Genomic DNA, 115,343 nt, shown 5'->3' on the forward strand with positions numbered 1-115,343 from the left:
GCTACGCCAAGCTGCAGCTGTCGGAGTTCATGCACGAGATCGCGCGCAACGTCGCCCCCCGGATGATCCGGGCCAACGTGGTGCACCCGACCAACTGCAACACGAACATGCTGAACAGCGCCCCGATGTACCGGGCGTTCCGGCCGGACCTGGAGAACCCGACCCGCGAGGACGCGCTGCTGGCCTTCCCGGCCCAGCAGCTCCTCCCGATCCCCTACGTCGAGCCGATCGACATCAGCAACGCGGTGCTCTTCCTCGCCTCGGACGAGTCCCGCTACGTGACCGGTCTCCAGCTCCGCGTGGACGCCGGGTCCTACCTGAAGTTCCACGACTTCCACGTCTGACCCGACGCGTCCGGCCGTGGTCACCCGACGGCCGCGACCGGACGACCGACCCCTCGGAGCACGCACCTCATGACCAGTGACGCGACACAGACCGCACGCCCCGGAGAGAGCGACGGCCCCGCCGACGAGCATCGTCGGATCGTCCTCGACCGGCACGGCCCCGAGTACCGGACCGAGTTCGTCGACTGGGCGCAGCGACTGCACGCCGGGCCGCGCATCGCGTGGAACGACACCCACGGCGGCTACTGGTTCGTCAACGGCAACCAGGAGCTGTTCGACGTCGCGCGCCGGTCCGACGTCCTGTCCAACGACGACGACCCCTTCGACGAGCGCGGCGGATACGTCGGCATCCAGATCCCCCCGCCGCCCCTGGAGTACCGGCGGATGGCCCGGGGGGAGCGCGGGCGTGTCGGCGGCGGCTTCCTGTCGATGGACCCGCCGGTCCAGCGGTACTACCGCAACGCCCTGAACCCCTACCTGTCCCCGGCGGCGGTGGCGCGCTGGCAGCCGGTGATCGAGGAACTCACGCGGGCCTCGCTGGACGAGGTGATCGAGAGCGGCCGCATCGACGTCGTCGACGACCTGGCGAACATCGTGCCGGCCGTCCTGACCATGGCGATGCTCGGGTTCCCGATGTCGGACTGGGAGACCTACTGCGAGCCCATCCACGCGCAGGTCTACACGCTGCCGGGGACCCCGGAGATGGACCGCGTCCTGCAGCAGCTGCGGGAGATGTCGGTGCGGTCGATGCAGTACATCGCGGAGATCCGGGCGACTCCGCGCCCCGGTCTGGTCGACGCGCTGATCCGGGCCGACCTCGGGGGCCCGGTGCCCAGCGACGTGGACGTGCTCGATGCCGTCGGGCTCCTGCTCGGCGGTGGCTTCGACACGACGACGGCCCTGACCGCGCACGCCCTGGAGTGGCTCTCGGAGCACCCGCCACAGCGAGCTCGGCTGATCGCCGAGTGGGACACGCTCCGGGACAGCGCGACGGAGGAGTTCCTGCGCTACTACACGCCTGCTCCCGGTGACGGCCGGACGGTCTCGGCGGACGTCGAGATCGGCGGCGTGCAGTTCCGGGAGGGCGACCGGCTGTGGCTCTCGTGGGCCATGGCGAACCGGGACGCGACGGTGTTCGAGGACCCGCACGAGATCCGGCTGGACCGGAAGGGCAACCGGCACGCCAGTTTCGGACTCGGCATCCACCGGTGCATCGGGTCCAACGTCGCGCGGGCGGTCTTCAAGACGATGCTCAGCGCGGTCCTCGAGCGGATGCCCGACTTCGTCTGCGACCCCGGCGGAGCCGTGCACTACGACACGGTCGGTGTCATCAACGGCATGAAGCACCTCCCCGCCTCGTTCACGCCGGGCAAGCGCCTCGGCCCGGGCCTCCGGGAGACCATCGAGCAGATGCAGCGGGTCGTCGACGAGCAGGAGCTCGCCGCTCCGGTCACCGCCCGCAGGGACGCGGCCCGGCTCGGCTGACGACGACGGCGCCGCGACCAGCGGTGTCCGCCCTCGGTGAACGCCGGAAGGGGGTGGCGGGGGCAGACGTTGCCAGCACAGCCGGGAAACACCGCCGGCCTGTGTGGAGGAACAAGCCATGAGCAGTACCGAACGTCTGCCACTGCTGCCGCTGGACGAGACCGTCGTCCTGCCCGGCATGGCAGTTCCCGTGGAACTCACCGACGCCGAGGCGCGGGTCGCGGTCGACGCCGCCACCGCCGAGCCCGGCCCGACCCGTGTCCTCCTCGCCCCCCGCCTCGACGGCCGCTACGCCGGCATCGGCACCGTCGCCGTCCTCGAGCAGGTCGGCCGCCTCCCCGGCGGCCAGCCGGGCGCCCTGGTGCGCGGCCTGACCCGCGCCCGCATCGGCGCCGGCACCACCGGCCCGGGCGGGGCGCTGTGGGTGGAGGTCACCCCCCTTCCCGACGAGAACTCCGGCGCGCGCGCCCAGGAGCTCGCCCGCGACTACAAGGGCCTGGTCGTCTCGCTGCTCCAGCAGCGCGGCGCCTGGCAGCTGATCGACGGCGTGCAGCGGCTGACCGACCCCTCCGCGGTCGCCGACACCGCCGGGTACGCCGCCTACCTCGACGCCGGCCAGAAGCTGACGCTGCTGGAGACCGCCGACGTCGTCCTCCGGCTGGAGCTGGCCGTCCGGTGGGCGCGCGAGCACCTCGAGGAGCTCGACGTCGCCGAGTCCATCCGCAAGGACGTGCAGGAGGGGATGGACCGCCAGCAGCGGGAGTTCCTGCTCCGCCAGCAGCTGGCCGCCGTCCGCAAGGAGCTCCGCGAGCTGCAGGGCGGGTCCGGGGAGGGCGGCGAGGAGCCGGCCGACCCGCGCGCCCGCGTGGACGCCGCCGACCTGCCCGAGCACGTCCGCGCGGCCGCGCTGCGCGAGGTCGACAAGCTCGAGCGGACCTCCGACCAGTCCCCGGAGGCCGGCTGGATCCAGACCTGGCTGGACACGGTGCTGGAGCTGCCGTGGACCGTCCGCACCGAGGACGTCTACGAGGTCCCCGCCGCGCGGGCGGTGCTGGACGCCGACCACGCCGGCCTGGACGAGGTGAAGGAGCGGATCACCGAGTACCTGGCGGTGCGCAAGCGCCGCGAGGAGCGCGGCCTGGGCGTCGTCGGCGGACGGCGCAGCGGTGCCGTGCTCGCCCTGGTCGGACCGCCCGGGGTGGGCAAGACGTCGCTCGGCGAGTCGGTGGCCCGCGCCATGGGCCGGAACTTCGTCCGCGTGGCACTCGGCGGCGTCCGCGACGAGGCGGAGATCCGCGGGCACCGGCGCACGTACGTCGGCGCGCTCCCCGGCCGCATCGTCCGGGCGATCCGGGAGGCCGGGTCGATGAACCCGGTGGTGCTCCTGGACGAGGTCGACAAGCTCGGCAGCGACTACCGCGGCGACCCCACGGCCGCGCTGCTGGAGGTCCTCGACCCGGCGCAGAACCACACCTTCCGCGATCACTACCTCGAGGTCGACCTGGACCTGTCCGACGTCGTCTTCCTCGCCACGGCGAACGTGCTGGAGGCCATCCCGGCGCCGGTCCTGGACCGCATGGAGGTCGTGCGGCTGGACGGCTACACCGAGGACGAGAAGGTCCTCATCGCCCGTGACCACCTGCTGCCCCGGCAGCTGGAGCGCGCCGGGCTGACTTCGGCCGAGGTCACGGTCGACGACGAGGTGCTGCGGACGCTCGCCGCCGATTTCACCCGCGAGGCCGGCGTCCGTGAGCTGGAGCGCCAGCTCGCCCGCCTGCTGCGCAAGGTGACCGCACGGCTGGCGGTCGCCGACGGCGGCCCGGTGCACGTGACGACGGGCTCGCTGCGGGACCTGATCGGCCGGCCGCGGTTCACCCCCGAGTCGGCCGAACGGACCGCGCTGCCCGGCGTCGCGACCGGACTGGCCGTGACCGGCGCCGGCGGCGACGTGCTGTTCGTCGAGGCGTCGCTGGCCGACCCCGAGACCGGTGGCACCGGACTGCGGCTCACCGGCCAGCTGGGCGAGGTCATGAAGGAGTCGGCGCAGATCGCGCTGTCCTTCCTGCGCTCGCACGGCGCCGAGCTGGAGCTGCCGGTGTCCGACCTGCGCGAGCGGGAGGTGCACGTGCACGTGCCCGCGGGCGCCGTCCCCAAGGACGGGCCGAGCGCCGGCGTCACGATGGTGACCGCGCTGGCGTCGGTGCTGTCCGGGCGGCCGGTGCGCAGCGACGTCGCCATGACCGGGGAGGTGTCCCTGACCGGGCGGGTGCTGCCGATCGGCGGCGTCAAGCAGAAGCTGCTCGCCGCCTCCCGGGCGGGGATCAGCGACGTCCTGCTGCCGGCCCGCAACGAGCCGGACCTGGACGACGTCCCCGCGGCGGTCCGCGACCTGCTGACCGTGCACCTGGTCAGCGACGTCCGGGAGGTCCTGGCGCTGGCCCTGGAGCCGGCGACGGCGATGACGCTGGCCGCCTGACCGGGCTCCGCACAGGACGGGCGGCCGCGCCCCGGGGGAACCCGGGCGCGGCCGCTCCCGTCATCCCGGCGTCCCTCCGGTCGGGGACGGCGCGTAGCCGCGGCGCGGCACGGCTCAGTGGCAGCGGCCGGGGGTCGGCGGGACGTCGAGGGCGGGGTTGCGGTCGAAGAAGCCCACCGGCCGGAGCCGGAAGGAGGCGACGTCCACGGGCATCACGGGCCAGTCCTCGGGCCGGGTGATGTGGTGGATGCCGAAGACGTGCCAGAGCACGATGTCGGTGTCGGCGATCGACCGGTCGGCCTTCGTCCAGCGGGGGAGGCCCTCGTCGGTGCGGCTCTGGTTGCAGAACTCGCCGGCCGGCCAGCGCTCGTCCTCGTCGAACGCGGTCACCCACAGCGCGTGGTCGATGACCTGCGCCCGCTGCCGGAACGAGGCAGCAGGGTCGGCGATGACGGGGAAGGCCGAGGGCGCCACCAGCTCGTAGCCGGGCGCCGTTCCCAGCCGGTTGCGGCGTCCGCGGTTGACGACCTTCCAGCTGCGCTGGGTCGACCAGTCCGGATCCTGCCGCGCCTCGGACTCCCGTTCCAGCACGCGGCTGCGCTGCACCAGGGCCAGGCCGTGCGGGTTGTCCGGGCTGACCGGCACCGCCTGGCTCTCCGAGACGACCACGCTGTTGTCCCGCCCGTCGACCTCCATGTCCAGCCGCGCGACGACGAAGTGCTGGTGGAACGGGGCGTAGGTTCGCTCGTCGACGACCGTGCCGTACGGCGGCGGGGCGTCGTCGAACGTGCTGGTCACCATGATCCCGGTGGCGCGGACCTCGCACTCGATGGTGCCGTCCTGGTAGAAGCGCCAGTAGGTCAGGTACTCGTAGTTGGCCACGGTGGCGTGGAAGGACACGACCATGCGCCGCGACCGGCGCACCTCCGCGCCGCCCGCTGCGTCGACGTGCTTCCACAGCACGCCGTCGTCCTCCTCGTGCAGGCAGATGGCGTTCCTGATCGTGTACGGCTCGCCGCGGCTGTCGTGCAGGACGGCGTCGACGTAGGTGATCTCCCCGAGGCAGTCGCAGCCGAGCTCCAGCGACGTCGTCATGAAGCCCAGACCCCACTCGCCGATGTCGAAGGCGGTCCGGCGGTAGTGGTCCGGGCTGGGGTCGCGGTAGGGGACGACCATCTCGGCGAACGACATCCGGTGGGCGACCGGACGGACCCGGCGTCCCCCGGGCCCGGCGTCGGTGTAGCCGACCCGGTGCAGGACGAGGCCCTCGCGGTGGTTGAAGCCCAGCCGCATCGTCCAGTTCTGCCAGCGCAGCTCGTTGCCGTCGAGCGTGAAGGACACGCCCTCGGGCTGGGTGATCTCCAGCGCCCGGATGTCGGTGCGCAGGCTGAGCCCGGGCACCAGCGCGGGCACGTACTCGCCCGAGACGGCGGCCTGCACCGGCGCAGGGGTGTCCTCGACGGCGAGCAGCTCCATCGTGTTGAGGTCGACGACGAAGTGCAGGCCCATCACGGGATGGGCGTACGGGTTGCCCCCGGGCACCGAGCGGCGCCACACGTCGGTCCAGCCGACGCGTCGCTCCTGCAGCCCGTCGGGGATCAGCGAGTCCCCGTAGGCCCAGGTGTCGATGAGCACGAGGTCGAGGTCGGTGATGTCCCGCCGCGCGAGCGCCGACACCACGTCGGGGTGCCGGATGAGCACCTCGTGCGCCTCGCGCCACTCGTCGAGGGTCATGTTCGCCTGCCGGCCGGGTACCGCTTCCCACGACAGGACGGCGTCCTCGGTCAGGGAGACGAGGGCCTTGTAGGGCGTCCCCTCGTCGCGGCTCCAGCAGGTCACCCGCGCCTCGCGGCGGATCGGGTCACCGGCGCGGAAGGCGCGGACGACGTCCTTGGCCGGCTCGCGCAGCTCGATGGAGGCGAAGCGCCACCGCTCGTCCACCCCGCGCTCACGCCGGAGCAGTGCGGCCGCGGCCCGGAACTCCTCGGCGGTCAGGGGGTCCAGCGGGTGCGCGGTCACGGGGACTCCTCCGGGTGGCGGTTGCCGGCGGGCTTCGCGAGTCGAGGTCCGGCCGCACGTGCTCCACCCGGGTGTAGTCCTCGAACCAGTGCATCACCAGGGGGCCGCGTCGGCGTCGGTGGGAACGGCGTGCACGGTCGCCCGTGACGGCTCACGCACCTCGTGCATCCGGAGGAGCGTCAGGGAGGCGAGGAGGACGCAGCTCGCTGTCAGGAGGAAGACCAGGGCGAAGGGTCCCTCGGTCGTCGCGTCGCCGGCGAGGGCGGTGAACAACCCGACGCCGATCACGCCACCGACCTGGAAGCCGGTCTGCTGCAGCGAGGTCGCCAGGCCGACGTCCCGCTCGTCGACGGCCGCGCCCTGCGCGGCGAGCAGGCCGGTGTTCAGCTGCCCGAAGGCGAGGCCGCTGAACGGGAGCATCACCGCGATGAGGACGACGGAGACGGTCAGCGCGCCCACGGCCATGGTCGCGAGGACGAGGGTCAGCACGGTGATGGCGCCCAGGATCATCCGGCGCAGCCCGAAGCGGCTGCTCGCGCGGTGGGCCGTGAAGGACCCCAGCGCGCTGCACGCCGCGCGCGGGACGCTGAGCAGGGAGGTCGCGGCGGCGGTCAGGCCGAGGACGCTCTGCATGAACAGTGGCGTGATGACGAAGTTGCCCATGTAGCCGGCGCCGAGCAGCAGGCTGCCCCCGGCGATCACGCGGACGTTGTGCGACGACAGCACGCGCACCGGCAGGAGCGGTGCGGCGGCCCGCCGCTCCGCGACGACGAGGGCCCAGGTGGCGAAGGGGACGATCGCCAGGCAGGCGATGGGCACGGGCGACCAGCCCCAGACCGCCAGCCGGTTGACGCCGAAGGTGAGGGCGAACGTCGCGACGGCCAGCAGGGCCGCGCCCGGCACGTCGAGGACGGCGCGCTTCCGGTCCGGAGGGTCGGCCGGGAGCACGGACAGCGCGAAGACGAGCGCGGCGAGGCACAGCCCGGCCTGGGCGTAGAAGATGACCCGCCAGCCGACCAGGTCGATCAGCGGCCCGCCGACGACCACGCCCACGACCGTCGCGGTCGAGGCGGTGGCGCCGACCCAGGAGGTCCCGCGCACCCGGTCGCCGGGCGGGAGGACGCGGAAGAGTAGGGCGATGGCCGCCGGGAACGTGGCCGCGGCTCCGACCTGGGTGATCGTGCGGGTGGCGATCAGGACGGGCGCACTCCAGGCCAGGGCGCTGCCCATCGCGAACACGAGGGCGACCGCGATACCGGTGACGTAGAGGCGTCGGTGGCCGAACAGGTCGCCCAGCCGGCCGAGGAGCGGCGTCGTGACCGCGGCCGCGAGCAGGGGCGCCGTCGTCACCCAGACGACGGTCGAGGGCAGGGAGTGCAGGTCCTCGGCGATCGGCTGCACCGCGATCGTGAGGATCGTCGCCGGGAACGTCGTCGTGAATAGGCCGATCAACAACGCGGCCGTGACCAGGCCAGTACGCCTGCGGACGTCGCCGGGCGCGGCGTCCGTCATGAGGGCTCCTCGCGTGGCGTGACGTCGGTGCGGCGTCGAGACCGGCCGATCATCGCAGCGCAGGCGGACTGCCGTATCCGAACCTCGGTGCCCCATATCGGAGGCGGCGCCGACGACGTCGCTCGCACGACCTCGACAGCCGCTCGATTGCCCTCGACCAGAGCGCGGACGGTCCACCGAGAGCGTCCAGATGTCGGATGGTCGGCTGGAGTTCCGCGCCCATCGGGGGCTCCGCTGCCAGATCGGCCGGTCAGGCCGGCCGCACCTCGACGACGGTGCGGCCGGCCTGGCCGGTCAGTCGACCGGCTCGCCGCAGATGGGCGAGGCCTCCTCCACGGGTACGAAGGCCCCGTTCTCGACCTTGACGTAGAAGAGGCAGAGCTCGTCGTAGTCAGTGGTCGTCTGCGGCACCGGGCCGGGATACAGGCCCTCGGCATCCCAGTCGTCGTCCTGCTGCAGCGTGGAGATGAGGCTGTCCGGCGAGGCGTCGCAGCCGTTCTCCTCCAGCCCGTGCAGGAAGAGGTCGGTCGTCACCCACGCCGTGGTCAGGGCGTAGCCGGGGATCCCGCCGTCGACGCCCGCGTACTCCTGCATCGCCGAGGCGAACCTCGTGGTGGCCTCGGACTCCAGTTCCACGGGGGCCACCGACAGCTGGAACGAGACGCCCTCGGCGCTGGCCGCCGACGGCGAGGTCAGGAGATCGCTGCTGTACCCCGTCGGGAGCACGGCGGTGTCGAGGTCGTAGCCGGCCTCGCGCAGCCCGTCGAGGATGGCGAAGGCCGTACTGGGGAGCATCGCCGTCTGGATGGAATCCGCCCCGGAGTCGATGATCTGCAGGACGATCGATCCGACGTCGGTACTGCCGATGGGCACGCTGTCGTTGACGTACACACGCTCGAGACCGGCGGCCTCGGCCGACTCCACCAGGGTCTCGATCGCCTGCTGAGCGCTGGGAACGGCGTAGGCGACGCCGGCGATCTTCGTCGCTCCCTGGAGGGCGAAGTACTCGCCGGCCGTCGTGAAGGCGGCCTCGTAGTCGGGCAGCCTGCTCGACAGGAACATGTTGTCGTCGGTGTTCGACCACTCCGTCGCGCCGTCGAAGCCGGCGCCGAAGACCGGGATGTCGCTGCCCTGGGTGGTCAGGAAGGGGGCGGCCCCGAAGAACGTGGAGCTCACCTCCAGCACGGCGTCCACCTCTTCCTGCTGCACCAGGCGTTGCGCGCCGCTCAGCGCCCCTTGCGGGCTGGAGGTGTCGTCCGCCGTGACGACCTCGAAGTCGAACTCGTCGGCGCACTCGCCCCCCTCGGCCTCGTACGCCTGGAGTCGAGCGTTGACGCCGTCCGCGGTGACCGCGTACTCGCTGCTCGCCGGGCCGCTGGTGCTGGTCAGCAGGCCGAGCCTCAGCGTGCTGCTCGCCCCGCCCGCACCGGCGTCGTCGCCTCCGCCGCCGCCGGCCTCGTCGTCGGATCCACAAGCCGACGCCACCAACGCCAACGCGAAGACGGCGCTCAGTGCTACCCCGTTGCTGCGTCCCATCCCTTGCTCCCACCTCAGCGCATCAGTATGAAGATAGCTAACTTAGCCTGAGGGGTTTGCCGCACTGCGCCGGTGGTCACCAGGGATCTCGCCATGACCGCCGGCGACGACCGCGCGCCCAGCGCCGGACGACGGTCCTGCGGCCGGCTCGTGCCGCCCGCCCCGCCGCCGAGCCCGGCGGACATCGTGAGGGAAGCGATACGCCCGGTCAGGCGTCTTCGCCGGCCGGCTTCTTCGCGCGGCTCGGCTGGACCCGCATCGGCTCTCCCGGCATCGCTTGTGGTGCTGTCACGATCCGTCCACGGCACCTGCCCAGCCGTTCCGCCAGGGGCGGATCACGCCTGCACCTCACCGAGTGGTGCCTGCGCCCGAGGGGAGCAGGTGCGCCTACGGAGGTTCCGTCGTCTCGGCCGCCGTGGCCGGCGTCCTACTGGCGCCCGGCGCCGTATCGGCGGGTCCGGGGGCACCGCGGGTGTCTGAACAAGCGATGTCGGCCTTGTTCGCGGGACGTGGATGCGGGCCGAGCTGGAGCTGTCAGCTCGACTGACGCCATGTCCGGCCGTCCCGGGCGATCAGCGCCTCAGCCTCGGGTGGGCCCCACGTTGCTGCCTGGTACAGCGGGATGGGGCGGGAATCGGCGGCCCAGTACTGCATGACCGGGTCGACGATGCGCCAGGACCGGCCCACCTCGTCGGCGCGGATGAAGAGGGTGGGGTCGCCGATCAGCGCATCCAGGATGACCCGCTCGTAGGCGTCGGGAGACTCCTCCTCGAAGCTCTGGTAGGAGAAGTCCATGGAGGCCTTCTGGACGCGGAAGGCGTGGCCGGGCACCTTCGCGCCGAAGCGCAGGCTCAGGCCCTCGTCGGGTTGCACCCGCACGATCAGTGCGTCCGGCTCGAGGTTCTCGGACGTGCCCGGGAACAGGGGCAGCTGCGGGGGACGGCGGAACTCCATCGCGACCTCGGTGACCCGCGTGGGCAGCCGCTTACCGGTGCGGACGTAGATGGGTACGCCGGTCCAGCGCCAGTTCTGGACCTCCAGTCGCATCGCCACGAAGGTCTCGGTCGCGCTCAACGGGTCGACGCCGGGCTCTTCCCGGTAGCCGGGCATGAGGTCCGTGCGGGTGCCGCCACGGGTGTACTGCCCGCGCACCGCGTTCGCCGCGATCTCCGCCTCGTCCTCCAAGGGGCGGATCGCGCGCAGCAGCTTCACCTTCTCGTCGCGGATCCCCTCCGCGTGGAAGGAGGTGGGGGGCTCCATGAGGAACAGCGACAGGACCTGCAGCACGTGGTTCTGGACGATGTCGCGCATCGCGCCGGTGGTCTCGTAGAAGCCGCCACGGTCACCGACGCCCAGCGTCTCGGCCACCGTGACCTGGACGTTGTCGACCCAGGTCCGGTTCCAGATGGGCTCGAAGATCGAGTTCGCGAACCGCAGTGCCAGCAGGTTCTGCACCGTCTCCTTGGCGAGATAGTGGTCGATGCGGAAGATCTGCTCCTCGGTGAACGCCGTGGTGAGGTCCGCGTACAGGTCCCTGGCGCTGGGCTCGTCCCAGCCGAACGGCTTCTCGATCACCGCGCGGACGAAGCTGTCGCCGTCCGGAACTGACAGCCCCGCCTTGCCCAGGTTCACCGCGATCGGCCCGAACAGGCGCGGAGGCGTGGAGAAGTAGTAGACCCGGTTGCCGGCGCAGCCGTGCCGGGCGTCGCACTCGGCCATCACCTCGGCCAGCCGCCGATAGGTGGCGGGGTCGTCGTAGCCGCCGTGCACGTAGCGCGCGGTCGCGGTGAGCGTGGTCCACCGGGGATCGTCCTCGGCCGACACACTGCGCCGACAGAGGTCTCCGAACTCGTCGTCGGTCATGGGGGTCCGGGCGACACCGATCAAGGTCACCTCGGAGGGGAGCGCCCCGTAGCCGGCGAGCCGCGCGAGTGCCGGCAGGAGCTTCCGCGCCGTGAGGTCGCCCGAGGCGCCGAAGATCACGAGCACGCACGGCGGAGAACGACGGTCCACATCCGCGGTCATGGTGTCGGAGCATGCCGCATCAGGCACCTCGGCGAGGGCGACGGCTCGTCGACTGGTTGGCGGGCGAACCAGCGCTGTGCGCCCGACCTCCACAGCGAGATTCAGTCGTCTTCCCCGGCCGGCTTCTTCGCGCGGCTGGGCTGGACCCGCATCGGCTCGCCCGGCATCTTCGGGTAGTCCGGGGGATAGGGGAGGTCGCCCAGCCCGGCGTCGACCGCCTGCCGGTCGGCGAGCTCCAGCAGCCCCTCGATGCCGAACGCGTGGTCGGCCAGGCCGGCGTGCTTGTCACCGACCGCGGCGAACCGCTCCGGCATGGTCAGCACGGTGAAGTCGTGCGGGTGCACGTCGGGCAGCTCGTCCCAGTCCAGCGGCGCCGACACCGGGGCGTGCGACTTGGCCCGGATGGAGTACGCCGAGGCGATCGTGCGGTCCCGGGCCATCTGGTTGTAGTCGATGAAGATCTTCTCGCCGCGCTCCTCCTTCCACCACGACATGGTCACGCGGTCGGGGAGGCGGCGCTCCAGCTCCCGGCCGAAGGCGATGACCGCCCGGCGGACGTCGGTGAAGGTCCACCGCGGCTGGATCGGCACGTAGATGTGCACCCCGCGGCCGCCCGAGGTCTTCGGCCAGCCCTGCATGCCGAACTCGGCGAGCAGTTCGCGCACGTGCGGGGCGACCCACACCGCGTCGGAGAAGTCGGTGCCCGGCTGCGGGTCCAGGTCGATGCGGATCTGGTTGGGCGACTCGACGTCGTCCTTGCCCACCGGCCAGGGGTGGAACGTCAGCGTGCCGAGGTTGGCGCACCAGGCGACCACGGCGACGGAGTCGGGCGCGATCTCGTCCGCCGTCCGCCCGCTGGGGAAGGTGATGTGCGCCGTCTGCACCCAGTCGGGGGCGTTCTTGGGCACCCGCTTCTGGTAGAACGCGTCGCCGGTGTTGTCCATCCGGGTCGACAGCCGCGCCCCCTCGAACACCCCGCCGGGCCACCGCTCCAGCGTCGTCGGCCGGTCCCGCAGCGCGAACAGGATGCCCTCGCCGACGGCGACGAAGTAGTTCACGACGTCGATCTTGCGGATGCCCAGCTCGCCGAAGTACGGCTTCTCCGGACTGGAGACCCGCACCTCGTGACCGTCCACCTGGAGGACGACGGCGTCCTTGCTCGCGGCCATCCACGCCCTTCCGTCGAGGTCAGCGCCCCGGCGTCAGGCCGGGCACACCAGCCCATCCTGCGGGACGACGAGGTCGATCAGGTACTGGTTGACGGCCGCTGTCACACAATCGGTCCTCGGGTAGGACGTGTGGCCCTGCCCCTGCCAGGTGACCAGGACGCCGCCGGTGAGGTCCTCGGCCATGTCGACGGCACCCGGCAGCGGGGTCACCGGGTCCCCGGCGTTGCCGACGACGACGATGGGCGCGCTGCCCTCGGCGTCCCGCTCCGGCAGCGGGGTGCGCGGGGCGTCCCACGCGGTGCAGGTGTAGAGCGAGGCCGCGGAGCCCGCGCCGAACAGGGGGTACTGGAACCCCCACTGCTGGGCCAGCGGCAGCACCTCGTCGGCGGAGAGGCCCTCGTCCTCGGGGGTGTCGGCGCAGTTGATCGCCAGGTTGGCGTCCAGCAGGTTGGTGTACGTGCCGTCGTCCAGCCGCTGCGAGTAGCTGTCGGCGAGGGAGAAGATGCCGGCGGCGTCGCCGTCGCGCGCGGCCCGCAGGGCCTGGGAGAGCTGCGGCCAGGAGGCCGGGTCGTACATCGCCGACAGGACGCCGGTCATGACCACGCCCGGCGTCGCCTGACGGGTCTCGCCGGCCTTGCTGCTGGCGATCGGGGTCTGGGCCGCCTGGTCGAGCAGCTCGTAGACGAACTGCCGGGGGTTGTCGCCGATCGGGCATCCGGAGATCAGGCTCGTGCAGTTGGCCGCGAAGGCGTCGAAGCCGGCCTCCAGACCGGCCGCGCTCGCCTCGGCGTCGGCCTGCGCGTCCTTGTCCGGGTCGACGGCGCCGTCCAGCACGAAGGCGCGCACCTTCTCGGGGAAGAGCTCCGCGTAGGTGGAGCCGAGCGTGGTGCCGTAGGAGTAGCCGAGGTAGGTCAGCTGCTCGTCGCCGAGCGCGGCCCGCAGCCGGTCCATGTCGCGCGCGGTGTCGACGGTGTTGAAGGTCCCCAGCGCCTCGCCGTACTCCTCGCCGCACGCGTCGGCGGTCTCGTCGGTGAGGGCCAGCACCGCGTCGACCTGCTCCGGGGTCACCGGTCGCGGCTCGGCGGCGGTCTGCTGGTCCTTGAGGGTGGCGGGGATGCAGTCGACCGGCGTCGTGAGGTTCACCCCGCGGGGGTCGAAGCCGACGATGTCGAACCGGCGCAGCACGTCCTCGGGCAGGGTCTGGGCCAGGTCGATCGCGGAGTAGGCACCGGACGCGCCCGGTCCGCCGGGGTTGATGACGAGCGAGCCGATCCGGTCCGTCTGGCCGGGGAAGCGGGCGCGCACGACGAACATCGGCAGCGTCTCGCTGTCGGCCTCCTCGTAGCTGATCGGCACGTCGAGGTAGCCGCACTCGAAGCTCAGCGACCGGGGGTTGCCGACGCCGAGCTCGAGGATGTCGTCGGTGCAGTCCTGCAGCTCGACCGGGTCGACGTCCTCGGCAGCCGTCGTCGGGGCCGCCGACGACGCAGCGGTCGAGTCGGGTTCGTCGGAGTCGCCGGAGGTACACCCACCGAGGAGCAGGAGCAGGCCGGACGCGGCGGCCAGCAGACCGCGGGAGGCACGCATGATCGTCCACAGTAGGAGCGCTTCCTGGCAGCCGCAGCGCGCCCCCGGGCTCAGTCGACGGTGACGTCGGTGAACGGCAGCAGGTGCTCGACCCGCGGGAAGACGACGAACAGCAGCAGCACGCTGACCGCCAGGACGAGCAGCAGAGCGAGGAACGCCTTGCTGCCGGTGCCTCCGGGCAGGCGTCGCCAAATCCACGAGTACACGCCGTCTACCTCAGCCTTCCTGCAGTGCGGGCGGGCCGTCGGGGGCGTCGGCCCGCATGATCGGGCCCCCCTCGAGGACGGCGTGGACGATCATCCGCTGCCGGGCGGAGTACTTCGGGTGACACGTCGTCAACGTCAGGTAGGCACCGCTCGGCGGGACGTCCGGCGCGGCCAGCGGGGTGGGGGAGATCACCGAGGTGTCGGTGGGCGGCACGATCTGCTGGCCGGGGATCGGGCCGGTGGCGAAGTCGCCCGTGGCCGGGTCGCCCAGGACGCGGTAGACGTACCAGGCGTCGGAGGTCTCCACGATGATCGGGTCGCCCGGGCGCAGCTCGCCCAGGTCGAGGAACGGCGACCCCCGGCCGACGCGGTGACCGGCCACGGCGAAGTTGCCCTGCTCGCCGGGGAGCGCGGTCCCGACGTAGTGGCCGGGGCCCTGCGCGAGCTCCTCCTGGTCGGTGCCCTCGACGATCGCGCGGCGCCAGTCGGCGCCGAGCCCGGGGATGTGCAGGAACGCGAACGGCTCACCGACCTCCGGCGTGATCGGCGCCGGGGTGGGGCCCGAGGCGGCTCCCGCCCACTCGTCGTCCAGCTGGTCGCTGAGCTCGTCCTGCGCCTGCCCGGCCAGGATGTCGGTGACGTACAGCTCGTAGACGACGAACAGCAGCATCACGAAGCCGGCGGTCAGCAGCAGCTGGCCCACACCGCGCAGTCCGGTGCGGACCAGGTCCCCCCCGCGGCTCACCCGGCGAGCACCTCGGCCAGGTCGTAGCGGACCGGGACGTCGAGCTGGTCATAGGTGCAGCTGCGCGGCTCCCGGTCCGGGCGCCAGCGGAGGAAGTGGCCGGTGTGCCGCAGCCGCCGTCCCTCCAGCTGGTCGTACTTGATCTCGACGACCAGCTCGGGCCGCAGCGGCACCCAGGAGAGGTCCTTGCCGGCGTTCCAGCGGCTCTGCGCGCCGGGCATGCGGTGCTCGCCCTCGGTGTCGGTCTGCGCGTTGGCCCAGTCCTGCCACGGGTGGCCGTCGAGCGCGCCGGCGCGGTAGGGCGCCAGCTCCTCGACCAGCTCGGCCCGCCGGGTCATGGGGAAGGAGGCCGCGACGCCGATGTGCTGCAGGTCCCCGTCGCCGTTGTAGAGGCCGAGCAGCAGCGAGCCGACGATCGGGCCGCTCTTGTGCCAGCGGAACCCGGCGACCACGCAGTCGGCGGTGCGCACGTGCTTGACCTTGGTCATCAGCCGTTGGTCGGGGCCGTAGGGCAGGTCGGCGGCCTTGGCCACGACACCGTCGAGCCCCGCGCCCTCGAACTGCTCGAACCAGCGCTGCGCGGTCTCGGGGTCCTGGGTGATCGCCGTGGTGTGCACCTGGTCGGTGGCCCGGACCACCTCCGTCAGCCGGGCGCGGCGCTCGGCGAAGGGGCGTTCCATCAGCGACTCGTCGCCCAGGGCGAGGAGGTCGAAGGCGACGAACGTGGCCGGCGTCTGCTCGGCCAGCAGGGTGACCCGGCTGGCCGCGGGGTGGATCCGCTGCAGCAGGGCCTCGAAGTGCAGCCGGTCCCCGGCCGGGACGACGATCTCGCCGTCGACCACGCAGCGTTCCGGCAGCGCGGCCTTCACCGCCTCGACGACCTCGGGGAAGTAGCGGGTCAGCGGCCGCTCGTTGCGGCTGCCGAGCTCCACCTCGTCACCGTCGCGGAAGACGATGCAGCGGAAGCCGTCCCACTTGGGCTCGTAGAAGAGCCCGTCAGCGGTGGGGAGCTTCGTGGCCGCCTTCGCCAGCATCGGCTTGACCGGCGGCAGCACGGGCAGGTCCATGTCGGTCAGTCAAGCAGCCGGACCTGACGGGAGGGCACCGGGACGGGTGGGCGCGTCGCGCGCACCAGCAGGGTCCCCGGCTCGTCCAGGACGGGCGCCATCACCACGGTCCGCGCGCTGTCCGCGTCGACGCCGTCCGGGTCCGCGTCGACGCCGTCGGGCAGGGGCGCCGCGGTCGGGGCGTCGTCCTCCGGGCGTCCGCCGGGGGACACCGCGAGCAGCCCGCACACGAGGACGACGAGCACGCCGACCCCCTTGGTCGAGTGCAGCAGCGCGACGAGCCGGCCGACCTGCGGGACGTCGAACACGAGCTCCCCCCGCACGGCGGATGCCGGGACGGGCAGCCGGTCGGGGTCCTCGTTCGCGTCGCCCTTCGTCGTGAAGGCCGGCTCGCCCGCGGAGACGTCGACCGCCACGACCCGGTGGGTGACGAGCGCGGCCTGGTTCGACGGGTGCGCGAAGGTGATGACGTCCCCGACCTCGACGGTCGCCGGGTCGACGGGGCGGGTGAAGACCATGCCGCCCACCGGCAGGCCCGGGGTCATGCTGCCGGACAGGACGGCCAGGGCCTGCCCGCCGGTGACCGTGGGGTAGAGGGCGACGCCCAGCGCGGTCGCCGTCCCGGTCAGGAGGACCAGGCCGATGGCCCACGCCGCGATCCGCCGGGCGAGGTGCAGCCCGGCGCCGCCGGTCGTGGGAGCAGCGGGGGAGGGCACGCTCCGAGTCTCACGGGCGGGCGGGCGCGCGACATCATCGATTCTGACGATGTGGCCGGCCCCGGCCGTCGCCAGGCTCGTGCGGTGCGCCGTCCCCTGTACACCGCTGCCGTCGTCCTCGCGGCGACCGCCGGCGTCCTCGCCGCGTCCGGTCCGGCCGCCGCCGAGGGCGGGCTGGTCCCCGGCACGACCCGGTTCGTGCCGGTCGGCCTCGACACGGGCGGCTGGGGAGGCGAGACCCCGGACCGACTCGAGGTCGCCGTCTCCGCTCTCCGCCAGGCGGAGAACACCTGCCTCGAGCCCGAGCGCGACGCCGCCGACGGCTGCGGTCTCCCGGGCGCCGACCTGGCGGCCGACCCCGGTGAGCTGGCCGAGCAGCTGGCCGGCTCGGTCGCCGCGGGCACCCGCGGCCGCGACGGCGCCTGCGACCCCCTGGGCGACGCCGAGGACCTGCGGCTCGTGGCGCCGGACGCCGACGCGTCGGGCGATCCGGTGCTGCGGTTCGTCGCCCTCTCCGTCGGCGACCCCGGTCGGTGGGACGACGTCGACTGCCTCAGCCTGGCGCTGACCTTCACCGACAGCGCGGACAACAACCTCGCCCAGTCCGACGCCGTGGACTTCGCCCTCGAGGTCTACGCCCTGTCGTCCGTGCCCGACGTCGTCCCGGCTCCTCCGGGAGGGGGCGGCACCCCGGGGACCGGCAGCGGCGGTACGGGGACCGGCGGCACCCGCGGGGCGGGCACCGACGTCGTCGGCGGCCCGTCCGCGGCCGGCCTCGGCGGGAGCACCGGTCTCCAGGGGGGCAACAGCAACGGCAACGGCAACGGCACCGGCCCCGTCGGCCTCGGTGCCCCGGCCGGCGACGGCGGAGCGGCGCAGGGCGCCCCGCCCGGCGGGACCGGGACGGTGATCGGCCGGACGACGACCTCGGTCAGCGTCGACGGGGACGGCGTGACCGCCGAGACCGTCACCCAGACCCAGACCCGGGCGGCGGGGCAGTCGCTGGCCTCGGCCGTGATGTGGGCCGGCGGGGTCTTCGCCGCCGTCCTGGCCCTCGGCTGGTTCCTGTTCCTCGTGGTGCGCCGGCGGCGCCGGTCGGAGAGTGCGGCATGAGACGACAGACGCGACTGGCCCTCGGAGGCGTCCTCACCGGGACGGTGCTCCTCGGCGCCGGCACCACGCTGGCCACCTTCACCGACCAGGCCGAGGTGGGCGCGACCGCCGGTGCGGCCTCGCTGACCCTGCAGGTGACGCCGTCGACCTCCGGCGGGCCCCTGCAGGTCCGTGCCCAGGACGCCGGCGGCGCCGCGCTGCAGGTGACCGCGACCGGCGAGGTGGCCGGGCACCTGCGGCTCTCGCTGCCCGGGACGGCCTGCGCGGACCTGCCGGACGTCGTCCTGACGGTGACCGGCCTGCCCGCCGCTGCGGGCACGCCCGCTCCGACGCTCTGCGAGCTCACCAGGGGGCCCGTGGACCTCGGGCTGCTCGCACCGGCGGCGAGCGGGACGCCCCTGACGCTGCGGGTCTCCCGCGGTCCCACCGCCGCGCAGTCGCGGGCCGCCCTCGGCTGGATGGGCGACCTGACCTTCGAGCTCGTCCAGGACCCCGTGCGGACCGGTGGTCTCAGCGACGCGCAGACCGTCCGGGTCCACCTCGTCGTCCCGGGCGGGGGCAACGGCCGCTGACCTCAGCGGGCGGGTCCGGGCCCGTCCCGTAACCAGCCGGCCTGCCGGGCGAGCGCCACGGCGTGCAGCTGCGACGACACCTGGAGCTTGCTGAGCACGGCCCGGATCTGCGTCCGGACGGTCGCCTCGCTGACGTAGCAGGACGCCGCGATCGCGGCGGCGGGCATCCCGGCGGCCATGTGACGCAGGACCTCGTCCTCGCGCGGGCTCAGGGACCGGAACGGCGCCAGCCGGGCGGACTCGTCGCTGCGGGCCCGCCGGGCTGCCGCGAGCAGGTCCTGCCGGCGGGAGTCGGGGAGGACGGGCTCTCCGGCGCGGACCGCGAGGACCAGCGCCACCAGGTCCTCGAGCGCGGTCTCCTTGGCGACGACGGTGAGCGCGCCGCGCTCGACGGCGGTGCCCCAGACGGCGTCCCCGACCTCGCCGGTGACGACGACGACGCGGCACCCGGCCCCGGTGAGCGGGCCGACCAGGTCGAGCCCGTCGATCGGCTCGCCGTCCTCCCCGGAGCCCAGACGCAGGTCGAGCAGCACCGTCGCCGGAGCGGCGGCCGAGCACGCGCCGACGATCGCCGCGGCCGAGGTCGGGGCGATCCGGCGGGCCGGGATCCCGGTGGCGGCCAGCCCGAGCTGCAAGGCCTGGGCGAAGAGCGCGTGGTCGTCGACGAGGAGCACGTCCTCGCCGCTCACCGGGCGCCCACCGGCGGGGTGGGGGTGCGGGGCCCGAAGGCGACGTGGTCCGGGATCGGGAAGCGCGGGCGGGGGAGCGGAGGCGGCTCGACGGGGGCCGGAGCCAGGGGGAGCGTGAGGACGAAGCGGCAGCCGACGGAGGCGTCGGCGGCGACGAGGTCGCCGCCGTGCCGCCGGGCCAGGTCGCGGGAGATGGCGAGGCCGAGGCCCTCACCGGGACTCGCGGTGCCCCGCTCGCCGGCCTCGAAGGCGGCGGCCCGCCGGGTCGCCGGCAGCCCGGGGCCGTCGTCGGCGACGGTGACCGTCAGGACGTCCCCGACCTCGACGGTCACAGAGCAGACCGCGCCGGGCGCGTGGACCAGGGCGTTGCCGAGCAGGTTGCCGACGATGACGGCGAGGGCGTCGGCGTCCACGGCCACCGGTGCGGCACCGCCCGGCAGCCAGCGCAGCCGCAGTCCGCGCTCGCGGTGACTCACGACGAGCGGGCGCAGCAACCGGTCGAGGTCCGTCCTGCTCACCTGAGGCGCCCGGTCGGGCAGCCGCAGCAGGCGGTCCATGCGCGCGAGCTCGGCGGCGATGGACTCCTCGAGGTCGGCCCGCACCGCGGCCTGCGCGGGGCCGGCGGAGCGCCGGACGGCAGAGGTGGCGGCCCGCACGCCGGCGACGGCCGCCCGGGCGTCGTGCAGGCAGGCGCGGGCCTGCTGCAGCTGCCGCTCGTGGCCGGCGAGCTGCTCCAGCAGGCCGGCGACGTAGCGCTCCTGACCAGCGAGGGCGTCGGTGAGGCGGCGGGTGGCGGCGAGCGAGGCCCCGGAGGCGGCGGCGACCGTCGCGAGATCGCCGGCGAGGCCGGTGAGGGAGGCCGCCTCGGGCAGCAGCACGGGGACGGCGGTCAGTGCGGCGACCGCCGAGAGGGTCAGGGTGATGGCGGCCAGCGCCTGCGCGGAGCGGCGGTGCCCGGTGCTCAGCTGGTCGCTGCGCCAGGCGGCGACGGCGGTGGCCCCCCACAGCGCGGCGACCGCCAGGGCGGCGCCGGCCGCCGCCGGACGGGCCGCCGCCGGGATCGCCGTCCCCAGGCCGAGGGCGACGGCGCCCCCGAGGGCCAGGACGACCAGCCCCGCGGTGACGGGCCGCCGGCGCGCGCCGGCGTCGGGGAAGGCCCGCAGGACCGTCGCGGCCGCCAGGGACACGACGACCATCTCGACGGCAGGGGACAGTGCCGTGTCCGCACCGCCGACCAGCGCCTCGGTGACCGCGCCGGTGGGCCGGCTGAGCCCAACGAGGACCAGCCCGGCGCCGACCGACCGGGTCGTGTCGTTGCCGGTCACCCGCCAGCGCAGCAGGTGGCCGCACCCGGCTCCCAGGAATCCCACGGTGGCTGCGACGACGAGGACCTCGTGCCGGGCCTCGAGATCGACGAGAGCGAGGACGGCGAGGGCGGCGGCGACCGCCGTCGCGAGGGCAACGGCGCGGCCGGGCCCGAGTCGCCGGATGGTGCGGCGCAGCGTCGTCGCCGTCGCGTTCGTGCTGGTCATGGACGAGACCCCCCGTGGTCGGGCGCCAGCAGACCACGCCGTAGTGACTCCAATGCTGGAGTCGTCTCCGGGGGAGTGGTGCGTGCGATGAGCGAGGCCGGTGGGGCGAACGGGGACCAGTGGGACCGCGATCGCCAGATCTGACGATGCCCGGCGGGACCCCCCGCCGCGAGGGTCGATCTCGACTGCCGAGGCGCCGTGCCCGGTGAGAGTGCCGTCGTCCGACGGGGACATCGTCAGGAGATCCACCGTGAAGAAGATCGCCATCGCCTCCGCAGCCATGGGCGGCGCCGCCCTCATCGCCTTCGGTGCCAGCGGCACCTTCGCCGAGTTCACCGACGAGGCGGTCTCGTCGAGCTCGGCCGGGGCCGGCACGCTCGTCGTCACCACCACCGAGGACGCCGACACCCTCGTCCAGTCCATCCAGCTCGCGCCGGGCGAGAAGCAGCGGCTCGCCTTCCCCGTGCAGAACGGCGGCACCGTGGACGGCCTGCTGACGGCGACCGGCACGGTCACCGAGGCCGAGGAGATGTGCGAGTCCTCGGACGAGCTCGTCGACGGGACCTGCCCCGACGGCCCCGGCCAGTTCGCCGCCACCGCCGACGTCGACGTCTACCTGATCGACGGGGTGGCGGCGGAGGACTGCGGCGACGACACGGACGTCACGGGCCAGGCCAACCGGACCGCCGGCCTGAAGATGACGGCGCTCAACAGCAGCATCCCCGAGCACCCGCTCGCCGCCGGCGACTCGACCTGCATCATCGTCGACGTCAGCCTGGCGCCCGAGGTCGGCAACGCCGTCCAGGGCGACTCGGCCGCCCTCAGCGTCAACCTGACGCTCGAGCAGGACACCCGCGCCGCCGTCTGATCCACCACCTCCGCCGAGGGCGGTCCGGGACCTCCCCGGGCCGCCCTCGCGGCGTTCCCGGACGTGTCCGTCATCCGATCGGCGGTCCAGGTGGTCGGCGGCCGGGCGGTCGGCGACCATGGCGAGTCGGGGCCGCATGGCCCGGGGGCGAGCAGGGGAGCGGTGCGTGCAGCCGGGTGTGACCACGATCGCCGACCGCTACGAGCTGCGGACGCTGCTGGCGACCGGCGGGATGGGTCAGGTCTGGCGCGGGCACGACACGCTCCTCGGCCGGGACGTCGCCGTGAAGGTGCTGCGCAGCGAGTACACCGGCGACCCGTCGTTCCTCGCCCGCTTCCGCGCCGAGGCCCGGCACACCGCGGTGCTCGGCCACCCGAACATCGCCACGCTGTACGACTACGGCGAGGTGCCCGCCGGGCCGGGGTCGACCGAGCACCTGGCCTACCTGGTCATGGAGCTGGTCGACGGCGAGGCGCTGTCGCAGCTGCTCGCCCGCGGCGGCCCGCTCGACGCCGCCCGCACCGCCGACGTGCTGCGGCAGACGGCGGCCGGCCTGGGCGCCGCCCACGCCGTCGGGGTCGTGCACCGGGACGTGAAGCCGGGCAACGTCCTGGTCCGGCGGGACGGCACCTCCAAGCTCACCGACTTCGGCATCGCGTCGTCGGCCGCCAGCGTGCCGCTCACCGGCACGGGACAGATCATCGGCACCGCCTACTACCTCTCACCCGAACAGGCGCAGGGGGCCGCCGCCACACCGGCCAGCGACGTCTACGCCCTGGGCCTCGTGGGCTACGAGATGCTCGCCGGCCGCCGCGCCTTCGACGGTGAGAACTCGGTGCAGGTGGCGCTGCGGCACATCACCGACGTCCCGCCGCCGCTGCCCGCCACCGTGCCCGCGGGGCTGCGGGACCTGATCGACCGGGCACTGGTCAAGGACCCCGCCCGGCGCATCCCGGACGGGAACGCCTTCCGCGACGCGGTGGACGACGTCCTGGCCGGCCGCGCGCCCGGGACGGTCGCCCCGGCCGCGACCCGGGTGTTCCCGGCGCACGGCCCCGGCCCCTCACCCGCCACGGCACGCGCCCCTCGGCCGCAGCCGCACCGTCGCTCCCGCCGGCGGGGCCTGGTCGCGGCGCTCGCGGCCCTCGCCGTGCTGGCGGTGCTCGCCGTCGTGCTCGTGCTCTCCCTCGCCGGCGACGACGACCCGGGCTCCGGCGCTGCCGCGCCCACCACGAGCGCCCCGACGACCAGCAGCCCCGCCGCCACCGCCGCGCCCGAGCCCGAGGTCGTCGAGATCGACGCCGCCGACTACGTCGGCCGGCCGGTCGGGGAGGTGCAGGCGGAGCTCACCCGGTTGGGTCTCACGGTGCAGCTGCGCCCGGTGACCACGGCCGATGCCCCGGACGGCGAGGTCCTGGCGGTGTCCCCGGACGGCGAGCTGGCGATCGGCCGGGCGGTCACGCTGACCCACGCCGCCGCCCCGCCACCGACCTCGGCGCCCGCGCCGTCGTCCGCGCCCGCCCCCGCACCCAGCGAGGACGACGGCGGGAGCAGCGACGACGGGGGCAACAGCGGCAACGGGAACGGCAACGGCAACGGGAACGGCGGCAACAATGGCAACGGCAACCGGAACGGGAACGACGACGTGCGGATCGTCCCGGGGGCGAACGGGAACGGCCGGGGGAACGGGCGGGGCTGACCCGACCGCGAGGTGAGGTGCGGTCAGGCGCCGAGCGCGTAGCGGGTGAAGAGGACGCCGTCCTCCTCCAGCAGCTGCACCAGCCGGGGCCGGACGACCTCCGGGAGCGTGGCGGGCACCAGCCGCGTGTCGCCGCCGACCAGCGCGGGAGCGAGGGTGAGGTCGAGCTCGTCGACACAGCGGGCCGCGAGCGCCGCGGCGAACAGCGCCGGGCCGCCCTCGCAGACGACCTGCTCCAGTCCGCGCGCCGCGAGGAGGTCCAGCGCGGTCGGCAGGTCGACGTCGTCGTCGCCGCAGACCAGCACGGTCACGCCGGCCTCGGCGAGGGCCGCGCGGCGGGTGGCGTCGGCGGCGGCGCAGGTGACCAGGATCGTGGAGTCGACCGCCAGCTCGTCGCCCGGTGCCAGCGACGCGCGCCGCGAGACGACCGCGATCGGCGCGGTGGCGGGCCGGCCGAGTGCCGAGCGCAGCGCCCCGACGGCGGAGTCGGCCGCCACCGGCCGGTACCCCTCCGCGGTCGCCGTCCCGGCGCCGACGAGCACGACGTCGGCGAGCGCCCGCAGGGTCCGGAAGACCCGCTTGTCGCCGGGGGAGCCCAGCGCGCCGCTGCGTCCGTCGACGGCGATGGCGCCGTCGAGGGAGCCGACGAAGTTCACCCGCACCGACCGGCCGGTCAGCCGGTAGGCATCCGCGAGGCCCGCGTCGTCCAGCACGGCCGGGTCGGGATCCGGCAGCAGGCGGCGCACGTCAGGTGGTGGTGAGCACGGCGGCGCTCTCCGGCGGCAGTGTCACGGTCGGTCCGTCCAGATCGGGGTCGTCACCGGTGGAGAAGAGCACCCCGGTGGCCGTCCGGTCCAGCTCCACCTCGCGCGGCTCGCCGGACAGGTTGGCCACGACCCGCAGCGCGCCACGGTGCACGACCAGCCACCGGTCGTCGTCGTCCCAGCCGACCTGCACGCTCGACAGGTCCGGGTCGACCAGGTCCGGCTCGGCCTTGCGCAGGGCGAGCAGGGCCCGGGTGACCGCCAGCAGCCGGTCGTGCGGCTCCCGGGCGGGCTCGGACCAGTCCAGCTTCGACCGGGTGAACGTCTCCGGGTCCTGCGGGTCGGGCACCACGTCGGCGTCCCAGCCGTGCTCGGCGAACTCGCCGATCCGGCCCTTCGCCGTCGCCTCGCCCAGCTCCGGCTCGGGGTGGCTGGTGAAGAACTGCCACGGCGTGCTCGCGCCCCACTCCTCGCCCATGAACAGCATCGGCGTGAACGGGCTGGTCAGCACGATGGTCGCGCCCACGGCGAGCAGGCCGGGGGAGACCGACGCCGAGATGCGGTCGCCGACGGCGCGGTTGCCGATCTGGTCGTGGTCCTGCAGGTAGCCGAGGAACTTCCAGCCCGGCAGCAGGGCGGTGTCGACCGCCCGGCCGTGGTGCCGGCGGCGGAACGACGACCACGCGCCGTCGTGGAAGAAGGCGCCGGTCAGTGTCTTGGCCAGCCCGCCCAGACCGGCCTCTGCGAAGTCGGCGTAGTAGCCCTGCCCCTCGCCGGTCAGGACCGAGTGCAGGGAGTGGTGGAAGTCGTCGCTCCACTGCGCGGTCAGCCCGAGACCGCCGGCCACCCGCGGGGTCACCATGCGCGGGTCGTTCAGGTCGCTCTCGGCGATCAGGGTCAGCGGCCGGCCGACGGCGACCGAGAGCTTGTCGACCTCCTGCGCCATCTCCTCCAGCACGTGGGTGGCCCGCTCGTCGACCAGCGCGTGGACGGCGTCCAGCCGCAGCCCGTCGACGTGCATGTCCCGCAGCCACATCAGCGCGTTGTCGATGATGTAGCGGCGCACCTCGTCGGAGTCCGGCCCCGACAGGTTGACCGAGTTGCCCCAGGTGTTGGCGCCGCCCTCGGCGAAGATCGGCATGAACAGCGGCAGGTAGTTCCCGGACGGGCCGAGGTGGTTGTAGACGACGTCCTGGATCACGCCCAGCCCGCGCTGGTGGCAGGCGTCGACGAACCGCTGGTAGCCGGCCGGGCCGCCGTACTCCTCCTGGACCGCGTACCAGAGGACGCCGTCGTAGCCCCAGTTGTGCGTGCCGTTGAAGCCGTTGACCGGTAGCAGCTCCACGAAGTCGACGCCGAGCTCGACGAGGTGGTCCAGCTTCCCGATCGCCGCGTCGAGCGTGCCCTCGGGGGTGAACGTGCCGACGTGCAACTCGTAGACCACGCCGCCGGCCAGCGGACGGCCGGTCCACGCCCCGTCGGCCCAGCCGTACGAGGCCGGGTCGTAGCGGCGGGAGAGCCCGTGCACGCCCTCGGGCTGACGGCGCGACCGAGGGTCCGGCCGGGGAGTGTCGTCGTCGTCCAGCAGGAACCCGTAGTCGGCCTCGGGGGAGGCCTCGACCGCGGTGCGCCACCAGCCGTCGTCGTCCCGCTGCATGTCGTGGACGGCGCCCTCGACCTGGAGCCGGACCCGGGACGGGACCGGCGCCCAGACGGCGAACTCGACGGGCTCGGGCATGCGGGCATCCTCCAGGAACGGGCAGGTCGGACGGTGAGTGGCCTCCCTGCAGGGTCCCGCCGCGAGCGTGCGAGTGGTGGGGGGGCAGGGAGGTCCTTCGACATGCCCCGTCGCGCCGCCGCTCACACGGGGGTCCGGCCGGCGGACCGGCCGGACCCCCGGCTCACGCGCTCAGACGGCGAGCACCTGGCCGACGTGGATGCGGTTCGGGTTCGCGACGGTGCCGCGGTTCTTCGCCCACAGGGCCTGCCACCCGCCGCTGACCCGCTGGGTCGCGGCGATCTTGCCGAGCGTGTCGCCCGCGCGGACCACGTAGGAACCGCCGCCCGAGGGCGCGGCGGTTGGCGCCGGGGCGGGCGCGGCGGCGGGGGCGGGAGCCGCGGCGGGTGCCGGGGCGGCCGCGGCCGGGGTGGTCCCGTTCTGCAGGCGCCGGCCGCAGGTGGGCCACGCGCCCACGCCCTGGGTGGCGAGCACCCGCTCGGCGACCTCGATCTGCTGGGCGGGGGTGGCCAGGTCGGCGCGCGGGGCGAAGGCCGTGCCGCCGTGGCCGGCCCAGGTCTGCTGGCCGAACTGGAGGCCGCCGTAGTAGCCGTTGCCGGTGTTGATGTGCCAGTTGCCGCCGGACTCGCACTGGGCGACACCGCTCCAGTCGTGGGCCGGCGCGGCGGAGGCCGGTGCGGCGAGGACGCCGAGGCCGATGGCTGCCGCGCCGACGGCGACGGCGCCGCCGCGCAGGGTGCGGCGGACAGCGGTGCGGGGAGTGGACGTGGACATGGGTGATCCTCCGATCACCGCTTGCGGGGTGAGCTGTCGGGTTCGGGCGAATCGGTGCCCGGCCGCGCGGACGCGGCTTCACCCCGAGGCGCCTGCGCGTCGGCAGGCGCCGGAAACGTGGGTCCCCCACCCCCGTCCCGGTGGTGCAGGAGGTGACGGACTCCGGGGGACGGGGTTCAGCGGACCGGATCCGGCGCACGTTCTCGGACGAGCGGGCGCCGGGCCAAGGTAACGGCGGGATCACGCCGAGGCCTCCCGAGTCCCAGGCGTTCCGTACCGACACGCCCGGCGGGGCGGAGGCGGCGACGGACCGACCCGCTGGTCACGTCGTCGCCCCCGCCGAACGGTGTGAGTCCGGTCTCACTCGTGGACGAGGAGCGCCACCGGGAGGGCGGCCAGCACGGCGTCGGCCCGGAGCCCGGCGGCGTCGGAGACGAGCCGCTCGCCGGTGAGCACGTCGCGCCAGGCGCCGGTGGGCAGCGCGACCGCGGTGTCCCCCCAGCCGCTGCGGGCGAGCCCGACCGGCAGCCGCGTCGCGACCGTCACCGCACCCTCGCTGCCCTCGGCGCCCCGGTCGAAGGCGACGACGTGCTGCGCCGCCGGACCGGTCGCGGTCACCGGCGTGTAGCCGGCGAACAGCTCGGGGGAGTCCCGGCGCAGCCGCAGCACTCGGGAGACGACCAGGAGCTTGGCCGCGCCGGTCTCGTCGACCGGCGGCACCCAGCCCTCGTCGAGCCGGCCCAGCAGCTGCCGGCGCAGGTCGTAGTCGACCGGCCGGCGGTTGTCCGGGTCGACCAGGGAGTGGTCCCACAGCTCGGTGCCCTGGTAGACGTCCGGCACCCCGGGGAGGGTCAACTGCACCAGCTTCTGCGTCAGCGAGTTCGACCAGCCGGGCAGCGCGATCCGCTCGACGAAGGCGTCCAGCTCGGCCGTCGTCGCCGGGTCGTCGAACGCCGCGTCGACCATCGCGTGCAGCTGCGCCTCGAACGCCTCGTCCTGGTCGGTCCAGGTCGTCGAGAGGCCCGCCTCGCGGGCCGCCTTCTCGGCGAACGCCTGCGCCCGCTCCCGGGACAGCGGCCAGGCGCCGACCAGGTTCTGCCACACCAGGTGCGCCAGGGGCCGGTCGGGGAGGGGGTGGCGGTCGAGCAGGCCGCGCACCAGACCCGCCCACTCGTCCGGCAGCTCGGCCAGGACGGCGAGCCGCGCGCGGGTGTCCTCGCTGCGCTTGGTGTCGTGGGTCGACAGCGTCGTCATCGCCAGCGGCTTGCGCTCCAGCCGGTGTGCCTGCGCCGCGTGGAACTCCTCGACGGAGCTGCCGAACCGCGCCGGGTCGCCACCGACCTCGTTGAGCATCGCGAAGCGGGCCCACCGGTAGTAGGCGCTGTCCTCGACGCCCTTGGCCATGACCGGGCCGCTGGTCTGCTCGAAGCGGGTGGCCGCCTCCGTCCCGGCCGAGGCCAGCACCGGGTGCAGGGCGTCCAGCGCCGCGGTGAGGTCCGGCCGCCGCTCGCGGACCGCGGCCACGGTCGCGTCCAGGTGCTCGCGGCCGTCGGGCAGGTAGCTGCGGTAGACGTCGAAGGAGGCCAGTAGCTCGGCCAGCGCCTCGGTCTGCTGTGCCGTCTCGACCCCCGGCAGCTCGCCGATCACGCGGACGAGCCGGTTGACCTCCGAGCCGAGGATGCCGTCGGTGACCTCGCGCTTGGAGTCGTGCACCAGTTGCGCGTAGTCCACGGGCGCACCGGCCAGCTCGGTGTCCAGTGCGGTCAGCGCCGCCTCGCCCGCCGGGTCGACCAGCACCTGGTCGACCTCGCTCAGCGCGTCGTAGCCGGTCGTCCCCGCGGTCGCCCAGCCCTCCGGCAGGTCCTCCCCGGGCTCGAGGATCTTCTCCACGACCGTCCACCGGTCACCGGACAGCCGGGCAAGTCTTTCCAGGTATGCCCTGGGATCTGCCAGCCCGTCGGGATGGTCGATCCGCAGGCCGTCGACCGCACCGGACTCGACCAGCTCCAGCACCAGCCGGTGCGTGGCCGCGAACACCTCCGAGTCCTCCGCGCGCAGCCCGGCGAGGGTGTTGATCGCGAAGAACCGCCGGTAGTTCAGGTCGGCGTCCGCGCGCCGCCAGTCGACCAGCTCGTAGTTCTGGCGGGCGTGCACCTCCTGCGGGGTGCCCTGCTCCGTGCCCGGGGCGAGCGGGAAGCGGTTGTCGTAGTAGCGCAGCTCGCCGTCCACCACCTCCAGCTTCTCCAGGTCGTCGGCCGACCCCAGGACGGGGAGGCGCACCTTCCCGCCGCCGAAGTCCCAGTCGATGTCGAAGGCCGCCGCGTGCTGGCTGTCCCGGCCGTGCTGCAGCACGTCCCACCACCACGGGGCCTCGGCCGGGTCGGCGACGCCCATGTGGTTGGGCACCAGGTCGAGCACCAGGCCCAGGCCCCGCTCGTGCAGCGCGGCCACCAGCCGGTCGAGGCCCTCGCGGCCGCCGCGGGCCTCGTCGACGTGCTCGTGGTCGACGGTGTCGTAGCCGTGCGTGCTCCCCGCCGCCGACCGCAGCAGCGGCGAGGAGTACGCGTGGCTGACCCCGAGGGCCGCCAGGTGGTCGACGACGGCGGCCGCGTCGTCGAGGGTGAAGTCGGCGGTCACCTGCAGCCGGTAGGTCGCCGTCGGGACGGCGCGGCGGTCGGGCGTCGACGTCATGCGGCGGCCTGCAGCACCACGGTGGAGCGGGCCTGCACGGTCAGCGTCTCGCCGGCCTTGAGCTCGACCGGCTCGACCGCACCGAGCTCCGCGGTGTCCACCACGACCGTCCAGCCCTCGGCGTACTCCGACGGCGGGGCGGTGAACTCGATCGGCTCGGAGGAGGCGTTGAAGGCCAGGTAGAAGCAGTCGTCGACGACGTCCTCGCCGCGCTCGTCGGTCTCGCGGATGCCGTGGCCGTTGAGGTACATGGCCAGCGACTTCGCGAAGCCGACGTCCCAGTCCTCGTCCTCCATGACCTCGCCGCCGGGGGTGAACCAGGCGACGTCCTGCACCGGGTCGCCCTCGGCACGGCGCACCGGCCGGCCGTGGAAGAACCGCCGACGGCGGAACGTCGGGTGGTCGCTGCGGAGCTTGGTCACCAGCTTGGTGAACTCCAGCAGCCCCTCGTCGACGCTCTCCCAGTCGATCCAGGTCAGCTCGGAGTCCTGGCAGTAGCCGTTGTTGTTGCCGTTCTGCGTCCGGCCCAGCTCGTCGCCGTGCAGCAGCATGGGCACGCCCTGGCTGAGCATCAGGGTGACCAGGAAGTTCCGCTGCTGACGGGCCCGCAGCGCCAGGATCTCCGGGTCGTCGGTGGGGCCCTCCGCGCCGTGGTTCCAGCTGCGGTTGTGGCTCTCGCCGTCGTTGTTGCCCTCGCCGTTGGCCTCGTTGTGCTTCTCGTTGTAGGAGACGAGGTCGCGCATCGTGAAGCCGTCGTGCGCGGTGACGAAGTTGATGCTCGCCACCGGGCGCCGGCCCGAGTGCTTGTAGAGGTCGGCCGAGCCCGAGATCCGGCTGGCGAACTCGCCGATGGTGGCGTCCTCGCCGCGCCAGAAGTCGCGGACGGTGTCGCGGTACTTGCCGTTCCACTCGGTCCACAGCGCGGGGAAGTTGCCGACCTGGTACCCGCCGTCGCCGACGTCCCAGGGCTCGGCGATGAGCTTGACCTGGCTGACGACCGGGTCCTGGTGGACCAGGTCGAAGAACGCCGAGAGGCGGTCCACCTCGTGGAACTGGCGGGCCAGGGTGGAGGCGAGGTCGAAGCGGAAGCCGTCGACGTGCATCTCGGTGACCCAGTAGCGCAGCGAGTCCATGATCAGCTGCAGCGACTGCGGCACCCGGACGTTGAGCGAGTTCCCGGTGCCCGTGGTGTCCATGTAGTACTGCTCGTCGCCCTCGACCAGCCGGTAGTACGTCCGGTTGTCGATGCCCTTCATGGACAGCGTCGGGCCCATGTGGTTGCCCTCGGCCGTGTGGTTGTAGACGACGTCGAGGATGACCTCGATGCCCGCCTCGTGCAGGGCCCGGACCATGCCCTTGAACTCCTGCACCTGCTGGCCGTCGCTGTTCTGGGCGTACTCGTTGTGCGGGGCGAAGAAGCCGATCGTGTTGTAGCCCCAGTAGTTGCGCAGGCCCTTCTGCAGGAGCGTGTCGTCCTGGACGAACTGGTGCACCGGCATGAGCTCGATCGCGGTGATCCCGAGGTCCTGCAGGTGCTCGATCACCGCGGGGTGGGCGATGCCGGCGTAGGTGCCGCGCAGCTCGTCGGGCACCCGGGGGTGGGTCATCGTCAGGCCCTTCACGTGGGCCTCGTAGATGACGGTCCTGTTGTAGGGGGTCTTCGGCGGCCGGTCGACGCCCCAGTCGAAGTACGGGTTGACGACGACGGACTTCGGCATGTGCGGCGCGGAGTCGTCGTCGTTGCGGTCACCGGACTCGAACCGGTATCCGAAGCAGGCCTCGTCCCAGTCGATCGAGCCGTCGATGGCCTTCGCGTAGGGGTCCAGCAGCAGCTTGTTCGGGTTGCAGCGGTGCCCGTTCTCCGGCTCGTAGGGGCCGTACACGCGGAAGCCGTAGCGCTGCCCGGGCTGGATGCCGGGGAGGAAGGCGTGCCAGACGTACCCGTCCATCTCGGGGAGCCGGATCCGCTCCTCGTTGCCCGCGTCGTCGAACAGGCAGAGCTCGATCTTCTCGGCGACCTCGCTGAAGATGGCGAAGTTCGTGCCGGTGCCGTCGTAGGTGGCACCCAACGGGTAGGCGCTGCCGGGCCACACCTGGGTCATGCGGGGATCCTCCTGCGGTGTGCCCCCGTCGTCTCCGGGGGCGGTGGCCTCCCGCCGCGGCCGTCGGCAGGAGGTCGGGGCGATGCCGCCCCGGCAGCCGGATGCCCCCGCCGGGAGCCCGGCACACCTCCCGGAGATGTCGGAAGCGACACGTTCCGGAGCGTCATCGCGCCGGTCACCGGGCGCGGACGTACGACGCCCCCCACGGCGGTGCCGTGAGGGGCGTCGTACGCAGAAGGGGCGGTCCCGCCGGGGTCCGACCTCGCCCGGTGGACCCGGGTGGCGCTGGTCCCCGGCCGGAACCGCTCCTGCGCGCGGGACACTATCGGTCCCGGCGCCCGATGACGAGCACTCCCGGCCCCCGCGCGCAACTGCCCGGTCCCATCCGGCACGGCCGTCGCACCGGCGTCGTCCGTCACACCCGCCGTTCTGTCGCACCCCCGTCGTACCGTCGTCGCGTGCGAGCGAAGACCGACCTCAAGCGGCCCACGCGGGGGCGCTTCCGCGTCGTCAGCGACTTCCAGCCCTCCGGCGACCAGCCGGCGGCGATCAAGGCGCTGACCGAGCGGGTGAACGCGGGCGACGAGCACACGGTCCTGCTCGGCGCCACCGGCACCGGGAAGTCGGCGACCACCGCCTGGCTGATCGAGCAGGTGCAGCGGCCCACCCTGGTGATGGCCCCGAACAAGACCCTCGCCGCGCAGCTGGCCAACGAGTTCAAGGAGCTCTTCCCGGACAACGCGGTCGAGTACTTCGTCAGCTACTACGACTACTACCAGCCCGAGGCCTACGTCCCGCAGACGGACACCTACATCGAGAAGGACTCCTCGGTCAACGAGGAGGTCGAGCGGCTGCGGCACTCGGCCACCAACAGCCTCTTCACCCGGCGCGACGTGATCGTGGTCGCCACGGTGTCCTGCATCTACGGCCTCGGCACGCCCGAGGAGTACGTCGAGCGGGCACTGAAGATCAAGGTGGGGGAGGAGCGCGACCGCGACGACCTGCTGCGCACCCTCGTCACCGAGCAGTACACCCGCAACGACCTCTCCTTCACCCGCGGCACGTTCCGGGTGCGCGGCGACACGATCGAGGTCTTCCCGGTCTACGAGGAGCTCGCCGTCCGGATCGAGATGTTCGGCGACGAGGTGGAGCGGCTGTACTACCTGCACCCGCTGACCGGTGAGGTCGTGCGCGAGGTCGACGAGATGTTCGTCTTCCCCGCCACGCACTACGCCGCGGGCCCGGACCGCATGGAGCGGGCGATCGTGTCGATCGAGGCCGAGCTCGAGCAGCGGCTGGCCGAGATGGAGCGGCAGGGCAAGCTCCTGGAGGCCCAGCGGCTGCGCATGCGCACCACCTACGACATCGAGATGATGCGCCAGGTCGGCTTCTGCTCCGGCATCGAGAACTACTCCCGGCACATCGACGGCCGCGCGCCGGGCTCGGCCGGCTCCTGCCTGCTCGACTACTTCCCCGACGACTTCCTGCTGGTCATCGACGAGTCGCACGTGACGGTGCCGCAGATCGGCGGCATGTACGAGGGCGACATGAGCCGCAAGCGCACCCTCGTGGAGCACGGCTTCCGGCTGCCCTCGGCGATGGACAACCGGCCGCTGAAGTGGGAGGAGTTCACCGACCGGATCGGCCAGGTCGTCTACCTCTCGGCGACGCCGGGCAACTACGAGCTCGGCCGCACCGGTGGCGAGTTCGTCGAGCAGGTCATCCGGCCCACCGGGCTCATCGACCCCGAGGTCGTGGTGAAGCCGACGAAGGGCCAGATCGACGACCTGGTCCACGAGATCCGGGTGCGGACGGACAAGGACGAGCGGGTCCTGGTCACCACGCTGACCAAGAAGATGGCCGAGGACCTCACCGACTACCTGCTCGAGATGGGCATCAAGGTCCGGTACCTGCACTCCGAGGTCGACACGCTCCGCCGGGTGGAGCTGCTGCGCGAGCTGCGGCAGGGCGAGTACGACGTCCTGATCGGCATCAACCTGCTGCGCGAGGGTCTCGACCTGCCCGAGGTCTCGCTGGTCGCGATCCTCGACGCGGACAAGGAGGGCTTCCTCCGGTCGGGCACCTCCCTGATCCAGACGATCGGGCGTGCGGCCCGCAACGTCTCCGGCCAGGTGCACATGTACGCCGACAAGATCACCCCGTCGATGGCGCAAGCGATCGACGAGACCAACCGGCGCCGCGAGAAGCAGGTCGCCTACAACACCGAGCACGGCATCGACCCGCAGCCGCTGCGCAAGAAGATCGTCGACATCCTCGACGGCATCTACCGCGAGGCCGAGGACGGCGCGGCCGGCGAGCTGCTCGGCGGCTCCGGGCGGCAGCAGTCCCGCGGGAAGTCGCCGGTGCCGGGGCTGTCGTCGAAGGCGCAGGCGGCCAAGGGCAAGGGGAAGGCCGGGTCGATCGACGTCGAGGGCCTGCCGCGCAACGAGCTGGCCGACCTCATCACGCAGATGAACGAGCAGATGCTGTCCGCCGCCCGGGAGCTGCAGTTCGAGGTGGCGGCCCGGCTGCGCGACGAGCTGCAGGAGCTGAAGAAGGAGCTCCGCCAGTTCGACGCCGCGCACGCCTAGCAGGGAGGTGCTCGTGGACCGGGAGGAACTCGTCGCCCACTGCCTGGCCAAGCCGGGGGCGGAGGAGACCTACCCCTGGGGGGAGGTCGAGCTCGTGGCCAAGGTCGGCGGCAAGGCGTTCGCCTTCCTCGGCCCCCGCACCGTCGGGGTGAAGTGCGGCCGCGACTCCGCCGAGGCCGCGGAGTGGCGGGACCGCTACCCCGGCGCGGTGACGGTGAGCGCCTACATCGGCCGGTACGGCTGGAACGCCGTCGACTTCACCGGGCCGGTGCCCGACGACGACGTGCGCGAGCTCATCGACACCTCCTACGACGCGATCGTCCAGGCGCTGCCGAAGAGCAGGCGGCCCACCTGAGAGGGAGGTCACCGGCCGGCGGGAACTCGACGCCGGCCCGCGGCGTTCTCCCCTCTGAGACCGCCTGACGCGACGGCCCGATGCTCCGCGCCCCGGGACGACGCAGCGGGCGGGCTCACGTGGAGGGGAGTATCCCTACGCGGCAGTGTCGTCAGTACGAGGTCCGATGACCTCCGGCGCTGCCGGTCACGAGGCCCTGGGCTCGCGGCGGGAGAGACCTCCGGTACCGACACCTCTCTGTCGACCGGAGGAAACACGCATGGACGTCCCCACCTGGGTCTGGGCCCTGACCGTCGCCGGCGTCGTGGCGATGATCGTCTTCGACTTCGTCGGCCACGTGCGCACCCCGCACGCCCCCACGCTGCGGGAGTCCGCGACCTGGTCGGGCGTCTACGTCGGGATCGCCGTCCTGTTCGGGCTCGGCGTCCTCTGGTTCGCCGGGCCCCAGTACGGCGGCGAGTACTTCGCCGGCTACATCACCGAGAAGAGCCTCTCGGTGGACAACCTCTTCGTCTTCGTCCTGATCATGGCCAGCTTCGCGGTGCCCCGGCAGCTGCAGCAGAAGGTGCTGCTGTTCGGCATCGCCTTCGCGCTGGTGCTTCGCACCGTCTTCATCCTCGTCGGCGCCGCGGCCATCGAGAACTTCAGCTGGGTCTTCTACCTCTTCGGCGCGATCTTGATCTACACCGCGTACGTCCAGGCCAAGAGCGGCGGGCACAGCGGCGACGACCACTACGAGGAGAACAGCGTCCTGCGGCTCGTGCGCCGGGTGCTGCCGACCACCACGGAGTACCACTCCGACCGGCTGGTCACGAAGGTCGACGGCAAGCGGTTCATCACCCCGCTGATGATCGCGCTCATCGCGATCGGCAGCGCCGACGTCATCTTCGCCGTCGACTCCATCCCGGCGATCTTCGGCCTGACCCAGGAGACCTACCTGGTGTTCGCCGCCAACGCGTTCTCCCTGCTGGGTCTGCGCCAGCTCTTCTTCCTCATCGACGGCCTGCTCGACCGGCTCGTCTACCTGGCCTACGGCCTGGCGGTCATCCTCGGCTTCATCGGCGCCAAGCTCGTCATCCACGCGCTGCACACCAACGAGCTGTCGTTCGTCAACGGGGGCGAGCACATCACCCTGATCCCCGAGGTGCCCACCTGGCTGTCGCTCGCGGTCATCCTCGGGACGCTGCTCGTCACCACGGTCGCCAGCCTCCGCAAGGACCGCCGGACCCGCGCCGCCGCCGCGGAGGCGCCGGCCGAGTCTCCCGCCGTCGAGCCGGCCGGGGAGTCCCGGTGACGGCGCCGCAGCTGGGCCGGTCGCGGTCGGCCGAGGTCCCCGGCGCCCGGCTGGGGACCGTCCTCGAGCTCGCCGACGAGCTCACCGACGTCTTCCGCGCCACCGACCGCGTGGTCGAGCGGGTGGAGGAGGCCACCGGGCTGCGCCGCGGGGAGCTGGCGGCGCTGCTGGCCGTCGCGGAGGGCGCCCGGCACCCCCGGGCGGTCGCCCGGCGCAGCGGTCAGGTGGACGACGCCGGTGACGCGACCACCGAGGCACTGCTCCGCCGGGGCCTGCTCCGGCGGGGCCGGCACCCCGCCGCCCCGGCGGGCGCGGCCGGCGCCACGGTCCTCGAGGTCACCCAGTCCGGCCGGGCCGTGCTGCAGCAGGCGGAGGGCCTGCGCATCCGGGCGCTGGACTCCCTGGTCGGCGTGCTCGGCCCCCGGGACACGGCCGTGCTGCGCGCCGCCGTCCGGGCGCTCGCGGAGGCTCTGGAGAACGCCTCCGAGGATCCGCACGCGGTGTCGCGAAAACGACTCCCGCCGGGTCCCGGCACCCCTCGGCCCGTAGAGTCCTGACCCGTGCATGAGCTCCCCGTCTGGTTCGAGATCGCGACCTTCGTGGGGCTCACCGCTCTGCTCCTGGCCGACCTGGTCATCGTCGCCCGCCGCCCGCACGAACCCTCCATGAAGGAGGCCGGCCTCTGGGTCGGCTTCTACGTGGGCCTGGCGCTGGTCTTCGGCGCGGTGCTGTGGGCGATCACCGATTCGCAGTTCGGCACGGAGTTCTACGCCGGCTGGCTGACCGAGTACTCGCTCTCGGTCGACAACCTGTTCGTCTTCGTGATCATCATGGCGCGGTTCCGGGTGCCCCGGCCGCTGCAGCAGGAAGTGCTGATGGTGGGGATCATCATCGCGCTCGTCCTGCGCGGGATCTTCATCCTGCTCGGCGCCGCGCTGATCACCCGGTTCACCTGGGTCTTCTACATCTTCGGCGCGTTCCTCGTGTACACCGCGATCAACCTCGTGCGGAACCGTGGCGAGGAGGAGGACTTCGAGGAGAACGCGTTCATCCGGTCGATGCGCCGGGTGCTGCCGATCACCGGGGAGTTCCACGGCGCGAAGCTGCGGGTCCTGGAGAACGGCAAGAAGTTCTGGACCCCGATGATCATCGTCTTCCTGGCGCTGGGCACCACGGATCTGATCTTCGCCCTCGACAGCATCCCGGCGATCTTCGGCCTGACCAAGGAGCCGTTCATCGTCTTCACGGCGAACGTCTTCGCGCTGATGGGCCTGCGGCAGCTGTACTTCCTGCTCGGTGGCCTCCTCCAGCGGCTGGTCTACCTCTCGCTGGGCCTGGCCGTGATCCTCGCCTTCATCGGCGTCAAGCTGGTGATGGAGGCGCTGCACGACAACACGCTGCCGTTCATCAACGGCGGGGAGCACATCGAGTCGGTGCCCACGATCCCCATCTGGCTGTCCCTGACGATCATCCTCGGCGTCATCCTGATCGCGACCGTGGCCAGCCTGGTCAAGACCCGGGGGCAGTTCTCCACCGAGGCGGCCGAGACCGCCGACGTCGCCGACACGACCACCGCCGTCGGCCCGGCGGCCTCGGCGGAGGCGGAGTCCACGAACGCCGCGGTGGCGGAGGAGATCGGCCAGGACGGACGTCGGCAGGGCTGATCCCGGCCCGCTAGCGTCGGCGCCCGTGCGTCCCGACGACCTGGCCCTCCTGCGCACGCCGGGCATCCCGGCGGTCGCGCCGGACGGGCGGATCGCCGTCGTCGCGGTGACCCGGCCCGACGTCGGGGAGAACGGGTACCGCGGCCGGCTCTGGGCGGTGCCCACCGACGCGTCGGCGCCGGCCCGGCCGCTCACCTCCGGGGGCTGCGCCAGCCACCCGGCGTTCTCACCGGACGGGCGATGGCTGGCCTATCTCGCGGCGGCGGACAGCGGGCCGCCCCAGGTGCACGTCCTGCCCACCGCCGGGGGCGCGCCGCGGCGGCTGACCGGCGCTCCGCTCGGCGCCGGGGCGCCGGTGTGGTCCCCGGACTCGCGGCGACTGGCCTGGACCGCGCCGACCGGCGGCCCCGCGGACCCCGACGCCCCGCGGCTGATCACCCCGCGGCGGTCCCGTCCGGACGACCTCGGCCCGCTCGCCGACCGGCGGAGCTCGGTGCACGTCCTCGACCTCCCCGACCTGCTCGCCGACGACGACGCCGTCCTCCCGGTGCCGCGGCTCGTCGGCGACCCGGACGACGACTGCACCGGGGTGACCTGGAGTCCTGACGGCGCGGCGCTCGCCGTCGTCGCCCGCCGCGCCGCAGGGTCCCTTGCCGACCTGGTCGTCGTCCGCGCGGACGGCTCCGACGCACGCCGGCTCGTCTCCGGCGCGGCGGTGGGCGGCAGCCCGGCCTGGGCGCCCAGCGGGGACCACGTGTGGCTGGTCACCGCGGACGCGCCGGGGGAGGCCTCCCTCTGCCGGGTGCCGGTCGACGGGGGCACCCCCGAGCCGGTACCGGTGCACGGGGCAGTGGTGGCGGGGCCGCTGGTCGACGGGCGCGGCATCCTGGTCGGCGTCGCGCGGCGGGGGGCGGTGGAGCTGCTGCGGTTGCTCCCGGCCGGGGGCGACCCCGAGGTCCTCGTCGAGGGCCCGTTCACGGTGCGCGGGGTGGCGTCGGCGGGGGGCGTCGTCGTCGCGACGGTCGGCCACGACGGGTCGGCGGGGGAGCTCATCGCCGTCACGCCCGGGAGGCGGCGGCTGCTGACCGCGTTCGGCAGCCCCCTCGCGGCGACCGGCCGGGTGCACCGGGCCACGCCCCTCGCGGCGTCGGCCGCCGACGGCTCCCCGGCAGCCGGCCGGGTCACCGTGCCCCCCGGCGCGGGTCCGCACCCGGTCCTCCTGCACGTCCGCCCCGGAAACGGGGGCTGGGTCCTGGATGACGACGTCCAGGTCGCCGTCACCGGGGGGCTGGCGGTCGTGCAGGCCGACGAGGGCGACGCCGACGCCGTCCTCGCCCTCCTCGACGCGGCCCTCGAGGACCCGCGACTCGACGCCGGCCGGGTCGGCGTGGCCGGCGGCGCGCTCGCCGTCGAGCTGATCCGCCGCAGCGACCGGTTCGCCGCCGCCGTCCTCGAGTTCGCGCCGCCGGACGACCCGCCGGCCGACGCCGTCGCCGCGCCGACCCTGGTGGTCTGCGGGGAGCGGGACCTGCGGGGGCCGGGGATCGCCTTCTCGGCCGAGCTCGAGCGCCGGGGCGTGGACACCGAGCTCCTGCTGTTCCCCGCGGAGGGAGCCGACCTCGCCCGATCCGGCCGGACGGCCGCCCGGGTGGCCCGACACGAGCACCTGCTGCGCTGGTGGGCCCGGCAGCTGGGCGCCGCGGACCGGCACCGGGGTCGCCGGACCCACTAGCGTTCCGGCATGGCGCTCATCTATCCCGTCGCGGCCGACCTGCCCGAGCCGGAGGACGGCTCCGAGCCCGACTTCGCGGAGCTGGCCGCGGACCTGTCCGACACGTGGCTGGTCGAGGTGGCCGTGGAGGACGACGGCGACGACGCCTGCTTCGGTCCGCTCACCGCCCACTCCGCGTGGAACCTCGCCGTCGACGTCGACCAGCGGCGACCCGAGTGGCTGGTCTCGGTCGTGCCGCTGCACGTGGCCGGGACCGCCGACGAGCTGGTCGCGCTCTTCGACGAGGACGACGAGGGCTAGCCGCTCGGGGTGGCCGCGCGGAGGTGCCGGCCGCCGCCCCCGGTCCGACACTCGGGAGGTGTCCCGGGCCGGTCTCCAGCGAGCAGCCGCCTTCGCCGGACCCGCGCTCCTGGCCCCGCTCCTGGTCCTGGTGTCCACCCGACGGGACGGGCTCGGCCTCAGCCCCGACTCGGTCGCCTACCTCGCGGCCGCCGACGGCGTCGCCTCCGGTCACGGCGTCGTCGGCCTGGACGGCCGGCCGCAGTCGCTCTACGCCCCCGGCCTGTCGTGGCTGCTGGCGCTCCCCGCGCACGGCGGGTTCGCCGTCGGGGCGGCGCGTGCGCTGAACCTCGTGTGTCTCGCCGCCGTCGTCCTCGGGCTCGGCTGGGTGCTGGACCGCTACGTGCGCCGGGCGGTCGCGGTCACCGCCGCGGGTGCCGCCGCCGTCTCGGCGCCGCTGCTCGCCGTTCACGGGTGGTTGTGGTCGGAGCCGCTGTACATCCTGCTGTCCGCCGTCCTCCTGGCCCTGCTCGGGCGGATCGCCGCGACGGGGCGGGCGCCGGCCCGGTGGGTGGTCGCGGCCGGGCTCGTCGCCGCCGCGGCGACGCTGGTGCGCTACGCGGGCGTCTCCCTGCTGCCGGTCGCGGTCGCCGTGCTCCTGCTGCGGCCCGTCCCGTGGCCGCAGCGGATCCGTGCCGGGATCCTCTTCGGCGTCGCCTACGCCGTCCCCGTCGGCGGCTGGCTGCTCCGCAACGTCGCGCTGACCGGCGACCCCTCCGGTGAGCGGGTGGCCAACGCGCTCTCCGTCCGGGACGTCCTCACCGGCGGGGTCACCACGGTCGCGCGCTGGCTGACGCCCGGCGACCTCTCCCTCGACGCGCGGCTGTGGTCGACGGCGCTGCTGGTCGCCGGGGTCGCCGCGCTCGCGGTCGCGGCCCGCCGGGCCGGGCCGGCGGACCCGCGCGCCGCCGTGCTGGGCGTCGCGGCCGGGGCGGTGGTCCTGTCCTTCGCCGTCCTCGTCGCGATGACCGCCGGCGCGAACGTCAACGTGCTGGGCCTGCGGCTGCTGTCCCCGCTGGTCGTCCCGCTGGTCGCGGCCCTCGCCGTGTCCGCGGACCTCGTCCTGGACCGGCTGCCCCGGCCGGGGCGGCTGCTCTGCGCGGCGGCGATGGTCGGAGTCGCGGCCTGGTGCCTCCTCCCGGCCACGGTGCGGCAGGTGTCGGCGGCCGGCGAGGACGCGCTGTCGTTCACCCGCGGACCGTGGCAGTCGGCGGACAGCCGCGACCTGGTGGCGGCCGTACCGTCCGGCGCCACCGTCGTCAGCGACGACCCCTGGGGCGTCTGGTTCCTGACCGGTCGGGCGGTCTCGGAGAGCCCGCGTGAGCATTACCACGCCTCGGACCGGGTGCCGCCGCACGACCTGGACGCCCTCCGCGCGGCGGTGCGGGCGGGGCCCACCTACCTCGTCTGGTTCGACCGTCCGGCGTCGGACTACCACCTGACCCCGGCGGACCTGCGCGACGACGTCGAGCTGACCGCCGTCGGACGCACGGACGTCGGCGCGGTCTACCGGGTCACGGCGACGGCCGGGCCGCGGCCCACGTAGGCGCTCGCTCACTGCGCCGCTCAGGCGACTCACGGGCCGAGCCCGCCCCGACATCGGTGTCGCGCCGCTGACCACGGCGTTCTCCGTCTGGGTTGCTGTTCTGCATCGCCCGTCCCTCCTCGTCGCGGGGTGCGGTAGAACTCGCCCGACTCACAACTGTGGAGGCCCGATGTCTCGTCAAGGAGGACACAGGCTCCTGTGGGGGTTCTCCGCGTGTGCCCTCGCCCTGGTGCCGGCGTGTGGGGGTGGCGCCGATGTCGACGCCCCGGTGGTCCCCAGCCCGCCGGCGGAATTCGCGGCGACGGCGGAGGTCGACCGCGCGCTGCAGGTCGTGGCCGGCGCCGGCGCGGCGTGGATCCTGTCGGAGGTGGACGGCGGCGCCTCGGTCTCCCGGCTCGACCACACCGGGGAGCTGACCGAGGTCGCGCGGCTGACGGGTCTGCGGCACGGGATGGCGACCTATGGCGACGGCGTCGTCGTGGCGCGCGTCAGGTGCGACGGTGACGACTGCGAGGACACCGTGGCCGAGGTGCGGGTGCTGGACCGGGCCGGGGAGACCGTGGCCGAGGAGGAGATCGCGCGCAGGGAGGGGGCTCCCTACTGCGAGTCGGGCACCTGCGACTCGGTCGACATCCTCGGGGTGGACGGGGACGCGGTCTGGCTGGAGACCTCCGACATCCTGCCGATGTCCGCCGAGACGTTCGTGTCCTGGGACCCGGGCACGGGGGAGACGAGCTCCGACCGTCCGCAGGACCCGGGTGAGGACTGGTATCCCGCGTTCCCCGGCTACCCGGACCCGAGGCCGTATCTGAGCCCGCCGAGTTTCGAACGCGCCCCCGAGGCGGTCGCCTTCGGCCAGGGGGACCAGGTGTTCGTCCTCGACGCACCCGGTCAGATCCGACGCGTTGTCGGCTCCGCGGGGGCGCCGCGTGAGGAGGAGCCCCTCGAGGTGCCGGCCGACGTCTTCTCCCAGGACCACGGCCCGACGCCGATGCTGCTGTTCGACGCCAGCCCGACCGTCCTCGTCGGGTGCATCACGCACGAGTGGCCGTCCGCCCGGTGCTGGATCGGTTCGCGATGACCCGAGCTCCCCGACGAGTCCCCGGCCTGCTCGTCGCGGGAGCCGTGGGCGTCCTCATCGCGACGTCTGCGTGCACCGGAGGCGGGGGCGACGCGCAGGAGCCGGCCGTGCCCAGCGTGCCGAGCGAGTTCGCGGCGACCTTCGACGTCGAGTCGCTCATCGCACTGGTCGCGGGGGAGGGGCAGGCGTGGGTCCTGAGGGCGGACGGCGACCGCGCTGCGCTCTCGCGGATCGACCACACCGGCCGGTCCACCGACGTCGTCCGCCTGCCCGGTCAGGAGTTCGCCATGGCGGCCTACGGCGACGGCGTCGTCGTCACGCGCCGCGCCTGCGCGGCGGAGGAGTGCGAGGCGCGAGCGGTCAAGGTGCTGGTCGTGGACGCCGCGGGCGCGACGGTCGCCGAGGACGAGTTCGCCCGTGAGTTCGGCGGCCTCGAGATCGTCGGACAGGGCAGTGGGATCGAGCTGATCGGCGTCCAGGAGGACGTCGTCTGGGTCGACACCGGTGGGCAGTTGATCGGGTACGACGTCACGACCGGAGGAACCACTGTCGCCGAGGCGGATGAGCCAGGTGGCCTCGTCTGCGTCCTCGCGGACGGGCTCTACACCCTCGCGGTGGTGGACGAGGCCTACCTGGCCGGCGAGATACTCATCCCCGCGGAAGGTCCCGGTCCGGTGTTCGACGTCGAGATCCGGCGGTTGGTCGACGGTGTGTGGGCGCCGGTGCCGGACACTCGTCGAGGCCTGACCTACGACGAGATCTACTGGCAGGCGTGCACGGGTGGTGGCGTGCAAGCCGGCGGGGGCACCGCTCCGGGGCCGGTGTGGTCTGCCTCCTCCGGCTGGGTGGAGAGGGGGCCGTACCTGAGGTATCCCGACCTGGCGACGGCGCCCGAGCCGACGGCGCGAGGTTCGGCGGGCCAGTTGTTCGTCCTCGAGAGCGCGGGGTCGGTCCGCCGGTGGTTCGCCGGACCCGACGGGCCGATGAGCTCGCAGGTCCTGGAGGTGCCGGCCGACCTCTTCGTGCAGCTCTACGAGCCGCAGGTGCAGCTGACGTTCGACGCGAGCGACACGGTCGTCACCGGGTGCGTCCAGCGGCAGCAGGACCAGCAGTCCGCTCGCTGCTGGCTCGGCTCACGCTGAGTGGGGCGGTCGGACATCAGGGCTCGCGTGGGAGGCCTGGGTCGGTGCTCGGATCGCTGTGGGACGGGACCGTTGCCTGGCGGACGCCTCATCGGGGACGGTTCCACCGTCGGTGGCAGAGCTCCCCGGCGGCTCGACGACGAGTCACCAGCCGCGGGCGCGCCACTCCGCGAGGGCCGGCCGCTCGGCGCCGAGCGTGGTGTCCCCGCCGTGGCCGGGGTAGACCCAGGTCTCGTCGGGCAGCGGCCGGAAGAGCCGCTCCTCGACGTCGTCCAGCAGGCTGGTGAAACGGGCCGGGTCCTTCTGGGTGTTGCCGACCCCGCCGGGGAACAGGCAGTCGCCGGTGAACAGGTGCGGGCCGGTGTCCCCGCGCCCGCGCCACAACAGCGCGATGCTGCCCGGCGTGTGCCCGCGGAGGTGGATCACCTCGAGGTCGTGCTCGCCCACGCGGACGGTGTCGCCGTGCTGCACCGGGCGCTCGACCGGCACCGGCAGGTCCGCGGCGTCGGCGGGGTGGGCGACGGTCAGCGCTCCGGTCGCGGCGACCACCTCCGGCAGGGCGCGGTGGTGGTCCCAGTGCCCGTGCGAGGTGACGACGGTGCGCAGGTCGGCGTCCCCGATCAGCGCCAGCAGCGCCTCGGCGTCGGTGGCCGCGTCGATGAGCAGCGCCTCGCCGGTCGCCTCGTCGCGCAGGAGGTAGGCGTTGTTGTCCATCTCGCCGACGGCGAGCTTGGCGACGGTCAGCCCCGGCAGCTCGCGGACGGCGGCCGGGCCACCCACCGTGACGGCCCCGGTGTACGGATCGGTGCTCATCCTCGACTCCCTCCGGGAACTGTCGGCGGCCGCGGCTACGGTCCTGGGCATGGACGCTAGCGGAGGTCTGCCCGGCTCCACCCCCCGTCCGCTGGTGGGGCTGCCCGCGACCGAGATCGCCGCCCGCGTGCGGTCGGGGGAGCTCACCGCCGTCGAGGTGGTGCGCGCGCACCTGGCCCACCTCGACGCGGTCGAGCCGCGGATCGGCGCCTTCCGGGTGGTCCGCCGCGAGGCGGCGCTGGCCGAGGCGGCGGCGGTCGACGCGTCGCCCGACCGGGCCCGGCTGCCCCTGGCCGGTGTCCCCGTGGCGATCAAGGACAACGTCGCCGTCGCCGGCGAGATCGCCACCGACGGCTCGTCCGCCGGCCGGCCCGTCCCGGCGACCGCGGACCACCCGGTCGTCTCCCGGCTGCGGGAGGCCGGCGCCGTCGTGCTCGGCATCACCCGCGTGCCGGAGCTGTGCCTGTACGCCTCGACCGACTCCGCCGGCGCGGTCGCCCGCAACCCCTGGGACACCGCTCGCTCGCCGGCCGGCAGCTCCGGGGGCAGCGCCGCCGCGGTCGCCGCGGGCGTGGTCCCGCTCGCGCACGGCAACGACGGCATGGGCTCGCTGCGGCTGCCCGCCGCCGCCTGCGGCCTGGTCACCGTCAAGCCCGGCCGGGGCGTGCTGCCCGGCGGCATCGGCGCCGACGACTGGTCGGGCATGGCCGTCAACGGCGCGCTCACCACCACCGTGGCCGACCAGGCCCTCGCCCTCGCCGTGCTGGCGGGGGAGGAGCCCGCGGCGCCGGCCGATCCGGGGCCGCTGCGGATCGCGGTCAGCCTCCGGTCGCCGGTGCCGGGGGTGCGGGCAGACCGCGCCGCCCGCGCGGCGGTGGAGGAGACCGCCGAGCTGCTGCGGCAGGCGGGGCACAGCGTCGTCCGGCGCGACCTGGTCGTCCCGACCGAGGCCGCCGTCGCCGGGCTGGTCCGCTGGTTCGCCGGCGCGGAGGACGACGCGGAGTTCCTCGGTCTCTCGCGTGCGGCGCTGGAGCCGCGCAGCCGCACCCACGCCCGGCTGGGCCGCGCCGCCCGCCGGCTCGACCTGGTCCGGCCGGGGCCGGCCGACCGGTTCCGCGCCCGCACGGAGGCCTTCTTCGCCGACGTCGACGTGCTGCTCACCCCGGTGACCACCGGCCCGCCGCTGGCCGCGCGGCCGTGGCACGAGCGCGGTTTCCTGGCCAACGTGACGGCCAACGCGCGGTGGGCCCCGTTCGCCTCGCCGTGGAACCTCGCGGGTGTCCCGGCGGCGTCGGTCCCGGCCGGCACCCGGCCCGAGGGGTGGCCCCTGGCGGTCCAGCTGGTCGGCCCCCCGGGAGCCGAAGGACGACTACTCTGGCTGGCCGGAGATCTGGAACGCCGGCGGCCGTGGCGCCGTCACGCGCCGGTCTTCGACCCCCTCCCGTCGCCGGCCGCGGCGGCCGCCTGAGCAGCTCTGTTCTGCACGGCTGCCCCCTCCCGCCGACGCGGCCCCGGCCGACCACCCGAGCACACCGACCGACAGGACACCCATGGACCGCCTCGTCGTCCGCGGCGCCCGCGAGCACAACCTCAAGGACGTCGACCTCGACCTGCCGCGCGATGCGCTGATCGTCTTCACCGGACTGTCGGGCTCGGGCAAGTCGAGCCTCGCGTTCGACACGATCTTCGCCGAGGGCCAGCGGCGCTACGTCGAGTCGCTGTCGGCCTACGCCCGGCAGTTCCTCGGCCAGATGGACAAGCCGGACGTCGACTTCATCGAGGGCCTGTCGCCCGCGGTCTCGATCGACCAGAAGTCGACCAACCGCAACCCGCGGTCGACCGTCGGCACGATCACCGAGGTCTACGACTACCTGCGCCTGCTCTACGCGCGGGCCGGCCAGCCGCACTGCCCCAACTGCGGCAAGCCGATCTCCCGGCAGACCCCGCAGCAGATCGTCGACCAGGTGCTCGCCATGGAGGAGGGCACCCGGTTCCAGGTCCTGGCCCCGGTGGTCCGGGCCCGCAAGGGCGAGTACGTCGACCTGTTCAGCTCGCTGCAGACCCAGGGCTTCTCCCGCGTCCGGGTCGACGGCACCGTGCACCCGCTGACCGAGCCGCCGAAGCTCAAGAAGCAGGAGAAGCACTCCATCGAGGTGATCGTCGACCGGCTCACCGTCAAGGAGAGCGCCAAGCGCCGGCTCACCGACTCGGTGGAGACCGCGCTCGGGCTGGCCGGCGGCCTCGTCGTCCTCGAGTTCGTCGACCTGCCGGAGGGCGACCAGCACCGCGAGCGCACGTTCTCCGAGCACCTGGCCTGCGTCGACGACGGGCTGTCGTTCGAGGCCCTGGAGCCGCGCAGCTTCTCGTTCAACAGCCCGTTCGGCGCCTGCCCCGAGTGCACCGGCATCGGCACCCGCAAGGAGGTCGACCCGGAGCTGGTGGTCCCCGACCCGGGGAAGAGCCTGGCGCAGGGGGCGATCGCGCCGTGGGCCGGCTCGATGAGCAACGAGTACTTCCTCCGCCTGCTCACTGGCCTGTCGCAGCAGCTCGGCTTCTCGATGGACGACCCGTGGGAGCGGCTGCCCGCCAAGGTGCAGAAGGCCGTGCTGCACGGCTCGCCGGACCAGGTGCACGTCCGCTACAAGAACCGTTACGGCCGCGAGCGCAGCTACTACGCCGCGTTCGAGGGTGTCCTGCCGTTCCTGGAGCGCCGGCACGAGGACACCGACAGCGACTACATGAAGGACAAGTACGAGGGCTACATGCGGGACGTCCCGTGCCCCGTCTGCCACGGCACCCGGCTCAAGCCGGAGATCCTCGCCGTCAAGCTCATGGACCGGTCGATCGCCGAGGTGACCGGGCTGTCGATCGGCGAGGCGTCGGAGTGGCTGAACTCCCTCGTGCTGGGGGAGCGGGAGCGGGCGATCGCCGACCGGGTGCTCAAGGAGATCCAGGCACGGCTGTCGTTCCTGGTCGACGTCGGGCTGGACTACCTGTCGCTCGACCGACCCGCCGCCACCCTGGCCGGTGGTGAGGCCCAGCGGATCCGGCTGGCCACCCAGATCGGCTCGGGGCTGGTCGGCGTCCTCTACGTCCTCGACGAGCCGTCGATCGGCCTGCACCAGCGGGACAACACCCGGCTCATCGAGACGCTGATCCGGCTGCGGGACATGGGCAACACGCTCATCGTCGTCGAGCACGACGAGGACACGATCAAGATCGCCGACTGGGTGGTCGACATCGGCCCGGGCGCCGGCGAGCACGGCGGCGAGGTCGTGGTGAGCGGCACCGTCGCCGACCTGCTGGCCAGCGAGCGGTCGCTCACCGGCCAGTACCTGTCCGGCCGCAAGGAGATCACCGTCCCGGCGAAGCGGCGCGAGCCCACGCCCGGCCGGGAGCTGGTGGTCAAGGGCGCGCGGGAGCACAACCTCAAGGGCATCGACGTCACGTTCCCGCTGGGCGTGCTCGTCGGCGTCACCGGTGTCTCCGGCTCCGGCAAGTCGAGCCTGGTCAACGACATCCTCTACACGGTGCTGGCCAACGAGCTGAACCGTGCGCGGCAGGTGCCCGGCCGGCACCGCACCATCACCGGCCTGGAGCACCTGGACAAGGTGGTGCACGTCGACCAGTCGCCGATCGGCCGCACCCCGCGGTCGAACCCCGCCACGTACACCGGGGTCTGGGACGCCGTCCGCAAGCTGTTCGCGCAGACGACCGAGGCGAAGATGCGGGGCTACCTGCCCGGCCGCTTCTCCTTCAACGTCAAGGGCGGCCGCTGCGAGGCCTGCTCGGGCGACGGCACGCTGAAGATCGAGATGAACTTCCTGCCCGACGTCTACGTGCCGTGCGAGGTCTGCAAGGGCGCCCGGTTCAACCGGGAGACCCTCGAGGTGCACTACAAGGGCAAGACGGTCGCCGAGGTGCTCGACATGCCCATCGAGGAGGCCGCGGACTTCTTCGCCGCCATCCCCTCGATCGCCCGCTACCTGCGCACCCTCACCGAGGTGGGGCTGGGCTACGTGCGGCTCGGGCAGCCGGCCACCACGCTCTCCGGCGGCGAGGCGCAGCGTGTCAAGCTGGCCAGCGAGCTGCAGAAGCGCAGCAACGGCCGCAGCATCTACGTCCTCGACGAGCCCACCACCGGCCTGCACTTCGAGGACATCCGCAAGCTGCTGCTGGTGCTCCAGGGCCTGGTCGAGAAGGGCAACTCGGTCATCGTCATCGAGCACAACCTCGACGTGATCAAGAGCGCCGACTGGCTGATCGACATGGGTCCCGAGGGCGGGTTCCGCGGCGGCACGGTCGTCGCCGAGGGGCCGCCGGAGTTCCTCGCGACGGTGGAGGAGAGCCACACCGGCCGGTACCTGCGTCCGCTGCTGGACGCCGACGCCGTCGAGGCCGCCGCCGCGCCGAAGAAGCGGACTCGCAAGAAGGCCAGCTAGCCGGTGGAGGCCGGGGACGTCCGGGTGGACGCCGTCTCGGACGGGACGTTCGTCGTGCGCCGGAGCTACTTCGGCGACGACGTCGACCCCGGGGCGCAGCCCGCGTTCTTCGACCGTGGCGACGCGGCCTGGCTGCCGATCGGCTGCTTCGTCGTCCGCACCGGCGGCCGCGTGGTCCTCGTCGACGCGGGGCTGGGGCCGGAGCGGGACGAGCTGCCGGACGGCATGTCGCTCACCGGCGGCCAGCTCCCGACCGGCCTGCGGGCGCTCGGGGTGCGGCCGGACGACGTCACCGACGTGGTCTGCACCCACCTGCACAGCGACCACGTCGGCTGGCTGTTCGACCTGGCCGGCGAGCCGGTGTTCCCCGCGGCGACCGTCTGGTTCGGCGCGGGGGACCGGGCGCACTTCGTCGACGGTCCCGGCGAGATGGCCGCGCACGTCCGGGACGGCTTCCGGCGCTGGGCCGGCACCCCGCGGCTGCGCGCCCTGACCGGGGACGCCGAGGTCGCGCCCGGGATCGAGGCCGTGCTCACCCCCGGGCACACGCCGGGGCACCTGTGCCTGGCGGTGACTCCGCCGACCGGCGGGTGCTGCTCCTCGGCGACGCCATCACCTGCCCCGTCCAGCTCGCCGAGCCGGCCTGGCGGTCGATGGGAGACGTCGACCCGGCGACGGCCGCCCGCACCCGGCGGGAGCTGTGGCGGGCGCTCGCCGACCAGGGCACGACCGGGGTCGGCGCGCACTTCCCCCGCCTCGCGGAGGGGCAGGTCACCGCCGGCCCGGTCTGGGCCGAGGCGGCCGGCTGACGCGACCGCCGTCGGCTCACCCTCACCCCGCAGCGCTGCTGTCGCCCCGCGACCCGACAGGACCGCTGGGAGGTGACAGCGAGCGGCCGCGGGGTGGGCCTCAGGGCGTGAAGCGGTAGCCCATGCCCGGCTCGGTGCGCAGGTAGCGCGGGTGCGCCGGGTCGGGCTCGAGCTTGCGGCGCAGCTGGTTGAGGTAGACCCGCAGGTAGTTGGTCTCCCGCTCGTAGCCGGGGCCCCACACCGCCTGCAGCAGCTGCCGCTGCCCGACCAGCCGGCCCGGAGCGCGCAGCAGCTCGGCCAGCAACCCCCACTCGGTCGGCGTCAGGCGGACGGGGACGCCGTCCATGGTCACCTGCTTCGCGGCCAGGTCGACGGTGAAGTGGTCGGTGACCACGACCGGCTCGTCCGGCCCGGGAGCCGCCCGCCGCGACAGCGCCCGCAACCGGGCGAGCAGCTCACCCATGTCGAAGGGCTTGGTCACGTAGTCGTCGGCGCCGGCGTCGAGCGCCTCCACCTTGTCGGTGCTGTCCGTGCGCGCCGAGAGCACCAGCACCGGCCCGGCGAACCACGGGCGCAACCCGGCCAGCACCTCGGTCCCGTCGAGGTCCGGCAGCCCGAGGTCCAGGACGACGACGTCGGGGTGTGCCGCGGCGGCCTCCTTCAGCGCGCTGCGGCCGTCGGCGGCGGTCACCACCTCGTGCCCGGCCGCCCGCAGCGTGATCCGCAGGGCCCGCAGCAGCTGGGGGTCGTCATCGACGACCAGCACGCGGCTCACGGGGCGACCGCCGGCACCGGCGCCATCTCCAGGGACAACACCATCGTCAGCCCGCCGCCGGGGGTGTCCTCGGCTCCGAGGGTGCCGCCCATCGTCCCGGTCAGCCCGCGGGCGACCGCCAGCCCGAGGCCGACGCCGTGCCCGGCCGGAGCGTCCCCGAGGCGCTGGAACGGGGCGAACACCCGCTCCCGGTCCGCCTCCGGGATCCCCGGCCCGCGGTCGGCGACCCGCAGCTCCACCCGGCCGGCGGCGCAGCCCCCGCGCACCGTCACCGGGCCGTCGGGGGCGTGCCGGACGGCGTTGCCCACGAGGTTGGCGACCACCCGCTCGACCAGCCCGGGGTCGGCCAGCGCCGGGGGGAGGTCGTCCGGCCAGTCGACGGTCACCCGCGGCCGGTCGGCGGCGTCCAGTTCGTCCAGCGCCCGGTGCACCACCTCGGGCAGGTCGGTGGCGACCAGCGCCGGGCTGACCGCACCCGCCTGCAGCCGGCTCATGTCCAGCAGGTCCTCGACGAGCGCGGTGAGCCGGTCCGCGGACTCGTCCACCGTGGCGACCAACTCGTCCCGGTCGTCGGGGGAGAGCGCGAGCCCACCGGTGCGCAGCGCCGAGGAGGCCGCCTTGATCCCGGCCAGGGGGGTGCGCAGGTCGTGGCTGACCGCGGCCAGCAGCGCCGTCCGCATGCTGTTCCCCGCCGCCAGCCGCTCCGCCTCGGCGGCCTGCGCCGCCAGCCGGGCCTGCTGCAGCGCGACCGCGGCCTGCTCGGCGACGGCTACCAGGACCCGCCGCTCGCCGGCCGCGAGTCCCCGGCCGCACCAGCGCAGCAGCAGGGTGTCGGTGAGCGCCACCTCGTCGACCGCGGCCCCGGTCGGGTCGCCGCAGGTGCCGACGACGGTCTCCCCGCCGTCGCGCCGCTCGACCATGGCCACCGACTGCAGGCCGAACCCCTCCCGGATCTGCTCCAGCAGCGTCGGCAGCGCCCGGTCGCCGGCCAGCACGGAGCGGGACAGCGACGCGAGCATCGCCGTCTCGGCCCGGGACCGCGCCGCCGCGGTGGCCCGGCGGGCGGACCGGTCGACCACGGTGGCGACGGTCAGCGCGACGACGAGGCCGCCCACCAGGGCCACGACGTCGTCGAGCCGGTTGACCGTCAGCCGTCCGGTCGGGCCGACGAAGAACCAGTTCTCCGCCAGACCACCGAGGACCGCCGCCACCAGGGCCGGCAACAGCCCGCCGAGCAGGGACACCCCGAGGACGAGGAGGAGGAAAGCGAGGAGGACGACGGGCAGCGAGGCCCCCGCGGCCAGGCACAGCGCGGTCACCACGGGCACCCCGGCGAGGCCGAGCGCCAGCCCGAGCCACCGCCGCCGCGCGGTCAGCGCGCCGGTCAGGGGCGGCAGCCGCCAGCCGTGCGAGCCGGCGTGGGCGTGCGTGACGATGTGCACGTCGATCTCGCCGGCGTCGGCGACCATCGCCCCGCCGATGCCCCGGCGCACGGCCCGGGCCCAACGCGAGCGCCGGCTGCTGCCGATCACGAGCTGGGTGGCATCGGCACCGCGGGCGAACTCGAGGAGGGCCGCGGCGACGTCGTCCCCGACCACCTGGTGGTAGCTGCCGCCGAGGCTGGTCACCAGCTCTCGCTGCGCGCGCAGCGCGTCCGGGGAGCCGCCGGTCAGGCCGTCGGGGGTGACGACGTGGACGGCGAGCAGCGCACCGCCGGAGCGGCGGGCCACCCGCGCGGCCCGGCGGACCAGCACCTCGCCCTCCGCGCCGCCGGTCAGGGCGACGACGACCCGCTCCCGGGCCTCCCACACGTGGTCGATGTCGTGCTCGGCCTTGTAGCTGCGCAGCCCCTCGTCGACCCGGTCGGCCAGCCACAGCAGGGCCAGCTCACGCAGGGCGGTGAGGTTGCCGACGCGGAAGTAGTTGGCCAGGGCGGCGTCCACCCGCTCGGCCGGGTAGACGTTGCCGTGGGCCATCCGCCGGCGCAGCGACTCCGGCGACATGTCCACGAGCTCGACCTGCGCCGCCCGGCGGACCACCGCGTCCGGCACCGTCTCCTGCTGGGCGACGCCGGTGATGGCCTCCACGACGTCGGTGAGGCTCTCCAGGTGCTGCACGTTGACCGTGCTGATCACGTCGACGCCGGCCGCGAGCAGGCGCTCGACGTCCTGCCAGCGCTTGGCGTTCGGCGAGCCCGGGGCGTTGGTGTGCGCCAGCTCGTCCACGACCGCGAGGTCGGGCCGGCGGGCCAGCACGGCGTCGACGTCGAGCTCCTCCAGGCCGACGCCACGGTGGGCGACCCGGCGTCGGGGCAGCACCTCCAGCCCGGCCAGCTGCTCGGTCGTGCGCCGCCGTCCGTGGGTCTCCACCAGCCCGACGACGACGTCCTGCCCGCGGGACGCGCGCCGGTGCGCCTCACCGAGGGCGGCGAAGGTCTTGCCGACGCCGGGTGCGGCGCCGAGGTAGATGCGCAGGGTCCCGGGGACCCCGCTGCCCGTGCTCATGCCGACCATGATCGCCCCGGTCGGGCGCCCTGCCGCGGTGCGCGGCGTCAGGATCCCGTCAAGGGGGAACCCGGCTGTGTCAGGGACCCGTCAAGACCGCTCTCCCCGCCTCCGGACGCTCCTAGCGTCGCCACCGGTGCGACCGGCAGCAGAGCCGGCCGCCGGACCGGATCGAGGGTGCCCGTCGTGGGTGACGTCCTGTTCCTGCTGCTGACCCTGGTGGTCTTCGGGCTGCTGGCGCTGGTGGCCCGTGGGGTGGAGCGGCTGTGAGCGCCGCCGAGGGCTGGATCGGGCTGGCCGTGGCGGTGGGCCTGGTGGTCTACCTGCTGGTGGCGCTGCTGTTCCCGGAGCGGTTCTGATGTCGGCCACGGTGGCCGGCTGGCTCCAGGTCGCGCTGCTGGTCGGAGCACTGGTGGCGGTGCACCGGCCGCTCGGCGACTGGATGGCCCGCGTGTTCACCGGTCAGCGGCACAACCGCGCCGAGCGCGTGGTCTACCGCCTGGTCGGGGTGGACGCCGACGCCGAGCAGCGCTGGCCGGCGTACCTGCGCAGCGTGCTGGTCTTCTCGCTGGCCGGCGTGCTGCTGCTGTACGCCCTCCAGCGGCTGCAGCAGGCGCTGCCGCTGGACGACGGGATGTCCGCCGTCGAGCCGTCGTCGGCGTGGAACACCGCGGTCAGCTTCGTGACCAACACGAACTGGCAGGGCTACGCGGGCGAGTCGACGATGGGCTCCCTCGTCCAGATGGCCGGCCTGGCGGTGCAGAACTTCCTGTCCGCGGCGGTCGGTCTCGCGGTCGCGGTGGCGCTGGTGCGCGGGTTCGCCCGCACCCGCAGCGGCACGCTGGGCAACGCCTGGGTCGACATCACCCGCGCGGTGACCCGCATCCTGCTGCCGCTGTCGGTGCTCGCCGCCGTCGTCCTGGTCCTCGGCGGTGTGGTGCAGAACCTGTCGGGCGGCACCGACCTGGCCACTCTGGCGGGGATCACCCAGCACATCCCCGGTGGTCCGGTCGCCTCGCAGGAGGCGATCAAGCAGCTGGGCACCAACGGCGGCGGCTTCTTCAACGCCAACTCGGCGCACCCCTTCGAGGGGCCGAGCGCGTGGATCTCGCTGGTCGAGGTCTTCCTCTTGCTGGCGATCCCGTTCTCCCTGCCGCGGACGTTCGGCCGGATGGTCGGCGACCGGCGGCAGGGCTATGCCGTCGTCGGCGTGATGGCGGGGCTCGCCGCCGCCTCGCTGGCGCTGGCCACCTGGGCGCAGGCCCGGGCCGGGGGGGCCGCGCTGCAGCTGGCCGGCGCCGCGGCGGAGGGCCAGGAGGTCCGCTTCGGGGGGCCGCTGTCGGTGCTGTTCGGCACCGCCACCACGCTCACCTCCACCGGCGCGGTGAACTCGATGCACGACAGCTACACGCCCACGGGCGGCCTGCTGGTGCTCGGCAACATGATGCTGGGGGAGGTCGCCCCGGGCGGGGTCGGCTCCGGGCTCTACGGCCTGCTGGTGCTCGCGCTGGTCGCGGTGTTCGTCGCCGGTCTCATGGTCGGCCGCACGCCGGAGTACCTCGGCAAGAAGCTGGGCCGCCGCGAGATGACCCTCGCCTCCCTCTACGTGCTGACGACGCCGGCGCTCGTGCTCGTCGGCACCGCGGTGGCGATGTCCACCTCGGCAGGGACCGGCTCGATGCTCAACGCCGGGCCGCACGGCCTCTCCGAGGTGCTGTACGCGTTCACCTCGGCGGCGAACAACAACGGCTCGGCCTTCGCCGGGCTCTCGGCGAACACGACGTTCTACAACGTGGCGCTGGGCCTGGTGATGGCGCTGGGCCGCTTCCTGCCGATCGTGTTCGTGCTCGCCCTCGCCGGCCGGCTCGCCGCCCAGGGCCACGCGCCGGTCACCGCCGGCACCCTGCCCACCCACCGCCCGCTGTTCGTGGGGCTGCTCACCGCCGTCGTCCTCGTGGTCGTCGGGCTCACCTACCTGCCCGTGCTCTCGCTCGGGCCGATCGCAGAAGGACTCTCATGACCACCGCCGTCCGGGCGCCGGAGCGCCCCGTCGCCCCGCGCGAGCCGCGCCCGCCCCGGCGGGCGGCGATCGACTGGCCGCAGGCGCTGGCCGGCGCCGTCCGCAAGCTCGACCCCCGGGGCCTGGTCCGCCAGCCCGTGGTGTTCGTCGTCTGGGTCGGCTCGGTGTTCTCCACCGTGCTCGCCGTCCGCGACCCGTCCGTCTTCGGGTGGGCCGTCACCGTCTGGCTCTGGCTGACCGTCCTGTTCGCCAACGCCGCCGAGGCGGTCGCCGAGGGCCGCGGCCGGGCGCAGGCGGCCACCCTCCGCGCCAGCCGCACGGCCACGGTCGCCGTCCGGCTCGACGGCACCGAGGTCCCGGCCGCCGACCTGAGGCCCGGCGACCGGGTGGTCGTCGTCGCCGGCCAGGTCGTCCCCGGCGACGGCGACGTCGTGGAGGGCATCGCCAGCGTCGACGAGTCGGCGATCACCGGCGAGTCCGCGCCGGTGATCCGCGAGTCCGGCGGCGACCGCTCGGCGGTGACCGGCGGGACGACGGTGCTCAGCGACCGGATCGTCGTGGAGATCACCAGCAAGCCGGGGGAGACGTTCGTCGACCGGATGATCGCCCTCGTCGAGGGCGCCGCCCGGCAGCGGACGCCGAACGAGATCGCGCTCAACATCCTGCTCAGCACGCTCACCATCGTGTTCCTGCTGGCCGTGGTGACGCTCCAGCCCATCGCGGCCTGGAGCGGCGCCGGCCAGTCGACGACGGTGCTCATCGCGCTCGTCGTCTGCCTGATCCCGACCACGATCGGCGCGCTGCTCTCCGCCATCGGCATCGCCGGCATGGACCGCCTCGTCCAGCGCAACGTGCTGGCGATGAGCGGCCGCGCGGTCGAGGCCGCCGGCGACGTGAACACGCTGCTGCTCGACAAGACCGGCACCATCACGCTCGGCAACCGCCAGGCGGCGGAGTTCGTGCCCGCGCCCGGGGTCGGCGAGCAGGAGGTGGCCGACGCCGCCCAGCTCGCCTCGCTGGCCGACGAGACACCCGAGGGCCGCAGCGTCGTCGTCCTGGCGAAGGAGCGGTACGGGCTGCGCGAGCGGAGCGACCTGGCCGGCGCGGAGTTCGTCCCGTTCACCGCGCAGACCCGGATGAGCGGGGTGGACCTCGCCGACGGCCGGACCCTGCGCAAGGGCGCGGCCGGCGCGGTCACCGACTGGGTGCGGGTGCTCGGCGGGACGGTGCCGCCGGCGGTCGACGAGGTCGTCGACGGGATCGCCGCCGCCGGCGGTACCCCGCTCGTGCTCGCCGAGCACGGCCCGGCCGGCGCCCGGGTCCTCGGCGTCGTGCACCTGAAGGACGTCGTCAAGGCGGGCATGGCCGAGCGCTTCGCCGAGCTGCGCCGGATGGGCATCCGCACCGTGATGGTCACCGGCGACAACGAGCGCACCGCCCGCGCCATCGCCGGCGAGGCGGGGATCGACGACGTGCTGGCCGAGGCGACTCCCGAGGACAAGCTCGCGCTGATCCGCCGCGAGCAGGAGGGCGGCCGGCTGGTCGCCATGACCGGCGACGGCACCAACGACGCCCCCGCGCTGGCCCAGGCCGACGTCGGGGTGGCGATGAACACGGGGACGACCGCGGCCAAGGAGGCCGGCAACATGGTCGACCTCGACTCCGACCCGACGAAGCTCATCGAGGTCGTCGCGATCGGCAAGCAGCTGCTCATCACCCGCGGCGCGCTGACCACCTTCTCCATCGCCAACGACCTGGCGAAGTACTTCGCGATCCTGCCGGCGATGTTCGCCGGCTCGGTGCCCGGGCTCGCGGCGCTGGACGTGATGCGGCTGTCCTCGCCGGAGTCGGCGATCCTCTCCGCGGTCGTGTTCAACGCGCTGATCATCGTGGCGCTCGTGCCGCTGGCCCTGCGCGGCGTCCGGTACCGGCCGGGTCCGGCCTCGGCGATGTTGCGCCGCAACCTGCTCGTCTACGGCGTCGGTGGCGTCCTGCTGCCCTTCGCCGGGATCAAGCTCCTCGACCTGTTCGTCTCCCTCCTCCCCGGGATCGCGTGATGCCTGCCCTCCGCTCGGGCCGCCAGCTGGTGGCCGCCGTCCGTCTCCTGCTCGTCGCCACCGTCGTCCTCGGCATCGGCTATCCGCTCGCCGTCACCGGCTTCGCCCAGCTCGTCGCCCCCGGCCGGGCCGACGGCTCGCTGGTCTCCGTGGACGGCGAGGTGGTCGGGTCCGCGCTCGTCGGCCAGGCGTTCACGGACGCCGCCGGCGACCCGCTGCCGCAGTACTTCCAGAGCCGCCCCTCGGCGTCCGGCTACGACGGCGCGGCCTCCGGCGGGTCGAACCTCGGGCCGAACTCGCCGGACCTGGCCGACCTGGTCGCCGCGCGCCGGGCCGCGGTGGCCGCCTTCGACGGGGTGGACCCGGGTGACGTCCCGCCCGACGCCGTGACCGCCTCGGCCTCGGGCCTCGACCCGGACATCTCGCCGGCCTACGCGGCGATCCAGGTCGACCGGGTGGCGGCCGCGCGGGGCGTGGCCCCCGCCGTCGTCCGCCAGCTCGTGGACGACGCCACCGCCGGCCGCGACCTCGGGTTCGTCGGCGCACCGCACGTCCGGGTGCTCGAGCTCAACCTGGCGCTGGACCGCGAGCTGGGCCGCTGACGCCGGGAGCCCACTCGCCGTCACCCGGCAGCGCTGCTGTCGCCCCGCGACGCGCCTGGAGCGCTGGGAGGTGACAGCGAGGCGGGGGCGGCGGATGCCCTGGGACGTGAAGGGCGGCTGCGCTTGTGAGAGATGTCACGCAGGCGTATGGTCCCTTGTGACTGACGTCACCAGGGCACGCCTGTGCCCGTGCGAGGAGGCCGCGAATGAGCGCACTCACTCCCGACTGCGATCCGGACATGAGCCACTGCGGGCAGCCGTGGCAGGGCAAGGGCAAGCCAGGCTCCGGCGCGCTCTCCGCCCTCGTGCTGGTCGCGATCCTGGGTGTCTCGCTGCTCGTCGTGACCAAGGACGTCGTCTCGGACGCGTTCGACTTCGCGGCCGTGCCGATCGGGCTGCTCGCGGCCGTGGCGCTGATCCGCCGCGTCGTCCGCCTGGGCGCCCGCGGCGTCGCGGCGGTCGCCGCGCACGTGCCGACGGCCGTGGCCGTGCGGCGCTCCCAGCCCGTGGGGTGACCTCCGGCACGACCTGACCGACCTCCGGGAGCGGGGCCCGACGGGCCCCGCTCCTGTCGTGCGTCCGGGCGGCTGAGCGCCGCTGTGGCAGGTGGGACGGACGGGTCCGCCGGGGTCACGGGCTGTCGTCCCCGCGACCTAGTCTGGGAGCCATGCCCGACCCGTCCACGTACCGCCCAGCGGTCGGCAGCATCCCCGAGACGCCGGGGGTCTACAGGTTCCGCGACCCGAACGGCCGGGTCATCTACGTGGGTAAGGCGAAGAGCCTGCGCCAGCGGCTGAACAGCTACTTCGCCGACGTCTCCGGCCTCCACCCGCGCACGCGGCAGATGGTCACCACCGCGTCCAGCGTGGAGTGGACCGTCGTCGGCACCGAGGTCGAGGCGCTGCAGCTCGAGTACAACTGGATCAAGGAGTTCGACCCGCGGTTCAACGTCCGCTACCGCGACGACAAGAGCTACCCGTCGCTGGCCGTGACGCTGAACGAGGAGTTCCCGCGGCTGCAGGTCATGCGCGGTCCGAAGCGCAAGGGCGTGCGGTACTTCGGGCCCTACGCCCACGCCTGGGCCATCCGGGAGACCCTCGACACCCTCACCCGCGTCTTCCCCGCGCGGACGTGCAGCACCGGGGTCTTCAAGCGGGCCGGGCAGATCGGCCGGCCCTGCCTGCTCGGCTACATCGGCAAGTGCTCGGCCCCCTGCGTCGGCCGGGTCACCCCCGAGGAGCACCGGCAGATCGTCGACGACTTCTGCGACTTCATGGCCGGGCGCACCGACCTGATGGTGAAACGGCTGGAGCGGGAGATGGCCGCGGCCGCCGAGGCCATGGAGTACGAGAAGGCCGCCCGGCTCCGCGACGACCTGGGTGCCCTCAACCGGGCCATGGAGAAGCAGGCCGTCGTCCTCGGTGACGGCACCGACGCCGACGTGGTCGCCTTCGCCCAGGACGAGCTGGAGGCCGCCGTGCAGGTCTTCCACGTCCGTGGCGGGCGGGTGCGCGGCCAGCGCGGCTGGATCATCGACAAGGTCGAGGAGATCGGCACCGGCGAGCTGGTCGAGCAGTTCCTGCTCCAGGTGTACGGCGGCGTCGACGAGCAGACCGGCGTGGCCGAGGCCGGCGAGACCGTGCCCAAGGAGGTGCTGGTCCCCGAGCTGCCGGCCGACGCCGACGTCTACGAGGAGCTGCTGAGCGAGCTGCGCGGCAGCCGGGTGAGCCTGCGGGTGCCGCAGCGGGGCGACAAGCGCTCCCTGATGGAGACCGTGGAGCGCAACGCCAAGGAGGCGTTCGTGCGCCACCGGGTCAAGCGCTCCAGCGACCTCACCGCGCGGTCGCTCGCGCTGGCCGAGCTGCAGGAGGCGCTGGAGCTCCCCGAGGCCCCGCTGCGGATCGAGTGCATGGACGTCTCGCACGTGCAGGGCACCAACGTCGTGGCGTCGATGGTGGTGTTCGAGGACGGCCTGGCGAAGAAGTCCGACTACCGCCGCTTCTCCGTCACACACGGAACCGACGACACCGCCGCGATGGCCGAGGTCGTGCGGCGCCGCTTCGCCCGGCACCTCAAGGAGGAGGCCGACCGCGCCGACGAGCAGGGGATCGCGGCGGAGGAGGGCCGCCCGCGCCGGTTCGCCTACCCGCCCAACCTCCTGGTCGTCGACGGCGGCGCTCCGCAGGTGGCCGCGGCCGCCCGGTCGCTGGACGAGCTCGGCGTCGTCGACGTGGCCGTGTGCGGGCTGGCCAAGCGCATGGAGGAGGTGTGGCTGCCGGGGGAGTCCGACCCGGTGATCCTGCCGCGCACCTCCGAGGCCCTGTACCTCCTCCAGCGGGTCCGCGACGAGGCCCACCGGTTCGCGATCACCTACCACCGGCAGAAGCGGTCGGCCAGCATGCTGGTCTCCCTGCTCGACGACGTCCCGGGCCTCGGCGACACCCGCCGCAAGGCGCTGCTGAAGAAGTTCGGCTCACTCAAGCGGCTCCGTGCCGCCACGCTGGAGGAACTCATGGAGGTGCCCGGCATCGGCCGGCGGACGGCGGAGGCGGTCCTGGCCGCGGTGGCACAGCCGGAGGTGGGGGAGGCGACGGGGGCGCAGCCCGTCGAGACCACGGTGGGCCCGGACGGCCCCGCCGAGCTGGGCGCCGCGCAGCCCGGCGCCGGGGGCACGGCCGAGGTCGGCCGCGTCGCCGGGGTCGCCTCGTGAGCGTCTCGCCCGAGGGTGGTGGTCCCCAGCGGGACGTCCCGCCCCCGCTGGACCCCGCCGGCACCGAGACCGCGCCGCTGGACGTCGTCGTCGTCACCGGGCTGTCCGGGTCGGGGAAGAACACGGTGGGCCGGGTCCTGGAGGACCTCGGCTACTACGTCGTCGACAACCTCCCGCCGGCGCTGCTGCAGCCGATGGTGGAGCTGGGCGCCCGGGGTGACCTGCGCCGGTTCGCCGCGATCGTCGACGTGCGCAGCCGCGCCTTCTCCAGCGACCTGCAGGAGTCGATCGGCGCGCTGGCCTCGGCCGGGCACCGCCCGCGGGTGCTGTACGTGCACGCCCGCGACGAGGTCCTGATCCGCCGCTACGAGTCCAACCGGCGCGAGCACCCGCTGCAGGGCAGCGGGCGGCTGATCGACGGGATCGCGGCCGAGCGGGCGCTGCTGACGGGCGTCGCCGGCGACGCGGACCTGTGGGTGGACACCAGCGACCTCAACGTCCACCAGCTGCGCGCGACCCTGGAGAACGCGTTCGCCCGCGAGGGCCAGGCGCCGCCGCTCACGGCCACCGTGCTCAGCTTCGGCTTCAAGTACGGGCTGCCCCTGGACGCCGACCTGGTCGTCGACGCCCGGTTCCTGCCCAACCCGCACTGGGTGCCGGAGCTGCGGCCGCGCACCGGCCAGGACCCGGACGTGCGCGACTACGTGCTCGGCCAGGAGGACGCCGGCCCGTTCCTCGACCGCTACGTCGACGTGCTGCGGCTGCTGATCCCCGGGTACCGCCGCGAGGGCAAGCGCTACCTCACCCTGGCCGTGGGCTGCACCGGCGGGAAGCACCGCAGCGTGGCGATCGCCGAGGAGTTCGCCCGGAGACTGGGCCTCGACGGCGTGCAGGCGGTCGCGCAGCACCGCGACCTGGGGCGCGAGTAGTGGGTCGGCCGGGCTCCCCGCCGCGGGTGGTGGCCTTCGGCGGCGGGCACGGGCTGGCGGCCGCCCTCGGGGCCTGGCGGCGGCTGACCCCCGAGCTGACGGCGGTGGTCACCGTCGCCGACGACGGCGGCTCCTCGGGCCGGATCCGCCGGGAGATGCCCGTCCTGCCGCCCGGGGACCTGCGCATGGCGCTGGCGGCCCTGGCGGGGGACGACGACCGCCGCACGGAGCTGACCGCGCTCCTGCAGCACCGCCTGGGCGGTTCCGGCGTCCTCGCCGGGCACCCGGTGGGCAACCTGGTCCTCACGGGCCTCGTGGAGCTGCACGGGGGCGACGCCGTGCGGGCCCTGGACAGCCTGGGCGACCTGCTGGGCACCTGCGGGCGGGTGCTGCCGATGGCCGACGTCCCGCTGGACCTCGTGGCCCGGGTCGAGACCGTGGACCCCGACGACCCCGCGCGGACCCGCACCATCCGCGGCCAGGCGGCGATCGCCTCCACCCCCGGCCGGGTGCGCGAGATCCTCGTCTCGCCCGCCGACCCGCCGGTGCACCCGGCCGTGCTCCAGGCGATCGCGACCGCCGACGTCGTCTCGCTCGGGCCGGGCTCCTGGTACACCTCGGTGCTGCCGCACCTGCTCGTGCCGCGGCTGCGCGCCGCACTGGCCGCCACGCCCGCGCGGGTGGTCGTGGTGCTCAACCTGGAGCCGCAGCCGGGGGAGACGGACGGGTTCTCGCCGGAGGAGCACCTGCGGGTGCTGCGGGCGCATCTGCACGGAGTGGCGCTGCACACCGTGGTCGCCGATGTCGACTCGGTGGTTGACCGCCGTGGTCTGCTGTCTGCGGTCCGTGAGTGCGGCGCCGAACTCGTGCTGGCCCCCGTGGCCGAGCCGGGTGGGGCGCCGCGGCACGACCCGGAGCGCCTCGCATCGGCCCTGGCCGACGTGCTGGCACCGCGGTGACGGATGGCGCCTCGGGGCGGGGTACCGGGAGGATCGCGTTCCGGGACGGACCGCTCCGGCCCGGAGGACTGGGGAGCGTGGTGGGGATCGCTGTGCGGATCGTTGTGGGGGAGGACGCGGTGGGGATGACCCCTGGGGGAACGGACGGTCCTGCGGTGACCGGGCGGGGGTGGACGACGTGGCGATGACGGCGATGGTCAAGGACGAGCTCTCCCGCGTGGAGTGCTCGCGGACGTCGGAGCGCAAGGCCGAGGTGACGGCGCTGCTGCGCTTCTCCGGCGGCCTGCACATCGTGGGCGGCCGGGTGGTCATCGAGGCCGAGCTGGACACCGGCTCGGTCGCCCGACGGCTGCGCCGCGACATCAGCGAGGTCTACGGCTACACCAGCGGGGTCAGCGTGCTGGCCGGCGGCAACATCCGCCGCGGCGTCCGCTACCTGGTGCGCATCGCCAAGCACGGCGAGGGCCTGGCCCGGCAGACCGGCCTGGTCGACCAGCGCGGCCGGCCCGTGCGCGGGCTGCCGCCGTCGGTGGTCTCCGGCGGCATCGGCGACGCCGAGGCGGCCTGGCGCGGTGCGTTCCTCGCCCACGGCTCGCTCACCGAGCCCGGCCGGTCCTCCTCGCTCGAGGTGACCTGCCCGGGTCCCGAGGCCGCGATGGCGCTCGTGGGCGCCGCCCGCCGGCTCGGCATCGCCGCCAAGGCCCGCGAGGTGCGCGGCGCCGACCGCGTGGTGGTCCGGGACGGCGACGCCATCAGCGCGCTGCTCACCCGCATGGGCGCGCACGACGCCGTCCTCGCCTGGGAGGAGCGGCGGATGCGCCGCGAGGTCCGGGCGACGGCCAACCGGCTCGCCAACTTCGACGACGCGAACCTGCGCCGCTCGGCGCGCGCGGCGGTCGCCGCCAGCGCCCGGGTGGAGCGGGCCCTGGAGATCCTGGGCACGGAGGCGCCCGAGCACCTGCTGGTCGCCGGCCGGCTCCGGCTGGAGCACGGGCAGGCCTCGCTGGAGGAGCTGGGCCAGCGCGCCGACCCGCCGATGACCAAGGACGCCGTCGCCGGCCGTATAAGGCGTCTCCTCGCCATGGCCGACAAGCGGGCCAAGGACCTCGGCATCCCCGACACGGAGTCCGTCGTCACCGACGACATGCTCGCCCAGTAGCCGCCGCCCGCCTCCCCCTCCGGGGGGAGGCGGGTGAAGCCGGCCGCCGTCGCGGTCGATGTCCTCGCGACGAGCGGGCCCGCCCCTGGTGGCCCGCCGGCCGAGAGGACCGGGATGACGCTGCAGGCGTGGTGGCCGCTGTTCGCCTGTGCCGCCGTCGTCGCCCTCGGCATCCTGGCGCTGGCCTGGCAGCGACGCTCCCGCACGCCGGCGGCGACCGCGCTCGCGGTCACCGTGTCCGGGGTGGCGGTCTGGTCGGCCGCCGACGCGGCCCTGTACGGGACGACCGCCGCGGTCGTGCGGCAGGCCTACCCCGCCGTGCTCATGGTGGGCGTGGGCGTCGTCGTCGCCGGTGTCTACGGTCTCAGCCGGACCGTCGCCGATCCCTCGTGGCAGCTGTCGCGACGGGTGGCGGTGTCCCTGGCCGTCGAGCCGCTGCTGCTGGTCCTGGCCGCCGCGCTGCCGGCCACCCGCGGCCTCGTGCTCGCCGTGCCGGAGTCCGGCACCGCGGCCGAGGTGGAGTTCGGCCCGCTGTTCCTGGCCCACTCCGGCTACTCCTACGTGCTCCTCGCCGTCGCCTATCTCCACCTGGCGCGCCGCCGGCGGAGTGCCGCCGGGGTCTTCCGTCGCCAGCTCACGGTCCTGCTCGGCACCGCCGTCCTCTCCACCGTGGGCAACGTCGTCGCCGTCGTCCTGCAGGGCGACGGCCACGGGGTGGACCTCACCCCGCTGTTCTTCCTGCTCACCGGCCTGGTCGACTGCTGGGCCATCTTCCGGCTGGGGCTCCTGCAGGTGGTCCCCGTCGCACGGGACCGGGTCGTCGACACCGTGCCGGACGCCGTCCTGGTCGTCGATCCGGAGGGCCGGGTCCTCGACCTCAACCCCGCGGCCGTCCGGATGCTGGAGCGGACCCGTCCCGGCGTGGCCGACGGCATCCTGGGGCGGTTCCTGCAGGACGTCGCCGGGCCGGAGGCCGTGGCGGTCCTCGGCCGGGCGGCCGACCGGGACGGTTCCCGGCTCGCCGAGGTGGCGCCCGGGGTCTGGCTGGACGTGCGCACCTCCCCGATCAGTGACCCGCGCGGCCGGGCCCTCGGCCGGATCGTCGTCGTCCGCGACGTGAGCGAGGAGCAGGGCCGCCGGCTCGCCGTCGAGGCGCTGAACCGGCAGCTCGCAGAGCAACTGGTCGAGATCGAACGGCTCCGCGCCGCGCTCGCCGAGGAGGCGGTCCGCGATCCGCTCACCGGCCTGCACAACCGCCGCCACCTGGACCGCGCGCTCGACGCTGCGCTGGCCACCGCGCCCGACGGCACGCCCGTGGCCGTGGTCCTGGTCGACGTCGACCACTTCAAGACGGTGAACGACCGGTTCGGGCACGCCGTCGGCGACCGCGTCCTCCAGTCCGTGGCCGGCGTCCTCACCGGCGCCGCGCGTCCCGGTGACGTGGTCGCCCGCTACGGCGGCGAGGAGTTCCTGGTCCTGCTGCCGGGCGCGGGCCGGGGCGAGGCCGCGGCCCGCGCGGAGGAGATCCGCCGCCGCTGCGCCGGGCTCCTCGACCGCGACGGCGCCGCCGTGACGGTCAGCGCCGGGGTGGCCGCGACGCCGGACGACGGGGACGACGCCGCCATGCTGCTCGCGGGGGCCGACCGCGCGCTGTACGCCGCGAAGGCCGCGGGTCGCGACCGCGTCGTGGTGTCCGCGGGTCTCGGAGCCCCGGTCGGGTGACGTCGGCCCGCACCGCGGAGGGGACCCCGCCGCCCTGCCGATAGGCTCCCCGCCGACGCGTGGCCGGGCGTCCCGCCCGGCCGGCGCTGCAGCGAACGGGATCTCGGGAGGTCCAGCAGTGACGGTACGGGTCGGCATCAACGGCTTCGGGCGCATCGGCCGCAACTTCTGGCGCGCCGCGGCCGCCAGCGGCAAGGACATCGAGATCGTGGCGGTGAACGACCTCACCAGCCCGGCGACCCTGGCCCACCTGCTCCAGTACGACAGCATCCTGGGTGTCCTGCCGCAGGAGGTGCAGGCCACCGACGACGGCATCTCGGTCGGCGGCGCGAGCATCAAGGTGCTCTCCGAGCGCGATCCCGCCGCCCTCCCGTGGGGGGACCTGGGCGTCGACGTCGTCGTCGAGTCCACCGGCTTCTTCACCAAGGCCGACGACGCCCGCAAGCACGTCGACGTCGGCGGCGCGAAGAAGGTCATCATCTCGGCGCCGGCCACCGGGGACGACCTGACCATCGTCATGGGCGTCAACCACGACAAGTACGACGGCAGCCAGACGATCATCAGCAACGCGTCCTGCACGACGAACTGCCTGGCGCCGCTGGCCAAGGTGCTGCACGACGCCTTCGGCATCGAGCGCGGCCTGATGACGACGATCCACGCCTACACCGCCGACCAGAACCTGCAGGACGGCCCGCACAAGGACCTCCGCCGCGCCCGCGCCGCCGCCCTCAACATGGTGCCGACCTCCACCGGCGCCGCCAAGGCGATCGGCCTGGTCCTCCCCGAGCTCAAGGGCAAGCTCGACGGCTACGCCATGCGCGTCCCGGTGCCCACCGGCTCGGCCACCGACCTGACGGTGCAGCTCACCCGCGAGGCCTCCGCCGACGAGATCGACGCCGCCTACCGCGCGGCCGCGTCCTCGGCCCCGCTGCAGGGCTACCTGAAGTACACGGACGCGCCGATCGTCTCCACCGACATCGTCACCGACCCGCACTCCTGCATCTACGACGCCGGCCTCACCAAGGTCTTCGGCCCGATGGTCAAGGTGCTCGGCTGGTACGACAACGAGTGGGGCTACTCGAACCGGCTCGTCGACTCGGTCGAGCTCGTCGGCGCCTCGCTCTGACGCGGATGCGCTCCCTCGACGACCTCCTGGCCGAGGGCGTCTCGGGTCGGCGCGTGCTCGTGCGCGCCGACCTGAACGTCCCGCTCGACAAGCAGACCCGTGCGATCACGGACGACGGCCGGATCCGCGCGAGCCTGCCGACCGTCCAGGCCCTGCGGGACGGCGGCGCCCGCGTCGTCGTCGCCGCGCACCTCGGCCGGCCCACGGGCACGCCGGACCCGCAGTTCTCCCTCGCCCCGGTGGCTGCGCGGCTCGGTGAGCTGCTCAGCACCGAGGTGCCGCTGGCCGCCGACGTGGCCGGCGACGACGCCCGCGCGAAGGCCGCCGCCCTCGGCGACGGCGACGTGCTCCTCCTGGAGAACGTGCGCTTCGAGGCGGCCGAGACGTCGAAGGACGACGCCGAGCGGGGGGAGCTGGCCGACCGGCTGGCCGCCCTGGCCGACGTCTACGTCGACGACGCGTTCGGCGCGGTGCACCGCAAGCACGCGTCGGTCTACGACGTCGCGCTCCGGCTGCCGCACGTGGCCGGCCGGCTGGTCGCCACCGAACTCGACGTCCTGACCCGGCTGACCGCCGATCCGGCCCGGCCGTACGTGGTGGTGCTCGGCGGCTCCAAGGTCAGCGACAAGCTCGCGGTCATCGAGGCCCTGCTGCCCAAGGTCGACCGGCTGCTGGTCGGCGGCGGGATGTGCTTCACGTTCCTCGCCGCGCAGGGGCACGGCGTGGGCAGCTCGCTGCTCGAGGCCGACCAGGTCGACACCTGCCGCCGGCTGCTGGCCGAGGCCGGCGACCGGATCGTGCTCCCCGTCGACGTCGTCGCCGCCTCGGCGTTCAGCGCCGACGCGGAGACCGCCGTCGTCGACGTCGACGCCATCCCCGACGACCGGATGGGCCTGGACGTCGGCCCGCGGACCGTCGAGGTCTTCGGCCGCGAGCTCGGCGGTGCCCGCACCGTCTTCTGGAACGGCCCGATGGGCGTGTTCGAGCTGGCCCCCTTCCAGGCGGGCACGCGAGGGGTCGCCCAGGCGGTCGCCGCGGTCGACGGCCTCTCGGTGGTCGGGGGCGGCGACTCCGCGGCCGCCGTCCGCACGCTGGGACTGGACGAGGCCGCCTACGGGCATATCAGCACCGGGGGCGGCGCGTCGCTGGAGTACCTCGAGGGCCGGGCGCTGCCCGGCCTGTCGGTGCTGGTCGATGGCGGGGCCGCCTGATGGCCCGCACCCCCGCTCCGGCGAAGCGCGAGGGACGCCGGCCGCTCATCGCCGGCAACTGGAAGATGCACATGACGCATCTGGAGGCCATCGGCCTCACCCAGAAGCTCGCGTTCAGCCTCAAGGAGCCGCAGCTCGAGGCCGCCGAGGTCGTCGTGCTGCCGCCGTTCACGGCGCTGCGCAGCGTCCAGACGCTGGTCACCGGCGACAAGCTGGGCATCGGCTACGGCGCCCAGGACCTCTCGCTGCACGACTCCGGCGCCTACACCGGTGAGGTGAGCGGGGCGATGCTCGCCGCGCTGGCCTGCACCTACGTCACGGTGGGGCACTCCGAGCGGCGCGCCCTGCACGGTGAGGACGACGCCGTCGTCGCCGGGAAGGTGCAGGCGGCCCACCGGCACGGCCTGGTGCCGATCCTCTGCGTGGGCGAGGGCCTGGAGGTCCGCCGGTCCGGCGAGCACGTCGCGCACTGCACCACCCAGCTCGACGCGGCTCTCGAGGGGCTGACCGCCGAGCAGGTGCAGCGGGTGGTGCTGGCCTACGAGCCGGTCTGGGCGATCGGTACCGGCGAGGTGGCCACCCCCGAGGACGCGCAGGAGGTCTGCGGCGCACTCCGGTCCCGGCTCGCCGAGCGTTTCGGCCCGGAGGCGGCCGCAGTCGTCCGTATCCTGTACGGCGGGTCGGTGAAGGCCGCGAACACGGCCGGGATCCTGGCCGGGCCGGACGTCGACGGTGCGCTCGTCGGTGGTGCCAGCCTGGACGCCGACGAGTTCGCACAGATCTGTCGGATCGCCGCCGACGGGAGCTGATCGCTCCCGCACGGGGTGGGGGAGCGGGGGACGTGGGCAGCAGCGCGCTGGAACGGGTGGCCGAGCGGCGCCCGCCCTGGCTGCGCGGCATCCTCGGCCGGGTCCTCGGCCTGGCCGTCGTCCTCGTGCTCGTCGTCGCCGTGGTGGTCAGCTGTAGCGGCGGTCGCGACGCCGGGGCCGCCGTCCCGGTCCACGGCGACGGTCCGGACGCCGGCCTCGACGGCGTCCGGGCCCCGTCGGACGCCGAGGGCGGCACCCTGCGCGTGGTCGCCGGCGAGATCGACAGCCTCGACCCGCAGCGCTCCTACGCGCCCGGGGTCTGGAACCTCATGCGGCTGTACACCCGCACGCTGGTCACCTGGTCCCCGGTGCCGGGGGAGACCGACACCCTCGTGCCGGACCTGGCCACCGACACCGGGACCACCGACGACAACGGCCTGACCTGGACGTTCACCCTCCGCGAGGGGGTGCGCTTCGAGAACGAGCAGCCCATCACCTCGCGCGACGTGAAGTACGGCATCGAGCGGTCGTTCGCCTCCGACGTCGTGGTCGGCGGGCCGATCCGCGCCGTGGAGCTGCTCGACGACCCGGCGAACCCCTATCCCGGGCCCTACCAGGACGAGGCCGCGGACCGGCTGGGCCTGCCGGCGATCGAGACCCCGGACGACCGGACGCTGGTCTTCCGGCTCCGGGCCGCCACCCCCGACTTCCCGTCCGTGCTCGCGCTGCCCTCCAGCAGCCCGGTGCCGATCGCGGCCGACACCGGCGCGGGCTACGGCGCCGACCCGGTCAGCTCCGGCCCCTACGCCATCACGTCGGTCGACGCGCAGACCGGCATCGTGCTCGACCGCAACCCGCAGTGGGACCCGGCCACCGACGACGTCCGCACCGCGCTGCCGGACCAGGTCGTCGTCCGGACCGGGCTCTCCGGGCTGGAGCGGGACCAGGCGCTGCTCGCCGGGTCGGCGGACGTCGACATCTCGGCCACCGGCGTCCAGCGGGTCACCCAGGCCCGGCTGGCCGACGGCGAGAGCGGCGGCGTGCCGCTGGAGGACCGGGTGGACGAGGTCCCGACGGGAGCGGTCCGGGTGCTGGCGCTGCCCACCGACGTGGCGCCCATGGACAACGCGGACTGCCGGGCGGCGGTGGCCGCGGCGGTCGACCGCGGGGGAGTGCAGCGCGCCCTCGGGGGGAGCGCCGACGCACGGACCACCTCGCGGTTGTGGCCGGCCGGGCTCGAGGGCGGTCCCGACGGTTCCGACGCCGGGCCGGACCCCGACGCGGCGCGTGGGTCGCTGGCCGCCTGCGGGCAGCCGGAGGGCTTCAGCACCGTGCTGGCCGTGGTCGACGCCCCGGCGAGCGTCGCGGTCGCCGAGGAGCTGGCCGACCAGCTCGCCGAGATCGGGATCACCGTCGAGGTCCGGGCGCTGCCGGCCGCCACCTTCTACGCCCGCGACGTGGGCGACCCCGACAACGTGCGCGCCCAGGGCTTCGGGATGGTGCTCGCCACGTGGACGGCGCTGGTGCCGACGCCGTCGGCCTTCCTGGTCCCGCTGGTGGACGGCCGGTCGGTGAGCCGGGTCGGCAACACCAACTACGCCCGCCTCGCCGACCCGGCCGTCGACGCGCTGGTCGACGCCGCCGTCGCGGCGGGCACGGACGCCGACGCCGCACGGGGCCCCTGGCGCGAGGTGGCGACCGGGGCCGGCGCGACCGGGGCCTACATCCCCCTCGCCGAGGCGCAGCTGCAGCTGCTGGCCGGTCAGCGGCTGCGCAACGGCGTGGTCATGGCGCAGTACAGCAGCTACGACCTCGCCACCGCCGGGGTGCGCTGAGCCCCTGCGCCGCGGCGGTGCGGAGTGCTGGCCGGCCGCTCGGTTACGCTGGACGCATGGTCGAGCTCGGTCTGAACGTGGTGCTGGTGCTCACCAGCGTGCTCCTCGTGGTGCTGATCCTCCTGCACCGCGGGAAGGGCGGCGGCCTGTCCTCGATGTTCGGCGGGGCCGCGTCCTCGTCGCTGTCCGGGTCCTCGGTCGTGGAGAAGAACCTCAACCGGCTCACCGTCATCACCGGCCTGATCTGGGCGGTCTGCGTCGTCGGTATCGGGATCCTCCTCAAGGTCTGAGCGCCCGCGGCACGGCTCCGGGTCGAATCCGGGGCGAAAACGTGACCAAGAACGCCGTCCCCGGGTTTTAGACTCCCGTCGGTGGCGCGTCCGGCGCCACCGTGGCTTGAGTGGGGGCGCTCGTGGCTGGTGGTAATGCGATCCGGGGCACCCGGGTCGGAGCAGGTCCGATGGGCGAGGCCGAGCGCGGCGAGACCGCTCCGCGCAACCGGGTGGCCTTCTGGTGCGCCCAGAGGCACGAGACCCGGGTCTCGTTCGCCTCGGACGCCGACGTCCCGGAGCTGTGGGACTGCCCGCGCTGCGGGCTCCCGGCCGGTCAGGACCAGGCGGCGCCGCCGCCGGCACCGCGCAACGAGCCGTACAAGACGCATCTGGCCTACGTGCGCGAGCGGCGCACCGACGCCGACGGTGACGCGCTGCTCGAGGAGGCCCTCGCCAAGCTCCGGGCCCGCCGCGGGGCCTAGCCTCCGTCGGCTCCCGGCAGGACCCGGCCGCCAGGCCCGGGCAGCCGGCTCGCGGCGGCCGCGTCGAGCAGCCACCGGGTGGCCTGCCGGCCCCGCGCGCCGGCGGCCGGCAGGTCCTCGCGCGCGGCGCCGCCCAGCGCTCCCGCAACGGCCTCGGCCTTCCCCTCGCCGGACACGATCAGCCAGACCTCCTCGGCGGCGGTGATCGCCGGGAAGCCGAGGCTGACGCGGGTCGGTGGGGGCTTGGGGCAGTCGTGGACCGCCACCACCGGCCGCTCGTCCCGGACGGCCGGGGAGTCCGGGAAGATCGACGCGACGTGCCCCTCGGGCCCCATGCCGAGCAGCAGCACGTCGAACCGCGGCAGGTCCCGGCCCTCCGGCGCCGCGGCCGCCAGCTGACCGGCGTACCAGTCCGCGGCCTCCTCGGGGGTGCCGAAGCCGGCGTCGGAGGCGGGCATCGCGTGCACCCGCTCGGCCGGTACGCCCACCGGGTCGAGCAGTGCCTCGCGCGCGCCGCCCTCGTTGCGCTCGGGGTCGTCGGCGGGCACGAAGCGCTCGTCGCCCCACCAGACGTCGACCGCGGACCAGTCGACGTCCTGACCGGGTGCGGGCTCGGCCGCCAGCCCGGCCACGTGCCGCAGCACCGCGGTCCCGACCCCGCCGCCGGTGAGGACGACGGAGGCGGTCCCGTGTACCGCCTGCGCCGCGGCCAGCCGGGCTGCCAGGGCCGCGGCCACCGCGCGGGCGAGCACGTCGGCGTCCGGCTCGACGACGATGTCGGGAACGGGCCGGCCGTCATCGCCGCCGAGCTCACCGGCGATCCGGTCGCCGGGGCTGAGACTCATGCGACCGGAGCCGAGGGGTCGGCCGGCTCGGGGGCGTTCCGCTCGCCGTTGAGCGCCGCCTCGTCGTCTCCCTCGGAGTCGCTGGGCACGGTCGGTGCGGGGTCGGCGGCCCGGCCGTCGCCCGCGCCGTTCGCGTCGGGGTCGCGGTCGTCACCGGGACGGGCCGGGTCGAACCAGACGTGCTCGCGGACCGCGGACCGGGCGGACAGCCCGGTCTCACCCGTCGCGGCCTCGAGCGCCTCGGCGTAGGGCTCGTCCGGGTCCAGCCGGCGGAGCTCCTCCCCGAGCAGGTCACCCAGCGGCCGCTCGGGCAGGGACACGGTCGCGTCGGGCCGGTAGGGCTGGGTGAGCACGGCCCCGCCCCGCCGGTCGGCGCGGACCGCGACCTCCTCGCCCTGGTCCAGCTGGAGCAGGACGGCGTCCACCCCGCTGGGGCCCGGCCGGCGGGGGCCCTCGACGACCTCCACCGGGCTGCCGCAGCGCGAAGTCAGCCAGCCCGCCAGCAGCCGCGCCGACGCGTTGCCCGGGTCACCCTCGACGCGCCCGCCCAGCACCTGCACGGCGTCCCCGCGGCGTCCGGAGACCGCGTCGAGCGTGGAGGTCAGGGCGGACCGCCACGGGGTGCTGCGCGTCCAGGCGAGGTCGGTGTCGCCGGGGGCGTAGTCGGCGGCCCGCACGCGCAGGGCGGTCAGGTGCTCGTCGGCCAGGGAGCTGTCGGTGATCCGGCGGTCGGCGATCACGGCCAGCGCGTCGGTCGCCATGTGCTCGGGTGCGGGCGCGTGCCACCAGGCGACGACGGGGGCGTCGGCGGCCAGCAGCGGCAGCACGACGGACTCGGCGTGCAGCGCCAGGCGGCCGTACATGCGCATCACCACGGCCTCGCCGGGGCCGAGCCGGCCGCCGATGAGGACCTCGGCGTCGAGGCGGGGGAGCGGGGCGTCGATCTGCCGCCGGACGACGACGAGGATCCGGCAGGGGTGCTGCGCGGCGGCGGCCGTCGCGGCCTCCTCGGCCTCGGCCACGCGTGCCTCGTCGGCGACCACGACCAGCGTGAGCGCGACGCCGGAGAGCACCGCGCCGCCGGTCCGCCGCTGCGCGGCCAGTTCCTTGACGACGGCCGAGCCGGTGGTGTCCCAGAGCGTGGTCATGCGGTCTCCTGGGGTCGGGTCGGTGGGGAGCCGGTCACGGTCGCCGCCACCGGCGCCCCTCGGCGGCCAGCATCTCGTCGGCGGCGCGCGGCCCCCACTCCCCGGCCCGGTACGGGTAGGGCGTGGTCGAGGCCCAGAACTCCTCGAGCGGGTCGATCACCGCCCAGGAGGCCTCGACCTCGGCGTTGCGGGGGAAGAGCGTCGCGTCGCCGAGCAGGACGTCGAGCAGCAGCCGCTCGTAGGCCTCCGGGCTCGCCTCGGTGAACTGCTCGCCGTAGAGGAAGTCCATGGAGACGTCGCGGACCTCCATCACGCTGCCCGGCACCTTCGACCCGAACTTGAGGGTGACCCCCTCGTCGGGCTGGACGCGGACGACGAGCTGGTTGTTGCCCAGCTCCTCGGTGTCGGTGTCGGCGAACGGCAGGTGCGGCGCCCGCTTGAACACCAGGGCGATCTCGGTGACCCGCCGGGGGAGCCGCTTGCCGGTGCGCAGGTAGAACGGCACCCCGGCCCAGCGGCGGGTCTCCACCCCGAGCCGGACGGCGGCGTAGGTCTCGGTCTTGGACGCTGGGTCGACGCCCTCCTCCTGCCGGTAGCCGTCGGCCCGCTGGCCGGCCAGCCAGCCCTGCTCGTACTGACCGCGGATGGCGGCGGCCCGCAGGTCGTCGGGCAGCGAGACGGCCCGCAGCACCTTGAGCTTCTCGGTCCGGATCTCCTCGGCGGAGAACTCGACGGGCTCCTCCATCGCGGTGAGCGCCAGCAGCTGCAACAGGTGGTTCTGCAGCACGTCGCGCGCCGCGCCGGTCTTCTCGTAGAAGCCGGCCCGGCCGCCGATGCCGACGTCCTCGGCCATGGTGATCTGCACCGAGTCGACGTGGTGGCCGTTCCAGATCGGCTCGAACAGCGTGTTGGCGAACCGCAGCGCCATCAGGTTCTGGACGGTCTCCTTGCCCAGGTAGTGATCGATGCGGAAGACGTCCTCGGCGCTGAACACCGAGTCCACCAGCTCGTTGAGCTCCCGGCTGGAGGTGAGGTCGTGGCCGAAGGGCTTCTCGACGACGACCCGGCGCCACCGGTCGCGGGTGCTCTCCGCCATGCCGGTGCGCTCCATCTGCTTGAGCACGACCGGGAACATCGACGGCGGGATGGAGAGGTAGAACGCGGCGTTCCCGCCGATCCCGTGGCTGCTCTCCAGGTCGGCGAGGGCCCCGGCGAGCTCGTCGAAGGCGTTGTCGTCGTCGAACGAGCCCTGCACGAACCGGACGCTGCCGGCCAGCCGCTCCCAGACCTCCTCGCGCCACGGCGTGCGCGCGGCCTTGCGCGCGGCGTCGCGGGCGAGCTCGGCGAAGTCCGTGTCGCCCCAGTCGCGGCGGGCGAAGCCGAGCAGCGCGAAGTTGGTGGGCAGCAGGCCACGGTTGGCCAGGTCGTACACGGCCGGCAGCAGCTTCTTGCGGGCGAGGTCGCCGGTGATGCCGAAGACGACCAGGGCGCACGGGTCGGGGACCCGGGGCAGCCGGCGGTCCCGCGGGTCGCGCAGCGGGTTCACGATCATGTGGCCGTCCTACCGGTCAGGGGATGAGCGCGCACGGCACCGTCACTTCTTGTCCTCGAGCTCGCTCTTCACCGACGCGGTGAGCTCGTCCCACGAGTCGACGAACTTCTGCACGCCCTCGTCCTCGAGGACCCGGAAGACGTCGTCCAGGTCCACGCCGGCGTCGGCGACCGACGTCATGACGGCCGCGGCGTCGTCGTAGGACTTCTGGACCGGCGTGCCCGGGCTGCCGTGGTCGGCGTAGGCCTTGAGGGTCTTCTCCGGCATCGTGTTCACGGTGCCGGGGGCGATGAGCTCGGCGACGTAGAGCGTGTCCGGAAGCTCGGGGTTCTTCACGCCGGTCGAGGCCCACAGCGGCCGCTGGGGACGGGCGCCCTTCGCCTCCAGCGCCTTCCAGCGGTCGGAGGTGAACACCTCCTCGTAGGCCTGGTAGGCCAGCTGCGCGTTGGCCACCCCGGCCTTGCTCTTCAGCGAGGCGTCGGCGCCGGCCTTGTCCAGCCGCTTGTCGATCTCGGTGTCGACGCGCGACACGAAGAACGACGCCACCGAGGCGATCCCCGACAGGTCGGCGTCGGCGTCGTCGGCCAGCCGCTCCTCGAGGCCGGACAGGTACGCGTCCATGACCTCGCGGTACCGGTCGGGGCTGAAGATCAGGGTGACGTTGACGCTGATGCCGCGGCGGATCGACGTCTGGATGGCCGCGAGGCCCTCCTGGGTCGCCGGGATCTTGATGTAGAGGTTGGGCCGGTCGACCAGCCACCACAGGTGGGCCGCCTCGGCGGCGGTGGCGTCGGTGTCGTGCGCCAGTCCCGGCGCGACCTCCAGCGACACCCGCCCGTCACCGGGCTGGCGCTGCGCGACGGGCGCGAGCAGGTCGCAGGCGTCGCGGACGTCGGCCGCGGTGATCGTCCGCAGCGCCTCCTCGACGCTCACGCTGCGGACGGCCAGCGCGTGCAGCTGGTCGTCGTAGGAGTCCGACCCGCTGATCGCCGCGGCGAAGATGGTCGGGTTGGTGGTCACGCCGACGACGCTGTACTCGTCGACCAGCGACTGCAGGTTGCCGCTGCGGATCCGGTCGCGGGAGAGGTCGTCGAGCCAGACGGCCACCCCGGCTCGGGACAGCTCCGCGAGGTTCTCGTTCTGGGCCATGTCAGATGCCTTTCGTGGTCGGTCCGCGGCCTCAGCGGTCGCCGGTGGGGTGGGGGAGGCCCCCGGTGGCTGCAACCGGGCCGGCCGGGACGGCGTTCCCGGAGGCGGCTGCCGCGATGCTCTCGCGGGCCGCGGCCACCACGGCCTCGTCGGTCAGGCCGAACTGCTCGTAGAGCACGGTGTAGGCGGCGCTGGCGCCGTAGTGGGTCAGGCCCACGATCCGGCCGGCGTCGCCGACGAACTCGCGCCAGCCGAGCGGCACACCGGCCTCGACGCTGACGCGGGCGCGGACGGTCGGCGGCAGCACCTGGTCCTTGTAGGCCTGGTCCTGGTCGGCGAACCACTCGACGCACGGCACGGAGACCACGCGGGTCGCGACGCCGTCGGCCTCGAGCCGCTCGCGGGCCGCCATGGCGATCTGCACCTCGGACCCGGTGCCCATGAGGATCACCTCGGGGTTGCCGCTCGACGCGTCGGCCAGCACGTAGGCCCCGCGCGCGGTGCCCTCGGCCGAGCCGAAGCGCTCGCGGTCGAACACCGGGAGGTTCTGCCGGGAGAGCAGCAGGCCGGCGGGGCGGTCGTTGTTCTCCAGGATCGTCCGCCAGGCCACCGAGACCTCGTTGGCGTCCGCCGGGCGGACGACGTCCAGCCCCGGGATCGCCCGCAGCGCCGCGAAGTGCTCGATCGGCTGGTGCGTCGGGCCGTCCTCGCCGAGGCCGATCGAGTCGTGCGTCCACACGTAGGTGACCGGCAACTGCATGAGGGCCGCGAGCCGGACCGCGCCACGCATGTAGTCCGAGAAGGTCAGGAACGTGCCGCCGTAGACGCGGGTGCCGCCGTGCAGCGCGATGCCGTTCATGATCGCGCCCATGGCGTGCTCGCGGACGCCGAAGTGGAGGGTGCGCCCGTAGGGGCCGCCCGACCACATCTTCGTCTGGCGGTTCGCCGGCAGGAACGACGGTTCGCCCTCGACCGCGGTGTTGTTGCTCTCCGCGAGGTCAGCCGAGCCGCCCCACAGCTCGGGGAGCTCGGGGTACAGGGCGGCCAGGGCCTTGCCGCTGGCCTTGCGGGTGGCCACGCCCTTGTCGTCGGCCGGGTAGGTCGGCAGCGTCGCCCCGAAGCCCTCGGGCAGCCGGCGCTCGCGCATCCGCGCCAGCAGCTCGGCCCGCTCCGGGAACGCCTTCGCCCAGGCATCGAACCGGCCCTGCCACTCGGCGTGGGCCTCCTTGCTCTTCTCGACGACCGACCGCGCGTGGGTCAGCACGTCGGCGTCCACCTCGAAGGTCTGGGCGGGGTCGAAGCCGAGCACCTCCTTGGTGGCGCGGACCTCGTCCTCGCCGAGGGCCGAGCCGTGCGCGGCGCCGGTGTTCTGCTTGTTCGGCGCGGGCCAGCCGATGATCGTCCGGAGCACGATGAACGAGGGCCGGGAGGTCTCGGCCTTGGCGGCGGCGAACGCGGCATCGACGGCAGCGAGGTCCTCGCCGTCGTCGACGTGCTGGACGTGCCAGCCGTAGGCCTCGTAGCGCTTGCCGACGTCCTCGGTGAAGGCGACGGTCGTGTCGTCCTCGATCGAGATCTTGTTGTCGTCGTAGACGAGGACGAGGTTGCCCAGCTGCTGCGTGCCGGCCAGCGAGGAGGCCTCGCCGCTGACACCCTCTTCGAGGTCGCCGTCGGAGCAGAACGCCCAGATGGTGTGGTCGAACAGGCTCTGGCCCTCGGGGGCGTCGGGGTCGAGCAGGCCGCGCTCGCGGCGGGCCGCCATCGCCATGCCGACCGCGTTGCCCACGCCCTGGCCCAGCGGCCCGGTGGTGGTCTCGACGCCGGGGGTGTGGTTGACCTCGGGGTGGCCCGGGGTCTGGGAGCCCCAGGTGCGCAGCGCCTGCAGGTCCTCCACCTCGAGGCCGTAGCCGGCGAGGAACAGCTGCACGTAGAGCGTCAGGCTGGAGTGCCCCATCGACAGCACGAAGCGGTCGCGGGCGACCCAGTTCGGGTCGGACGGGTCGTGCTTCAGCCACTTGTGGAACAGCAGGTACGCCGTCGGCGCCATGCTCATCGCGGTGCCGGGGTGGCCGTTGCCGACCTTCTGGACGGCGTCCATGGCCAGCACGCGGGCGGTGTCGATGGCCCGGCGGTCCAGGTCGCCGAAGCCCTCGGGCAGCGTGGGCCGGGGCTGACGCGGGTCCCCGGTGGGGCTGTCGGAGGCGGCCTCGGCCGGAGCCTCGGCAGGTGTGCTCTTGGTCTCGCCTGTCATCGTGGCGGTGCTCCTCGGGTCGGCCGGTCGGTCGCGCCAGGTCGGGGGTGCCGAGCCCGGCTGCGGATGGGTGTCTGGGGTGTGCCCGGCCGGACCGGGCCCCGGTCCCGACGCCGGACCGACGACTGCGCCGTCGTCGACCCCGTCGTCGCGACCCGGCCCTACCCGCTGCACCCGCAGCACCAACCTGTCCGACCCTAGTCATCGGTGCCGGGGCACCGGGCGGGCGCGGGCTACAGTGGGCGCGTTCGACTGCCGGCCGGAAGGGACCCCGTGCTGTCTCGGTGTCCGGTGGACCCCACCGTTCGGGAGGTCACCCGGTGACGGCCGTGTCGGAGCGGCCCGCGGTCGCGGTGCGCCGCATCCCCGCCGTCGTCGGCGCCTACGTCGCCCTCACCAAGCCCAAGCTCGTCGAGCTGCTGCTCGTCACGACGCTGCCGGCGATGATGCTCGCGGCCGACGGGTGGCCGTCCTGGCGGCTGGTCGTCGCCACGATGGTGGGCGGGATGCTCGCCGCGGGGGCCGCGAACACGTTCAACTGCTGGTACGACCGCGACATCGACCGGCTGATGTCCCGCACGAAGGACCGGCCGATCCCCTCGGGCGCGGTGTCGCCGAGGGCGGCGCTCGTCTTCGGTCTCGCGCTCGCGGCGGCGTCGCTGGCGATCCTCTGGGTGGAGACCACCGCGCTGGCGACGGTGCTCGCCGCGGTCGCGATCCTGGCCTACTCCGTCGTCTACACGATGGTGCTGAAGCGCCGCACCGTGCACAACACGGTCTTCGGGGCCTTCCCCGGCGCCGCGCCGGTGCTCATCGGCTGGGCGGCGGTCACCGGCTCGCTGGACTGGCCCGCCGTCGTCTTCTTCGCGATCGTCTTCTGCTGGCAGATGCCGCACTTCTGGGCGCTGGCCAGCCGGTTCCGCGAGGACTACGCGCGGGTCGGCGTCCCCATGCTGTCGGTGGTGGCCGGGCCCGAGACCGTCGCGCGCCAGTCGGTGGCCTGGGCGTGGGCGACCCTGGGCGCCACGCTGCTGATGGGCTCCATCACCCCCCAGCTCGACTGGGCGTTCGCCATCGGGGGTGGCCTGCTGGGCGCCTGGTACGTCGCGGAGTCCCACCAGTGGCTGAGCCGCATCCGCAGCGCCGTCCCGGACCGCCCCATGCGGCTGTTCACGGTCTCGATCACGCAGATGACGCTCTTGTCGGTCGCCATCGCGATCGACGTGTTGCTCTAGGTCTCCGTCCGCTGCCCCGGGCAGTGCGCGGTGGAGAACCGTTCCCGCGCTCGAGTGGGCCCTGACCGCACAGTGCTCGCGGGCGGCGCCCCCCTCAGCGGGAGGCGGGGGCCTCGGTCCGGACAGGCCGGTCCAGGGGCAGCTCGGACGCCGGGCCGCGCACCGACCAGACCAGGCGGGCCGTGAACGCCGTCACCAGCACCGCGCCGAGCATGTGCACCAGCACCAGGACGGCGGGCAGGTGCGTGAAGTACTGCACGTAGCCGACGACGCCCTGCAGCAGCACCACGACCAGCAGGTCGCGGGCGGCGCGGCGGGTGCGGTCGGCCGTGTCCGTGGCGTAGAGGGCCACGAGCAGGGCGACGGTCAGCCCGACGAGCAGGAACACCACGTCCGCGTGCAGCTGGCTCACCAGCTCCGGGTCGAAGCCCATCCGGTCCACCCGCAGGCGCCCGGTGGCGTCCTCTTGGAGGTCCCCGCTGTGCGGACCGCTGCCGGTCACGACCGTGCCCAGCACGAGGACGGCGGCGGTCGTCGCCGCGATGCCGGTGACCAGCAGTGCGAACGGCCGGCGGACCAGCAGCTGGCCGACGCCGGGCTCGCGGCTGCGCAGCCAGAGCACGGTCATGAGGGCGACGAGCACCGCCGACAGCAGGAAGTGCGCGGCGACCGTCCACGGGTTGAGGCCGGTCAGCACGGTGATGCCCCCGAGCGCGGCCTGCACCGGGACGCCCAGGAAGCCGATGAGGGCGAGCGGCCGCAGATCGCGCCGGGGGGAGCGGAAGACCACGACCAGCGTGGCCACGGCGATCACCGCGAGGACGCCGGTGAGCGTGCGGTTGCCGAACTCGATGAGCCCGTGCCCGGCCAGCTCCGACGTCGGCACGAAGCTCGCGTCGGTGCAGTTGGGCCAGGTCGGGCAGCCCAGGCCCGAGCCGGTCAGCCGGACGGCGCCGCCGGTCACGACGATCAGCCCGTTGGCGACGGCGCTGGCCAGCGCGAACCGGGAGACGGTCCGGGCGCTGAACGACACGGAGACGAGCGAGGTGGGCAGGACCGGCACGCTCCGATGCTAGGCGTCGACCGCCCGGAGTGACCTCCGTCACGGGCAGGACGGGGGTCACGCACGGGGTTAGGTCGGCCTTGGTTGCGGGCCCCCGGAAATAGGTCACACTCGTGTTGTGGAAAACGAGGACCGGAGCACGCGGCACCGCGTCACCGCCCTCCTCCTGGAGCACGGCCCGCAGACCGCCTCCGAGCTGGCGGGCCGCCTCGGCGTGTCACCCGCCGCCGTCCGCCGCCACCTCGACGCCCTGCTGGTGACCGGCCGGATCGAGGAGCGCCAGGGCGCGCCGGGCGCCGGCGGCGGTCAGCGCGGCCGCGGTCGCCCCGCCCGCTACTACCACCTGACCGAGGTCGGCCGGTCGACCTTCCCGCACGCCTACGACGACCTCGCGCTCACCGCGCTGCGGCACATCGCCGCCTCACAGGGCCCGGCCGCCGTGCGCGCCGTCGCCGAGGCGCAGCTGTCCGGTCTGGAGCAGCGCTGCTCGACCGCGGTCGAGCAGGCCACCGCCGGCCGCGGCGGCGCCCCGGTGGACCGCGCCCAGGCGCTCGCCGCCGCCCTGACCGCCGAGGGCTACGCTGCCGCGGCCTCGACCATCGCCGGCGGGGGTCAGCTCTGCCAGCACCACTGCCCGGTGGCGCACGTCGCGGCGGAGTTCCCCCAGCTGTGCGAGGCCGAGACGGCGGTCATCGGCCGGCTCGTCGGCACCCACGTGCAGCGGCTGGCCACGATCGCCCACGGCGACGGGGTGTGCACCACGCACATCCCGGGACCACTCCTGTCCGGCCCCGCACGGGGCGGCGGGGAACACAGCCGACCGGGGAACAGACCGGCCCCGGCACGCCCTGTACCAGGTGACCGGAGCGCGCCCCGCGCACGCGCGGGCGCCCCGTCCACCAGCAGTTCCACCCTCATGCTCGACCGCGAGAGGACGTCCGCATGACCAGCACCCAGCAGCCCGTGCCGCTGACCCAGGACGAGCAGATCGACCAGCTCGGCCGCTACCAGTTCGGCTGGGCGGACGCCGACGTCGCCGGCGCCACCGCGCGCCGCGGCATCGACGAGGACGTCGTCCGCAACATCTCCCAGCTGAAGAACGAGCCGGAGTGGATGCTCGAGCGCCGGCTCAAGGCCCTCAAGCTCTTCGGCCGCAAGCCCATGCCCGACTGGGGCTCGGATCTCTCCGGCATCGACTTCCAGAACATCAAGTACTTCGTGCGCTCCACCGAGGCCCAGGCCGCCTCGTGGGAGGAGCTGCCCGAGGACATCAAGAACACCTACGACAAGCTGGGCATCCCGGAGGCCGAGAAGCAGCGACTGATCTCCGGTGTCGCGGCCCAGTACGAGTCCGAGGTCGTCTACCACAAGATCCGTGAGGACCTCGAGGAGCAGGGCGTCCTCTTCCTCGACACCGACACCGCGCTCAAGGAGCACGAGGACCTCTTCAAGGAGTACTTCGGCTCGGTGATCCCGGCCGGCGACAACAAGTTCGCCGCGCTGAACACCGCGGTGTGGTCGGGCGGCTCGTTCATCTACGTGCCCAAGGGCGTCCACGTCGAGATCCCGCTGCAGGCCTACTTCCGGATCAACACCGAGAACATGGGCCAGTTCGAGCGGACCCTCATGATCATCGACGAGGGCGCCTACGTGCACTACGTCGAGGGCTGCACCGCGCCGATCTACAAGTCGGACTCGCTGCACTCCGCGGTCGTCGAGATCATCGTCAAGAAGAACGCCCGCTGCCGGTACACGACCATCCAGAACTGGTCGAACAACGTCTACAACCTGGTCACCAAGCGGGCGATCGCCCACGAGGGCGCGACCATGGAGTGGGTCGACGGCAACATCGGCTCCAAGGTGACGATGAAGTACCCGGCGGTCTGGATGACCGGCGAGCACGCCAAGGGCGAGGTGCTCTCCATCGCCTTCGCCGGCGAGGGCCAGCACCAGGACGCCGGCGCCAAGATGGTGCACGCGGCGCCGAACACCTCGTCGAACATCATCAGCAAGTCGGTGGCGCGCGGCGGTGGCCGCACCTCCTACCGCGGCCTGGTGCAGATCGACGAGGGCGCCCACGGCTCCCGCTCGACGGTGAAGTGCGACGCGCTGCTGGTCGACACGATCAGCCGCTCGGACACCTACCCCTACGTCGACGTCCGCGAGGACGACGTCTCCATGGGTCACGAGGCGACGGTCTCCCGCGTCAGCGAGGACCAGCTCTTCTACCTGATGAGCCGCGGCATGACCGAGGACGAGGCGATGGCGATGGTCGTGCGCGGCTTCGTCGAGCCGATCGCCCGGGAGCTGCCGATGGAGTACGCCCTCGAGCTCAACCGCCTGATCGAGCTGCAGATGGAAGGTGCCGTCGGCTGATGCCGGACAGCAACGAGACCAGCACCACGCTCGCCGGCGAGCTGTTCGCCCCCGGTGTCGGCGCCCAGGCCGGCCCGCCGACCACCCCCGCGGCCGGTACCGGCACCGCGGGGGAGGCGGCGCCCGGCGCGCACAGCCACGGCGGGCCCGCCCCGACCGGCTCCCCGGCCGAGCGGTTCACCTCCCTCGACCCCGAGGCGTTCGGCGAGCCGACCGGCCGTGAGGAGGACTGGCGCTTCACCCCGATGCGCCGCATCCGCCCGCTGCTGACCGGCGCCGACACCGGTGCCCGTCCGCAGTGGGAGGCCGACCTGCCCGACGGCGTCGAGCTGACCTCCGTCGAGGCCGGCGACCCCGTGGTCAAGGGGCTGCCCGAGCCGGTCGACCGGCTCGCGGCCCTGACCCGCCAGCGCAGCGGGGGTGCCGCCGTCGTCCGCGTGCCGGCCGAGGCGCAGCTCGACCGCCCGGTCACCCTGCGCCTGACCGGCACCGGCTCCGACGACGTCGTGTGGGGCCAGCTCGTCGTCGAGGTCGGCGCCTACGCGAAGGCGACCGTCGTCCTGGACCACAGCGGCCTCGCCCGGTACTCCGGCGGGGTCTCGGTCCTGGCGGGCGACGGCGCCCAGGTCACGCTCGTGTCCGTGCAGGACTGGGCGCCGGGCAGCGTGCACGCCGGCCAGTACGACACCGTCGTCGGCCGCGACGCGACCGTCGGCCAGGTCGTGGTGACCCTCGGCGGAGACCTCGTCCGGCTGGTCAGCAACGTGACCTACGCCGGCCCGGGCGGGTCCGCGGAGCTCTCCGGCGTGTACTTCGCCGACGAGACCCAGCACCAGGAGCACCGGCTCTGGGTCGACCACGCGGTGCCGAACTGCCGCAGCGACGTCCTCTACAAGGGCGCGCTGCAGGGCGAGGAGGCGCACACGGTCTGGGTCGGCGACGTCCGGATCCGTCCGGCCGCCACCGGCACCGAGACCTACGAGCTCAACCGCAACCTCGTGCTCACCGACGGCGCCCGCGCCGACTCGGTGCCGAACCTGGAGATCGAGACCGGCGAGATCGTCGGCGCCGGTCACGCCAGCGCCACCGGCCGGTTCGACGACGAGCAGCTGTTCTACCTCTGCTCGCGCGGCATCGACGCCGAGACCGCCCGCCGCCTGGTGGTCCGCGGCTTCTTCGCCGACGTCGTCCAGCGGATCGGCATCCCCGAGCTGCAGGACCGGCTCATGGGCTCGGTCGAGGCCCGCCTCGGCGCGCTCCCCGGGCTGGCAGAGCAGCCCGTGGAGGTCTGATGGCCTTCACCCGTCTCTGCTCGCTGGCCGACGTCAAGGAGCCCGGCGCGCTGCGCGTCGAGCTGTCGGACGTCGGCATCGCGGGCGACCGCGAGGCGATCGCCGTCGTCCGCTTCGAGGGCGAGGTCTTCGCCATCGAGGACGTCTGCTCGCACGCCGAGGTCGCCCTCTCCGAGGGCGACGTCGAGGAGTTCAAGGGCGCCCCGACCATCGAGTGCTGGCTGCACGGGTCGTGCTTCGACCTGACCAGCGGCCGCCCCACCAACCTGCCGGCCACCGAGCCGGTCCCCGTCTACCCGGTCCGCGTGGACGGCGACGACGTGTTCGTCGACGTCGACACCCCGATCGGCAACTGAGGAGCGAGAACAGTGTCCGTGCTCGAGATCCGCGACCTGCACGTCAGCGTCGGCGAGGGCGACGAGGCCAAGGAGATCCTCCGCGGCGTCGACCTCACCATCCGCTCCGGCGAGACCCACGCGATCATGGGCCCCAACGGGTCGGGCAAGTCGACCCTGGCCTACTCGATCGCCGGTCACCCGAAGTACACCGTGACCAGCGGCTCGGTGACCCTCGACGGCGAGGACGTCCTCGCCATGAGCGTCGACGAGCGCGCACGCGCGGGGCTCTTCCTGGCCATGCAGTACCCGGTCGAGGTGCCCGGCGTCTCGGTGTCGAACTTCCTCCGCACCGCCGCCACCGCGGTGAAGGGCGAGGCCCCGAAGCTGCGCACCTGGGTCAAGGACGTCAAGACCGAGATGGCCGGCCTGGAGATGGACCCCGCGTTCGCCGAGCGCAACGTCAACGAGGGCTTCTCCGGCGGTGAGAAGAAGCGCCACGAGATCCTGCAGATGCGGTTGCTCAAGCCGAAGATCGCCGTCCTCGACGAGACCGACTCCGGACTCGACGTCGACGCGCTGCGGATCGTCTCCGAGGGCGTCAACCGCACCCGCGAGGACAGCGACCTCGGCGTCCTGCTGATCACGCACTACACGCGGATCCTGCGCTACATCAAGCCGGACTTCGTGCACGTGTTCGTCGCCGGCCGGTTCGTCGAGGAGGGTGGGGCCGAGCTCGCCGACAAGCTGGAGAGCGAGGGCTACGCCGCCTACGTCAAGGACTCGGCCGAGCAGGCCGCCTCGGAGGCTGCGTCCGCATGACCCAGACGGTCTCGCGTCCCGGCTCCGGGGCGCAGCAGAAGCCCCTCCCGCTGGACGTCGAGGCGATCCGGGCGGACTTCCCGATCCTGTCCCGCACCGTGCGCGACGGGAAGCGGCTGGTCTACCTCGACTCCGGGGCGACCTCGCAGAAGCCGCGCAGCGTCCTGGACGCCGAGCGCTGGTTCTACGAGAACGTCAACGCCGCGCCCCACCGCGGCGCGCACCAGCTCGCGGAGGAGGCGACCGGCGCCTACGAGGAGGCCCGCTCGACGATCGCGCGCTTCATCGGCGCCCGTACCGACGAGGTCGTCTTCACCCGCAACAGCACGGAGTCGATCAACCTGGTCGCCTACGCGCTGTCCAACGCCGCGACGGCGAAGGAGCCGGAGTTCCGCCGGTACGCCGTCGGCCAGGGCGACGAGATCGTCGTGACCGAGATGGAGCACCACGCCAACCTGGTGCCCTGGCAGCAGCTGTGCGAGCGCACCGGGGCGACCCTGCGCTGGCTCGGGCTCACCGACGACGGCCGGCTCGACCTCTCCGACCTGGCCACGGTGGTCAACGAGCGGACCAAGCTCGTCGCCGTCACCCAGCAGTCGAACATCCTGGGCACGATCAACCCGCTCGGCGGGATCGTCGCCCGCGCCCGCGAGGTCGGCGCGCTGGTCCTGGTCGACGGCGCCCAGTCGGTGCCGCACCAGCCGGTCGACGTCACCGAGCTCGGCGCGGACTTCCTCGTGTTCTCGGGGCACAAGATGCTCGGGCCCACCGGGGTCGGCGTCCTCTGGGGCCGCTACGACGTGCTCGACGCGCTGCCGCCGTTCCTCACCGGCGGCTCGATGATCGAGGTCGTGCGGATGGAGGGCAGTTCCTTCATGCCGCCGCCGCAGCGCTTCGAGGCCGGCGTCCCGATGACCGCGCAGGTGATCGGCCTGGCCGCCGCCGTCGAGTACCTGGAACGGCTCGGGATGGACGACGTCCAGGCCCACGAGGAGGCGCTCACCGCCTACGCGCTCGACCGGCTGGCGGAGATCCCCGGCGTCACCGTGATCGGCCCGCCCGACACCGTGGCGCGCGGCGGGGCGATCTCGTTCACCGTCGAGGGCATCCACCCGCACGACGTCGGCCAGGTGCTCGACGACCAGGGCATCGCCGTCCGGGTGGGGCACCACTGCGCCTGGCCGGTGGTGCGCCGCTACGGCGTCCCGGCCACCACGCGGGCCACGTTCTACGTGCACACCGGCTACGACGACATCGACGCGCTGGCCGACGGCATCCGGAAGGCGCAGCAGTTCTTCGGTGTTGTGCCTGCCGAGGAGGCCTGATCCCACGATGCAGCTCGAGGCGATGTACCAGGAGATCATCCTGGACCACTACCGGAACCCGCACGGCCGCGGACTGCGCGAGCCGTTCGAGGCCGAGGTGCACCACGTCAACCCCACCTGCGGTGACGAGGTGACCCTGCGCGTGCACCTGGAGGGGGACACGATCGCCGACGTCTCCTACGAGGGGATGGGCTGCTCGATCAGCCAGGCGTCGGTCTCGGCCATGTACGACCTGGTCATCGGCAAGTCCGTGCTCCAGGCGCTGGAGACCGGTGACCACTTCATGACGCTGATGCAGGCCAAGGGCGACCCGTCCGTGGCCGAGAAGCTCGAGGACGAACTGGAGGACGCCGTGGCGTTCGCCGGCGTCTCCAAGTACCCCGCGCGGATCAAGTGCGCGCTGATGAGCTGGATGGCCCTCAAGGACGCCAGCGCCCGAGCACTGGGAGCCCAGTCATGAGCGAGACCACCGAGACCACCACGCCGGCCGAGACCCCGGCCGAGCTGCCGGCGTACAAGTCGGCGCTCCTCGAGGACCTCGAGGAGGCGATGCGCGACGTCGTCGACCCGGAGCTCGGCGTGAACGTCGTCGACCTGGGCCTGGTCTACGGGCTCGACGTCGACGACAACAACGTCGCCGTCATCGACATGACGCTGACCTCGGCGGCCTGCCCGCTGACCGACGTCATCGAGGACCAGGCCCGCACCGCACTCACCGGCGGCCCGGGCCCCGGCCTGGTCGACGACATCCGGATCAACTGGGTCTGGATGCCGCCGTGGGGCCCGGACAAGATCACCGACGACGGCCGCGAGCAGCTGCGCGCCCTCGGCTTCCGCGTCTGATCCCCGAGGCATGGGATCCCATGCCCATGTCGTGGAGCTGCTGACGTGGGCATGGGATCCCATGCCTCGCGCTCTCAGCGCATGTCGGCGACCCGCTCGGCGAAGCCACCGACCGGACGGAGCTCGCGGCGGGCCCCCAGCGCGAGCAGCGCGGTGCCCACGACCAGGGCGCCGGCGAGCGGCAGCGGGAGCGCCGTGACGGCCAGCCCGACCGCCAGCGCGACGGCGGTACCCGCGCCCACCAGCAGTGGGGTCCGGACGCCCGCGGCCGCACCGCCGACCATCACTCCCGCGGCGGCAGCCAGCACCAGCAGCGGGCGCAGCACGCCGGGCGCGGCCACGGCGAGCACCACCGACGGGACGGCGGCCACGAGCAGCCCGGGCGCCCAGGCCGGTTGCGACGGCCCCGACCGCAAGCGTGGGCCTGCGGCCAGGAGCAGCCCCGCGGCGGCCGGCAGCGTGTAGGCCTCCACGGCGCCGGTCCCGGCCGAGGCTGCGAGCACCCAGGCCGCGAGCACGAGCTGCGCGGCGCCCGCCGTACGGGCCGGGCCGCCGGCCCCGGTGACGCGGCGGTGCACCTGCACCGCCCACAGCCAGGTCAGCAGTCCCTGCGCCGCGAGGTGGGCGGCGAGCCGGCTCGGCGACCCGGTCGCGGCGGCGAACCCGAGGGCGGCCACTGCGGCGACCGCCCCGGTTCCCGTCGTCCGCCCGCGGGTGCCCGCGGCGAGACCCGCCGCGCCGGCCAGCGCGACGGCGTAGAGCACCGACAGCACCACCGCCGCGCCCTCCGGGCGCAGCATCCCGGCCGGGACGGCCAGGGCCGCCGCCGCCGCGAGGCAGCCCACCGCGGCGGGCAGAGCGGCGGGCCGGTCCTCCCGCCGCCACCGCGCGACCAGGACGGCGGGGAGGGCCGTCAGCACCAGCAGGAGCGCGAGCTCCGCCCAGGCGGTGTCGACCAGGAGCTGGACGAGCGCGGACGCCAGCAGCACCGCGCCCGCCGCGAGCGCCGCCGGCAGGAGGAGTCCGCGCCGCCAGCCGTCCAGGAGCGCCGCGGCGCCCGCGGCCAGCAGCACTCCCGTGTACCCGGCCAGCACCGCGCTGGCGGGGCTCCCCGACAGGGCGCCGGCGACGGCTGCCCCGGCGACACCACCGGCCAGGACCGGGATCGCCCGCGGCGGGCCGAGGAGCGGGGAGACAGACGGCTCGAGGCGGACGACCAGCAGTCCGGCCGCGGCGACGACGGTCAGCGCGGCGGAGATCCCGGCGCCGACGCCGGCCGACCAGGCGGCGCCGGTGCCCCCGGCCACGCCGAGCACCCACCAGGGCACGGTGGTGACCAGCGCGATCTTGGCGAGCGTGGTGCGCGCGCCGAGAACGACGGCGAGGCCTCCGAGCGCCAGGGTCAGCAGGACACAGGTCCGCAGCACGCCCGCCGGGACGTCGGCCGCGGCGCGCACGGCGGCGAGCTGCACCACCGCCCAGGCACCGAGCGGCCAGGTCAGCGGTCCGGGCTGGAGCCGGGCGACCCCGACGAGGACCAGAGCCAGCACCGCCGGCCCGGCGGGGCTGCCGGGGAAGGGACCGCCGTCGGCCACACCGGCGACCGCGAGGGCCACGGCCACCGCGGCCAGCGTCTCCCGCGTCCCGGAGAGGTCCCGGCGGGACGCCCAGGCCGAGGCCGTGCCGGCGGCGAGCGCGCCGAGGAGCAGCCCGCCGGTGGCGCCCCCGGTCGCGACGGCCCCCGCGACCAGCAGGACCGCGCCGACGGCGAGCAGCACCTGTGGCGGCCGAACACGGGAGGAGAGGGCCGGCACGCGGTCCACGCTAGGGCCGCCGGCGGTCGGCGGCAGGCCGGCCTCAGCCCATCTGCGCCACCCAGGCCACGGCCTCGCGGCCCTGCTGCAGACGGCGCTCGTACGTCGCGCCCAGCAGCAGCAGGACGAGCGCGACCGAGCTCAGCGTGATCCAGAGCGGCAGCAGCGGCGCGTAGGGGGCCAGCCGGCCGAGCACGACCCAGGCCAGCGCGGCCGCGCCCAGCACGAAGGGCGCCTGGCGGTGGACGAACGCACCCAGCCCGGTTGCCGCGCCCGCGGCGACGACGACCAGCACGAAGCGCACGGCGGAGGGCTCGGCCACCGCGGCCAGCGCCGACGGCAACAGGGCGACCCCGACCGCCGCGCCCTCCCCGGACCACGACGGGGCACCGGCCCGCAGCCCGGGCAGCGCCACGAGCAGCAGCCCCAGCGCGGCGGGGAGCGTGTAGGCCTCGACCGTCTCGACGCCCGCTCCGCCGAGAGCGATCCAGCTCGCTCCCACGAGGTCGGCCACGGCGAGGACGGCGACCGGACGGCGGTCGGCGACCAGCCCGTAGGCGACCGCCGCGGCGCCGACGACCGTCAGCTGGACGGCGACCTGCCCCCAGGCCCCGGTGGACGACGTCGTCAGCCCGGCGAGGACGCCGGCACCTGCGCCGGCGACGGCAGCCACCCGTTCCTCGGGCCGGCCGGCCCGCGTGGCGGCGACTCCGAACGCGAGGGCCCCGGTGACGGCGAGCAGCAGCCCGGCCGCGGTCCGGCTGACGGCGCCGCCCTCGGCCGCGAGGAGTGCGGCGGCCATCGGCGCGGCGAGGGCTGTGCCGACCGACGGTGAGCGCAGCCGCGGCAGGCGGACCGCGGCCAGGCCGGCGGGTACCGCGGCGGCGAGGACCAGCGGCGCGAGCGCGGCGAACCGCTCGTCGTCCAGCAGCAGGGCGGCACCGCCGAGGGCGAGCGTGCCGCCGGCCCCGGCCGCGACGGCCAGGGCGACGGGGAGGCGGGCGACCAGCACCGCGACGGTCAGCAGCACCAGCCCCGCCGCGGCGGCTGCGACCGCACCCCCGGGGCCGCCCGAGTCCAGCGAGCCGGTGGCGGCGACCGCGGGCACCGCCGCGGCGATCCCCGCCCACGGCACGGCGTCGGGCAGCGCGGCGGCCAGCCGGGGCTGCCGGCCCACCAGCAGGGCGGCCGCCCCCGCCGCGAGCAGCAGGACGGTCGCCGTCCACGACGGCCCGGGCGGCCGCTCCCAGGCCACGGCGACACCCAGCAGCGCCCCGCCGGCCGCGGCCAGGGCGGCGAGGACCCGCACGACCGGGTGCAGCAGCGGGCGGACGGCGAGCAGCGCCAGCAGGTCCGCGCCGGCCAGAGCCAGCAGGACCGCGACCCCGGCCGGGCCGTCGAGCGCGCCGTCGGGCAGGAGCAGGAGGGGCACGGGCTGGGCGGCGAGCAGGGCGCCCAGGGGCCAGGTCACCGTGCTGCGGGTGATCCTGCCCAGCACGAGGGCCACGGCCATCACCACCGCGCACGACACCGCCGACCACAGCCGGAGCGGCACGTCGTCGAGCGACCCCAGCCCCAGCGCGTGCGCCGCACCCAGGTCGACGGCGAGCAGGGCCGTCCCGGCGGCGGCCAGCGCCTCCTCGGTGGCCCGCAGCCCCCGCCGCGCCGTCCAGGCGGAGGCGCCGCACAGCGCGGCCGTCACCGCGAGCAGGACGGCGGCCTGCCCGCCGACACCGAGCCGGCTCCACGTCACCGCGACGAACGCCAGGGCACCGGCGACGAGGAGGACGGCGCCCAGGCCGAGCAGCACCTGCTGCGGGCTGAGCCGTCGGGCCGGTCGCGGCTCGTCGTCCCAGGGGCTGCCGTCCGACCACGGAGAGATCGGGGCCGGTGGCGGCGGTGGCGGTGGCGGGGCCTGCGGGAAGGGCGCCGGCAGCGGCGGCGACCAGGGCGCGAGCGCCGGCCCGGGAGCGGCCGCGCGCAGGGTCGCGAGCAGCCGGTCGCGGTCGCGGCTCAGCTCGCCGATGGTCGCGCCGATGCGGGCGACGACGAGCGCCGCCTCGGCGACCGCGGGCAGGCCGCAGCCCGGACACGGCGCCGGCCCGGACCCGCCGGCCGGCCGGCCGCAGACGGGGCAGGGCAGCGGAGGAGGACCGGTCATGAACGGCATGGTGGCCGGTACGGACCCGCGCCGACACCGGACCGGCCGTCCTGTGGACAGGGGGACTGCAGTGGATGTCACCCGCATTGCGGTCGAGGAGACGCCCTCGGAGCGCCTACCCTGGGATCAGTGATCACGACCACCGGCCTGGAGCTGCGCGCCGGTGCCCGCATCCTCATCAGCGGCGCCGACCTCCGCGTGCAGCCCGGCGACCGGATCGGACTGGTCGGGCGCAACGGCGCCGGCAAGACCACGACGCTCACCACCCTCGCCGGCGAGCGCGTCCCGCACGCCGGCAAGGTGGACGTCACCGGGGAGCTCGGCTACCTCCCGCAGGACCCGCGCAGCGGCGACCTCGACATCACCGCCAGCGACCGGGTGCTGTCCGGCCGCGGGCTCGACGTCCTCAAGACACAGCTGACCAAGGCGCAGGTCGCCATGGCCGAGCCGGCCGACGACGCCGAGCGGGACAAGGCGGTTCGCCGCTACGGCCGCCTCGAGGACCAGTTCGCGGCCATGGGCGGGTACGCCGCCGAGAGCGACGCGGCCCGGATCTGCACGAACCTCGGCCTGCCCGACCGCGTCCTCGAGCAGCCGCTGCGCACGCTCTCCGGTGGTCAGCGCCGCCGGGTCGAGCTCGCCCGCATCCTCTTCTCCGACGCCGACACGCTGCTGCTCGACGAGCCGACCAACCACCTCGACGCGGACTCGATCGTCTGGCTCAAGAGCTTCCTGGCCAGTCACAAGAGCGGCCTGGTCGTGATCAGCCACGACGTCGAGCTGCTCGAGGCCGTCGTCAACAAGGTCTGGCACCTGGACGCCAACCGGGCCACCGTCGACGTCTACAACCTCGGCTGGAAGCGCTACCTGGACGCCCGCGAGACCGACGAGCGCCGTCGCAGGGCCGAGCGGGCGAATGCCGAGAAGAAGATCGACGCGCTCACCTCGCAGGCGGACAAGATGCGCGCCAAGGCCACGAAGGCCAAGGCCGCGCAGAGCATGGACAAGCGCGCCCAGCGCCTCGCCGCCGGCCTCGAGGCCGTGCGCACGCAGGACCGGGTGGCGAAGCTGCGCTTCCCGACCCCGGCGCCCTGCGGCCGCACCCCGCTCACCGCCGAGCACCTGAGCAAGAGCTACGGTTCGTTGGAGATCTTCACCGGCGTCGACCTGGCCATCGACAAGGGCACCCGGGTCGTCGTCCTCGGCTTCAACGGCGCCGGGAAGACGACGTTGCTGCGGATGCTGGCCGGCACCGAGACGCCTGACACCGGCGAGGTCAAGGCCGGGCACGGGCTGCGGATCGGCTACTACGCGCAGGAGCACGAGACCATCGACATGGACCGCACCCTGCTCGAGGTGATGCAGTCGGCGGCGCCGGACTCCACCGCGACCGAGCTGCGGCGGATCCTCGGCGCGTTCCTGTTCTCCGGCGAGGCGGTCGACCAGCGCGCCGGCACGCTGTCCGGCGGTGAGCGGACCCGGCTGGCGATGGCGACGCTCGTGGTCTCGGGCGCCAACGTGCTGCTGCTCGACGAGCCGACCAACAACCTCGACCCGGCCAGCCGCGAGCAGGTGTTGGACGCGCTGCGCACCTACGCCGGGGCGATCGTGCTCGTCACGCACGACGAGGGCGCCGTCCGGGCGCTCAACCCCGACAAGGTGATCATCCTGCCCGACGGCACGGAGGACACCTGGAGCGAGGACCTGGCCGACCTGGTCTCGCTCGCCTGACCGTCACCTCTCGGACCAGACCCCGAGCTCGGTGCCGTCGGGATCGGTGAAGTGGAACCGGCGGCCGCCGGGGAACCCGTAGGGCCCGGCGACGACCCGCCCGCCCGCCGCCGTCACGGCGGCCACGGTGGCGTCCAGGTCGGCCGAGAACAGCAGCACCAGCGGGCCGCCGCCGGTCCGGACGGAGTCGTCCCGGCGCAGGCCGCCGGACTCCTCGGGGCCGCGGCGGGCGTCTCGGAAGCCGGCGTAGTCCGGGCCGTAGTCGGTGAACTCCCAGCCGAAGGCGTCGGCATAGAAGCGCTTGGCCCGGTCGAGGTCGGTGACCGTCAGCTCGACGTAGTCGATGGCGTGGTGGCGCTGCGGGGCGGGTGCGGTGCCGTCTCCTGACATGCCGGCATCGTGCCGGGCGGGTACGACGGAACGGGCTCGCCGGGCTCGCCGCGCGCGCTCGTGACCGCTGGGTGATCATGTGTCGCGGGATGCCGTGGTCAGCGGGACGGCGGCGCCAAGGGGACGAGCAGCCGTCCGGACCGGGGCATGTGCGCCGGTGGTGGTGGGCTGCTGACGGAGGGGAGTCATGGCCGACTCGAGCACGGCGGACCTCGGCAAGGGCAAGCGCATCACCGGCGGGGACCGCACCTCCCTGGCCGACGACCTCCGCAAGCGGTACGACGGCGGGGAGAGCATCCGGTCGCTGGCCGCCTCCACCAACCGCTCCTACGGCTTCGTGCACCGGCTCCTGTCGGAGTCCGGTGCCAGTCTGCGGAGTCGTGGAGGAGCGAACCGCAACGCGAAGAAGGAGGCGTGACCTCCGCCGGAGCCGATGCCGACGGCTGGGTGCGGACGGCGCGCGAGGGCGCCGTCCTTACCGTCACGCTCGACCGGGCCGACCAGCTGAACGCCCAGACGCCGGCGACCTGGGCGGCGCTGGCGGCGGTGGGCGCCTCGCTGGACGACGACGTGCGGGTGGTCGTCGTCCGCGGGGAGGGCCGGTCGTTCTCCGCGGGTCTGGACCGCAGCCTGTTCAGCGCCGACCCGTCGACGGCCGGTGGGCTCGGCGAGCTGGGGCGGATGCCGGCGGAGCTGGCCCAGGAGCGGATCCGGGGATACCAGGGCGGCTTCCGCTGGCTGCGCTCACCGGGGATCGTGTCGGTGGCCGCGGTGCAGGGCCACGCGATCGGCGCCGGTGCGCAGCTGGCGCTGGCCTGCGACCTGCGGGTGATGACCGAGGACGCCAGCCTCCGGCTGCCGGAGACGACGCTGGGCCTGGTCCCCGACCTCACCGGGACCAGCACGCTGGCGGAGCTGGTGGGCTACTCCCGGGCACTGGAGATCTGCCTGACCGGCCGGCCGGTCCCGGCGAGCGAGGCGTTCGCGCTGGGGATGGCGAACGCGGTCGTGCCGCGCGAGGGCCTGGACGACGCGGTGGCGCAGTTCGTGGCCGCCCTCACCGGCCCGCCGGTCGGTGCGGTCCGGGAGACCGCGGCCCTGGTGCGCTCCGCCGTCCGCAACGACCCGGCGACTCAGGACGCCGCCGAGCGGGCCGCGCAGGCCCGCCGGCTGGCCGAGCTCGCGGGAGGCTGAGCACCGGGGTGGAATCCTCGGTCGCCGAGCGTGGTTGGCGGCTACCGAGAGAGAAGGAGGTCGGAGCATGAACAACATGACCTCCATGGCGGCGATGCGGTCCTTCCGCCGCGACCCGTCCGTCACCGAGCGGCAGCTGCCGAAGGGCACCGTCCGCCGCATCCTGGGCATCGCGCGGCCCTACCGCCGCGAGCTGAGCTGGTTCCTGCTGCTGGTGGTGGGCTCGTCGCTGATCGGCGTCGTCACCCCGCTGCTGGCCGGCGACATCATCAACCGGATCGCGTCGCTGAAGGGCACGTCGGGCGACATCGTCCGCATCGCGCTGGTCATCGCCGGCCTGGCGGTGCTCGACGCGGGCATCTCCCTGGGCACCCGCTGGTTCTCCTCGCGGATCGGCGAGGGCGTCATCTACGACCTGCGCTCCCGGGTGTTCGAGCACGTCCAGCGGATGCCCGTCGCCTTCTTCACCCGCACGCAGACCGGTGCGCTGGTCAGCCGGCTGAACAACGACGTCATCGGGGCGCAGCAGGCGTTCACCTCGACCCTGTCGGGCGTGGTCTCCAACGTCATCGGCCTGGTGCTGACCGCCGGCGTGATGTTCAGCCTCTCCTGGCAGATCACCCTGCTGTCGCTGGTGATGGTGCCGCTGTTCGTGCTGCCCGCCCGCCGGATCGGCGCCCGGCTGCAGGAGATCACCCGGGAGTCGTACTCGCTCAACGCGTCGATGAACGCGACGATGACCGAGCGGTTCAACGTGGCCGGGGCGCTCCTGGTCAAGCTCTTCGGCCGGCCCACGGTGGAGGCCGAGGGCTTCCGCGGCCGGGCCGCCCGCGTCCGCGACATCGGCGTGCTGTCGGCGATGTACGGCCGCACCTTCTTCACCGCCCTCACGCTCGTCGCGGCGCTGGCCACCGCGCTCGTCTACGGGCTGGGCGGCACGCTCGCCTTCAACGGCTCGCTGAGCCCCGGGGACGTCGTCGCCCTGGCCCTGCTGCTGTCCCGGCTCTACGGGCCGCTGACGGCGCTGTCGAACGTCCGGGTCGACGTGATGAGCGCGATGGTCAGCTTCGACCGCGTCTTCGAGGTGCTCGACCTCCCGCCCATGATCCGCGAGGCCCCGGACGCCGTGCCGATCCCGGCCGACGACCGGTCCGTCGAGTTCGACTCCGTGTCGTTCAGCTACCCGGCGGCCTCCGACGTCTCCCTCCCGTCGCTGGAGGAGGTGTCGCTGCCCGAGCACGGCGGACCGACGGCGGTGCTGCACGACGTCTCCTTCCGCGTGGAGCCCGGCCAGCTGGTCGCCCTCGTCGGGCACTCCGGCGCCGGGAAGTCCACGATCGCCAACCTCGTCCCGCGGCTGTACGACGTCACCGACGGCGCGATCCGGGTCGGCGGGGTCGACGTCCGGCAGGCGACCCTGGACTCGCTGCGCGACTCGATCGGCGTCGTGAGCCAGGACGCGCACCTGTTCCACGACACGATCCGGGCCAACCTGCTCTACGCGCGCCCCGACGCCACGGAGGAGCAGGTCTGGGACGCCCTCACCGGGGCGCGGATCGCGGCGCTGATCGGGTCGCTGCCTGACGGGCTGGACACCGTGGTCGGCGACCGCGGCTACCGGCTCTCGGGCGGTGAGAAGCAGCGCCTGGCGATCGCCCGCGTGCTGCTCAAGGCACCGGGCGTCGTCATCCTCGACGAGGCGACCGCGCACCTCGACAGCGAGTCGGAGGTGGCCGTGCAGCACGCGCTGGACAGCGCGCTCGCCGGGCGGACGTCGCTGGTGATCGCCCACCGCCTGTCGACCATCCGGTCCGCCGATCGCATCCTCGTCGTCGACGGCGGTCGCATCGTGGAGTCGGGCACTCACGAGGAGTTGCTGGCACTCGGGAAGCGGTACGCGGAGCTCTACCGGACGCAGTTCGCCGACGGCGAGCGTCGAACGGTCGGCGCCGCCTGACCACTACCGTCCCTCTCGTCCCATCAGCACCACAGGGGGAAACCGTTGACCTCAGCACATCCGCAGGACGCGCAGATCCGCGCGCTGTACTCCGCGTTCCTCGAGGCCTGGAACCGGCGCAGCGGGGCGGCGGTGGCGTCCACGTTCGCCGACGACGGGGACATCGTCGGCTACGACGGCACCCACACCAGCGGGCGCCTGTCGATCGCCTCGGAGCTGCGCCGCGTCTTCAGCAGCCACCCGACGGCCACCTACGTGGGCCTGGTCCGCTCGGTCCGGCAGATCGCGCCGGGCGCGGCCGTGCTGCACGCCCACGCCGGGGTCATCCCGCCGGGCGAGGAGGACCTCGACCCGGTCCTGCACTGCCAGCAGACGGTCGTCGCGGTGGAGGAGGGGACCGGGCGCTGGAAGATCTCGCTCTTCCAGATCACCCCGGTCGCCTTCGCCGGCAAGCCCGCGGCCCGCGAGGCGCTCACCACCGAGCTGCGCGGCCTGCTCGCCGTCCGGTGAGCCGGGGCGCCGTCCTCGTCGACGCGGCCGGTCTCCTCGCGGAGCCCGGCCGCGTCGTGCTGCTCGACGTCCGCTGGGCCCTGGGCGACGACCGCGGTCGCGAGCGGTACCTCGACGGGCACCTGCCCGGCGCGGTCTTCGTCGACCTCGACACGGAGCTGGCGGACCCGCCGTCGCCGGCCGCCGGGCGGCATCCGATGCCGTCGCTACAGCGACTGCAGTCAGCCGCCCGCCGCTGGGGCATCCGGACCGGCGACCGGGTGGTGGCCTACGACGACAGCGGTGGGCTGGCCGCGGCCCGCGCCTGGTGGCTGCTGCGCTGGGCGGGGCTGACCGACGTCCGGCTGCTGGACGGCGGGCTCGCCGCGTGGCGCGCCGCGGGCGGGCCGGTGGAGACCGGCGACGTCGTCCCCGCGCCGGGAGACGTGACGCTGACCAGCGGCGGCATGCCGACCCTGACCGCCGACGAGGCCGCCGCCCTGCCGGCATCCGGCGGGGTGCTGCTGGACGCGCGGGCCGCCGAGCGCTACCGGGGCGAGGTGGAGCCGGTGGACCCGCGGGCCGGGCACGTCCCGGGCGCGCGGTCGGCACCGACCGCCGCCAGCATCGGTCCCGACGGCACGTTCCTTCCAGCCGCTGTACTGAGCGAGCGGTTCGCCGCGCTCGGTGCGGTGCCGGGTGCCCAGGTCGGCGTCTACTGCGGTTCCGGGGTGACGGCCGCGCACGAGGTCGCTGCCCTGGCGGCGGCCGGGGTCGAGGCCGCGCTCTGGCCGGGGTCGTGGTCGCAGTGGTCGGCCGACCCCGGGCGCCCGGTCGCCGTCGGCCCCGACCCGGGGCGCTGATCGCGCGCGGCACCGATGAGTACCGCCGCGGGCGGAGGTCTCCACCGCGGATCCCCTCCCGAGCAGACGGAGCGCACCGATGTCACGCACCCGCATCCACAACCTGACCATCTCGCTGGACGGCTTCGGCACCGGTGAGGGGCAGTCGCTGGAGACACCCTTCGGGCACGCCGGGCACCGGCTGCACGAGTGGATGATCGCCACCCGCTTCGGCGCGCCGATCGTGGGACGCGAGGGCGGCAGCGCCGGCGTCGACAACGCGTTGGCCCAGCAGCACGAGCCGGGGATCGGCGCCGAGATCATGGGCGCGAACAAGTTCGGCCCCCCGGGCTGGCAGGACGACGCCGACTGGACCGGCTGGTGGGGCCCGAACCCGCCGTTCCACACGCCGACGTATGTGCTCACCCACCGGCCCCGGCCGCCGATCGAGATGGAGGGCGGGACGACGTTCTTCTTCCTCGACACCTCGCCGGCCGAGGCCCTCGCCGTCGCGCGCGAGGGAGCGGCCGGCCAGGACGTGCGCATCGGTGGTGGCCCGACCGTTGCCCGCGACTTCATCGCGGCGGGGCTGGTGGACCACATCCACGTGGTGCAGGTGCCGATCGTGCTCGGCCGGGGGGTGCGGCTGTGGGACGGCCTGGAGGCCCTGGAGGCCGACTACGAGGTCGAGGCGGTCTCGACGCCCAGCGGCGTCACGCACCTCACCTTCAGCAGGCCCTGACCTCGCTCAGTGCAGGACCTTGAGCCCGATCACGCAGCCGACGATCCCGGCGACGAGCAGCAGCCGCAGCGCGCTCACCGGCTCCTCGCCGGTGACCATGGCGGCCAGCACGGTCAGTGTGGCGCCGATGCCGACCCAGACGGCGTAGGCGGTGCCGGTCGGCAGCTCGCGCAGGGCGAAGGCGAGCCCGGCCATGCTGAGCACCAGCGCGACGAGGAAGACCACGGAGGGCCACAGGCGGGAGAAGCCCTCGGAGCGGCCGAGCGCGGTGGCCCAGACCGACTCGAGGACGCCGGACAGGACGAGCACGAACCAGGACACGGGGAACCTCCACAGAGGTCGCCGTCTTGTCGCTGTCCGGGTACGGCGCCGCTCGTCCGGTGGACCGTGGGGTCCTCGCTCCAGGGTCGCACGCCCCGGGACCGTCAGCGGGAGAAGTGGGTCACCGGCCGCTCCTGCGCGACCCCGTCCAGCACGACGTCCACCGCCTCGTCGAGGAAGGCGACCAGCCCGGCGATCGGCAGCACCGCGGCGGCGGGGAAGTCGTAGCTCCAGGCGACGTCCGGTACGCCCGCCGCCGACCAGTAGCCGCTGGTGATGCCCTTGTACGGGCACTGGGTGCGGGTGTCGCTGGGCGTGAGGTGCTCGAACCGGACGTCGGTGCGCGGCAGGTAGTAGCGGGTGGGCAGGCCGGTCTCGAACAGCAGCACGGGCGACGACGTCTCGGCGAGGACGACGCCGTCCAGCTCGATCCGCACCCGCCGGGAGGAGCGCAGGGCGTCGACGCGGGAGTACGGGCTCCGGGGGTGGACGAACACCTCCTCGTCCTCCTCGAACCAGGCGTCCAGCGCCGACCACTCGAAGCGGAGGCACCCGGCGAGGGGCCCGTCGGTGTAGCACCAGCCGGCCGCCGGTCGGACGTCGTCGCCCACCCGCAGGCCGTACCGGCGGGCCCCGCCCAGCGGCCGGTTCTCGTCGACCTCCTCGTCCACGAGGACGGCGGGGTCGACGTCCTCACGGGGGACGTGGAACTGCGGGTACGGCGGCATCTCCCAGCCGTACCGGGCGCGGGTGCTGTCGAGGACGACGCGGTTCGCCAGCACCGCCCGGATCCGCCGCGGGACGGGCACGCTGTGGCCGACCGGCACGATCATCTCCGGGTAACCGCTCATGCCCCGATCCTGCCCCCTCAGGGGGTCAGGACTCGGGGCAGTTCTCGTCGATCCAGTCGCTCACGTCCTGGAACGCGGGACCGACGGTGGTCTCCGCTCCGGCGATGACGTCGACGGCCTGCTGCTCCGCGTCCGGCGCGGCGGGGTCGATCGCCGCCACCGCGTCCCGCAGCGCGGCGAACCCGTCGCGGGACGCCTGCCAGTCGGCGGCGATCTCGTCCGGGGGCTCGAGCGCGTCGAAGGCGTCCACGGCCTGCTGGAGGACCTCGGCGAACGCCGTGCTGCCCATCCCCTCGGCGTTGGTGAAGGCGTCGTCCACCTCGCCGAACAGCGCCTCGCCGTCGGTGCAGAAGTCCTCGAGGTCCGGGTCGATCGTCGGGCTCGCCGAGGTCGGAGCCGACGAGCTGCTCGAGGTCGAGGGGGTCGTCGCCGGGGCGGCGGAGCCGTCCACCTCGTCGCTGCAGCCGCTCAGCAGGAGGCCGGCGGCGAGGACGGCGGGCACGAGGTACGGGAGGGGTCGGCGCACCGCCCCACGCTATCCAGCAGGCGGCTGGACTGCCCGTTCGCCGCACCCCGCGTCGTACCGGTCCAGCAGGATCGCGGCGATCCGCGGGTCGGGAAGCAGCGGAGCGGTGACGACGTCGGCACCTGCCCCGGCCAGCTTGCCGGCGAAGTGGCCGGGGGCGAGCAGGTAGGCGGCGACCACCACCCGGTCCGCGCCCGCACCCCGGGCGGCGGCGACGGCCTCGGCGACCGGTGGCTGCGCGGCGGACCCGTAGCCGGTCGTGACCGGCCCGGCCCAGGAGCGCTGGAGCACGGCGGCCGTGCCCTCGACGTCGGCGACCGACCGTGGATCGCTCGAGCCGGCCGCAGCCAGCACGATCGCGGTGCGGGCGTCGTCGCGATCGGCGCCGGCGGCGAGCAGCCGGTCGGTGAGGACCTCGGCCAGCCGGGGGTCGGGACCGAGCGGCCGGGCGGCCACGACCCCGGCCGAACCGCGGACGGCGTCGGCGATGTCGACGTGCACGTGGTAGCCGCCGGAGAGCAGCAGCGGCACGACGACGGCCCGTCGGCCGTCGGCGGCCAGTCCGGCGACCACGTCGGCGACGGTCGGCGGCTGCACGTCGACGAAGGCGGCCGTGGTGTCGAGTCCGGGTCGCAGCTCCCGCGCGGCGAGCGCGAGCCCGGCGATCAGCCGCCGGCCGGTGGGGTTGCGGGTGCCGTGCGCGCAGGCGACGAGGACCGGGTCGGTCACAGCGACCGGGTGACGCCGCCGTCGACGGCGACCATGGTGCCCGTGACGTAGGAGGCGGCGGGGGAGAGGAGGAAGGCGGCCACCCGGCCGAACTCCTCCGGGCGGCCGACCCGGCGCAGCGGGATGCCGGCCTCGGTGCGGGCCCGGGCAGCGGCCGGGTCGCCGGTGGCGGTCTCGATGTCGGTGATCCGGTCGGTGGCGATCGTCCCCGGCAGGAGACCGAACACGCGGATGCCGCGGGGGCCCAGCTCGTCGGCGAGGGCCTTGGCGGTCATGGCCAGCCCGGGCCGCAGCCCGTTGGAGATCGCCAGGTGGGGGATCGGCTGGCGCACCGAGGTGGAGAGGACGAGCCCGATCGCGGCGCCGTCGCCGAGCACCGGGGCCAGCGCCCGGACCAGCCGCAGCGTGCCGAACAGCACCGAGTCGACGGCGGCCCGCCAGTCCTCCTCGGTGGACTCCAGCACGGTACCCGGGGCCGGGCCGCCGACGCTGATCAGCGCGCCGTCGACCCGGCCGAGGCGCTCACCGGTCACGGTCACCAGGTGCTCGGCGGCCCGGGCATCGGCCAGGTCCGCCGTCGTCCCGAAGGCCGCCGGTGCGCCGCCGAGCTCCTGGGCGGCGAGGGCGATCGACTCCGGTGTCCGGGAGCTGACCAGCACCCGGGCCCCGTCGTCGACGAGGGCCCGGGCGGTCGCGAACCCCAGTCCCCGGCTCGCGCCGGTGAGCAGGTAGCCGCGGCCGCCCAGGCCCAGGTCCACGAGTCAGCCGGCGTTGCGCAGCGAGCGCAGCACGTACTGCATGATCCCGCCGTTGCGGTAGTAGTTCGCCTCACCGGGGGTGTCGATCCGGACGCGGGCGTCGAACTCGACGTCCCCGGCCTTGACCTTCACGGTCCGCGGGGTCTCGCCGTCGTTCAGCGCGGTGATCCCGGTGATCGTGAACTCCTCGTCGCCGGTCAGGCCGAGCGACTCCCGGTCCTGGCCCTCGGGGTACTGCAGCGGCAGCACGCCCATGCCGATGAGGTTCGAGCGGTGGATCCGCTCGTAGCTCTCGGCGATGACGGCCTTGACGCCCAGCAGTGCGGTGCCCTTGGCGGCCCAGTCGCGGGACGACCCCGAGCCGTACTCCTTGCCGGCCAGCACGACCAGCGGGATGCCGGCGTCGATGTAGGCGCGCGAGGCGTCGTAGATCGTCGTCGTCTCGCCGGTCAGGTGGTTCTTCGTGACGCCACCCTCGGTGCCGGGCACCAGCTGGTTGCGCAGCCGGATGTTGGCGAAGGTGCCGCGGATCATGACCTCGTGGTTCCCGCGGCGGGAGCCGTAGGAGTTGAAGTCACGCCGCTCGACGCCGTGCTCGGAGAGGTACTTGCCGGCGGGGGAGTCGGCCTTGATCGAGCCGGCCGGCGAGATGTGGTCGGTGGTCACCGAGTCGCCCAGGACCGCCAGCGTGCGGGCGCCGGTGATGTCGCCGACCGGGGTCGGCTCGGCCGGCATGCCCTCGAAGTACGGCGGACGGCGGACGTAGGTGCTCTGCGCGTCCCAGTCGAAGGTGCGCCCGGTCGGCGTGGGCAGGTTCTGCCACTGCTCGGTGCCGGCGAAGACGTCCTCGTAGCTGCGGCCGAACTGCTCCGCCGAGACCGCCTGGTCGATGGTCCGCTGGACCTCCTGCGGGGAGGGCCAGATGTCGCGCAGGAACACGTCCTGGCCGTCCGAGCCCTGACCCAGCGGCTCGGTGGTGATGTCGATGTCCATCGACCCGGCCAGCGCGTAGGCGATGACCAGCGGCGGCGAGGCCAGGTAGTTCATCTTGATGTCGGGGTTGATCCGGCCCTCGAAGTTGCGGTTGCCCGAGAGCACGGAGACGACGGCGAGGTCGGCCTCGTTCACCGCGGCCGACACCGGCTCCGGCAGCGGGCCGGAGTTGCCGATGCAGGTCGTGCAGCCGTAGCCGACCAGGTAGAAGCCGAGCTTCTCCAGGTACGGGGTCAGGCCCGACTTCTCGTAGTAGTCGGTGACGACCTTCGAGCCCGGCGCCAGCGTGGTCTTCACCCACGGCTTGGACGTGAGGCCCGCCTCGACGGCCTTCTTGGCCAGCAGCCCCGCGCCGATCATGACCTGCGGGTTCGAGGTGTTGGTGCAGGAGGTGATGGCGGCGATGACCACGTGGCCGTTGTCCACGGAGGTCTCGGTGCCGTCCTCCATGACCACGCGGGTCGGCTTGGACGGCCGGCCCTTGGCCCCGCCCGAGGTCACGGCGGTGTGCGGCTTGCCGGACTCGCCGTTGCCGGTCGCGAACGGGCTGGCCGGGTCCGACGCCGGGAAGGTCTCCTCGACCGACTCGTCGACGCTGGACCCCGACGACGCGGCCTGGTCCTCGTCGCCGCTGACGTCGTGCGAGGCGTAGGTCGGCAGGACCTCGCGGAAGGCGGCCTTCGCGTCGGACAGCGAGACGCGGTCCTGCGGGCGCTTCGGGCCGGCGATCGAGGGGACGACGGTGGAGAGGTCCAGCTCCAGGTACTCGGAGAAGGCCGGCTCGCGGGACGCGTCGTGCCAGAGGCCCTGCTCCTTGGCGTAGGCCTCGACCAGGGCGACCTGCGCCTCGCTGCGGCCGGTCAGCTTCAGGTAGGTGATGGTCTCCTCGTCGATCGGGAACATCGCCGCCGTGGAGCCGAACTCCGGGCTCATGTTGCCGATCGTGGCGCGGTTGGCCAGCGGCACCGCGGAGACGCCGGCGCCGTAGAACTCGACGAACTTCCCGACCACTCCGTGCTGGCGCAGCATCTCGGTGATCGTGAGGACCAGGTCGGTGGCGGTGGCGCCCTCGGGCAGCTCACCGGTCAGCTTGAAGCCGACGACGCGGGGGATCAGCATCGAGACCGGCTGGCCGAGCATCGCGGCCTCGGCCTCGATGCCGCCGACGCCCCAGCCCAGCACGCCCAGGCCGTTGACCATCGTGGTGTGGCTGTCGGTGCCCACGCAGGTGTCGGGGTAGGCGACCACGCGGTCACCCTCCTGCCGCGGGAACACCACGCGGGCCAGGTGCTCGATGTTGACCTGGTGGACGATGCCCATGCCCGGGGGGACGACCTTGAAGTCGTCGAACGCGCCCTGGCCCCAGCGGAGGAACTGGTAGCGCTCGCCGTTGCGCTGGTACTCGATCTCGACGTTGCGCTCGAACGAGTCGGGGGTGCCGAACACGTCGGCGATGACGGAGTGGTCGATGACCAGCTCGGCCGGCGCCAGCGGGTTGATCTTGTCCGGGTCGCCGCCGATCTCGGCCATGGCCTCGCGCATCGTGGCGAGGTCGACGATGCAGGGGACGCCGGTGAAGTCCTGCATGACCACGCGGGCCGGGGTGAACTGGATCTCCTCGCTCGGCTCGGCCGAGGGGTCCCAGTTCGCCAGGGTGCGGATGTGGTCGGCGGTGATGTCCGCGCCGTCCTCGGTGCGCAGCAGGTTCTCGAGGAGGACCTTGAGGCTGAAGGGCAGCTTCTCGGAGCCCTCGACCGCGTCGAGCCGGTAGATGTCGTAGTCGGTGCCGTCGACGCTGAGCGTCGAACGTGCCCCGAAGCTGTCCTTGCTGGCTGCCACTCTTCTGCGCCTACCCCTCGCTGGTTCGTCGCGGCGTGTGCGTCGCGCTCGTTGCCACCCCCGATCATCCCAGTTCGGGGACGGCGGCGTGCAGGTGAGGGGACCCTTTCCTCACCCGTGACGCGGGTCGCACCCCATCGGACGCGAACGTGCCGTTAACGTCCGGCGACATGACCGCGGTGGACCTGCCGTTCCCGGCTGCCGCCGCGCCGTCCCTGCCCGTCCCCGTCGTGGGTCCGGTGGACGCGCCGCTGCGGCCGGCGTCCCGGGTCCGGCTGCTGACCGCCGTCCTGTGGCTGGCCCTCGCGGTGGCCTTCGCCGCCACCTGCGCGACGGCGGGCCTGCCGACCGACCGGGTGGTGCTGCTCGGCTGGGTGCTGGCCGCCCTGGGCGTGCACGCCGCCACCTCCGGCGTCCGGCCGCTGGTCCGGCTGCTGACCGACTGGCTGCCGCTGGTGGTGGTCCTGCTGGCCTACGACGCCAGCCGTGGGCTCGCCGACGGGCTCGGCATGCCGGTGCACGTCGCCGAGCTGGCCGACGCCGACCGGTGGCTGAGCGGCGGCGTCCTCCCGACGGTGTGGCTGCAGGAGCACCTGCAGGCGGACTGGTGGCGGGCCCTGGCCACGCTGGTCTACAGCAGCCACTTCGTCGTCACCCCGGTGGTCCTCGGGGTCCTGTGGGCGCGCGACCGGGAGCGCTGGGCCCGGTGCGCCCGGGCGGTGGCGGTCCTCTCCGTCGCCGGACTGGTCACGTACGTGCTGTTCCCCGCCGCCCCGCCCTGGCTCGCCGCCCGTGACGGCGTCATCGAGCCCGTCCACCGGCTGACCAGCGGCGGCTGGGAGGTGCTCGGCCTGCCCCGCGCCGGCGCGCTGCTGCACTCCGGTCAGGGGCAGGTGAACCTCGTCGCCGCGGTGCCGTCGCTGCACACCGCGTTCGCGGTCCTGATGTGCGCCGTCCTGCTCCCGTCGGCGCACCGGTGGTGGCAGCGCACCGGGCTGGTCGCGTACGCGGTGCTGATGCCGGTGGTGCTCGTCTGGGGCGGTGAGCACTACGTCGTCGACACCTTGATCGGCGCCGGCTACGCGGCCGGCGTGCTGCTGGTCCTGCCGTCGCTGGAACGGGCCGGCCGGGCAGCGCTGCGCCGCGCAGCCGTGCTGCGGCCCGTCCTACCGTGGCGGACGTGAGCGACCGGCCCGACCCGCTGCCCGAGTGGCTGACGCAGGCGACCCGGATCACCGTGCTGACCGGTGCCGGGATCTCCACCGACAGCGGCATCCCCGACTACCGCGGCCCGAACGGCGTGTGGACCCGCGATCCCGACGCCGAGAAGCTGGTCACGCTGTCCTACTACGTCGCCGATCCCGACATCCGCCGGCGGGCCTGGCTGATGCGGGAGGACCTGGCCCGGGGAGACGTGCGGCCGAACGCCGGCCACCGGGCGCTGGTCGACCTGGAGCGGCAGGGCCGGTTGCGGGCGCTGGTCACCCAGAACGTCGACGGCCTGCACCAGGCCGCCGGCTCCTCGCCGGACCTGGTGCTGGAGCTCCACGGGACGGTGCACGAGGTGGAGTGCCTCTCCTGCGGGGACCGGACGACGACGGTGCAGGCACTGGCACGGGTCGACGCCGGCGAGCCCGACCCGGCCTGCCTGGTCTGCGGCGGCATCCTCAAGACGGCGACGGTCAGCTTCGGCCAGGCGCTGGACGCCGCCGTCCTCGACGCGGCGGCCGCGGCGGCCGCCGACTGCGACGTCTTCCTCGCCGTGGGCACCTCGCTGGGCGTGCACCCGGCCGCGGGCCTGACCGACGTCGCGGCGTCCGCGGGGGCACGGGTGGTGGTCGTGAACGCCGAGCCCACCCCGTACGACTCCCTCGCCGCGCTCGTCGTCCGGGAGCCGATCGGCACCGCGCTGCCCCGGCTGCTGGCCGCATGACCCTGCTGGCGATCAACCTGGCGCTCTTCGCCGCCTACGCGGGGTTCCAGTGGACCGTGCGGATACTCGTCTACCCCCAGATGACCATGGTGCCGCCGGAGGCGTTCCCCGCCTTCGAGCACCGCCACCAGCGCCTGGTCGTCCGCGTGGTCGGCCCGCTGTTCGCCGGCCAGGCCGTCACGACGCTGTGGCTGCTGGTCGACCGGCCGCCCGGCACGCCACTGCTCGCCGTCCTCGCGTCGGCGGCCTGCCTGGCCGTCGTCCTGGAGCTGACCGCCCTGGGCGCGGTGCCCCAGCACCGGCGGCTGGACCGCGGCTGGGACCCGGTCGTGCACCGCCGGCTGGTGCACGTGGACACGCTGCGCGCGCTGGTCGCGACGGCCGGGGTGGGCGCGGCCCTGTGGCTGGTGCTGGCCTGACCCGCGAGGAGCCGCCCCTGGCCGGGAGGGTCCTGCCGGGTGGACACTCGCCCTCCGTCCCGACCGAGGAGCAGCGATGACGCAGAGCCCGGACCTGGATCCCTCCACCCACCAGCCGTTGCACGACGTGACCGAGGCCGACGACGAGGTGGAGGTCGCCACGGCGCACCGCCTCGACGCCATCGGCGGGGACGTCGAGGCGGTCGACCCGGTGCACCACGGCGGGGCCGTGGCCGGCGGGCTGTAGGCCTCCGCGAGAGGAGCCGAACCCCTGCCGGAACGGCTCCCGAGCGCTAGCGTCCGGGCCATGCGCGTCCCTCTGACGACCCGTGACTTCCTCGACCGCGCGGAGCTGGTCTACGGCGACCGCGTCGGCATCGTGGACGAGCCGAACCAGCCCGCTCCCTCGCTGGGCGACCTCACCTGGCGGGAGGTGGCCCGCCGCGGCCGTGCCCTGCAGGCCGGCCTCGACGAGCTCCGGGTCGGGGTGGGGGAGCGGGTCGCCGTGGTCAGCCACAACGCGGCCCGGCTGCTGGAGGTGCTGCTCGCCGTCCCCTCCTCGGGCCGGGTCGCCGTGCCGGTCAACTTCCGGCTCTCGCAGGAGGAGGTCCGCTACATCGTCGGGCACTGCGGCGCCCGGGTGCTGATGGTCGACCCGGAGCTCCGGGAGTCGCTGAAGGGCGTCTCCGCCGAGCACTGCCTCGGCACGGGGGACGAGTACGAGCAGCTGCTGCGCTTCGACACCGAGCCGGTCCCGTGGGCCGAGCCCGACGAGGACGCCACGGCGACGATCAACTACACGAGCGGGACGACGGCGCGGCCCAAGGGTGTGCGGATGACCCACCGCAACGAGTGGGTCAACGCGGTCACCTTCGGCATGCACATGCAGGTCAGCGACCGCGACGTCTACCTGCACACGCTGCCGATGTTCCACTGCAACGGCTGGGGCCTGCCCTACTCGATGGCCGGCGTCGGCGCGAAGCAGGTGGTGCTGCGCAAGGTCGACGGCGCGGAGATCCTGCGCCGCGTCGAGCAGCACGGGGTCACGGTGATGGCCGGGGCGCCGGCGGTCTGGAACGCCGTGCTGGAGGCCGCGGAGAACTGGGACGGCGAGATCCCGGGGCGCGACCGCGTGCGGGTGATCGTGGCCGGCGCGCCGCCGCCGTCGCGGACCATCGCGCGGATCGAGGCGGAGCTGGGCTGGGAGTTCAACCAGATCTACGGCCTCACCGAGACCGCGCCGCTGCTCACGATCAACCGGCCCCGCGCCGAGTACGACGACCTGGAGCCGGAGGAGCGGGCGAAGCGGCTCTCGCGTGCTGGGGTGCCGGCGCTGGGCAACCGGATCACGACGAGCGAGTCCGGCGAGGTCCTGGCCCAGGGCAACGTCGTCCTGGCCGGGTACTGGGAGAACCCCGACGCCACGGGAGAGGCGCTGGAGGGCGGCTGGTTCCACACCGGCGACGGCGGGTCGGTCGACGAGGGCGGCTACCTCACCATCTCCGACCGCAAGAAGGACGTGATCATCACCGGCGGGGAGAACGTCTCCTCGATCGAGGTGGAGGACGTCGTGTTCAGCCACCCCGCCGTGGCCGAGGTCGCGGTGATCGGCGTCCCCGACGAGAAGTGGGGCGAGATGGTCACCGCGCTGGTGGTGCTCGCTCCCGGTGAGCAGGCCGACGAGGCCGCGATCATCGCCCACTGCCGCGGCACGCTGGCCGGCTACAAGGTGCCCAAGCGGGTGGAGTTCCGCGACGAGCTGGCCCGCACGGCCACCGGCAAGATCCAGAAGTTCAAGCTCCGCGAGAGCTTCTGGGCCGACTCCGACCGGAAGATCTGACCCCCGGCCGGCGGCGGGACCCGACACCGTGCGGGGAGGTGCAGTTCCCCGTCGCGGGACTGCACCTCCGCGCACGACGTCGCCGGAGGACCCCGGGGTGACTCCCCCCATGGGGTGAGGGGCGGTCAAGGGGACCCGCCCGGTCGCCGTTCCCGTGAGGGTGAACAGCTCCGCGCGGACCAAGCGACGACCAGCACGGATGTCCCGATGGGCCGTCCGGGGGGCCGGCACGGGCATCGCCGCCCTCGTCCTCCTCGGCATCGCTCCTGGCGTGGCCACGGCCGCGCCGAGCGCCGCGGACGTCGCCGCCGCTCAGGCCGCGCGCGACGCTGCCGCCGCCCAGGTCGGCGAGGTGAGCGCCCAGCTGGCGGCCGCCGAGGCCGCTGCCGCCCAGGCGAGCCACGACGCGCAGATCGCACTGCAGGACTACGAGGAGACGCAGGCCGCCCTCGAGGCCGCGCGCGCCGCCGAGGCCGCCGCCCAGGCCGCCCTCGCCCAGGCCGAGGCCGAGCTGGCGCGGGGTCGGGACGAGGTCGCCTCCTTCGCGCGCACCAGCTACATGCAGGGCACCACGGCGCCCGGCATGACCGCGCTGCTCACCTCCGGCAGCCCCTCCGAGCTCATGGAGCGCGCCGCCCTTCTCGACGCCGCCGGCAGCCACCGCGTCGACGTCGTCGACCAGCTCACCGTGCTGGAGCAGCAGGCGACGACCGCCGAGCAGGAGGCGACCGCCTCCGCGCAGCAGGCCGTCGAGCTCGAGGCCCAGGCCAGCGTGCAGCTCGAGGCCGCCGTCGCGCAGGAGACCAGCGCCCGCGAGCAGACCGCCGCCCTCGCCGATCAGCGCGCCGCCGTCGAGCAGCAGCTCCAGAGCGCCGAGTCCGAGGTCGGCCGGCTGACCGCGGAGCAGCAGGCCGCCCGGCAGGCGGCGCAGCGGCAGGCCCAGCAGCAGGCTCAGCAGCAGGCCGCCCGGCCGGCGCCGAGCACGCCGTCGTCCGGCGGTTCCACGCCGCAGGCCCAGGGTGGCGGCAGTTCCGCCCCACAGGGCGGCGGCAGCACGTCGACCCCGGCGCCCGGCGGCAACAGCAACCCGGCTCCGGTGAGCACGACGGCCGGCGCACCTCGCGGCTCGGCCGTCGAGACGGCGATCGCCGCCGCACGGAGCCAGCGCGGTGTGATGTACAGCTGGGGCGGCGGCAACGCCAGTGGCCCGACGAAGGGCATCGGCGAGGACAGCCAGCTCGTCGGCTTCGACTGCTCGGGACTCATGCAGTACGCCTACGCGCAGGCCGGGATCCAGGTCGGCGGGACCAGCCGCGACCAGTACTTCCTCTTCCGCAACCGGACGGTCGCCCGTGCCGACCTCCAGCCCGGCGACCTGGTGTTCTGGGGCACCGGTGCCAGCTACACGTCGATCTACCACGTGGCGCTGTACCTCGGCGGCGGCCGGATCATCGCCGCGCCGCAGAGCGGTCAAGCCGTCCAGGAGATGAACATGTACTACGGCTCCGACTACTTCGGCGCCGTCCGCCCCACCGCCTGAACGGACCCCGGACACGGGACAGGGCCCTGCGCGATGCGCAGGGCCCTGTTCACGTGAGGGCGTCGGGCAGCCACGGGGGGAGCTGCCCGACGCATCGGCGAGGTTAGCAGCCCCGTAGCCGACGGGGCAGTGGGTTTGGCGTGTCGGGCCGTGTCCGGCCGCGTCGCGCCCGTCCTGACCGGCTCGGGCCCCAGGTGTAGGACACTGGCCGGGGGACGGGTTCCCCGACCCCCCGCCGGCCTGCCCAGGCCGGGCACGGCACGAACAGGGAGCGCAGTGACCCAGGCCGCCAGCACCTCCTCCGAGATCCCCCAGGGCGCCACCGCGGTGGGCGGGCTGCCCGTTCCGCCGGCGGCCGACGCCGCCCGCATCGAGCGCGCCCTGTTCGAGATCAAGCGGGTCATCGTCGGCCAGGACCGCCTGGTCGAGCGGATGCTCGTCTCCCTGCTGGCCCGCGGGCACGTCCTGCTCGAGGGCGTGCCCGGCGTCGCGAAGACCCTGGCGGTCGAGACGCTGGCCACGGTCGTCGGTGGGAAGTTCGCCCGCCTCCAGTTCACCCCTGACCTGGTGCCGGCCGACATCGTCGGCACGCGCATCTACAAGTCCGGCCAGGACGCGTTCGACACCGAACTCGGCCCGGTGTTCGCCAACTTCGTCCTCACCGACGAGATCAACCGCGCGCCGGCCAAGGTCCAGTCGGCCCTGCTCGAGGTCATGGCCGAGCGGCAGGTCTCGATCGGCGGGGTGACCCACCCCCTGCCCGATCCCTTCCTCGTGCTGGCCACCCAGAACCCGATCGAGTCCGAGGGCGTCTACCCCCTCCCCGAGGCGCAGCGCGACCGCTTCCTCATGAAGGTGCTCGTCGACTACCCGACGCCCGAGGAGGAGCGCGAGATCATCTACCGGATGGGCTCCACGCCCCCGGTGGCGGAGACCGTGCTGGGCCTGGACGACCTGCGCCGCATGCAGCGGACCGCCTCCCAGGTGTTCGTGCACCACGCCCTGGTCGACTACGTGGTCCGTGTGGTGGTGGCCACCCGTGCCCCGCGCGAACACGGCATGGAGGACGTCGCCTCCTGGGTCACCTACGGCGCGAGCCCCCGTGCCTCCCTGGGCCTCATCGCCGCCAGCCGGGCGCTGGCCCTGGTCCGCGGCCGCGACTACGTGCTGCCGCAGGACGTCCTCGACATCACCGCCGACGTGCTGCGCCACCGGCTGGTCCTCTCCTACGACGCGCTGGCCGACGGTGTCCCCGCCGACCACGTCGTCAAGCGGATCCTGCAGACGGTGCCGCTGCCCCAGGTCACTCCCCGCCAGCGCTCCGGCGGCTTCGGGCCCTCGGTGCCCGGTGGACCCGCCGTGCCGGGCTTCGGCGGTCCCGGTCCGCAGTTCGGTCCGCCCGGGCCGGGTCCGCAGTACGGTCCGCCGCCGCAGGGCCAGCCCCAGCACCAGCCCCCGCACGTGCCCGCCGCTCCGCAGGGGCCCGGTGCCAACGGCTACGGGCACGGACCGCAGTCGGCGTGAGGCTGCGGCGCAGGGCGGCCGCCGAGGCGGCCCCGCCCGAGGGGGACGCCGCCGAGGCGCCGCGTGACGAGCAGCCGGCCGACGGTGGCGCCGATGACGCCGCCGATGGTGCCGCTCCTGCCGAGGCCGCCGGCGTGGACGACGTCCCCACGTGGGTGCCCGACACCAGCCGCGGGGACGGCGCACCGCCGAACTTCGCCGAGGGCCCGGCCGACGTGCTGCTCCAGCGGCTGGAGCTGACGATCCGCCGGCGCCTGGACGGGCTCCTCCAGGGCGACTACTCGGGTCTGGTCCCCGGCTCGGGGACCGAGGCCGGCGACTCCCGGACCTACCACCCGGGCGACGACGTCCGGCGGATGGACTGGCCGGTGACCGCGCGCACCCAGGTGCCGCACGTCCGCGAGACCATCGCCGACCGCGAGCTCGAGACCTGGGCCGTCGTCGACCTGTCGGCGAGCCTGGACTTCGGCACGGCCAACTGCCAGAAGCGCGACCTGGCCATCGCCGGGCTGGCCGCCGTCAGCCACCTCACCGTGCGCGGCGGCAACCGGCTCGGCGCCGTCGTCACCACCGGCGAGCGGGTCGACCGCTACCCGGCGGCCGCCGGCAGGCTGGCTGCCGACCGGCTGCTGCGGTCGGTCGTGGCGACCCCGCGCGCCGAGGGCGGACGGCGGGGCGACCTGGCCGCCGCCCTGGAGAGCCTGCGCCGGCCACCGCGCCGCCGGGGGCTGGTCGTCGTCGTCTCCGACTTCCTCGGCGACAGCGACTGGGAGCGGCCCTTCCGGCTGCTCTCCACCCGCCACGAGTTGCTGGCCATCGAGGTCGTCGACCCCCGCGAGCTGGAGCTGCCCGACGTCGGTCTGCTGACCGTGGTGGACCCGGAGACGGGGGAGACCCTCGAGGTGCCCACCGGCGACGGCGAGTTCCGCGCCCGGTTTGCCGCCGGCGCCGCCGCGCAGCGACAGCAGATCGCCCGGGCGCTGCGCCGGGCCGGCGCCGGGCACCTGCAGCTGCGCACCGACCGCGACTGGCTCATGGACGTGGTCCGCTTCGTCGCCGACCGCCGGCGCGTCGGTTCCGGAGGGGCCTCCCGATGACCTTCCAGACCCCCATCTGGCTGCTCGGCCTCGTGGTCGTCGCGGCACTGGTGGCGCTGTACGTCGTCCTCCAGTTGCGGCGCAAGCAGTACGCAGCCCGCTTCACCAACGTGGCGCTGCTGGGCTCGCTGGTGCCCAAGCGACCCGGCTGGAAGCGGCACGTGGCCTTCGGGCTGGTCGCCCTGGCGCTGGGCGTCCTGATCGTCTCGCTGGCGACGCCGAGCACCGAGGTGCGGGTGCCGCGCGAGCGGGCGACCGTCGTCATGGCCGTGGACGTGTCGATGTCCATGGAGGCCACCGACATCGAGCCCACCCGGTTCGAGGCGATGCAGGTGGCGGCGAAGGAGTTCGTGGACGTCCTCCCCGAGGAGATCAACCTGGGGCTGGTCGCGTTCTCCGGCACCGCCACGACGCTGGTGACGCCGACGACCGACCGCGGCCAGGTGCGGGCCGCCATCGACAACCTGGAGCTGTCGGAGGCGACGGCGATCGGCGAGGCGGTGTTCGCCTCGCTGCAGGCGATCGCCAACTTCCAGTCGGCGCTGGGGGAGACCGAGGAGCAGGTGCCGGCGCGGATCGTGCTGCTCTCCGACGGCTCCAACACCGTCGGCCGTAGCACCACGCAGGCCGTCGACTCGGCCAACGACGCCGGGGTGCCGGTCTCTACGATCGCCTTCGGCACCGACTACGGCAGCGTCGAGATCGAGGGCGACTCCGTGCCGGTGCCGGTCGACCGGGCCGCGCTGGAGGACATCGCCGACGCGACCGGCGGCAGCTACAGCGAGGCGGCCAGCGCCTCGGAACTCGAGGAGGTCTACAGCGACCTCGGCAGCCAGATCGGCTACACGACCGAGCCGCAGGACGTCAGCTACTGGTTCGTCCGCGGCGGGGTGCTGCTCGCGCTGCTCGGCTGCGTGATGAGCCTGCTCTTCACCAACCGCCTGCTCTGACGCGGAGGAGATCCGTGGGCGTCATGCCCACGGATCTCCTCCGGTTCAGCGGGAGGGGTCGAGGACGAGCTTGCCGGTGGTGCGGCGGGCGCGGAGGTCCTGGTGGGCCTCCCGGACGGCCGACAGCGGGAACCGGCCGCCGATGACCGGCTTCAGCGCGCCGTCGTCGACCAGCTGCAGGAGCTCGGTCATGGCGTCGTCCATCATCTGCGGCCGCGCCATGCAGTGCGCCAGCCAGAAGCCGATGACGGCGCGGCTGCGCTGCATCAGCGCGCCCGGCGGCACGGACGGCGTCTCCTGGCGGGCGGCCATGCCGTAGGTGACGAGCCGGCCGAACGGGGCCAGGGCCGAGAGCGAGCCGGAGAAGACGTTGCCGCCGGTCATCTCCAGCACGATGTCGACCGGCTTGCCGCCGTTGGCCTCGCGCAGCGCGCCCGCGAACGCCTTGGGGTCGTCGTCGGCCAGCGCGGGGTCGACCGTCGCGTCGGCACCGAGCTCCTCGGCGAGGGCGCGCTTCTCGGGGCTCGAGGCGGTGGCGATGACCCGCCCGGCGCCCCAGCGCCTGGCGAGCTGGACGGCGAGCGAGCCGACCCCGCCGGCGCCGGCGATGACGACGACGGTCTCGCCGGCGGCCAGGTGCGCGCTGGTGCGCAGCAGGTGCCAGGCGGTCGACCCCTGGAGGACGACGGACAGCGCCTGCTCGTCGGAGACGCCGTCGGGCACCTGCCAGGTCAGCCGGGGGTGGGCGGACACCTTCTCCGCGTATCCGCCGCCGTCGAGCAGGCCGACCACCCGCGGGCCGCCGCCGGCGAGCGAGCCGACGAACTCCGCCCCCGGGATCAGCGGCAGTGTCTGCGGGGCGAGGTAGGAGTTCTCCGCCTGGTGGGTGTCGGCGTAGTTGATGCCCGCGGTGGACACCTCGAACAGCTGCTCGCCGTCGCCTGGGGTGGGGTCGGGCAGGTCGACGACGTTGAGGACCTCGGGGCCACCGAACTCGGTGATCTGCACAGCTCGCATGACGCTGAGGCTATGGCTTGTGACGTCCGAGTGGCGGCTGGGTGGGTTGAGCCGGTCGCCCGGAGGACAGGTGCAGGTGTCGCCCGGGGGACGCCGGGTAGTAGTCGAGGCCAGCGGCGGAAGGACGGGGCCGCCGGACGACAGGGACCCGGTGCGAGCGCCCGGTCCCGGAGCCTTCGAGGAGATCTCGTGCCCCGTCGTGGGGACCGGTACGGCCGCGAGGGCGTCACGGGCCTGCCGCCCCGGGCGCGGTCCGAGGTCGAGGTCGTGGCGCACCGCGGCGTCTCGGTGGAGGCACCTGAGCACACCCTCGCCGCCTACCAGCAGGCGCTGGCCCTCGGGGCGGACGCCGTGGAGTGCGACGTCCGGATGACCCGCGACGGGGTGCTGGTGTGCGTGCACGACCGCCGGATCAACCGGACGTCCACGGGGCGCGGTGTGGTGTCGGCGCTGGACCTCGCCGAGTTGGAACGACACCGGGTCGTCCACCGACGAAGCCGGGGTGCCGGGATCCGGGGTCGCCCGCGGCGTCCTGCGGTCGAGGAGGAGGACGACGAGGTCGACGAGGACGCCGGACGGGTGCTCACGCTGGACCGGTTGCTGGACTACGTGACGGCCTCGCCCGGGCGAGTGGGCCTGGCGATCGAGACCAAGCACCCGACCCGCCGCGCCGGCCAGGTCGAGACCGCCTTGCTCGCCAGCCTCCGGAGGTTCGGACTGCTGTCCGGCGGCCGGCCGCTCGAGGAGTCGGGACGGCCGGCGGTCCGGGTCATGAGCTTCTCGCCCACGGCACTGCGGCGAGTCCGTGTCCTGGCGCCCGACCTCCCCACCGTGCACCTGGTCCGCCAGGTGCTGCCGCGGTCGCGGAAGCGCGCCGTCCCCCCGGTCGGCACCGCCGTCGGCCCGTCGCTCGCGCTGCTCCGTCAGGCGCCGGGGCTCGTCGGACGACTGCACCGAGCCGGTCTGCAGGTCCACGTGTGGGTGGTGAACCACCCCCGCGACATGGAGTTCGCGTTGTCCCTGGGGGTCGACGCGATCATC

The 115,343-nt window shown here is 74.1% G+C and carries 97 protein-coding genes, 1 pseudogene and 2 riboswitches (1 of these 100 running past the window's edge); of the genes and pseudogenes, 62 read left to right on the forward strand and 36 right to left on the reverse strand.

Going from position 1 to position 115,343, the window contains the following annotated elements:
- From N555_RS0112200 to lon, 3 genes are all read left to right on the forward strand, one after another.
- Nucleotides 1-344: SDR family oxidoreductase (locus tag N555_RS0112200; RefSeq protein ID WP_029431772.1), on the forward strand; the 344-nt coding region annotated here is incomplete at its 5' end.
- Between the two features lie 69 nt (nucleotides 345-413).
- Nucleotides 414-1,829, forward strand: a complete 1,416-nt coding sequence (locus tag N555_RS0112205) for a cytochrome P450 (RefSeq protein WP_029431773.1) — start codon at nucleotides 414-416, stop codon at nucleotides 1,827-1,829.
- A 118-nt stretch (nucleotides 1,830-1,947) separates the two neighbouring features.
- Nucleotides 1,948-4,305, forward strand: coding sequence for an endopeptidase La (gene lon, locus N555_RS0112210; RefSeq protein WP_029431774.1), 2,358 nt, complete (start codon nucleotides 1,948-1,950; stop codon nucleotides 4,303-4,305).
- 114 nt (nucleotides 4,306-4,419) lie between these two features.
- Here the strand turns inward: lon and N555_RS0112215 are convergent, their stop codons facing one another.
- From N555_RS0112215 to N555_RS26855, 10 genes are all read right to left on the reverse strand, one after another.
- The gene (locus tag N555_RS0112215; protein WP_029431775.1) at nucleotides 4,420-6,324 is read right to left on the reverse strand and encodes a primary-amine oxidase; all 1,905 of its coding nucleotides are present in this window, start codon (nucleotides 6,322-6,324) and stop codon (nucleotides 4,420-4,422) included.
- Between the two features lie 93 nt (nucleotides 6,325-6,417).
- On the reverse strand, nucleotides 6,418-7,836 hold the full coding sequence (locus N555_RS0112220; protein ID WP_051684018.1) for an MFS transporter: 1,419 nt from the start codon (nucleotides 7,834-7,836) through the stop codon (nucleotides 6,418-6,420).
- 294 nt (nucleotides 7,837-8,130) lie between these two features.
- A complete protein-coding gene (locus N555_RS0112225) occupies nucleotides 8,131-9,372 on the reverse strand; it encodes an ABC transporter substrate-binding protein (protein WP_051684019.1) in 1,242 nt (413 codons plus the stop codon).
- A 534-nt stretch (nucleotides 9,373-9,906) separates the two neighbouring features.
- Complete coding sequence (gene zwf, locus N555_RS0112230; protein ID WP_029431778.1) at nucleotides 9,907-11,397, reverse strand: glucose-6-phosphate dehydrogenase; 1,491 nt, start codon at nucleotides 11,395-11,397, stop codon at nucleotides 9,907-9,909.
- 101 nt (nucleotides 11,398-11,498) lie between these two features.
- On the reverse strand, nucleotides 11,499-12,566 hold the full coding sequence (locus N555_RS0112235; RefSeq protein ID WP_029431779.1) for a DNA polymerase domain-containing protein: 1,068 nt from the start codon (nucleotides 12,564-12,566) through the stop codon (nucleotides 11,499-11,501).
- A gap of 33 nt (nucleotides 12,567-12,599) precedes the next feature.
- Nucleotides 12,600-14,153: an alpha/beta hydrolase gene (locus N555_RS0112240; protein ID WP_029431780.1), complete on the reverse strand. Its 1,554-nt coding sequence runs from the start codon at nucleotides 14,151-14,153 to the stop codon at nucleotides 12,600-12,602.
- Between the two features lie 50 nt (nucleotides 14,154-14,203).
- Complete coding sequence (locus N555_RS28330) at nucleotides 14,204-14,359, reverse strand: hypothetical protein (RefSeq protein WP_197028991.1); 156 nt, start codon at nucleotides 14,357-14,359, stop codon at nucleotides 14,204-14,206.
- 10 nt (nucleotides 14,360-14,369) lie between these two features.
- Nucleotides 14,370-15,104: a class E sortase gene (locus tag N555_RS0112250; RefSeq protein WP_231502720.1), complete on the reverse strand. Its 735-nt coding sequence runs from the start codon at nucleotides 15,102-15,104 to the stop codon at nucleotides 14,370-14,372.
- Nucleotides 15,101-16,171 carry an ATP-dependent DNA ligase gene (locus tag N555_RS0112255; protein WP_029431782.1) on the reverse strand — a complete coding sequence of 357 codons (1,071 nt, stop codon included), beginning with the start codon at nucleotides 16,169-16,171 and terminating at the stop codon, nucleotides 15,101-15,103. The genes N555_RS0112250 and N555_RS0112255 overlap by 4 nt, the downstream gene beginning before the upstream one ends.
- A gap of 5 nt (nucleotides 16,172-16,176) precedes the next feature.
- Nucleotides 16,177-16,887: a signal peptidase I gene (locus N555_RS26855; protein WP_051684020.1), complete on the reverse strand. Its 711-nt coding sequence runs from the start codon at nucleotides 16,885-16,887 to the stop codon at nucleotides 16,177-16,179.
- A gap of 84 nt (nucleotides 16,888-16,971) precedes the next feature.
- Between N555_RS26855 and N555_RS28335 the strand changes: the two genes are divergently transcribed.
- Both N555_RS28335 and N555_RS0112270 read left to right on the forward strand, forming a co-directional pair.
- The gene (locus tag N555_RS28335; protein ID WP_029431784.1) at nucleotides 16,972-18,000 is read left to right on the forward strand and encodes a hypothetical protein; all 1,029 of its coding nucleotides are present in this window, start codon (nucleotides 16,972-16,974) and stop codon (nucleotides 17,998-18,000) included.
- The gene (locus N555_RS0112270; RefSeq protein WP_156036340.1) at nucleotides 17,997-18,572 is read left to right on the forward strand and encodes a hypothetical protein; all 576 of its coding nucleotides are present in this window, start codon (nucleotides 17,997-17,999) and stop codon (nucleotides 18,570-18,572) included. Before N555_RS28335 ends, N555_RS0112270 begins: the two co-directional genes overlap by 4 nt.
- 2 nt (nucleotides 18,573-18,574) lie before the next feature.
- Here N555_RS0112270 and N555_RS0112275 read toward each other — a convergent pair whose 3' ends face one another.
- Complete coding sequence (locus N555_RS0112275) at nucleotides 18,575-19,261, reverse strand: response regulator transcription factor (RefSeq protein ID WP_029431786.1); 687 nt, start codon at nucleotides 19,259-19,261, stop codon at nucleotides 18,575-18,577.
- Entirely contained in the window at nucleotides 19,258-20,793 is a 1,536-nt protein-coding gene (locus N555_RS0112280; protein WP_029431787.1) for a sensor histidine kinase, read from the reverse strand. The genes N555_RS0112275 and N555_RS0112280 overlap by 4 nt, the downstream gene beginning before the upstream one ends.
- 250 nt (nucleotides 20,794-21,043) lie before the next feature.
- Between N555_RS0112280 and N555_RS0112285 the strand changes: the two genes are divergently transcribed.
- Together N555_RS0112285 and N555_RS0112290 are read left to right on the forward strand one after the other, a co-directional pair.
- Nucleotides 21,044-21,661: a TasA family protein gene (locus N555_RS0112285; protein WP_029431788.1), complete on the forward strand. Its 618-nt coding sequence runs from the start codon at nucleotides 21,044-21,046 to the stop codon at nucleotides 21,659-21,661.
- A 166-nt stretch (nucleotides 21,662-21,827) separates the two neighbouring features.
- Nucleotides 21,828-23,360 carry a serine/threonine-protein kinase gene (locus N555_RS0112290; protein ID WP_231502721.1) on the forward strand — a complete coding sequence of 511 codons (1,533 nt, stop codon included), beginning with the start codon at nucleotides 21,828-21,830 and terminating at the stop codon, nucleotides 23,358-23,360.
- A gap of 23 nt (nucleotides 23,361-23,383) precedes the next feature.
- Here the strand turns inward: N555_RS0112290 and N555_RS0112295 are convergent, their stop codons facing one another.
- The 5 genes from N555_RS0112295 to glgX form a co-directional block, all read right to left on the reverse strand.
- Nucleotides 23,384-24,106, reverse strand: a complete 723-nt coding sequence (locus N555_RS0112295) for a dihydrofolate reductase family protein (protein WP_029431790.1) — start codon at nucleotides 24,104-24,106, stop codon at nucleotides 23,384-23,386.
- A 1-nt stretch (nucleotide 24,107) separates the two neighbouring features.
- Nucleotides 24,108-25,862: a malto-oligosyltrehalose trehalohydrolase gene (treZ, locus tag N555_RS0112300; protein WP_029431791.1), complete on the reverse strand. Its 1,755-nt coding sequence runs from the start codon at nucleotides 25,860-25,862 to the stop codon at nucleotides 24,108-24,110.
- A 171-nt stretch (nucleotides 25,863-26,033) separates the two neighbouring features.
- Nucleotides 26,034-26,636 (reverse strand): LysM peptidoglycan-binding domain-containing protein, encoded by a 603-nt coding sequence (locus N555_RS29115; protein WP_029431792.1) that lies wholly within the window; start codon nucleotides 26,634-26,636, stop codon nucleotides 26,034-26,036.
- 3 nt (nucleotides 26,637-26,639) lie between these two features.
- Nucleotides 26,640-26,828, reverse strand: a riboswitch (cyclic di-AMP (ydaO/yuaA leader).
- Nucleotides 26,829-26,996: 168 nt separating this feature from the next.
- A complete protein-coding gene (gene treY / locus N555_RS0112310) occupies nucleotides 26,997-29,327 on the reverse strand; it encodes a malto-oligosyltrehalose synthase (RefSeq protein WP_029431793.1) in 2,331 nt (776 codons plus the stop codon).
- Nucleotides 29,324-31,429, reverse strand: a complete 2,106-nt coding sequence (gene glgX / locus N555_RS0112315; protein ID WP_029431794.1) for a glycogen debranching protein GlgX — start codon at nucleotides 31,427-31,429, stop codon at nucleotides 29,324-29,326. The genes treY and glgX overlap by 4 nt, the downstream gene beginning before the upstream one ends.
- A 458-nt stretch (nucleotides 31,430-31,887) precedes the next feature.
- Here glgX and uvrB point away from each other — a divergent pair, with 458 nt between their 5' ends.
- From uvrB to N555_RS0112365, 10 genes are all read left to right on the forward strand, one after another.
- Entirely contained in the window at nucleotides 31,888-34,020 is a 2,133-nt protein-coding gene (gene uvrB / locus N555_RS0112320; protein ID WP_029431795.1) for an excinuclease ABC subunit UvrB, read from the forward strand.
- Nucleotides 34,021-34,033: 13 nt separating this feature from the next.
- Nucleotides 34,034-34,375: an MmcQ/YjbR family DNA-binding protein gene (locus N555_RS0112325; RefSeq protein WP_029431796.1), complete on the forward strand. Its 342-nt coding sequence runs from the start codon at nucleotides 34,034-34,036 to the stop codon at nucleotides 34,373-34,375.
- A gap of 259 nt (nucleotides 34,376-34,634) precedes the next feature.
- The gene (locus N555_RS0112330; RefSeq protein WP_029431797.1) at nucleotides 34,635-35,669 is read left to right on the forward strand and encodes a TerC family protein; all 1,035 of its coding nucleotides are present in this window, start codon (nucleotides 34,635-34,637) and stop codon (nucleotides 35,667-35,669) included.
- A complete protein-coding gene (locus N555_RS0112335; RefSeq protein ID WP_029431798.1) occupies nucleotides 35,666-36,226 on the forward strand; it encodes a hypothetical protein in 561 nt (186 codons plus the stop codon). Before N555_RS0112330 ends, N555_RS0112335 begins: the two co-directional genes overlap by 4 nt.
- Before the next feature lie 3 nt (nucleotides 36,227-36,229).
- Nucleotides 36,230-37,333, forward strand: a complete 1,104-nt coding sequence (locus tag N555_RS0112340; protein ID WP_034510331.1) for a TerC family protein — start codon at nucleotides 36,230-36,232, stop codon at nucleotides 37,331-37,333.
- Nucleotides 37,334-37,358: 25 nt separating this feature from the next.
- On the forward strand, nucleotides 37,359-39,065 hold the full coding sequence (locus N555_RS0112345; protein WP_051684022.1) for a S9 family peptidase: 1,707 nt from the start codon (nucleotides 37,359-37,361) through the stop codon (nucleotides 39,063-39,065).
- Between the two features lie 9 nt (nucleotides 39,066-39,074).
- Nucleotides 39,075-39,365 carry a hypothetical protein gene (locus tag N555_RS0112350; RefSeq protein WP_029431801.1) on the forward strand — a complete coding sequence of 97 codons (291 nt, stop codon included), beginning with the start codon at nucleotides 39,075-39,077 and terminating at the stop codon, nucleotides 39,363-39,365.
- A gap of 58 nt (nucleotides 39,366-39,423) precedes the next feature.
- Nucleotides 39,424-40,950 (forward strand): hypothetical protein, encoded by a 1,527-nt coding sequence (locus tag N555_RS0112355; protein WP_029431802.1) that lies wholly within the window; start codon nucleotides 39,424-39,426, stop codon nucleotides 40,948-40,950.
- A 229-nt stretch (nucleotides 40,951-41,179) separates the two neighbouring features.
- Nucleotides 41,180-42,031 carry a hypothetical protein gene (locus N555_RS0112360; RefSeq protein ID WP_156036341.1) on the forward strand — a complete coding sequence of 284 codons (852 nt, stop codon included), beginning with the start codon at nucleotides 41,180-41,182 and terminating at the stop codon, nucleotides 42,029-42,031.
- Between the two features lie 107 nt (nucleotides 42,032-42,138).
- The gene (locus N555_RS0112365) at nucleotides 42,139-43,173 is read left to right on the forward strand and encodes a hypothetical protein (protein WP_156036342.1); all 1,035 of its coding nucleotides are present in this window, start codon (nucleotides 42,139-42,141) and stop codon (nucleotides 43,171-43,173) included.
- 144 nt (nucleotides 43,174-43,317) lie between these two features.
- Here the strand turns inward: N555_RS0112365 and N555_RS0112370 are convergent, their stop codons facing one another.
- A complete protein-coding gene (locus N555_RS0112370; protein WP_029431805.1) occupies nucleotides 43,318-43,986 on the reverse strand; it encodes an MBL fold metallo-hydrolase in 669 nt (222 codons plus the stop codon).
- A 49-nt stretch (nucleotides 43,987-44,035) separates the two neighbouring features.
- Here N555_RS0112370 and N555_RS0112375 point away from each other — a divergent pair, with 49 nt between their 5' ends.
- The 3 genes from N555_RS0112375 (at nucleotide 44,036) to N555_RS25935 (ending at nucleotide 49,313) form a co-directional block, all read left to right on the forward strand.
- Entirely contained in the window at nucleotides 44,036-45,454 is a 1,419-nt protein-coding gene (locus N555_RS0112375) for an amidase (protein WP_051684023.1), read from the forward strand.
- Between the two features lie 82 nt (nucleotides 45,455-45,536).
- Nucleotides 45,537-48,428, forward strand: coding sequence for an excinuclease ABC subunit UvrA (gene uvrA, locus N555_RS0112380; protein WP_029431807.1), 2,892 nt, complete (start codon nucleotides 45,537-45,539; stop codon nucleotides 48,426-48,428).
- Between the two features lie 24 nt (nucleotides 48,429-48,452).
- Nucleotides 48,453-49,313: an MBL fold metallo-hydrolase gene (locus N555_RS25935; protein WP_197028992.1), complete on the forward strand. Its 861-nt coding sequence runs from the start codon at nucleotides 48,453-48,455 to the stop codon at nucleotides 49,311-49,313.
- A 24-nt stretch (nucleotides 49,314-49,337) separates the two neighbouring features.
- On the opposite strand, the gene N555_RS0112390 is transcribed toward N555_RS25935, so the two are convergent.
- Nucleotides 49,338-50,012 (reverse strand): response regulator, encoded by a 675-nt coding sequence (locus N555_RS0112390; protein ID WP_029431808.1) that lies wholly within the window; start codon nucleotides 50,010-50,012, stop codon nucleotides 49,338-49,340.
- Nucleotides 50,009-52,516 carry a sensor histidine kinase gene (locus tag N555_RS0112395; protein WP_034510463.1) on the reverse strand — a complete coding sequence of 836 codons (2,508 nt, stop codon included), beginning with the start codon at nucleotides 52,514-52,516 and terminating at the stop codon, nucleotides 50,009-50,011. The genes N555_RS0112390 and N555_RS0112395 overlap by 4 nt, the downstream gene beginning before the upstream one ends.
- Nucleotides 52,517-52,782: 266 nt before the next feature.
- Between N555_RS0112395 and kdpF the strand changes: the two genes are divergently transcribed.
- The 16 genes from kdpF (at nucleotide 52,783) to N555_RS0112480 (ending at nucleotide 70,409) form a co-directional block, all read left to right on the forward strand.
- Complete coding sequence (kdpF, locus tag N555_RS27445) at nucleotides 52,783-52,875, forward strand: K(+)-transporting ATPase subunit F (RefSeq protein WP_081866176.1); 93 nt, start codon at nucleotides 52,783-52,785, stop codon at nucleotides 52,873-52,875.
- Complete coding sequence (kdpA, locus tag N555_RS0112410) at nucleotides 52,875-54,536, forward strand: potassium-transporting ATPase subunit KdpA (protein ID WP_029431810.1); 1,662 nt, start codon at nucleotides 52,875-52,877, stop codon at nucleotides 54,534-54,536. Before kdpF ends, kdpA begins: the two co-directional genes overlap by 1 nt.
- Entirely contained in the window at nucleotides 54,533-56,593 is a 2,061-nt protein-coding gene (gene kdpB, locus N555_RS0112415; RefSeq protein ID WP_029431811.1) for a potassium-transporting ATPase subunit KdpB, read from the forward strand. Before kdpA ends, kdpB begins: the two co-directional genes overlap by 4 nt.
- Nucleotides 56,593-57,195, forward strand: coding sequence for a potassium-transporting ATPase subunit KdpC (gene kdpC, locus N555_RS0112420; protein WP_029431812.1), 603 nt, complete (start codon nucleotides 56,593-56,595; stop codon nucleotides 57,193-57,195). The genes kdpB and kdpC overlap by 1 nt, the downstream gene beginning before the upstream one ends.
- Before the next feature lie 206 nt (nucleotides 57,196-57,401).
- A complete protein-coding gene (locus N555_RS0112425; protein WP_029431813.1) occupies nucleotides 57,402-57,710 on the forward strand; it encodes a hypothetical protein in 309 nt (102 codons plus the stop codon).
- A gap of 152 nt (nucleotides 57,711-57,862) precedes the next feature.
- Entirely contained in the window at nucleotides 57,863-59,905 is a 2,043-nt protein-coding gene (gene uvrC / locus N555_RS0112430; protein WP_029431814.1) for an excinuclease ABC subunit UvrC, read from the forward strand.
- Nucleotides 59,902-60,834 carry an RNase adapter RapZ gene (gene rapZ / locus N555_RS0112435; RefSeq protein WP_081866177.1) on the forward strand — a complete coding sequence of 311 codons (933 nt, stop codon included), beginning with the start codon at nucleotides 59,902-59,904 and terminating at the stop codon, nucleotides 60,832-60,834. Before uvrC ends, rapZ begins: the two co-directional genes overlap by 4 nt.
- Nucleotides 60,834-61,793 carry a gluconeogenesis factor YvcK family protein gene (yvcK, locus tag N555_RS0112440; protein WP_034510335.1) on the forward strand — a complete coding sequence of 320 codons (960 nt, stop codon included), beginning with the start codon at nucleotides 60,834-60,836 and terminating at the stop codon, nucleotides 61,791-61,793. Before rapZ ends, yvcK begins: the two co-directional genes overlap by 1 nt.
- A 178-nt stretch (nucleotides 61,794-61,971) precedes the next feature.
- On the forward strand, nucleotides 61,972-62,952 hold the full coding sequence (whiA, locus tag N555_RS0112445; protein ID WP_029431816.1) for a DNA-binding protein WhiA: 981 nt from the start codon (nucleotides 61,972-61,974) through the stop codon (nucleotides 62,950-62,952).
- Nucleotides 62,953-63,066: 114 nt separating this feature from the next.
- Nucleotides 63,067-64,674 carry a diguanylate cyclase gene (locus N555_RS26860; protein ID WP_051684025.1) on the forward strand — a complete coding sequence of 536 codons (1,608 nt, stop codon included), beginning with the start codon at nucleotides 63,067-63,069 and terminating at the stop codon, nucleotides 64,672-64,674.
- 118 nt (nucleotides 64,675-64,792) lie between these two features.
- Complete coding sequence (gap, locus tag N555_RS0112455) at nucleotides 64,793-65,800, forward strand: type I glyceraldehyde-3-phosphate dehydrogenase (protein WP_029431818.1); 1,008 nt, start codon at nucleotides 64,793-64,795, stop codon at nucleotides 65,798-65,800.
- 5 nt (nucleotides 65,801-65,805) lie between these two features.
- A complete protein-coding gene (gene pgk / locus N555_RS0112460) occupies nucleotides 65,806-67,011 on the forward strand; it encodes a phosphoglycerate kinase (RefSeq protein WP_029431819.1) in 1,206 nt (401 codons plus the stop codon).
- Nucleotides 67,011-67,820 carry a triose-phosphate isomerase gene (gene tpiA, locus N555_RS0112465; RefSeq protein WP_029431820.1) on the forward strand — a complete coding sequence of 270 codons (810 nt, stop codon included), beginning with the start codon at nucleotides 67,011-67,013 and terminating at the stop codon, nucleotides 67,818-67,820. Before pgk ends, tpiA begins: the two co-directional genes overlap by 1 nt.
- A gap of 32 nt (nucleotides 67,821-67,852) precedes the next feature.
- Complete coding sequence (locus tag N555_RS0112470) at nucleotides 67,853-69,655, forward strand: ABC transporter substrate-binding protein (protein ID WP_231502722.1); 1,803 nt, start codon at nucleotides 67,853-67,855, stop codon at nucleotides 69,653-69,655.
- A gap of 56 nt (nucleotides 69,656-69,711) precedes the next feature.
- Nucleotides 69,712-69,945 (forward strand): preprotein translocase subunit SecG, encoded by a 234-nt coding sequence (gene secG, locus N555_RS0112475; protein WP_029431822.1) that lies wholly within the window; start codon nucleotides 69,712-69,714, stop codon nucleotides 69,943-69,945.
- Between the two features lie 122 nt (nucleotides 69,946-70,067).
- Entirely contained in the window at nucleotides 70,068-70,409 is a 342-nt protein-coding gene (locus tag N555_RS0112480; protein WP_081866178.1) for an RNA polymerase-binding protein RbpA, read from the forward strand.
- Here the strand turns inward: N555_RS0112480 and pgl are convergent.
- The 5 genes from pgl to tkt are packed head-to-tail and all read right to left on the reverse strand — an operon-like array spanning nucleotide 70,406 to nucleotide 77,354.
- Nucleotides 70,406-71,254 (reverse strand): 6-phosphogluconolactonase, encoded by an 849-nt coding sequence (gene pgl / locus N555_RS0112485; protein ID WP_034510338.1) that lies wholly within the window; start codon nucleotides 71,252-71,254, stop codon nucleotides 70,406-70,408. The two genes, N555_RS0112480 and pgl, sit on opposite strands and share 4 nt — an antisense overlap.
- Entirely contained in the window at nucleotides 71,251-72,402 is a 1,152-nt protein-coding gene (locus tag N555_RS0112490; RefSeq protein WP_029431825.1) for a glucose-6-phosphate dehydrogenase assembly protein OpcA, read from the reverse strand. Before N555_RS0112490 ends, pgl begins: the two co-directional genes overlap by 4 nt.
- Before the next feature lie 34 nt (nucleotides 72,403-72,436).
- The gene (zwf, locus tag N555_RS0112495; RefSeq protein WP_029431826.1) at nucleotides 72,437-73,954 is read right to left on the reverse strand and encodes a glucose-6-phosphate dehydrogenase; all 1,518 of its coding nucleotides are present in this window, start codon (nucleotides 73,952-73,954) and stop codon (nucleotides 72,437-72,439) included.
- 42 nt (nucleotides 73,955-73,996) lie between these two features.
- Nucleotides 73,997-75,103 (reverse strand): transaldolase, encoded by a 1,107-nt coding sequence (gene tal / locus N555_RS0112500; protein WP_029431827.1) that lies wholly within the window; start codon nucleotides 75,101-75,103, stop codon nucleotides 73,997-73,999.
- 31 nt (nucleotides 75,104-75,134) lie between these two features.
- Nucleotides 75,135-77,354, reverse strand: coding sequence for a transketolase (tkt, locus tag N555_RS0112505; protein WP_029431828.1), 2,220 nt, complete (start codon nucleotides 77,352-77,354; stop codon nucleotides 75,135-75,137).
- Nucleotides 77,355-77,674: 320 nt separating this feature from the next.
- Between tkt and N555_RS0112510 the strand changes: the two genes are divergently transcribed.
- Nucleotides 77,675-78,589 (forward strand): heme o synthase, encoded by a 915-nt coding sequence (locus N555_RS0112510; RefSeq protein WP_029431829.1) that lies wholly within the window; start codon nucleotides 77,675-77,677, stop codon nucleotides 78,587-78,589.
- A gap of 94 nt (nucleotides 78,590-78,683) precedes the next feature.
- Here N555_RS0112510 and N555_RS0112515 read toward each other — a convergent pair whose 3' ends face one another.
- Entirely contained in the window at nucleotides 78,684-79,652 is a 969-nt protein-coding gene (locus N555_RS0112515; RefSeq protein ID WP_051684026.1) for a COX15/CtaA family protein, read from the reverse strand.
- 118 nt (nucleotides 79,653-79,770) lie between these two features.
- Between N555_RS0112515 and N555_RS0112520 the strand changes: the two genes are divergently transcribed.
- From N555_RS0112520 to N555_RS0112555, 8 genes are read left to right on the forward strand one after another with little or no spacing between them, the layout of a single operon-like run.
- Entirely contained in the window at nucleotides 79,771-80,598 is an 828-nt protein-coding gene (locus N555_RS0112520) for a helix-turn-helix transcriptional regulator (protein WP_231502723.1), read from the forward strand.
- Nucleotides 80,595-82,028, forward strand: a complete 1,434-nt coding sequence (gene sufB / locus N555_RS0112525; protein WP_029431832.1) for a Fe-S cluster assembly protein SufB — start codon at nucleotides 80,595-80,597, stop codon at nucleotides 82,026-82,028. Before N555_RS0112520 ends, sufB begins: the two co-directional genes overlap by 4 nt.
- Complete coding sequence (gene sufD / locus N555_RS0112530) at nucleotides 82,028-83,320, forward strand: Fe-S cluster assembly protein SufD (protein ID WP_029431833.1); 1,293 nt, start codon at nucleotides 82,028-82,030, stop codon at nucleotides 83,318-83,320. The genes sufB and sufD overlap by 1 nt, the downstream gene beginning before the upstream one ends.
- Nucleotides 83,320-83,676, forward strand: coding sequence for a non-heme iron oxygenase ferredoxin subunit (locus N555_RS0112535; protein WP_029431834.1), 357 nt, complete (start codon nucleotides 83,320-83,322; stop codon nucleotides 83,674-83,676). The genes sufD and N555_RS0112535 overlap by 1 nt, the downstream gene beginning before the upstream one ends.
- Nucleotides 83,677-83,688: 12 nt before the next feature.
- Entirely contained in the window at nucleotides 83,689-84,477 is a 789-nt protein-coding gene (sufC, locus tag N555_RS0112540; RefSeq protein ID WP_034510341.1) for a Fe-S cluster assembly ATPase SufC, read from the forward strand.
- Complete coding sequence (locus tag N555_RS0112545) at nucleotides 84,474-85,802, forward strand: cysteine desulfurase (RefSeq protein WP_051684027.1); 1,329 nt, start codon at nucleotides 84,474-84,476, stop codon at nucleotides 85,800-85,802. Before sufC ends, N555_RS0112545 begins: the two co-directional genes overlap by 4 nt.
- A gap of 7 nt (nucleotides 85,803-85,809) precedes the next feature.
- Nucleotides 85,810-86,262 (forward strand): Fe-S cluster assembly sulfur transfer protein SufU, encoded by a 453-nt coding sequence (gene sufU / locus N555_RS0112550; protein WP_029431837.1) that lies wholly within the window; start codon nucleotides 85,810-85,812, stop codon nucleotides 86,260-86,262.
- The gene (locus N555_RS0112555; RefSeq protein ID WP_029431838.1) at nucleotides 86,259-86,645 is read left to right on the forward strand and encodes a metal-sulfur cluster assembly factor; all 387 of its coding nucleotides are present in this window, start codon (nucleotides 86,259-86,261) and stop codon (nucleotides 86,643-86,645) included. Before sufU ends, N555_RS0112555 begins: the two co-directional genes overlap by 4 nt.
- Before the next feature lie 74 nt (nucleotides 86,646-86,719).
- Here the strand turns inward: N555_RS0112555 and N555_RS25940 are convergent, their stop codons facing one another.
- Nucleotides 86,720-88,459, reverse strand: coding sequence for an SCO7613 C-terminal domain-containing membrane protein (locus tag N555_RS25940; RefSeq protein ID WP_156036343.1), 1,740 nt, complete (start codon nucleotides 88,457-88,459; stop codon nucleotides 86,720-86,722).
- 43 nt (nucleotides 88,460-88,502) lie between these two features.
- Nucleotides 88,503-90,620: a DUF2157 domain-containing protein gene (locus tag N555_RS0112565; protein WP_029431839.1), complete on the reverse strand. Its 2,118-nt coding sequence runs from the start codon at nucleotides 90,618-90,620 to the stop codon at nucleotides 88,503-88,505.
- A 129-nt stretch (nucleotides 90,621-90,749) separates the two neighbouring features.
- Between N555_RS0112565 and N555_RS0112570 the strand changes: the two genes are divergently transcribed.
- A complete protein-coding gene (locus N555_RS0112570) occupies nucleotides 90,750-92,351 on the forward strand; it encodes an ABC-F family ATP-binding cassette domain-containing protein (protein WP_029431840.1) in 1,602 nt (533 codons plus the stop codon).
- A 3-nt stretch (nucleotides 92,352-92,354) separates the two neighbouring features.
- Here N555_RS0112570 and N555_RS0112575 read toward each other — a convergent pair whose 3' ends face one another.
- Nucleotides 92,355-92,741, reverse strand: a complete 387-nt coding sequence (locus N555_RS0112575; RefSeq protein ID WP_029431841.1) for a VOC family protein — start codon at nucleotides 92,739-92,741, stop codon at nucleotides 92,355-92,357.
- 187 nt (nucleotides 92,742-92,928) lie between these two features.
- On the opposite strand from N555_RS0112575, the gene N555_RS0112580 reads away from it, so the two are divergent.
- From N555_RS0112580 to N555_RS0112605, 6 genes are all read left to right on the forward strand, one after another.
- Nucleotides 92,929-93,159 (forward strand): helix-turn-helix domain-containing protein, encoded by a 231-nt coding sequence (locus N555_RS0112580; protein WP_029431842.1) that lies wholly within the window; start codon nucleotides 92,929-92,931, stop codon nucleotides 93,157-93,159.
- Nucleotides 93,156-93,935 (forward strand): enoyl-CoA hydratase/isomerase family protein, encoded by a 780-nt coding sequence (locus N555_RS0112585; protein WP_029431843.1) that lies wholly within the window; start codon nucleotides 93,156-93,158, stop codon nucleotides 93,933-93,935. Before N555_RS0112580 ends, N555_RS0112585 begins: the two co-directional genes overlap by 4 nt.
- Before the next feature lie 67 nt (nucleotides 93,936-94,002).
- Complete coding sequence (locus N555_RS0112590; RefSeq protein WP_029431844.1) at nucleotides 94,003-95,892, forward strand: ABC transporter ATP-binding protein; 1,890 nt, start codon at nucleotides 94,003-94,005, stop codon at nucleotides 95,890-95,892.
- Between the two features lie 45 nt (nucleotides 95,893-95,937).
- Nucleotides 95,938-96,402 (forward strand): SgcJ/EcaC family oxidoreductase, encoded by a 465-nt coding sequence (locus N555_RS0112595; protein ID WP_029431845.1) that lies wholly within the window; start codon nucleotides 95,938-95,940, stop codon nucleotides 96,400-96,402.
- Nucleotides 96,399-97,244, forward strand: coding sequence for a sulfurtransferase (locus tag N555_RS0112600; RefSeq protein WP_029431846.1), 846 nt, complete (start codon nucleotides 96,399-96,401; stop codon nucleotides 97,242-97,244). Before N555_RS0112595 ends, N555_RS0112600 begins: the two co-directional genes overlap by 4 nt.
- 79 nt (nucleotides 97,245-97,323) lie before the next feature.
- Nucleotides 97,324-97,965 carry a dihydrofolate reductase family protein gene (locus N555_RS0112605; protein WP_029431847.1) on the forward strand — a complete coding sequence of 214 codons (642 nt, stop codon included), beginning with the start codon at nucleotides 97,324-97,326 and terminating at the stop codon, nucleotides 97,963-97,965.
- A 6-nt stretch (nucleotides 97,966-97,971) separates the two neighbouring features.
- On the opposite strand, the gene N555_RS0112610 is transcribed toward N555_RS0112605, so the two are convergent.
- The 6 genes from N555_RS0112610 to N555_RS0112635 form a co-directional block, all read right to left on the reverse strand.
- Nucleotides 97,972-98,286 carry a DMT family transporter gene (locus N555_RS0112610; RefSeq protein WP_029431848.1) on the reverse strand — a complete coding sequence of 105 codons (315 nt, stop codon included), beginning with the start codon at nucleotides 98,284-98,286 and terminating at the stop codon, nucleotides 97,972-97,974.
- A 15-nt stretch (nucleotides 98,287-98,301) separates the two neighbouring features.
- A riboswitch (guanidine-III (ykkC-III) riboswitch) is annotated at nucleotides 98,302-98,365 on the reverse strand.
- 25 nt (nucleotides 98,366-98,390) lie between these two features.
- A complete protein-coding gene (locus N555_RS0112615) occupies nucleotides 98,391-99,137 on the reverse strand; it encodes a DUF427 domain-containing protein (protein ID WP_029431849.1) in 747 nt (248 codons plus the stop codon).
- Between the two features lie 25 nt (nucleotides 99,138-99,162).
- On the reverse strand, nucleotides 99,163-99,663 hold the full coding sequence (locus N555_RS0112620; RefSeq protein ID WP_029431850.1) for a hypothetical protein: 501 nt from the start codon (nucleotides 99,661-99,663) through the stop codon (nucleotides 99,163-99,165).
- 9 nt (nucleotides 99,664-99,672) lie between these two features.
- Nucleotides 99,673-100,392: a sirohydrochlorin chelatase gene (locus N555_RS0112625; protein WP_051684028.1), complete on the reverse strand. Its 720-nt coding sequence runs from the start codon at nucleotides 100,390-100,392 to the stop codon at nucleotides 99,673-99,675.
- The gene (locus tag N555_RS0112630; protein ID WP_029431852.1) at nucleotides 100,389-101,150 is read right to left on the reverse strand and encodes an SDR family oxidoreductase; all 762 of its coding nucleotides are present in this window, start codon (nucleotides 101,148-101,150) and stop codon (nucleotides 100,389-100,391) included. The genes N555_RS0112625 and N555_RS0112630 overlap by 4 nt, the downstream gene beginning before the upstream one ends.
- 3 nt (nucleotides 101,151-101,153) lie before the next feature.
- Nucleotides 101,154-103,982 (reverse strand): aconitate hydratase, encoded by a 2,829-nt coding sequence (locus N555_RS0112635; protein WP_029431853.1) that lies wholly within the window; start codon nucleotides 103,980-103,982, stop codon nucleotides 101,154-101,156.
- Nucleotides 103,983-104,152: 170 nt separating this feature from the next.
- Here N555_RS0112635 and N555_RS0112640 point away from each other — a divergent pair, with 170 nt between their 5' ends.
- The 9 genes and pseudogenes from N555_RS0112640 (at nucleotide 104,153) to N555_RS0112680 (ending at nucleotide 113,285) form a co-directional block, all read left to right on the forward strand.
- Entirely contained in the window at nucleotides 104,153-105,166 is a 1,014-nt protein-coding gene (locus tag N555_RS0112640) for a phosphatase PAP2 family protein (protein ID WP_029431854.1), read from the forward strand.
- Nucleotides 105,163-105,915 carry an SIR2 family NAD-dependent protein deacylase gene (locus tag N555_RS0112645; protein WP_051684071.1) on the forward strand — a complete coding sequence of 251 codons (753 nt, stop codon included), beginning with the start codon at nucleotides 105,163-105,165 and terminating at the stop codon, nucleotides 105,913-105,915. The genes N555_RS0112640 and N555_RS0112645 overlap by 4 nt, the downstream gene beginning before the upstream one ends.
- Nucleotides 105,912-106,334, forward strand: coding sequence for a hypothetical protein (locus tag N555_RS0112650; protein ID WP_029431856.1), 423 nt, complete (start codon nucleotides 105,912-105,914; stop codon nucleotides 106,332-106,334). The genes N555_RS0112645 and N555_RS0112650 overlap by 4 nt, the downstream gene beginning before the upstream one ends.
- A gap of 76 nt (nucleotides 106,335-106,410) precedes the next feature.
- Nucleotides 106,411-106,581 carry a hypothetical protein gene (locus N555_RS27920; RefSeq protein ID WP_156036344.1) on the forward strand — a complete coding sequence of 57 codons (171 nt, stop codon included), beginning with the start codon at nucleotides 106,411-106,413 and terminating at the stop codon, nucleotides 106,579-106,581.
- A 60-nt stretch (nucleotides 106,582-106,641) separates the two neighbouring features.
- Nucleotides 106,642-108,174: an AMP-binding protein gene (locus N555_RS0112660; protein WP_029431857.1), complete on the forward strand. Its 1,533-nt coding sequence runs from the start codon at nucleotides 106,642-106,644 to the stop codon at nucleotides 108,172-108,174.
- Nucleotides 108,175-108,373: 199 nt separating this feature from the next.
- The gene (locus N555_RS29120) at nucleotides 108,374-109,714 is read left to right on the forward strand and encodes a C40 family peptidase (protein ID WP_029431858.1); all 1,341 of its coding nucleotides are present in this window, start codon (nucleotides 108,374-108,376) and stop codon (nucleotides 109,712-109,714) included.
- 204 nt (nucleotides 109,715-109,918) lie between these two features.
- Nucleotides 109,919-111,013 (forward strand): annotated as a pseudogene (locus tag N555_RS25945) (AAA family ATPase); the annotation flags it as partial.
- 221 nt (nucleotides 111,014-111,234) lie between these two features.
- Nucleotides 111,235-112,335 (forward strand): DUF58 domain-containing protein, encoded by a 1,101-nt coding sequence (locus tag N555_RS0112675; protein ID WP_156036345.1) that lies wholly within the window; start codon nucleotides 111,235-111,237, stop codon nucleotides 112,333-112,335.
- Nucleotides 112,332-113,285: a VWA domain-containing protein gene (locus tag N555_RS0112680; protein WP_029431861.1), complete on the forward strand. Its 954-nt coding sequence runs from the start codon at nucleotides 112,332-112,334 to the stop codon at nucleotides 113,283-113,285. Before N555_RS0112675 ends, N555_RS0112680 begins: the two co-directional genes overlap by 4 nt.
- 45 nt (nucleotides 113,286-113,330) lie before the next feature.
- Here the strand turns inward: N555_RS0112680 and N555_RS0112685 are convergent, their stop codons facing one another.
- Nucleotides 113,331-114,302 carry a quinone oxidoreductase family protein gene (locus N555_RS0112685; protein WP_029431862.1) on the reverse strand — a complete coding sequence of 324 codons (972 nt, stop codon included), beginning with the start codon at nucleotides 114,300-114,302 and terminating at the stop codon, nucleotides 113,331-113,333.
- A gap of 189 nt (nucleotides 114,303-114,491) precedes the next feature.
- On the opposite strand from N555_RS0112685, the gene N555_RS0112690 reads away from it, so the two are divergent.
- Nucleotides 114,492-115,343, forward strand: the 5' portion of a protein-coding gene (locus N555_RS0112690) for a glycerophosphodiester phosphodiesterase (RefSeq protein ID WP_197028993.1). The gene runs 72 nt beyond the window's last position; only the first 852 of its 924 coding nucleotides appear in the window; its start codon is at nucleotides 114,492-114,494; the stop codon falls past the right edge of the window.

Source organism: Blastococcus sp. URHD0036, assembly GCF_000701365.1.
Lineage (GTDB): Bacteria > Actinomycetota > Actinomycetes > Mycobacteriales > Geodermatophilaceae > Trujillonella.

What these genes read in the sequence shown, in the direction of transcription:
- N555_RS0112280 (WP_029431787.1), bottom strand. Translation starts at nt 20,793, where the DNA reads ATGACCAGCACGAACGCGACGGCGACGACGCTGCGCCGCACCATCCGG.
- kdpA (WP_029431810.1), top strand. Translation starts at nt 52,875, where the DNA reads ATGTCGGCCACGGTGGCCGGCTGGCTCCAGGTCGCGCTGCTGGTCGGA.
- N555_RS0112370 (WP_029431805.1), bottom strand. Translation starts at nt 43,986, where the DNA reads ATGAGCACCGATCCGTACACCGGGGCCGTCACGGTGGGTGGCCCGGCC.
- N555_RS0112490 (WP_029431825.1), bottom strand. Translation starts at nt 72,402, where the DNA reads ATGACCACGCTCTGGGACACCACCGGCTCGGCCGTCGTCAAGGAACTG.
- N555_RS0112255 (WP_029431782.1), bottom strand. Translation starts at nt 16,171, where the DNA reads ATGGACCTGCCCGTGCTGCCGCCGGTCAAGCCGATGCTGGCGAAGGCG.
- N555_RS0112555 (WP_029431838.1), top strand. Translation starts at nt 86,259, where the DNA reads ATGAGCGAGACCACCGAGACCACCACGCCGGCCGAGACCCCGGCCGAG.
- N555_RS0112640 (WP_029431854.1), top strand. Translation starts at nt 104,153, where the DNA reads ATGACCGCGGTGGACCTGCCGTTCCCGGCTGCCGCCGCGCCGTCCCTG.
- sufU (WP_029431837.1), top strand. Translation starts at nt 85,810, where the DNA reads ATGCAGCTCGAGGCGATGTACCAGGAGATCATCCTGGACCACTACCGG.
- tal (WP_029431827.1), bottom strand. Translation starts at nt 75,103, where the DNA reads ATGGCCCAGAACGAGAACCTCGCGGAGCTGTCCCGAGCCGGGGTGGCC.
- N555_RS0112375 (WP_051684023.1), top strand. Translation starts at nt 44,036, where the DNA reads ATGGACGCTAGCGGAGGTCTGCCCGGCTCCACCCCCCGTCCGCTGGTG.
- N555_RS0112565 (WP_029431839.1), bottom strand. Translation starts at nt 90,620, where the DNA reads ATGACCGGTCCTCCTCCGCTGCCCTGCCCCGTCTGCGGCCGGCCGGCC.
- uvrC (WP_029431814.1), top strand. Translation starts at nt 57,863, where the DNA reads ATGCCCGACCCGTCCACGTACCGCCCAGCGGTCGGCAGCATCCCCGAG.
- sufD (WP_029431833.1), top strand. Translation starts at nt 82,028, where the DNA reads ATGCCGGACAGCAACGAGACCAGCACCACGCTCGCCGGCGAGCTGTTC.
- N555_RS0112660 (WP_029431857.1), top strand. Translation starts at nt 106,642, where the DNA reads ATGCGCGTCCCTCTGACGACCCGTGACTTCCTCGACCGCGCGGAGCTG.
- N555_RS0112225 (WP_051684019.1), bottom strand. Translation starts at nt 9,372, where the DNA reads ATGGGACGCAGCAACGGGGTAGCACTGAGCGCCGTCTTCGCGTTGGCG.
- zwf (WP_029431778.1), bottom strand. Translation starts at nt 11,397, where the DNA reads ATGACCGCGGATGTGGACCGTCGTTCTCCGCCGTGCGTGCTCGTGATC.
- uvrA (WP_029431807.1), top strand. Translation starts at nt 45,537, where the DNA reads ATGGACCGCCTCGTCGTCCGCGGCGCCCGCGAGCACAACCTCAAGGAC.
- N555_RS0112615 (WP_029431849.1), bottom strand. Translation starts at nt 99,137, where the DNA reads ATGAGCGGTTACCCGGAGATGATCGTGCCGGTCGGCCACAGCGTGCCC.
- N555_RS0112650 (WP_029431856.1), top strand. Translation starts at nt 105,912, where the DNA reads ATGACCCTGCTGGCGATCAACCTGGCGCTCTTCGCCGCCTACGCGGGG.
- N555_RS0112395 (WP_034510463.1), bottom strand. Translation starts at nt 52,516, where the DNA reads ATGAGCACGGGCAGCGGGGTCCCCGGGACCCTGCGCATCTACCTCGGC.
- N555_RS0112220 (WP_051684018.1), bottom strand. Translation starts at nt 7,836, where the DNA reads ATGACGGACGCCGCGCCCGGCGACGTCCGCAGGCGTACTGGCCTGGTC.
- kdpB (WP_029431811.1), top strand. Translation starts at nt 54,533, where the DNA reads ATGACCACCGCCGTCCGGGCGCCGGAGCGCCCCGTCGCCCCGCGCGAG.
- N555_RS0112580 (WP_029431842.1), top strand. Translation starts at nt 92,929, where the DNA reads ATGGCCGACTCGAGCACGGCGGACCTCGGCAAGGGCAAGCGCATCACC.
- N555_RS29115 (WP_029431792.1), bottom strand. Translation starts at nt 26,636, where the DNA reads ATGTCCACGTCCACTCCCCGCACCGCTGTCCGCCGCACCCTGCGCGGC.
- N555_RS0112240 (WP_029431780.1), bottom strand. Translation starts at nt 14,153, where the DNA reads ATGCGTGCCTCCCGCGGTCTGCTGGCCGCCGCGTCCGGCCTGCTCCTG.
- N555_RS0112235 (WP_029431779.1), bottom strand. Translation starts at nt 12,566, where the DNA reads ATGGCCGCGAGCAAGGACGCCGTCGTCCTCCAGGTGGACGGTCACGAG.
- treY (WP_029431793.1), bottom strand. Translation starts at nt 29,327, where the DNA reads ATGACGTCGACGCCCGACCGCCGCGCCGTCCCGACGGCGACCTACCGG.
- N555_RS26860 (WP_051684025.1), top strand. Translation starts at nt 63,067, where the DNA reads ATGACGCTGCAGGCGTGGTGGCCGCTGTTCGCCTGTGCCGCCGTCGTC.
- N555_RS29120 (WP_029431858.1), top strand. Translation starts at nt 108,374, where the DNA reads ATGTCCCGATGGGCCGTCCGGGGGGCCGGCACGGGCATCGCCGCCCTC.
- tpiA (WP_029431820.1), top strand. Translation starts at nt 67,011, where the DNA reads ATGGCCCGCACCCCCGCTCCGGCGAAGCGCGAGGGACGCCGGCCGCTC.
- N555_RS0112590 (WP_029431844.1), top strand. Translation starts at nt 94,003, where the DNA reads ATGAACAACATGACCTCCATGGCGGCGATGCGGTCCTTCCGCCGCGAC.
- N555_RS0112535 (WP_029431834.1), top strand. Translation starts at nt 83,320, where the DNA reads ATGGCCTTCACCCGTCTCTGCTCGCTGGCCGACGTCAAGGAGCCCGGC.
- N555_RS0112350 (WP_029431801.1), top strand. Translation starts at nt 39,075, where the DNA reads ATGGCGCTCATCTATCCCGTCGCGGCCGACCTGCCCGAGCCGGAGGAC.
- pgl (WP_034510338.1), bottom strand. Translation starts at nt 71,254, where the DNA reads ATGAGTCTCAGCCCCGGCGACCGGATCGCCGGTGAGCTCGGCGGCGAT.
- N555_RS0112680 (WP_029431861.1), top strand. Translation starts at nt 112,332, where the DNA reads ATGACCTTCCAGACCCCCATCTGGCTGCTCGGCCTCGTGGTCGTCGCG.
- pgk (WP_029431819.1), top strand. Translation starts at nt 65,806, where the DNA reads ATGCGCTCCCTCGACGACCTCCTGGCCGAGGGCGTCTCGGGTCGGCGC.
- glgX (WP_029431794.1), bottom strand. Translation starts at nt 31,429, where the DNA reads ATGACCCAGGTGTGGCCCGGCAGCGCCTACCCGTTGGGTGCCACCTAC.
- N555_RS0112205 (WP_029431773.1), top strand. Translation starts at nt 414, where the DNA reads ATGACCAGTGACGCGACACAGACCGCACGCCCCGGAGAGAGCGACGGC.
- N555_RS0112685 (WP_029431862.1), bottom strand. Translation starts at nt 114,302, where the DNA reads ATGCGAGCTGTGCAGATCACCGAGTTCGGTGGCCCCGAGGTCCTCAAC.
- N555_RS0112545 (WP_051684027.1), top strand. Translation starts at nt 84,474, where the DNA reads ATGACCCAGACGGTCTCGCGTCCCGGCTCCGGGGCGCAGCAGAAGCCC.
- N555_RS0112605 (WP_029431847.1), top strand. Translation starts at nt 97,324, where the DNA reads ATGTCACGCACCCGCATCCACAACCTGACCATCTCGCTGGACGGCTTC.
- kdpC (WP_029431812.1), top strand. Translation starts at nt 56,593, where the DNA reads ATGCCTGCCCTCCGCTCGGGCCGCCAGCTGGTGGCCGCCGTCCGTCTC.
- N555_RS0112270 (WP_156036340.1), top strand. Translation starts at nt 17,997, where the DNA reads ATGAGACGACAGACGCGACTGGCCCTCGGAGGCGTCCTCACCGGGACG.
- tkt (WP_029431828.1), bottom strand. Translation starts at nt 77,354, where the DNA reads ATGACAGGCGAGACCAAGAGCACACCTGCCGAGGCTCCGGCCGAGGCC.
- sufB (WP_029431832.1), top strand. Translation starts at nt 80,595, where the DNA reads ATGACCAGCACCCAGCAGCCCGTGCCGCTGACCCAGGACGAGCAGATC.
- N555_RS0112425 (WP_029431813.1), top strand. Translation starts at nt 57,402, where the DNA reads ATGAGCGCACTCACTCCCGACTGCGATCCGGACATGAGCCACTGCGGG.
- N555_RS0112330 (WP_029431797.1), top strand. Translation starts at nt 34,635, where the DNA reads ATGGACGTCCCCACCTGGGTCTGGGCCCTGACCGTCGCCGGCGTCGTG.
- N555_RS27920 (WP_156036344.1), top strand. Translation starts at nt 106,411, where the DNA reads ATGACGCAGAGCCCGGACCTGGATCCCTCCACCCACCAGCCGTTGCAC.
- treZ (WP_029431791.1), bottom strand. Translation starts at nt 25,862, where the DNA reads ATGCCCGAGCCCGTCGAGTTCGCCGTCTGGGCGCCGGTCCCGTCCCGG.
- secG (WP_029431822.1), top strand. Translation starts at nt 69,712, where the DNA reads ATGGTCGAGCTCGGTCTGAACGTGGTGCTGGTGCTCACCAGCGTGCTC.
- lon (WP_029431774.1), top strand. Translation starts at nt 1,948, where the DNA reads ATGAGCAGTACCGAACGTCTGCCACTGCTGCCGCTGGACGAGACCGTC.
- N555_RS0112575 (WP_029431841.1), bottom strand. Translation starts at nt 92,741, where the DNA reads ATGTCAGGAGACGGCACCGCACCCGCCCCGCAGCGCCACCACGCCATC.
- zwf (WP_029431826.1), bottom strand. Translation starts at nt 73,954, where the DNA reads ATGATCGTGAACCCGCTGCGCGACCCGCGGGACCGCCGGCTGCCCCGG.